Here is a 114,559-nt window from a genome sequence, read left to right on the forward strand (position 1 = left end):
GCCCGCTGCTCGTTTCGGCGCGGATGACGCATCCTTGAGGTGTGGAGTTCCTCGGGGACGAGTCGGTCGAGCGGGAGGGGAGGGCGCAGGGGATGAGTTCCGGCGCACCTACTCATAACGCTTCGGTGCACAACAACGGGCGCGGAGCCACGGATCGGACGGCCGCAAGGCACCATGGACCGATGCGTGACGACGAGGCGGCCCCTGATCAAGGGACGGTCGGTGGGCTCGTCCACCGCGCCGTCGACGGGGACGAGCAGGCCACGCACGACCTGCTCGCCCATGTCCACCCCTTGGCGCTGCGCTACTGCCGCACGCGTCTGTCCCGCCTGCCCGGCGACGCCCGGCACTTCGTCGAGGACCTCGCCCAGGAGGTCTGCGTCGCGGTGCTGCTCGCGCTGCCCCGCTACAAGGACACCGGGCGCCCCTTCGAGGCGTTCGTCTTCGCCATCGCCGCCCACAAGGTCGCCGACCTCCAGCGCGCGGCGATGCGGCACCCCGGCTCGACGGCCGTGCCGTCCGACGAGATGCCCGAGCGACCGGACGACTCCCTGGGCCCGGAGGAGCGCGCGCTGCTCAACAGCGACGCCGCCTGGGCCAAGAAACTGCTGGCCAACCTGCCCGAGAACCAGCGCGAGCTGCTCCTGCTGCGGATCGCGGTGGGCCTCACGGCGGAGGAGACCGGGCAGATGTTGGGAATGTCACCCGGTGCCGTGCGGGTCGCCCAGCACCGTGCGCTGAGCCGGCTGCGGGCCCTGGCGGAGCAGTAGCGCGGGGCGTGAACGGACGGTGACGGGTGTCCGTACGAAACTACGAAGGTCACGGGCGTCCTTGATCGTGGAATGAGCCACGTCCACTTCCCGTTAGCATGGACATCCGCACCGATCAAGGCCATTTGGGGAAGGTGTCATGACTGCCAACGTCGACGGAGTGCCCGAGAAATTCGCGACGCTCGGGCTGACCTACGACGACGTGCTGCTGCTGCCGGGTGCATCCGAGGTGCTCCCCAACGTGGTCGACACCTCGTCCCGCATCTCGCGCAACGTCCGGGTGAACATCCCGCTGCTCTCGGCGGCGATGGACAAGGTGACCGAGTCCCGCATGGCCATCGCCATGGCCCGCCAGGGCGGTGTCGGTGTGCTGCACCGCAACCTCTCCGTCGAGGACCAGGTCAATCAGGTGGACCTCGTCAAGAGGTCCGAGTCCGGCATGGTCACCGACCCGATCACGGTGCACCCCGAGGCCACGCTGACCGAGGCCGACGCCCTGTGCGCCAAGTTCCGCATCAGCGGCGTCCCGGTCACCGACCCGGCCGGCAAGCTGCTCGGCATCGTCACCAACCGTGACATGGCCTTCGAGTCGGACCGCTCGCGCCAGGTGCGCGAGGTCATGACGCCGATGCCGCTGGTCACCGGCAAGGTCGGCATCTCCGGCGTGGACGCCATGGAGCTGCTGCGCCGCCACAAGATCGAGAAGCTGCCGCTGGTCGACGACAACGGCGTCCTCAAGGGCCTGATCACGGTCAAGGACTTCGTCAAGGCCGAGCAGTACCCCCACGCCGCCAAGGACTCCGAGGGCCGGCTGCTGGTCGGCGCCGCCGTCGGCGCCAGCCCCGAGGCGCTGGAGCGCGCCCAGGCCCTGGCCGCCGCGGGCGTGGACTTCCTGGTCGTCGACACCTCGCACGGCCACAACAGCAACGCCCTGAGCTGGATGGCGAAGATCAAGTCCAGCGTCGGCGTGGATGTGATCGGCGGCAACGTCGCCACCCGTGACGGCGCCCAGGCCCTGATCGACGCGGGCGTCGACGGCATCAAGGTCGGCGTCGGCCCCGGCTCCATCTGCACGACCCGCGTCGTCGCCGGCATCGGCGTCCCGCAGGTCACCGCGATCTACGAGGCGTCCCTGGCCGCTCGCGCCGCCGGCGTCCCCCTCATCGGCGACGGCGGACTCCAGTACTCCGGCGACATCGGCAAGGCCCTGGCCGCCGGTGCCGACACGGTGATGCTGGGCAGCCTGCTCGCGGGCTGCGAGGAGTCGCCGGGCGAGCTGCAGTTCATCAACGGCAAGCAGTTCAAGTCGTACCGCGGCATGGGCTCGCTGGGCGCCATGCAGTCCCGCGGCCAGGGCAGGTCCTTCTCGAAGGACCGCTACTTCCAGGCCGAGGTGGCGTCCGACGACAAGCTCGTGCCCGAGGGCATCGAGGGCCAGGTGCCCTACCGCGGCCCGCTGGCCAACGTGCTGCACCAGCTCGTCGGCGGCCTGCGCCAGACCATGGGGTACGTGGGGGCCGCGACGATCGGGGAGATGGAGTCGAAGGGCCGCTTCGTGCGGATCACCTCGGCGGGTCTCAAGGAGAGCCACCCGCACGACATCCAGATGACGGTCGAGGCACCGAACTACAGCCGCAGCAAGTAGGCAGCAGCCTCTCCGAGGGCGGCCCCGGACCATCCGGGGCCGCCCTCTGCGGTGCCCCGCCGTGCCCGTCGGGGATACTGGAAGGCGCTGCAACGCATCAGGGAAAGGCCACAGACGTGACTGAGATCGAGATCGGGCGCGGCAAGCGCGGCCGCCGGGCGTACGCCTTCGACGACATCGCCGTCGTCCCCAGCCGCCGTACGCGGGACCCGAAGGAGGTCTCGATCGCCTGGCAGATCGACGCCTACCGCTTCGAGCTGCCGTTCCTGGCCGCTCCCATGGACTCGGTCGTCTCCCCGGCCACCGCCATCCGCATCGGCGAGCTGGGCGGCCTCGGCGTGCTGAACCTGGAAGGGCTCTGGACGCGGCACGAGGACCCGCAGCCGCTGCTCGACGAGATCGCCGGGCTGGACACGGACAACGCGACCCGCCGCCTCCAGGAGATCTACGCGGCTCCCATCAAGGAGGAGCTGATCGGGCAGCGCATCAAGGAGGTGCGCGACTCGGGCGTGGTCACGGCCGCCGCGCTCTCCCCGCAGCGCACCGCCCAGTTCTCCAAGGCGGTCGTGGACGCGGGCGTCGACATCTTCGTCATCCGCGGCACCACGGTCTCGGCGGAGCACGTCTCCGGTTCGCACGAGCCGCTGAACCTGAAGCAGTTCATCTACGAACTGGACGTCCCGGTGATCGTCGGCGGCTGCGCCACCTACACCGCCGCCCTGCACCTGATGCGCACCGGCGCGGCGGGTGTCCTCGTCGGCTTCGGCGGCGGCGCGGCCCACACCACGCGCAACGTGCTCGGCATCCAGGTGCCCATGGCGACGGCGGTCGCGGACGTGGCGGCGGCCCGCCGTGACTACATGGACGAGTCCGGCGGCCGGTACGTGCACGTCATCGCCGACGGTGGTGTCGGCTGGTCCGGCGACCTGCCCAAGGCGATCGCCTGCGGCGCCGACTCCGTGATGATGGGCTCGCCGCTGGCCCGCGCCACCGACGCGCCGGGCAAGGGCAACCACTGGGGCATGGAGGCCGTCAACGAGGAGCTGCCCCGCGGCAAGAAGGTCGACCTCGGCACGGTCGGCACCATCGAGGAGATCCTCACCGGCCCGTCCCGCAACCCCGACGGCTCGATGAACTTCTTCGGCGCGCTGCGCCGGGCGATGTCGACGACCGGGTACAGCGAGCTGAAGGAGTTCCAGCGCGTCGAGGTGACGGTGGCGGACTCGCAGCACCGGCGGTAGTCACCCGCACGCCACACCGAGGGGCCCGGAGCAGACGCTCCGGGCCCCTCGCGTGTCCGCGCGGCGCGGGTCAGAGCCGGTGCGCCGCCCCCGTGGGCGTAGCCCCCCGTGTGTCCAGGAGCAGCTGGGCCTTCACGGACAGACCCTGGAGGTCGTACGTGCGGTGCTGCTGGAGGAGGATCGTCAGGTCGGCGTCGGCGGCGGCCTCGTAGAGGGAGTCGGCGCGGGGGACGGGGCGGTCGGCGACGTTCCAGGACGGGATGTGCGGATCGTGGTAGCTGACGGCGGCGCCCATCGAGATCAGGCGCGTCGCGATCTCCTCGGCCGGGGTGGCCTGCTGGTCGGCGAGGTCGGCCTTGTAGGTGACGCCGAGGAGGAGGACGCGGGCGGCGCGCGCGGACTTGCCGTGCTCGTTGAGGAGGGCGGCGGCGCGCTGGACGACGTAGCGCGGCATCTGGGAGTTGACCTGCTGGGCCAGCTCCACCATGCGCAGACTGTGCGGGGCCTGGCCGGTCAGGTCCTGGGGGACGGAGTGGCCGCCGACGCCCGGCCCCGGGCGGAAGGCCTGGAAGCCGAACGGTTTGCTCTCCGCGCAGCGCAGGACGTCCCAGAGGTCGACGCCGAGGTCGTCGCAGAGCACGGCCATCTCGTTGACCAGGGCGATGTTGACGTGCCGGAAGTTGGTCTCCAGGAGCTGGACCGTCTCGGCCTCGCGGGTGCCGCGCGCGCGGACCACCTTGTCGGTGAGCCGGCCGTAGAAGGTGGCGGCCGACTCGGTGCAGGCGGGGGTGAGGCCGCCGATGACCTTCGGCGTGGTGGCCGGGGTGAAGTCGCGGTTGCCGGGGTCGACGCGGCTGGGGGAGTAGGCGAGGTGGAAGTCGCGGCCGGCGCGCAGACCGGAGCCCTGCTCCAGGATCGGGCGCAGGAAATCCTCCGTCGTACCGGGCCGCACGGGTGACTCCAGGATGACCGTGGTGTGCGGCCGCATGTGGGCGGCGAGGGTGTGGGCGGCCGCCTCCACCTGGGTGAGGTCCAGGCCGCCGTCCGCGCCGGGCGGGGTCGGGGCGCAGATGACGGCGGTGCGGACGCGGCCCAGCTCGGCCGGCCCGGCGGGGGTGCGGAAGCCCGTCGCGAGCATCCGGCGCACCTCGGCGGGGGTGAGCGGGTCGGCCTCGGGGCCGGTGCGGTAGCCGAGGGTGGGGATGCCTGCGGCGACGGCGGCCTGGGCCAGGGGCAGGCCGTAGGGGCCGAGTCCGATGACGGCGAGATCTGCGGGCATGGCGTTGGCCGTCCTTCCCAGTAGCCGAAGCGGGACAGGTGCGCAAGCCCGGTGGACAGGATGGGCGAGCACAACGTCAGACTAGGAGTAAATATGACCGATTTGCGGGATTGGTCGGCCGAGTTTCGGTGGTGTCGACGTGGCCCGGGGTGACGCGCCGGATTCACGGGAAGAGTTGTCCACAGGCTGGGGGCGTGCGGCGGCCGATGTCGGGCGGGCCGGTCAGAATCTGGGCATGGTGGGTACCAGGAACCGGGCTTCGCCCCCGACGGGTGCGGCCGACGCGACCGACAGCGGGAGGCAGCAGTGAGGACAGCGACCCTGGGGCCGGCGCAGCGCGCCGAGTCGCTCGCGGCCATGGCCGAGCGCGAGCTTGACGTACTGGTGGTGGGCGCCGGGGTGGTCGGTGCGGGCACCGCGCTCGACGCCGTGACGCGCGGCCTGTCCACCGGCCTGGTCGAGGCCCGGGACTGGGCGTCGGGCACCTCCAGCAGGTCCAGCAAGCTGATCCACGGCGGCCTGCGCTATCTGGAGATGCTCGACTTCGCCCTCGTCCGGGAGGCGCTGAAGGAGCGCGGGCTGTTGCTGGAACGGCTCGCACCGCACCTCGTGAAGCCCGTGCCGTTCCTGTACCCCTTGCGGCACAAGGGCTGGGAGCGGCTGTACGCCGGGTCGGGCGTCGCGCTGTACGACGCCATGTCGATGGCCCGCGGCCACGGCCGGGGCCTGCCGATGCACCGGCATCTGAGCCGCGGTCACGCCCTGCGGGTGGCGCCCGCCTTGAAGAAGGACGCGCTGGTCGGCGCGCTCCAGTACTACGACGCCCAGATGGACGACGCCCGGTTCGTGACGACGCTGGTGCGCACGGCGGCGGCGTACGGCGCCCCGGTCGCCAACCGCGCGCGAGTCACCTCCTTCCTCCGTGAGGGCGAGCGCGTGGTCGGCGCGCGCGTGCAGGACGTCGAGGCGGGCGGGGAGTACGAGATCCACGCCAAGCAGGTCGTGAACGCGACCGGCGTGTGGACGGACGACACCCAGTCGATGGTGGGCGAGCGCGGCCAGTTCCACGTGCGCGCCTCCAAGGGCATCCACCTGGTCGTGCCGAAGGACCGCATCCACTCCAGCACCGGTCTGATCCTGCGCACCGAGAAGTCCGTCCTGTTCGTCATCCCCTGGGGCCGGCACTGGATCATCGGCACCACGGACACCGGCTGGGACCTGGACAAGGCGCACCCGGCCGCGTCCAGCGCGGACATCGACTACCTGCTGGAGCACGTCAACGCCGTGCTGTCCGTGCCGCTCACCCGCGACGACGTCGAGGGCGTGTACGCCGGTCTGCGCCCGCTGCTGGCCGGCGAGTCGGACGCCACCAGCAAGCTGTCGCGCGAGCACACCGTCGCGCACCCGGTGCCCGGTCTCGTCGTCGTGGCGGGCGGCAAGTACACGACGTACCGGGTGATGGCCAAGGACGCCGTGGACGAGGCGGTGCACGGGCTCGACCTGCGGGTCGCGGACTGCGTCACCGAGGACACGCCGCTGCTCGGCGCCGAGGGCTACCGGGCGCTGTGGAACGCGCGGGCGCGGGTCGCCGCGCGCACCGGCCTGCACGTCGTACGCGTGGAGCACCTGCTGAACCGGTACGGCGCCATGGCCGAGGAGGTGCTGGAGCTCATCGCGGCCGACCCCTCCCTCGGCGAACCGCTGCACGCCGCCGACGACTACCTGCGCGCCGAGGTCGTCTACGCCGCCTCCCACGAGGGCGCGCGCCACCTGGACGACGTACTCACCCGGCGCACCCGCATCTCCATCGAGACCTTCGACCGGGGCACGCGCAGCGCCCGCGAGGCCGCCGAACTGATGGCGCCGGTGCTCGGCTGGGACAAGGACCAGGTCGAACGCGAGGTCCAGCACTACGAGAAGCGGGTCGAGGCCGAGCGGGAGTCGCAGCGTCAGCCGGACGACCTGACGGCGGACGCGGCCCGGCTGGGAGCGCCGGACATCGTGCCGCGATAGGGCAGCCGGCCGGGGCTGCCGGGGCGGGTGTGACGCAGGGTCACCCCGCCACGCTCCTTGCCCGCTCGCCCGGTTGGCGCCTGGGGCACCCTGGGCGTCGAGCACTTGTCGGGTGAGGGACAATGAAGGCTCTGTCAGGGCGGGTTGCATGAGGGGACGCATGTCGGAGGCGGAGCGGGCGGGGACATCCCGTACGGACAAGAGCGCACGTCTCCTCGCCGGGCGGTACCGGCTGGGAGACGTGCTCGGCCGCGGCGGCATGGGGACGGTGTGGCGGGCCGAGGACGAGACCCTGGGACGCACGGTCGCCGTCAAGGAGCTGCGGTTCCCGGGGAACATCGACGAGGAGGAGAAGCGGCGCCTGATCACGCGCACGCTGCGCGAGGCCAAGGCCATCGCGCGGATCCGCAACAACAGCGCCGTGACGGTCTACGACGTGGTCGAGGAGGACGACCGGCCGTGGATCGTGATGGAACTCGTCGAGGGCAAGTCGCTCGCCGAGGCCATCCGTGAGGACGGCCTGCTGGAGCCGAAGCGCGCGGCGGAGGTCGGCCTCGCCGTCCTCGACGTCCTGCGCTCCGCGCACCGCGAGGGCATCCTGCACCGCGACGTGAAGCCGTCCAACGTACTGATCGCCGAGGACGGCCGGGTCGTGCTCACCGACTTCGGCATCGCCCAGGTCGAGGGCGACCCGTCGATCACCTCCACCGGCATGCTCGTCGGCGCCCCCTCCTACATCTCCCCGGAGCGGGCCCGCGGCCACAAGCCCGGACCGGCCGCCGACCTGTGGTCGCTCGGCGGACTGCTGTACGCGGCGGTGGAGGGCGCCCCGCCCTACGACAAGGGCTCCGCGATCGCGACGCTGACCGCGGTGATGACGGAGAACCTGGAGGAGCCGAAGAACGCCGGCCCGCTGCGGGACGTCATCTACGGACTGCTCAACAAGGACCCCGCCCACCGCCTCGACGACGCGGGCGCCCGCGCACTGCTCAACAAGGTCATCCACGCCCCGGACAGGGCGGCCGAGACCGAACCGGTCGACGCCACCAAGGTGGTGCCCCTGCCGCCGCAGCCGGACGGGCGGACCCGCCGGGGCGGTTCGGCGGGCGCCGGGGGCAAGCGGGGCGAGGAGGCCGGGGAACGGCTGCGCGGGGCGCTGCGTTCCGTGCGCCAGGCCGCCGTGGGGGGCGGCGCGGCCGGTGCCGCGGCCGCCTCCCGCACCAAGCCGGGCAGGGCCGACCGGACCGCCTCGGGCGACGCGGGAGCCTCCGCGGCCTCGGGTTCCGCCGGGAACGCTGCCGCCGCCGGGTCGCGTGGGCCGGGGGCCGCCGCGCCGGTGACGGGACCGGGTGCGGGTGCCGGTGCCGGAGCGGGCTCGGGGCACGGCGGGGCGAACGCGCCCGCGGGTACCCGGAGTTCCGGCTGGCCCGTCGTGCCGCCGCCGGACCTGCCGCCCCGGTCCGTGCCCCGGGCGCCGCTCACCGACGTGGTGCCGCGCAAGACGCTGGTGATCATCGCGGTGATCGTGGCGCTCGCCGTGCTCGGCACCGTGCTCGCCCTCACGCTCGGTGGCGGGGACGAGAACGGCGCCAAGGGCGGCAGCGGCGACAAGACCGCCCCCTCCGCCGGCGCGACCGGCGACACCAAGCAGGACGAGGAGAGCGGGACCGGTACCGACGGCTCCGCCTCGGACCCCGCGACGGACGGGGCCGCGGGCGGCGCCCCGGACTCCGGAGCGAGCGAGTCCGGCGACGCCGGAACCGGGTCGGACGACGCCGGGGAGTCGGACGACGGCGGGAAGTCGGACGACGGCGAGGGCGCGGCCGCCACCCACCAGGGCAAACAGGGCTACGGCATCGGACTGCCCGAGGGCTGGAAATACCGGTCCACGGACTCCGCGGGGGACCGGTTCACCGGACCGAACGGGCAGAGGCTGCTCGTCGCCTGGACGTCCACGCCCAAGGGCGACCCGGTCGCCGACTGGAAGAACCAGGAGCGGTACATGAAGCGCTCCCAGTACAAGAAGATCCGCATAGAGAAGGTGGGCTACCGGGGCTGGAACACGGCCGACTGGGAGTTCACCTACACGGACGGCGGCACCAAGTACCGGACCGTGGACCGGGGGTTCGTCGTCAACGACCACCAGGGCTACGCGCTCATGTACACCGCCAAAGCCGCCGACTGGGACAGTGACCTGCGCCGGGACACCTGGCGGACCCTGACGAAGACCTTCGAACCCAAGTCCTGAGCCGACGGCGTCCGGGTTTGAGCGGTCGGATATCTGGCATCCCCTCTTTGCGGGTTGCCTCCGGCACGTATCGTGAGTGCTTGCGGACCGTACGCAGCCGGAACGGCCCGCCGGGCGAACGGAATTGACCGACGGGCTGCCGGGGGTGTCGACGTGGACGACTACGCGGGACGGGTACTCGCCGACCGCTACCGCCTGCCCCTGCCGCCGTCCGACGAGTACGAACTCACCGAGACCCGGGCCTTCGACACCTACAGCGGCCAGGAAGTGCTGGTCCGGCAGGTGCCGTTGCCGGAGGTCGTCGAGGCGGAGGTGCTCGACGCGGACGGCCTGCCCGACGGCTTCACGGCCCGGGACGGCACCGGGCGGCCCCCCGGCAGGCGGTCGTCGGCCGCGCACGGCGGACAGCGGAGGCCCGCCGATCCGGTGGTACGCCGTGCCGTCGAGGCGGCGCAGGCCGCGGCCGCCGTCCCCGACCATCCGCGCCTGGACCAGGTCTTCGACGTGTTCGCCGAGGGCGGTTCGCTGTGGGTCGTCAGCGAGCTGGTGGCCGCCAGGCCGCTGGCCGCTCTCCTCGCCGAGCAGTCGCTGACGCCGTACCGGGCGGCCGAGGTGGCCTCCGACATCCTCCTGGCGCTGCGGGTGCTGCACACCTACGGCTGGGTGCACCGCAACATCACCGCGCGCACGGTGCTCGTCTGCGACGACGGGCGCGTGATGCTGACCGGCCTGGCGGTCGGGGCGGCTGAGGAGGCGCTGTGCGGATACGACCCGGTGCCCGCCCCCGAGGACGAGGAGGGCCCCGGCTCCGCGGTCGCCCCTGACGGGACCTTCGGCCGGGGTGGTGGCGCGGCGACCGCAGCCCTCGGGCCTGGTGGAGCCGAGGGTGGGGCCGGGCTCCCCGGTCCTGGTGGTGCCGGGGTCGCGGCCGCTGGTCCCGGTGGTGTCGGCTCCGGGCTCCCCGGCCCTGGTGGTGCCGGGATCGCGGCCACCGGTCCCGGTGGTGCCGGGTTCGGTGCCGGAGACTCAGGGATGGTGCAGACCGGGATGCTCGGACCCGGCGGTGCCGATCCCGAGGCCGCCCGGCGGGCCGCCATCGAGGCGCGGACCGTCGGCGGGCTGCCGGTGCCCGGGGCGCAGGGCCCGGGTGGAGCCTCCGCCGGGCTCGCCCCTGCGCCGCCCGACAGCGGCGGCGACGCCCGTGCCGCGCGCGCCGGAGCGATCGCCGCATACCGCGCCGGTGCCCGGGCCGCGGCCCGCGTCCAGGAGGCGCAGAACGGCCGCGCGGCCCTGCCCGGCGCCCGCCCCGCCCCCGACAACGGCACCGGCCGGCCCTCCGGCGCCCCCGGCACCGGACCCGTCGGGGCACGGCCTTCCTACGCGGCCGGCCCCGAGCAGGTGCCGCACGCCCTCGGCCCCGGCGCGGAGCCCGGCCCTCCGCACGCCGCCGGCCCGGGCAGCCCCTCCGCGGCCGCGCGCTCCGCCTACTCCGCCGGCCCCGGCGCCTCGCCCGGCGCCGCCCCGTCCGGGCAGATCGCCGACCCCTACGGCGTCCGCACGACCTCCTGGCACGGCGCCACGCCCCGCCCCGCCGGCCACCCGGCCCCCGCCGCGCCCCCCGCTTCCGCTGCCGGACGGGCTCTGCCCGCCGCCCCCCACGAGGAGGCCACCACCGCGCCCACCGGGCACTGGGACGACTTGGCCGCCCGCCCTCCCGCGCCGCGCGGCCCCGCCACCGCACTCGCCGCCGAGCGGGCACGGCAGACGCGGATGGCCGTGGTCGGGCCGGTGACCGAGCGCTGGGCGCCGGAACAGGCCGGGCCGGTGCACGAGAACTGGCAGCTGGCCGCGCCCATCGGCCCCGCCACCGACCTGTGGGCGCTGGGCGCGCTGCTCTACCGTGCCGTACAGGGGCATGCGCCCTACCCGGAGGAGTCGACCGCCGAGCTGGTGCAGATCGTGTGCGCGGAGCCGCCGGCGTTCGCCGAGGAGTGCGGGCCGCTGCGGCCGGTCGTGGAGTCGCTGCTGCGTCAGGACCCCACCGAGCGGATCGACTTCGAGGAACTGCGCGGCTGGCTGCGTTCACTGGTGCGGTCGGCACCCGAGCCGGAGGCCGGCCTGCACGTCGTCTCGGCCCCGCCCGTCGAGACCAGCCGGCTGCCCATCGTGCGCCGCCGCGGCGAGCTGGTGCGCAGGCGGCGTGCCGGACTGCCCGCGCACCACGGACGGCACAAACGGGGCAAGCGGGAGACGGCCCGTTCCCCGCGCAGCCTCGGCCGGACGCTGCTCCTGCTGATACTGCTCGCCCTGGCCGGGGCGATCGCCTACGCCATGTTCCTCATGCCGAAGAGCGACACGAACGGCGACGGGACCACCGACCGTACGGGCGCCGTCGGCGAGGCGAGCCAGGCGCCGCCCGAGCGGTCACCGGACGCCGGCAGCGAGCCCCGGCCGGAAGAGACGTCCCCGGAGCCGGACCCCGGCGCCTCGGAGACGGCCGGTGGTTCCACCGAGACGCAGACCAACGACCCCGACGTCGCCGACGGTTTCGCCCTCCGCAAGGACCCCGAGGGCTTCCACGTCGCCGTCGCCGAGGGCTGGAACCGCACGCCCCGCAACGGCAGCGGCCAGGTCGTCTACGCGAAGGGCGACTTCGAGCTCGTCGTCGTCCCGGGCCGGGACAGGGCGTCCGAGTTCGGCGACGACCCGATGGTCTACCAGCGCGACAGCGAGCCCGAGTTGGCGCCGTACCGCGCCTCCAGTTGGGCCACCTCCAGCGGGCTGAAGACCATCGAGGTCGGCGGACGAACCATGGCGGAGGGGCAGTTCACCTGGACCGGCGCCGGTGGCGGTGAGCTGTTCGTGCGCAACGCCGCGATCCTGATCGACGGGCGCTACCACGTGGTGCAGGTCCGTGGCCCGGAGGCGGAACGGGACGAGGTGAGCCGGCTGTTCGAACAGGCGTCGGCGACCTATCAGTACACCCGGTGACGGCAGTTCGGTCCTATGGTTGCGTCCTGTCACGGAAAGCGACAACCGTCACAGAGCGGTTTCCGTGCCACCCCACCCGTTCCCCGGACGGGAGCCGGTCCCTAGTCTGGCCCTGACAAGACCATTGCGGGGCAACGTGAATCAGATGCAGGGCCGGCTCGTCGCGGGCCGATACCGGCTCGGGGACGCCATCGGCAGCGGCGGCATGGGCCGGGTGTGGCGCGCACACGACGAGGTGCTCCACCGGACCGTCGCCATCAAGGAGTTGACCGCCGCGCTCTACGTCTCCGAGAGCGACCAGGCGATACTGCTGGCGCGCACCCGGGGCGAGGCGCGCGCGGCGGCACGGATCAACCACTCGGCCGTCGTCACCGTTCACGACGTACTCGAACACGACGGCCGGCCCTGGATCGTGATGGAGCTGGTCGAGGGCCGCTCGCTGGCCGACGCGGTCAAGGACGAGGAGCGGGTCGAGCCGCGGGAGGCGGCCCGGGTCGGCCTGTGGGTGCTGCGCGCCCTGCGCGCCGCGCACACCGCCGGTGTCCTGCACCGCGACGTCAAGCCCGGCAACGTGCTGCTCGCCGACGACGGACGGGTGCTGCTCACCGACTTCGGCATCGCGCAGATCGAGGGCGACTCCACCATCACGCGGACCGGAGAGGTCGTCGGCTCCGTCGACTATCTGGCGCCGGAGCGCGTCCGCGGCCACGATCCCGGCCCCGCCTCCGACCTGTGGGCGCTCGGCGCGACGCTGTACACGGCGGTGGAGGGCAGGTCGCCGTTCCGCCGTACCTCACCGCTCACCACCATGCAGGCGGTCGTCGAGGAGGAGGCCACCGAACCCCGGCACGCCGGGCCCCTCGCGCCCGTCATCAGCGCCCTGCTGCGCAAGGACCCGGCCTCGCGGCCCGGCGTGACCGAGACGGAACGCATGCTCGCGGAGGCCGCGGAGGGACGGCGGCCGAACGAGGCCCAGGCGTATGTGCCGACGCGGTACGCGGGCCCGCGGGGGCAGAGCGACACGGCCCATCCGGGAACACCAGGGCAGGGGCAGGGGCCGACGGGCGGGACGGCCGCCACGCCGTACCGGCCGATGACCGGTCCGACGGCGGTCGGTCCCACGGCGATGGATCACGCGGCGGCCGGGCCCGGGCCGACGGGCTCCACGGCGGCGGGGTACGCGCCGACCGGCCCCACGGGCGGCGCTCCCGTACGGTCCCGGCGCCGCCGCCTGCGCACCCTCGCCCTGGTCGTCGCCGCCGCCGCCCTCATCGGCGCGGGCACCGCCGTGGTGCTGCAACAACGGGGCGGGAGCGGCTCGACGGCCGGGCCGGACCCCACCCGGTCGCCGTCCCCCTCCGCCTCCGCCACGACCGGCAAGGGCCCCGGCGGATCCGTCCCGGCCGGCTGGGTCCGCCGGGACGACCCGGTGGGTTTCAGCCTCTACCTGCCCGAGAACTGGCAGCGGAAGGTGTACGACGACCAGGGCGAGCTCCGGCAGATCGACTACACCCCCGACGGAGGCGAGCACTTCGTCCGCATCGCCGTCGACACCGCCCCCGACTACAACGACCCGTACGCCCATCAGCTCGACCTGGAGCTCCAGTTGCAGCGGCTCGTCGACTACCGGCGCGTCACCCTGGAGCGGACCACCTACCGCGACCACAAGAGCGCCCGGTGGGAGTACACCTGGACCGCGCTGGCCAAGGACACCCCCTTCCCCGGTCCGCGCCGCGCCGTCGAGGAGACGTACATGTCCCGCGACGGCGTCGAGTACGTCATCTACATGTCGGCGCCCGCCGAGGACTGGGAGACCGCGCGGCAGCAGTTCCGGACGGTGCTGCAGAGCTGGCAGGAGAAGACCGCCTGACCAGTGCCGTGTGATGGCCGGAAGCCGTCGCGACGCGGCCCGCGCGTCCGTCGGTTGTCGGCCACCCGGGTTACGGCGGCCCGGAGCAGGTCCGTCCGGTGGGGCATGATGGGCGCATGGTGACCGAGGGGGCGGGCGGGCGTGTCATCGCGGGCCGTTACCGGCTCCATGAGCGGCTCGGCCGCGGCGGCATGGGCATCGTGTGGCGGGCGACCGACCAACTGCTCGCCCGCGAAGTGGCCGTGAAGGCGCTACCCCTCGGCGACACCCTCTCCGCCGCCGAGGCCCGGCGGCGCCGTGAGCGGACCCTGCGCGAGGCCCGCGCGGTCGCACAGCTGAGCCACCCTCACGTCATCGTCGTGCACGACGTCGTCGAGGACGACGAACGTGCCTACATGGTCATGGAGCTGGTCGAGGGCGGCTCGCTCGCCGACCGCGTGCTCGCCCACGGCCCGGTCGACGCCACCGAGGCCGCCCGGATCGGCGTCGCCCTGCTCGACGCGCTGCGCACCGCGCACGCGGCCGGGACCCTGCACCGGGACGTGAAGCCGTCCAACGTGCTGGTGGCCGAGGACGGCCGGGTCGTCCTCACCGACTTCGGCGTGGCCCAGGTCGCGGGCGCCACCACGCTCACCGAGACCGGCTCCTTCGTCGGCTCCCCCGAGTACACCGCCCCCGAGCGGATGTCCGGCGCCGGGACCGGACCGGAGTCCGACCTGTGGTCGCTGGGCGTGCTGCTGTGCGCGGTGCTCAGCGGCACCTCGCCCTTCCACCGCGACTCGCTGGGCGGCGTCCTGCACGCGGTGGTCACCGAGGAGATCCGTCCGCCGGCTCAGGCCGGGCCCATCCTTCCGGTCGTACAGGGCCTGCTCGAACGCGACCCGGAACGGCGGCTGGACGCGTTGGAGGCCGAGCGGATGCTGCGCGCCTTCCTGGCCACGGGCCGCACTCCCGCACCGCCCCGGACCGGTGAACCGCGGCGCGTGACGCGGGGCGTGCTCATGGCGGTGGTGCTGGCGGTACGCCGACGAGGCCGGCGTCCGTGACGCCGTCTTCGCAACACGCCTAAACAGGAGATAAGCGGCAGCGTGCGTCACGGGTCTGTGACCACGGGGCACGGGCGGTGGATGCGGACACGCCGCGCACGATATGGATGGACTCATGAGCAGCAACGGGGGACCCCGCAACGGGTCGGACGAGCCGACGAGTTTTGCCCTGCGACCACCGAACCAGCCCCTCGCCGTGCCGCATCCCGGCAACCCGTACGCGGCACCCACCCAAGTCGTGCCGTCGCCGTCGCCGTCTCCGTCGCGGCCCGGTCTCCCGGAGCCGTCCGCGCGGGACGCGGGCGCCGGGCGGCTCATCGCCGGCCGCTACCGGCTGATCGCCAAGCTCGGGCACGGCGGCATGGGCACGGTGTGGCGGGCGAAGGACGAGACCGTGGACCGCGAGGTGGCCGTCAAGGAGCCGCGCGTCCCCGACCATCTCCCCGAACGCGAACGGGGCAACGCCTTCGAACGGATGCGCCGTGAGGCGCGCGCCGCGGCCCGGCTGGACCACCCCGCGGTGGTCGACGTGCACGACGTGGCGGTGGTGGACGACCAGCCGTGGATCGTGATGGAGCTGGTGCGGGGCCGTTCGCTGGGAGACGCCTTGCAGGAGGGCACGCTGGGCGCGCGGGAGGCGGCCCGCATCGGCCTGGAGGTGCTCGGCGCGCTGGAGGCCGCGCACGCGGCCGGCATCCTGCACCGGGACGTGAAGCCGGACAACGTACTGCTCGGCCGGTACGACCGGGTCGTCCTCACCGACTTCGGCATCGCCCAGATCGAGGGCGAGACCAATCTGACCGACACCGGCGGCTTCGTCGGCTCGCCCGAGTACATCGCCCCGGAGCGGGTGCTGGGCCAGCGTCCCGGCCCGGCGAGCGACCTGTGGTCGCTGGGCGTGGTGCTGTACGCGGCGACGGAGGGTGTCTCGCCGTTCCGCCGCAGCAACACCCCCGCCACGCTCCAGTCCGTGCTCAACGCCGCGCCCGCGCCGCCCGCCTCCGCGCAGGGGCCGCTGGCCGAGGTCATCACGGGCCTGCTGGACAAGGACCCGGCGCGCCGTCCGGACGCCGCCCGGGTCCGCGCCCTGCTGAGCGCCGCCGCCAACCCGCCGGAGCCGGCACCCACCCAGGTCGTCCACGTCGGCGGGGCGGACGGGCCGCCCCGGCCGGTGTCCAAGTGGAGTGTGCGGCTGGGCCGCAACGCGTGGATCACCCTCGGTGCGGCGGTCGTCGCGGCGGCGGTGGCGTCGTACCTGGTGATCGCGGAACCCTTCGCGGGGCCCCTGCCGGAGGGGTGGAAGAAGCACGACCTCGGTGCGAAGCCCGGCATGAGCGTCGGTGTGCCGGCGGAGTTCGTGAAGCTGAAGCACCCCGACAAATGGGACGGCACCACCGAGTCGTTCGCCGACCCGAGCGGCGCGATCACCGTCCACGTGGACCGTGACATCAAGGACGACGACGAGAACGACGACCTCCCGGACACCGCGGGGGCCAACGCCTGGGCGGACTGGGAGATGCTCAAGGACGGCGAGTACTCGTGGAACTTCGCCGACAAGCCCGCTCCCAGGGGTGAACCGAGCGAGACCGAGTACAAGGGCAAGAAGGCCGCCGAGAACACCATCGCCTATACGACGGCCGACACGCAGGATCCCCGCGAGCGCGAGTACCACATCCTCTACTACCGGGCGGACAACGGCGACATGTACAAGGTCTCGATCGACTACCCCCGCAAGGGGTACTTCGCGGACGAGGGACGGGAGATCGCCCGGACCGTCGTCGCCAACTGGGAGGTCGACCAGCTCTGATGACAGCCCAGCGGCACCTGGTCGGCGAGCGGTACCGGTTGCTGAGGCGCGTCGCTTCCGGCGCCTCGGGAACCGTCTGGCAGGCCTTCGACGAACGCGCGGCACACGACGTCGCCGTCAAGCAGCCGCGGCTGCCCGGTGACCCGGCGGACGAGACGTACCGCCGGGCCGCCCACCGCCTCTACCGCGAGGCACGCGCCGCCGCCCGTGTCGACCATCCCGCGGCCGTCCGCATCCATGACGTGGTCGTGGAGGAGGCCCAACTCGACGGCCTGCCCTGGATCGTCATGGAGTGGGTCCCCGGCGAGTCCCTGCAAGAGGTGCTCCGGCGCGGTCCGGTGCCGGTGCCCGAAGCCGCCCGCATAGGGCTCGCGGTGCTCGGCGCGCTGCGGGCGGCGCACGCCGTCGGCATCGTGCACCGCGCGGTCAGGCCCGCCAAGGTGCTGCTCGGCCCGCACGGACGCGTCGTGCTCACCGACTTCGGCACGGCCCGCGCACCGGGCGAGGACTCCCCCCGGGGCGCCGGCCCCGCGGCGGACCTGCGCTCGCTGGGCGTCCTCCTGCACACCGCCGTCGAGAACCGGTCGTCCTCCGGGCCGCTCGATCCGCTGATCGCAAGGCTGCGGGCCGAGGACGCCGTCCGACCGGATGCCGAGGAGGTCGCGCGGCACCTGGAGGCGGTGGCCGGCCCCGCCCGGTCCGCTCCGGACCCAAAAGAAGCGATCAGGTCCATCCCCACCGGGTAACCTCCTGATCAGCGCATTTGTTGCCAGCGATCACTGGCATTGTGTGAGTACTCGGTGAATCCCGATTACCGACGGGTACACAAAGCCCTCGCGGCGTCATACCCTGCGGCTCATGACGGATGCGCAGGCCCCGATACTCACCGGCACGAACCCCCTCGCCCCCACCCCGGAGGGCGCCCGCACCGCTGCCGACGTGGTCACACCCGAGTTGGTCGCCCAGCTCACCAAGGGCGTGGCCGGCTCCGGCCGCACCGCCAACCACACGCCGTTCACCGGCGAGAAGCTGGCCGACCTGCCCGAGTCGACGCCCGAGGACGTGGCCGGCGCCTTCGAGCGGGCCCGCGCCGCCCAGGCCGTGTGGGCGCGCGTCCCGGTACGGCAGCGCGCCGCGGTCCTGCTGCGCTTCCACGACCTGGTCCTCGAACGCCAGGCCGAGGTGCTCGACCTCATCCAGCTGGAGACCGGCAAGGCCCGTCTGCACGCCCACGAGGAGGTCCAGGCCGTCGCCGTCGCCGCCCGGCACTACGGCCGCAAGGCGCCCGCGTATCTGCGGCCCAGGCGGCACACCGGCGCCGTACCGACCCTGACGAAGGTCACCGAGCTGCGCCACCCGCGCGGCGTCGTCGGCCAGATCGTTCCGTGGAACTACCCCTTCGAACTGTCCGTCGGAGACGCGCTGCCCGCCCTCGTGGTCGGAAACGCCGTCGTGATGAAGCCCGACACCGAGTCCTGCCTGACCGCGCTGTGGGCTCGTGACCTGCTGGTCGAGGCCGGGCTGCCCGCCGACGTCCTCCAGGCCGTCATCGGCGTCGGCCCCGTCATCGGCCCCGAGGTCGTCAAGCACGGTGACTACGTCTCCTTCACCGGCTCCACCCGCACCGGCCGCGAGGTCGCCACCGTCGCCGCCGACCGCCTGGTCGGCGTCTCGCTGGAACTCGGCGGCAAGAACGCCATGCTGGTGCTGGAGGACGCCGACATCGAGAAGGCCGCGGCGGGCGCCGTCCGCGCGTGCTTCTCCTCCGCCGGCCAGTTGTGCGTGTCCATCGAGCGGCTGTACGTCCACGAGTCGGTCGCCGACGTCTTCCTGGACCGCTTCGCCGCCCGCACCCGCGCGATGCGCCTGGGCCGTGCGCTGGCCTACGGCGCCGACATGGGTTCGCTGGTCAGCGGGCAGCAGCTGGAGACCGTCAAGCGGCACGTGGAGGAGGCCGTCGACAAGGGCGCGCGGATCGTCGCGGGCGGCGTCGCCCGCCCGGACATCGGCCCGTACTTCTACGAGCCGACCATCCTCGACGGCGTCACGGACGCCATGACCCTGTGCCGCGAGGAGACCTTCGGCCCGGTCGTGTCCGTCTACCGTTTCAAGACCGAGGACGAGGCGGTCGAGCACGCCAACTCCACTCCGTACGGACTGAACTCCTCGGTCTGGACGAAGGACGCCCGGCGCGGCCGCGACGTCGCCGCCCGGCTGCGCACCGGCACGGTCAACATCAACGAGGGGTACGCGTCCGCCTACGGCAGCGTCCAGTCCCCGATGGGCGGCATGAAGGAGTCCGGCCTCGGCCGCCGGCACGGCTCCGAGGGCATCCTCAAGTACACCGAGGCCCAGACGGTCGCCCACCAGCGGCTTCTGCCGATGGCGCCGTCGCTCGGGATGGACGACGAGGAGTACGCCCAGTTCATGAGCCGGAGCCTGCGGCTGATGAAGGCGTTCCGCTTCCGCTAGGTCCCGGTCCACACCCCAGTCCACCCCGTTCTCGACGAGGAGAGCACGTGTCACAGGAGAAGTCCGTCCAGACCCGGGACGAGAACGGGTACGACTACGACGTCCTGATAGTCGGCTCCGGCTTCGGCGGTTCGGTCTCCGCGCTGCGCCTCACCGAGAAGGGCTACCGCGTCGGCGTCCTGGAGGCCGGCCGGCGCTTCACCGGCGAGTCGCTGCCGAAGAACTCCTGGGACCTGAAGAACTACCTGTGGGCCCCCAAGCTCGGCATGTTCGGCATCCAGCGCATCCACCTGCTCGGGAATGTCATGGTCCTGGCAGGCGCCGGGGTCGGCGGTGGTTCCCTGAACTACGCCAACACCCTCTACGTGCCGCCGAAACCCTTCTTCGACGATCCCCAGTGGCGTGACATCACCGACTGGCACGACGAACTGGCGCCGTACTACGACCAGGCCAAGCGCATGCTCGGGGTCCGGCTGAACCCGAGCATGACCCCGTCCGACGTGCACCTGAAGGCCGCCGCCGAGCGGATGGGCGTGGGCGACACCTTCCACATGGCGCCGGTCGGCGTCTTCTTCGGCGACGGCGAGGACGCCGACGGCACGACGAAGGCGAAGCCGGGCGAGCGGGTGCCCGACCCCTACTTCGGCGGCGCGGGCCCCGACCGCAAGGCCTGCAACGAGTGCGGCGAGTGCATGACCGGCTGCCGGCACGGCGCGAAGAACACCCTCAACGAGAACTACCTGTACCTCGCGGAGAAGGCGGGTGCCGTCGTGCACCCGATGACGACGGTCGTCTCCCTCACCGACGACTCGCGCGGCGGGTTCGCGGTCGCCACCCTCCCCACCGACCGGCGGAAGAAGGGCGCGGGCCGCACCTACACGGCCCGCCGGGTCGTCGTCGCCGCCGGCACCTACGGCACCCAGACCCTGCTGCACCGCATGAAGGCCAACGGCCAGCTCCCCCATCTCTCCGACAAGCTCGGCGAACTGACCCGCACCAACTCCGAGGCCCTGGTCGGCGCCCAGACCGACGACCGGCGCTACCGCAAGGCCACCGGCGAGTCACGGGCCGACTTCACGCGCGGCGTCGCCATCACGTCCTCGATCCACCCCGACGCCAACACCCACATAGAGCCGGTCCGTTACGGCAAGGGCTCCAACTCGATGGGCGGCCTGTCGATCCTCCAGGTCCCGTACGCCGGGCACACCGCCTCGGGCGCGTCCCGCGTCCTGGGCTTCCTGGGCCACGCGGCCAGGCACCCGATGCTGGTCCTGCGCTCCCTGTCCAACCGCCGCTGGTCGGAGCGGACCATCATCGGCCTGGTGATGCAGTCTCTGGACAACTCCCTGACCACGCACCTGAAACCGACGGGCGTCGGCAAGGGCCTGCTCACCGCACGGCAGGGCCACGGCTCGCCCAACCCCAAGCAGATCAAGGCGGCTACGGAGGGCGCCTCCGCGCTCGCCGCCGAGATCAACGGCTTCGCCGGCTCCAACGTCGGCGAGCTGATGGGCACCCCGCTCACCGCCCACTTCCTCGGCGGCTGCCCGATCGGCGCCTCCCGCGAGACCGGCGTCATAGACCCGTACCACCGGCTCTACGGCCACCCCGGCATCTCGGTCGTCGACGGCGCCGCGGTCTCCGCCAACCTGGGCGTCAACCCGTCCCTGACCATCACGGCGCAGGCCGAGCGGGCGATGTCGTACTGGCCGAACAAGGGCGAGAGCGACCCGCGCCCGGCGCAGGGAACGGCCTACGAGCGCCTGGCCCCCGTCGAGCCCAAGTTCCCGGCGGTCCCGGCGGAGGCCTTCGGCTCGCTGCGGCTGCCGTTCCTCGGAATACCGGCGGTGCCGCCGAAGAAGTAGCGGGAAAGGCGAAAGGGACCTGCGCCCCCCTCCGAGCGCAGGTCCCTCTCACCCAGCCTGTGTCACGCCGGTTCGTGCCGTGTCACGCGTCCGCGCCGGTCTTGCGCCGCCGCACCACGAACACCGCGCCGCCACCGACGACGACGGCGAGCCCGCCGACGAGGCCGATCATCGGCAGCGCGGAGCTGGAACCGGTCTCGGCGAGGCTGCCGGTGACCTCGGGCGTGCTCGCGGCCGGCTTCTCGTCGGCGACGGGAGCCTTGCCGCCTTCCTGCGGCTCGGTGCCCTCGGTGTCCGTACCGGCGGACACGATCTGGAACTTGTAGGCGATGTCACCGAAGCCGGTGCACTCGCCGTCCGCGTCGCCGTAGATGGTCGCGCCGAGCGTGAAGCCGGCGCCGACCGGGGCGTCGGGCCTCACGTTGATCCGCATCGGGATGTCGACCTCGTAGTCGGGCGCCAGCTCGTCGGTGTAACCGATGTAGCCGACCGCGTACCCGAACTCGTTGAGGTCCTCCCAGAGCTTGTCCTCGGGGTTCCAGGCCTGGAGGCTGACCTTCTTGCTCTCGAACAGCTCCTCGCCGTTCCGGTCGGCGGAGGCGCCGGCCAGGTACTCGAGGTTCTGGAGCGTGGAGCCGGAGTTGTTGGCCACGGTCAGCGAGAACTCGTGCCAGCCGCTGCCCACCGCGATCTCACCGGGCAGACCCGTGATGTCGACGTCGACCTTGGTGTCCTCGCACACCGACGGCTCGGGGTCCGGGGTCCCGGTCTCCTCGGGCGCGGAGGTGCTCGGCGACGGCGAGGCCGGCGCGGAGGTGCTGGGCGACGGGGACGCGGGGGCGGAGGTGCTCGGCGAACTGCTCGCGGAGTTGCTCGGCGGGGCGGCCGTCTCGCTCGTGGACTGGCTCGGGGACGGGTCCGCCGGGGGTGTGCTCTCCGGTGCGGACTCGCTGGCGCTGGCCGGCGGCGGAGACGTCGGCGTGTCATCGGTCGCGTAGGCGGCCGGCGCGGCGAGCAGCGCCACCGGGGCGATCACTGCCGTGGCGGCCGCAGCTGCCATGGCGCGACGAAGCTTCATGAAGACCTCGGATGGTCCGGCGTACCGCGTGAGGCGGTACGGGGGGTCAGGGAGGCCTCCGCGTGTGGGGCGCGGGTGTGGCCCTTGGTTCGGTCCGTACGCCTGTTTGATCTGTGAAAGCTGTGAATGGTTGCCCTCGAACTCACAGAACTTTTATGTGGCGTGCGTCACTCACGGGGCCGGTGAGGGAGGCGGCGGGTATGGCCGGTCACGGCCGTTCACGGCCCGGGCATGGCGAAGGGCCCCGCGGGATGTGCGTCGCGGGGCCCTTCCTCGGCCAGCACCGGCGTCAGGGCAGCGCCGGTGCCTCGGAAGCGGCGCCGGGGGGTTGCGCCGCTTGCTTCGAATGGCATGTGGTTCCGAACGGCCGTGCAGTCGAGTGGGCCGGGGGACTCGGCCGCCCCGTCGGCCGGCCCCGGGCGTCCCCGGAGCCGGCCGTTCTCTTGGGTGACCGGGCTGCTGTCCCCTGCCGTCCGGTCACTTTCCTGGAGCGAGGTCCCACGACGTCCGGCACGATCCGTACGTCTCATCGCTCCAGCGAGCCACGCGTGGTTCTTTCGGGCCCGCCCCTGGCTGACACGGACACCGGGACCAACGAAGCCGCTCGCGTGCAGGTCACGCGCCGTACGGGTGAGAAGGCGCCCGAACTCAGATGCGACGCCCGGCCCCGACGCTCAGACGCGCCCGCGGCACAGTTCCAGCATCGTCATCGCCAGCGCCGTACCCGGCTTGCCCAGCGCGTGCCGGTAGTGGTCGAGGACCTCCATCTCGCGGGAGAGGTTCACGCGCCGGCCGCCGGAGGTGATCCTCGCCTCCTGGATGACCGCGGAGACGGCCATCCGTTCCTGGATCAGCCCGATGATCCGGTCGTCCAGCGCGTCGATGCGCTCCCGGGCGCCCGTGATCACGTCGGCCGCCTCGGTGGTGCGGGCGCCGGTCTTGTCTGCTGCGGTGACGGTCATGTCGGTGTCTCCTCGCCGAAGGGGGCGGTGCCCCGGGCCGACGGGATCCGCAAACGCCAGGCGCCCCGGACCTTGTCGGCCCGGGGCGCCTGGGAAGTCGCTTGTCAGTTGCTCAAGCAGCACGACCATGGCAGCCGGTGGGCCGGTTGCCATAGGTAAACAGGAAGACCTGGTGCGTGAGCATGGGGCCAGTATGCCCCGGGGACGGACGGTGGCCAAGCCGGTTCGTATGGTGAGACTCGGTGGAAGGGGGCGACCGCGCCTGGGCGGGCGGGACGGGGCCACCCGCCCACCTCGGTAGAATCGGCGGTACAGACCCCCGCCCGACCGCCGGAAGGCACCCCGTGTCATCAGCGACTCCCGCTGCCGCCGCCCCCGACACCGTCCTGGTCGTCGACTTCGGCGCGCAGTACGCCCAGCTCATCGCCCGTCGTGTCCGCGAGGCGCGGGTCTACAGCGAGATCGTGCCGAGCTCCATGCCGGTCGCGGAGATGCTCGCCAAGAACCCGGCGGCCATCATCCTCTCCGGCGGCCCCTCGTCGGTGTACGAGCCGGGTGCCCCCACCCTCGACCGCGCCCTGTTCGAGGCCGGCGTCCCCGTCTTCGGCATGTGCTACGGCTTCCAGCTGATGGCGCAGACCCTCGGCGGCACCGTCGACAACTCCGGCGCCCGTGAGTACGGCCGCACCGACCTGTCGGTCTCCAAGCCGTCCTCCACCCTCTTCGAGGGCACCCCGGCCGAGCAGGCCGTGTGGATGTCGCACGGCGACGCCTGCTCCGCCGCCCCCGAGGGCTTCACCGTCACCGGCTCCACCTCCGTCGTCCCGGTCGCCGCCTTCGAGAACGACGAGAAGAAGCTCTACGGCGTCCAGTACCACCCCGAGGTGATGCACTCCACGCACGGCCAGCAGGTGCTGGAGCACTTCCTGTACCGGGGCGCGGGTCTGCGCCCGGACTGGACGACCGGCAACGTGATCGAGGAGCAGGTCGCGGCGATCCGCGAGCAGGTCGGCGACAAGCGCGCCATCTGCGGCCTGTCCGGTGGCGTGGACTCCGCCGTCGCCGCCGCCCTCGTCCAGAAGGCCATCGGCTCCCAGCTGACCTGCGTCTACGTCGACCACGGCCTGATGCGCAAGGGCGAGACCGAGCAGGTCGAGAAGGACTTCGTCGCCGCGACCGGCGTCCAGCTGAAGGTCGTGGACGCCGAGGAGCGGTTCCTCAAGGCGCTGGCCGGGGTCTCCGACCCCGAGGAGAAGCGGAAGATCATCGGCCGCGAGTTCATCCGGGTCTTCGAGCAGGCGCAGCTGGAGATCATGCGGGAGGACGGCCCCGAGGTCGCCTTCCTCGTGCAGGGCACGCTCTACCCGGACGTCGTCGAGTCCGGCGGCGGCACCGGCACCGCCAACATCAAGTCCCACCACAACGTGGGCGGCCTCCCCGACGACATCGAGTTCGAGCTGGTCGAGCCGCTGCGCCAGCTGTTCAAGGACGAGGTCCGGATGGTCGGCCAGGAGCTGGGCCTGCCGGACGAGATCGTCCAGCGCCAGCCCTTCCCCGGTCCGGGCCTCGGTATCCGGATCGTCGGCGAGGTCACCAAGGAGCGGCTCGACCTGCTCCGCGAGGCCGACGCGATCGCCCGCGAGGAGCTGACCGCGGCCGGCCTCGACCGCGACATCTGGCAGTGCCCCGTGGTGCTGCTCGCGGACGTCCGCTCCGTCGGCGTCCAGGGCGACGGCCGTACCTACGGCCACCCGATCGTGCTGCGGCCCGTCTCCTCCGAGGACGCGATGACGGCCGACTGGTCCCGGCTGCCGTACGACGTGCTCTCCAAGATCTCGACCCGCATCACCAACGAGGTCAAGGACGTCAACCGGGTCGTCCTCGACGTGACGTCGAAGCCGCCGGGGACGATCGAGTGGGAGTGACCCCCGGCCCTACGCGCGCCTGACCGTGCGCAAGGGCTTCCCGGGCTGCCAGATCTGGACGACCAGATTCTCGCCCTCGACGCAGGTCCGCACGACCTCCGTCAGCTCGGTACGGAAGAGGTGGAACGGCTCCGGCGGTTTCACCTCTTCCACGTATCCGGCCCGCGCCTCGGCGTCCTCGACCTCCACCGCCCGGCCGCCGATCCGCACGTCCCCACCGCCCATGCCGGTGCCGTCCCCCGGGTTCGCCTGCAACGCGAACCGCGCGTCGCGGCGCAGGTCGAGCGCCTTCAGCGAGCCCGGCATCATGCCGAGCCACAGCTCGCCGCTCAGGAAACGCACCTCCAGGCCGGTGGTGCGAGGCGAGCCGTCCTTGCGCAGGGTGGCGAGGGTGTGGTGCGTGTACGCGCCGAAACGGGCCTCGACGGTGGCGGCCAGTGCGGGTTCGGCGGTGACGAAGTCGGACCAGTCGGCGGGGGCGCTCGTGGCGGCGGTTCGTGGTGTCATACACCGACTCTCCACCCGAAACCCGACACCTTCTGTCGGTATTGCGCCTGTCAGGGCCGTGTTCGCAGTGGTCGTGTTCAGAAGCCCCGGAGCACCGCCGCCTTCGTCATGGCGAACTCCGCGTCCGTGAGGACGCCGCCGCGGTGCAGCTCACCCAGCTCGCGCAGCCGTCGCAGCAGGACGTCGTGATGGTCGGACGGCGGCGTCGTCGGCGGCGGCGCCGGCACGGCACCGGGGGACCGGGGCCTCGGCCCGCTCCCGACCGACTCCTCCGGAGCGGCGCCGTCCGCGTCACCCGTACGGGCCGACGGATGCGGCAGCCGGGCCGTGACCGCCGTGGCGACCAGCGCGGTGAGCAGGTCGCGGCGGGCGCTGCCCCACAGGTCCAGGGCGTACGGGTCCTTCTTGGGCGGCGGCTTGGAGAACACCGTCTCCCGCGTCACGAACCGCAGGTAACCCTCCTCGGCCCCGGAGTTGGGCAGCCAGTCGACCCGCACCAGGTCCCCGACGTCGATGATCCGCGGACCGGTCGCGCGTTTGACCCGGTCGGAGGTGTCGGCCCAGTCGATCCGCACCTGGGTGCCGTCGAAGGAGACCGTGCCGTCCGAGGAACGCACCGAGACCGGCACCGGCGGCCCGGGCAGCAGATAGCCCTCGGTGGGCTCCTTGGGGATCTGGTCGAGGAGCAGCGCTCGGCGGATCTCCTCGGCGACGTACTCGGCGACCCCGCCGCGGTCGACCCCCACCGTCAGCCGGTACGGGTCCGCCGTGTCGGGCAGCCGGCCGCCGGTTGCCTGGAGAAGGGGGTCGGCGCCCTCGCGCAGCCTCAGACGCAGCCGCCCGCGTCTGCGTTCCGGCTCGAAGCCGACGCCCGCGACGGCCTCCAGCGGCACCGAGACCTCTCCGTACGTCTGCCGGAACAGCGGCACCGAGCGGTGCAGACCCGGCGTGATCCGGACCGTACTGCCGTCGAACGCCCAGGTCCCGTCCCGCTGGATGATCTCGGCCATAAGGGAATTCTCGCAGCCGGGTCAACACGGTGGTCCGCGTGTCACCCGCGCTGAGCAGAGCGGACCGGGGGCGCCGGGCGCGCGGGGGGTGGTGTACGGCACAATTCGCTGTCGTCCCAAGGGACTTACGGGTTCATCGCGGGCGGCGCGGCAGCTGCCGTCGTGGACGTTGTCGCAGATGTTGTCACTGGGTTTCAGCAGGAGTTCGGGAAGGCGGGCGTCGGGCGTGGCGGTGCAGGAGGCGAGACGCGGGAGCGGCTCGGACAGGGGCGCGTACGAGGCGGCGCACGGCGGTGGCTGCACCTGCGGGGACTGCCCGCACGGCGCCCGCGAGGGGCACCGCCGCGCGGTCGCCGCGTTCCTGCTGCGGCGGGACGAGTTCGCGGCCGGACAGGGCCTGCCGGCCGCGGTGGCCCACTCGGCCTCCGCCTCCCGGCAGTGGGTCTCGGAGGAGTTGGCCCAGTCCGCGGAAGTCGTCGCCGAACGCGGTCGCGCCGAGGGCGCGGCATGGCTCGCGGTACTCGGGCGCCGCACCGCGACCGTCGTGTGGGCCGGGGTCGTCCTGCTGCTGCTCGGGCAGTCGCTCACCGCGATCGGGGCCGGCTGGAGCGCGGCACGCACGGCCGGGCTCGCGGCGGCGCTGGTCGTGGCCGGGGCGCTGACGGCGGCGTCGTGGTTCCACCGGGCGCGGGGCGGGGCGCTGGCCCCGGTCATCGGCGAGGACAACCGCCTGTCCACGTCCCGGGCCGTGGCGGCGGCCTGGGTGCTCTTCGTCGCCTACGCGGTACTCGTTCTGGCCGGTCAACTGGCGGTGGCCTCGGGCCCCGGCCACCGGGACGACCTGATCTCCGGGCTCGAACTCGCCCGCGGCGCCGGCGCGGTGACCGTGCTCGCGGTGGTGTGCGGCATCGCGGTCCTGGTGCGGCGGGTGGTCGGACTGCGGGTGCTGGGGCAGCGGCTGCAGAAGGTCCGGGCGGACCGGCCGCGCGCGGCCGACCTGCTGACGGACGACGCGGGCCGCGGGGCCTTCGCCGACATCCAGTACGTGGTGATCAGCACCGTCGCCCTGGTGTTCGCGGCCGTACGGCTGGCCCGGCGCCCGGAACAACTGCCCGACCTGCCGTGGGGGCTGGCGGTCGTGGTGCTGGTGTCGGCGGCGACCTACGTGGCCGGGAAGTACGCGGAGGGCGGGCGCCCCGTGATCCTCTCCGTGGTCCGGGCACGGGAGGCCGGTGACCTGGACGCCCCGATCCGCACCGGCGACGACATCGAGATCCGGGGCGCCGGCTTCGTACCGCCGGGCGCGCAGCGCGCGGACCGACTGTCCCGGATGGTCGTCCGCATCGGCGCGGTCAACGTCCACGTCCCTCTGGTCCCGGTGGCCGGCGGCTTCAGCAACCCCACGGACGACCTGCTGACGGTCCCGGTCCCGGCTGACGTGGAACCGGGCCGGGTGGACGTCCAGGTGGTCACGAGCGCGGGCGTGGAAACCAACCGGTACGCGATCGACGTGACGGATTGACGCCCACCGGCCCCGCTACCTGTCGAAACCGATAGGAAGAAACCGGTCGCAGAGGGATTGAGAGGGGCCCCCACGTCGTACGTATGGTCTGGCGGGGGCTCGGCATGCGCGGGCGAGAGGCGGCTGGCAGTGATGACTCACGGTATGCGGACGGATGCGTACACCTCGCATCCGGGCGGCGGCGGAGACTGGCGTGATCACGCCACCCGGTACGCGCTCCTGCCGCTACGGATCTTTCTGGGCGTCACCTTCATCTACGCGGGCCTGGACAAACTCACGGACAGTGCCTTCATGAAGGACGCGGGCGCCGGTTCCGTCGGCGACATGATGCGTACCGTCCGCGACTCCTCGGCCCTCCCCTCCCTGGTCGACCTGGCGCTGAAGAACCCCGCCGGTTTCGGCTACGCCATCGCCCTGGGCGAGCTGGCGGTCGGCATCGGCACCCTGCTCGGACTGCTGACCCGACTGGCGGCGCTCGGCGGCGCACTGATCTCGCTCAGCCTGTGGCTGACCGTCAGCTGGGCCTCCGACCCGTACTACTACGGCAACGACCTCGCCTACCTCATGGCCTGGACCCCCCTCGTCCTGGCGGGTGCCCCGCTGCTGTCCCTGGACGCCGCCCTGCGTTCCCGGCGACGACAGCGGACAGGCGGCGGCCATCGGTAAGCGGCCCTCGGGTTCCGCGAGGACCTTCCAGCCGTGAACCCGCCCGCCGCCACCCCGAGCCCCGTCAGCCGGGGAGGTCCGCCCGGGGCGCGTCCCCTTTCGCCGCGCGGAGGGCTCCGCGGCGTCGGTGTACGGCCTGGGCCAGGACCCCGACCGCTCCCGCGGTGCAGAGGCCGCCCACGACGAGCGGGATCACCACGAACCACGGCGTCTCCCAGGCACCGCCCGCGTCGCCGAAGTAGATGACACCCGCGAGAGTCAGGAACAAGCCGGCGACCAGCCGTCCGGGCTGGAACCTATGACGCAGCACGGGCCACCTCCGCCTGTCCGACGCCGACCTGGAGGTCGAGGTCCAGCGTGCCGGAGTTCGCGCCGCCCGTGGTGGGGGCCAGGGTGACCTCCTTGTGCTTGCCCGGTGCCACGTCCACGTCCTTCTTGTCGTCGCCGGGCAGCTGGATGTCACCCACGCCCACCTCGACGCTCAGCCGCACGGTCACGTCCTGCGGCACGACGACCCGTATGCGGCCCACGCCCACGTCGGCCCGGGTGGTCAGTGTCTGTCCTTCGGCCAGATCGAGCCGTGACAGGTCGAGGGTGCCGCTGCCGGTACCTATGTCGTACTGCTCGCGTACGCCGGCCACCGTCGTGGGCTCCCAGGTGGTCCGGACCCATTCGGTGCCGACGTCCGCGGGGATGGCCGCCGACCCGGCGAGCAGGCCCGCCGTCATGATCGCCAGGAAGACGGAGCCGGCCCCCGTGCGCCCCAGGAAGGCGCTGACCGCGATGCCGACGCCGAAGACGGCGAGGGCGCAGGCCAGGCCGGTCTGCAGACTGGTGCCGAGCGGGCGTTCGTCCCAGGTCAGCCGGGTGCCGAGAAACGCCGCGACCATGGCGAGGAGGAACACCGAGCCGCCGATCCCGCGGGGACCGCGCGGTTGCGGGGACCGCGAGTGCCGGTCGCTCGCGGGGGAGCGACGGCCCTGGCCCCGGCCGATGTCGACGGCCGCCGCGATGTCGCGGTCCTCGGAATCCGGTGGGCCCCACAGATAGCCCGTCCCGCCGACGTGGGTGCCGTCCTTGACTATGGGGTCGCGCCACCAGGAGGGCCAAGTGATCATGTCCGGGGGTGCCTGGGCCTCCGGGGGAGCGTCGGCCGCGGCCTGGGCGGAGAGCGGATCGGGGGCCGGAGCCTTCCGCTGCCGGGACCAGTACCCGGCGCCCGCGAGGACGAGGGAGAGGACGACGGCGAAGGTCAGCACCCCGCCGTTGTTCAGCATGGTCAGGAAGACCCCGCAGCCGACCAGGGCGAACAGCACGGCCGCCAGCGCCTGGCCGTCGACCCGGCCGGTCAGCAGCTTGCGCACCTCGTTCTCGTCCTCGTCGTCGTAAGGGACGAAGAGCCAGGCGAAGCCGTAGAAGATGAGGCCGATACCGCCGGTCGCGGAGAGCACGGCGAGGGTGATCCGGTAGATCACCGGATCCATGTCGCACTGCCGCCCGAGGCCCGCGCACACCCCGGCGAGCGTCTGGTGCCGCCGGTCGCGCCGCAACCTGTGGGGCGGCCCGGGGACATCGGTGCCGGCGGGGGCGCCCGCGTCGGCTGCGGCACCGCCCGCGGCATCCTCGGCATCCGCGGCGGGCGCGGCGCCCCGCGGCCCGGCGCCCGGGCGAGGGCGCGGGCCGGAGCCGGGTCCCGGACCCGTCGCGGCGTGCTCGTGATCTGTCATGAGTCCATGGTGACGGGCGCGGCTCCGTGACGGCAGCCGGTTCGACCCTGGTCCGACCCTGATATCGGCCCTGACACGACGCCGGGGGAGAGTTCGAGGATCGCCGGGACCGAAGATCAGGGGAGTCTCGGGGACCGACCCTGATGCCTCGGCTCCCGCGGCCGTGTGACCATCTGTGTCATGCCGGAAGCCGCAGCAGCGCCAGTCGTCGAACCGCGGCCGCCGCGCAAGCTCTACCGCAGCAGCGACGGACGCTGGCTCGGTGGCGTGGCGCGGGGGCTCGCCGGACACCTCGGGCTGCCCGTCATCTGGGTACGGTTCGCCTTCGTCGGCCTGTTCATGGCCGACGGCCTGGGCGCCCTGCTGTACGCGGCCTTCTGGTTCTTCGTACCGCTGGGCGTCGGCGGGGTCGACGCCCAGCGGCCGCCGTCCCTCGTCACCTCCGAGACCTCGCCGGACGGCCGCCGCAGACTCGTCGCCCGCAAGCCCGACAAGGGCCAGATCGTCGCCCTGCTCCTCATGGTCGTCGTGGCCCTGGTCTTCGTGGGCAACGTCGACCTCGGCGGCGGAGCCAAGGCCTACCTCTGGCCGACCGTGCTCGTGGGCGCCGGCGTGGCCCTCGTCTGGCGCCAGGCGGACAACGCCCGCCGGGCCCGCTGGGCCGAGGTCGGACGCCACCGGCGCACCGTCACCCTGCTGCGCTCCGTGGCCGGCGTCCTGCTGGTGACGGCCGGTGTCACCGGCATCTTCGTCCTCCAGGGGTCCGCCGCCCACCTCGGCTCCGTTCTCCAGGCGGCCCTCGCCGTCCTCGTCGGTATCACGCTCCTGGCCGGCCCCTACCTGGTGCGTATGACGCAGGACCTCTCCGAGGAGCGGCTGATGCGCATCCGGGCCCAGGAGCGTGCCGAGGTCGCCGCCCACGTCCACGACTCGGTGCTGCACACCCTGACCCTGATCCAGCGCAACGCGGAGAACCCGGGCGAGGTGCGCCGCCTGGCCCGCGCCCAGGAGCGCGACCTGCGCGCCTGGCTCTACAAGCCGGAGGGCAACGGCAAGGACGAGGACGACGAACCCACCACCCTCGCCGAGGCCGTGAAGCGCAATGCCGCCGAGGTCGAGGACAAGCACGGCGTGCCCATCGAGGTCGTGGTCGTCGGCGACTGCCCGCTCGACGAGAGAATCAGCGCACAGATGCAGGCCGGACGCGAGGCGATGGTGAACGCCGCCAAGTACGGTGGCGAGGGCGGCGCCGTACAGGTCTTCGCCGAAGTCGAGGGCAGGACGGTCTTCGTGTCCGTCCGGGACCGCGGGCCCGGCTTCGACCTCGACTCGATACCCGCCGACCGCATGGGCGTCAGAGAATCGATCATCGGCCGCATGGAGCGCAACGGCGGCACGGCGCGGCTGCGCGCGGTGCCGGACGGCGGCACGGAGGTCGAGCTGGAGATGGAGAGGGCGGAGAACACGTCATGAGCGACCCGACCGAGGCGAACGGAACGGCGGGAGCGGGCGAGGCGGCCGAGCCCGCACAGCCGGCGAACGGCGGCGCGGGGGAGCGTCACGTGCGCGTGGTGCTCGTCGACGACCACCGCATGTTCCGAACCGGCGTCCAGGCCGAGATCGGCCAGACCGCGCAGACCGGGGTCGAGGTCGTCGGCGAGGCCGCCGACGTCGACCAGGCCGTCACGGTCATCACCGCGACCCGGCCGGAGGTGGTCCTGCTCGACGTGCACCTCCCGGGCGGCGGCGGTGTCGAAGTCCTGCGCCGCTGCGCCCCTCTGATGAGCGACGCCGATCGGCCCGTCCGCTTCCTCGCCCTGTCCGTCTCGGACGCGGCCGAGGACGTGATCGGCGTGATCCGCGGCGGCGCCCGGGGCTACGTGACCAAGACGATCACCGGCACCGACCTGGTCAACTCCGTCTTCCGCGTCCAGGAGGGCGACGCCGTCTTCTCCCCGCGTCTGGCCGGCTTCGTCCTCGACGCCTTCGCCTCCACCGACGCCCCGCCGGTCGACGAGGACCTCGACCGCCTCACCCAGCGCGAGCGCGAGGTGCTGCGGCTGATCGCCCGCGGCTACGCGTACAAGGAGATCGCCAAGCAGCTGTACATCTCGGTGAAGACGGTCGAGTCCCACGTCTCGGCGGTGCTCCGCAAGCTCCAGCTGTCCAACCGGCACGAGCTGACGCGCTGGGCCACGGCCCGACGGCTGGTGTGACCGGGCGGACGCGGGTGCACCCGTACCGGCCGCTACACCACCCGCGCGGCCCCCGCGAACGGCATCTCGTCGATCGGGGCCACGCGGACCGGGGCCGACGGGTTCGGGGCGTGGATCATCCGGCCGTTGCCGATGTAGATGCCGACGTGACTGATACCCGAGTAGAAGAACACCAGGTCCCCGGGACGCAGTTCGGACCGTGAGACGCGGCGGCCCGCGTCGATCTGGGCGTAGGTCGTGCGAGGGAGGGAGACACCGGCGGCGCGGTAGGCGGCCTGGACGAGGCCCGAGCAGTCGAAGGAGTCGGGGCCGGTCGCCCCCCACACGTAGGGGCTGCCGAGCTTCTGCCGGGCGTAGGCGACGGCCGCCGCGGCGCGGGAGTCGGTGGCCTGGGCGGAAGGGGCGGGCAGGGCGTCCCGGGACCCCGCCGACGAGCGCGAGGCGCGGTCGCCCGTGCCGTGGCCGAGGCGGGCGCGCTCCTCGGCGGTCAGCCGGGACAGCAGGCGGCGGGCCGTGTCCAGTTTGCCGGTGATGGTCTCGCGGTGACGTTTCAGCTCGGCCCGGCGTGACGTGAGCGAGGTGACCTCGACGCGGGCGGCTCCGCGCAACCGCTCGATGTCCCGTAGCTCCTTGCGTGCCCGGCCCACGGCGGCCGTCTGCCGGCTGCCCGCCCGCTCGATGAAGGCGGCGCCGTCGAGATACCGGTCGGGGTCGGCGGAGAGCGCGAGTTGCAGGGCCGGGTCGAGGCCGCCGCTGCGGTACTGGGCCGTCGCGACCGACCCCAGTCGCTCCCGGGTGGAGTTGAGCCGGTCCGTCTTGCGGGCCACCTCGTCCCGCAGTTCCTCCAGGCGCCGCTCGGCGGCGTCGGCCTTCTCCTTCGCGCCGTTGTACTTCTCGGTGGCGGCCTCCGCCTCCTGGTAGAGCTTGTCCACCTTGGCCTCGACCTGCGCGGGTGTCGGTTTCGGAGCGGCGTGCCCGGTGCCCGCGCCCAGCCCGGTCGCCGTCGCCGCGCCCGCCAGGGTGATCGTTGCCGCCGTACGGGCCCTCCCGCCGCCCGTCGCGCGCTGTCGCGGTCTGCGGTGCGTTCCCACCTGCGCTCCACGTCCTTCCGTACGACTCGACTCCGGTTGCCGGTGGCCGGTGGCCGGTTGCCTGGGGGAGGACGCTAGGCGCGACGGTAACGGCCGGGTGACGGGATGCGCGGAAGTGGCGGCACCGGATCGGACGGTGACCTTATGTGATCAGGGGCCCACCCGACGGGTGTCGTCTTCACGCAGGGTGATGACCGAGGTGCCGGATCAGGGGCGGATGAGGGACGTGAGGTGTTATGGGGCGCGTAGGTGCGCCGGGATGCCGCCGCCCTCGCCGGGCCGGTGTCCGAGGGGGTGAGGACCCCTGATTAGGCTCCGGCCTCATGGACGTACTCATCCACATCTTCGTCGGTCTGCACATCATCGGCATCGCGTCGCTCCTCGGGGGCTTCCTGACCCAGATGAAGGCGATGGGCCAGGGCACCGCCCGCTTCGTCCCCGCGATGCTGCACGGCGCGCTGACCATGCTGGTCACCGGCGTCATCCTGATCGGCCTCAACCAGGCCGACGACCAGTCCGTCGACAACGTCAAGATGGGCGTGAAGCTCGCCCTGCTGATCGTGATCCTCGGCCTGGTCTACGTGAAGCGCGACGACGAGAAGGTGGAGAAGCCACTGTTCGGTCTGGTGGGCCTGCTGACCGTGGCGAACATCTTCATCGCGGTGCTGTGGACCTGACCTCCCCGGCGACCGTGCCCGCGGACCGCAGCCCGGCCCTGGCCTGGAGGACCGCCCCCGCCGCGACCGCCAGCCACGCGGCCACCGCCGCCCACAGCAGCGCCTGACCGGGCGCGTCCAGCCACGGGACGTCGAGGACGGCGGCGACGGACAGCGTCGCCGCCGCCGTCATGCCGAGGGGGAAGACGGTCGACCAGCGGCGCACGTCGTAGTGGATCCGGGGCCACGCGATCTCGGCGGCGAGCAGTACGGCGTACCAGGCGAGGTCGAGGGCGAGCAGGAAGACGGTCACGTCGTGCAGGACGGCGTAGTCGTCGTTGTTCCACAGGTACATGCCCGTCCCGGCCGCCGCGAGCAGCTTGGCGCCGGCGAGGGCCGAGATGGCGAGCGCGCCGCCCGCCACCCAGTGGTCCCCGGACCCCCGGGCCACCTGCCGCAGATCGAAGCGGAACAACGCGATCAGGTAGAGCACGATCCCCAGCCAGAACGGCACCAGGGACGCGTGCGCGAGCCAGGCCGTCGAGGTGGCGGCGGCCAGCGTGGCGCCCAGCACGGCCAGCCCCTCCGTGGCCACACAGCCCAGGAACACCGCCCCGGGCATCCGGCGCCCCCAGTGCGTGACGACCAGGTAGAGCAGCCCCGGCCACAGCAGTGCCGCCAGCGCCAGCAGCGCGGCCGCCAGGGGCGACCAGCCGAACAGGGAGATGCGGGTGCCGAGCACGGTCGTCGCGGCGACGGCGGTGAGCGCGCCCGGCGTCTCCGCCCGCGTCATCCACCGTGCGCGTTCGACCAGCAGCAGGTAGACGAAGTTCGCCGCCAGCGTCAGCCAGGCGGCGCAGGCCAGGACCAGGGCGATCCGGGACAGGATCTCGTGGCCCGTCAGGTGCAGGGCGACCGACAGGATGCCGGTCGCCATGACCGCCGCCCCGGCCGCCGGCGGACGCTGCGCCCACCAGGCGCGCAGGGGGGAGGGGGAGGTGGGGGAGGTGCCGGATGACATGCGCCCGATGCTAAGGACCGGCGCGGCTCAGGCGGGGCGCACCACGCTGTGGATCGACGACTCGCCGTCGTAGAAGATCGACTCCTCACGGACGTACGCGCCCGGCTTCGGCGCGTGGATCATCATGCCGTTGCCGATGTAGAGGCCGACGTGGCCGAGGTCGTCGTAGAAGAAGACCAGGTCGCCGGGTTGTGCCTGGGAGACCGGGACGGTCGTGCCTGCGTCGACCTGGTCGTAGGTGGTGCGCGGCAGGGTCACCCCCGCGTCCTTCCAGGCGGCCTGGGTCAGGCCCGAGCAGTCGTAGGAGTCGGGGCCGGTGGCACCCCAGACGTACGGCTTGCCGATCTGGGCGCGGGTGAAGGCGAGCGCCTTCTCGGCCTTGGTGCCGTAGGAGGGGTCCGGCGTGGAGGGCCCGGTTTCCGTACCGGTGCCGCCGGAGCCGGTTGATCCGGAGGAGCCCGAGGAGGCGCCGCTCTCCTGCCGGTCGGCCTGCTCCTGCCGCTTGCGCTCCTCGGCCTGCCGCTTCGCGAGTTCCGCCGCCCTGCGGTCGGCCTCCTCCTGCTTCTTCCTCTCGATCGCCGCGAGCCTGGCCTTCTCCTCGGCGGTCAGCTCGGAGAGCAGCTCACGCGCGGTGGCGAGCTTCTTCTGGACGGTGGCCTTGGCCGTCTTGAGGTCGCTCTGCGACTCGGTGAGCGTCTGGAGGCTCTCGGTCGCCTCCCGGCGCTTCTCCATCGTGTCGGACTGCTGCGTGACGTAGTCGTCGACCGCGTCCTTCTGGCGGCCGGTGAGCCGGTCCATCAGGTGGGTCCGGTCGACGTAGTCCTGCGGCGAGTCCGCGAGCAGGAAGGTCGCGGTCTCCGGGACCGTGGAGCCCGTGCGGTACTGGGCGGAGGCGAAGGAACCCAGCTCCTCGCGCGCCTCGTTGAGCTTCTGGGTGCGCTTGGCGACGTCGTCGAGGAGGGTGTCGACGCGCTTGCGCTGCTTGGAGGTCTTCTCCCTGGCCGCGTTGTACTTCTCCGTCGCCGACCCCGCCTGGCGGTACAGGTCGTCGACCTTCTTCTCGACCTCTTCGAGGCTCGGCCTGTCGTCGTCCGACGGTGCGGCGGTGGCCGTCTGGGACAGCAGGGCGACGGAGGTGAGGGCCGCCGTGGCGAGGGCGGGGGTCCGTACGCCTGCGACGCGCGTGCCCGTGGGACGCGACTTGCGGTGCGACGCCAAGGAGGCGACTCCTTCCAAAGCTCCGCCTACCGGGTTGGCGGTGGGGGTACCCCCAGGCCTTTCGGGCCCTGGGGGAGGGTTCGGGCGGGTGTGACGCGGAAGGGTTGCCCTACGGCGGATCCGCCCCCGTGGAGGGCGCGGTGAGGCCGATTCACCCCAGGGTTCTCGGTCGGGTCCCCGGCTCCGGGCGCCGTGCGGGCACGCCGGACTCGGCGGGGGCCGCGCGGCCCGGCGACGTTCGCCGGAGGGGGTCGTGCGGCCTGCCCGCACCGTAGCCAACTCGTGTGGCGGCTGTGAAGGTTGGTGGGTGATATGCCCGATACATTTTCGTGACCTTCGGCGTGCGGCCCCGCTTCGGTCACTCTTCGTCGCGCGCTCTGTCGCAGGGCGTGCCCGGTGGCCGGATACCGGCGATTTCTCGGGGTGGCACCGGGTTGTCGGTGGGGCGCCCTAGACTCGGAGAGCGATGAGCAGCCTCTTTGACGACAGCTTCCTGGCGAGCCTCCAGACCCCCCGGGGTCACGAGGAGGGACCTCCGCCGCCGCCCGAGGACGATCACGGACCGGAGCCGGTCCCGCACGATCTGTTCGCCGGGAAGTTCGACGCGCCGCCGGACCGGGACACCCACTATCGGGACGGCGCCCCGCGCCCCGCCCTGGACGCGGCCGCGCTCCTGGAGGGGCTGAACGAGAACCAGCGCGCCGCCGTCGTCCACTCCGGCTCCCCGCTGCTGATCGTGGCCGGTGCCGGCTCGGGCAAGACCCGCGTGCTCACCCACCGCATCGCCCACCTGCTGGCCGAGCGGAGCGTCCATCCCGGCCAGATCCTCGCGATCACCTTCACCAACAAGGCCGCGGGCGAGATGAAGGAGCGCGTCGAGCAGCTCGTCGGCCCGCGCGCGAACGCGATGTGGGTGATGACCTTCCACAGCGCGTGCGTCCGCATCCTGCGCCGCGAGTCGAAGAAGCTCGGATTCACGTCGTCCTTCTCGATCTACGACGCGGCCGACTCCAAGCGGCTCATGGCGCTGGTCTGCCGCGACCTGGACCTGGACCCCAAGCGCTTCCCGCCCAAGTCCTTCAGTGCCAAGATCAGCAACCTGAAGAACGAGCTGATCGACGAGGAGGACTTCGCCGCCCAGGCGGCCGACGGTTTCGAGAAGACCGTCGCGCAGGCGTACGCCCTCTACCAGTCGCGACTGCGCGAGGCCAACGCCCTCGACTTCGACGACCTGATCATGACGACGGTCAACCTGCTCCGCGCCTTCCCGGACGTCGCCGAGCACTACCGCCGCCGCTTCCGGCACGTCCTGGTAGACGAGTACCAGGACACCAACCACGCCCAGTACTCCCTGGTCCGGGAGCTGGTCGGCACCACCGAGCACCCCGTCGACGTGCCGCCCGAGGCCGAGGTCCCGCCCGCCGAGCTGTGCGTGGTGGGCGACGCCGACCAGTCGATCTACGCTTTCCGCGGCGCCACCATCCGCAACATCCTCCAGTTCGAGGAGGACTACCCGGACGCGACGACGATCCTCCTGGAGCAGAACTACCGCTCCACCCAGACGATCCTCACCGCCGCCAACGCGGTCATCGAGCGCAACGAGTCCCGCCGCCCCAAGAACCTGTGGACCAACCAGGGCGCCGGCTCGCAGATCACCGGGTACGTCGCCGACACCGAGCACGACGAGGCGCAGTTCGTCGCCGACGAGATAGACCGCCTCACCGACGCGGGCGAGGCGAAGGCCGGCGACGTCGCCGTCTTCTACCGCACCAACGCGCAGTCCCGTGTCTTCGAAGAGGTCTTCATCCGCGTCGGCCTGCCCTACAAGGTCGTCGGCGGCGTCCGCTTCTACGAGCGCAAGGAGGTCCGGGACGTCCTGGCCTACCTGCGGGTGCTGGCCAACCCCGAGGATTCGGTGCCGCTGCGCCGCATCCTCAACGTCCCCAAGCGCGGCATCGGCGACCGCGCCGAGGCCATGATCGACGCGCTCTCCCAGCGCGAGAAGATCAGCTTCCCGCAGGCCCTCAAGCGGGTCGACGAGGCGTACGGCATGGCCGCGCGCTCCGCCAACGCCGTCAAGCGGTTCAACACCCTCATGGAGGACCTCCGGACGATCGTCGAGTCCGGCGCCGGACCGGCGACCGTCCTGGAGGCGATCCTCGAACGCACCGGGTACCTCGCCGAGCTGCAGGCCTCCACCGACCCGCAGGACGAGACCCGCATCGAGAACCTCCAGGAACTCGCGGCGGTCGCCCTGGAGTTCGAGCAGGAGCGGGCCGAGAGCGAGGAGGCCGGGACGCTGGCCGACTTCCTGGAGAAGGTCGCGCTGGTCGCCGACTCCGACCAGATCCCGGACGAGGAGGACGGCGACGGCGTCGTCACCCTGATGACCCTGCACACCGCCAAGGGTCTGGAGTTCCCGGTCGTCTTCCTTACCGGCATGGAGGACGGCGTCTTCCCGCACATGCGCGCCCTCGGCCAGGCCAAGGAGCTGGAGGAGGAGCGGCGCCTCGCGTACGTCGGCATCACGCGCGCCCGTGAGCGGCTGTACCTGACCCGGTCGACGCTGCGCAGCGCCTGGGGGCAGCCGTCGTACAACCCGCCCTCGCGCTTCCTGGAGGAGATCCCGGCTCCGCACCTGGAGTGGAAGCGGACCGGCGCGAACGGACCCGCGCCTTCCGCACCGGTCTCGGGCGTGGCGGCCTCACTGTCGTCGTCCCGTTCCCGTTCCTCGGCGTCGGGCGCGTCCGGCTTCGCCACGCGCCGGTCCGCCGAGCAGCCGACGGTCGCGCTGTCGGTCGGTGACCGCGTCACGCACGACCAGTTCGGGCTCGGGACGGTGGTCGGGGTCAAGGGCACCGGTTCGAACGCCGAGGCGACGATCGATTTCGGGGACACCAAGCCGAAGCGGCTGCTGCTGCGGTACGCGCCGGTGGAGAAGCTCTGAGGGTGCGTGACTCGCGGGCGCGTGCGGGCGGCTTGAGCGGCCCGTACGTCGCCCGGGTCCTGCTGAGACGTTACGGCGTCACGACGGGTTGAGGCCGTGGCTGCGCAGCCACGAGAGCGGGTCGATCGCCGAGCCGCCCGAGGGGCGGACCTCGAAGTGCAGGTGCGGGCCGGTCGAGTTGCCCGAGTTGCCGGAGAACGCGATCGCGTCGCCGGCCTTCACCGTCGTACCGGAGGGGACCTGGTAGCTGGAGAGGTGGCAGTACCACGTCTCCGTGCCGTCCTTCGCGGTCACGATCATCATGTTCCCGTACGCGCTGTTGTACTGCGTGCGGACCGTGCCGTCGGTCGCGGCCATCACCGTCGTGCCGTACGACACGGGGAAGTCGATGCCGCTGTGGACGGACATCCAGTTGATGCCGGCCTGGCCGTAGTACGCGCTGAGGCCGTGCTGGGCGACCGGGAGCGCGAACTTGGGGCGCAGCCGCTCCTTGCGGGCCGCCTCCTCCGCCGCCCGCCTCTTCTCGGCGGCCTGCTGGGCCTTGAGGTCGATGCGTTCCTGCGTGCGGCTGGCCCGGTCGGCGAAGTCGTCGGCTCCGGCGGCGAGGCTCGTGAGCTGGGTGTCCAGCTTGTTGTTGGCGGTGGACGGCTGCACCGGCGCGGCTTCCGCGCCGCCGCCCGCGTCCGCCGCGGAGGCCGTGGTGTCCGTGCCGTCGTCACCGGTCAGGCCACCGACGGAGGCGGCGGCGATGCCGGCGACGCTCATCACGCAGGCCGACGGTACGGCGATGGTCATCAGTGCCGAGCGCTTGGCGGGCTGGCGGCGGCGGGAACGCGACCCGCCGTGGGAAGCGGCGCGTGCGGCCGGGATGCGGGCGGCTGGGGCGGCCTCTTCCTGCCCTTCCAGGAGAACGCCCACGGTGGGGAGTTCGCCGGTGGCGGCCAACCCGTCGTCGTGCGGGCCGGGTTCATCGGCGGCGTGCGGGGCGTCCGGCGCGGTGTTCTCCGGTGCCTGTGGCGCCTCCGGTGCCTGCGCCGTGGTGCCGTCCGAGTTCCACTGCGTGGCGTCGTAGGCGCCGGTGTCGAACGTGCCGGTCGCGAAGGTACCGGTCCCGTAGGCACCGCCTTCGACGGCGTCGGTCGCGAAGGCGTCGGCCGGGAAGGTGCCGGTCGTGAAAGTACCGGTCGTGAAGGTGCCGGTTTCGAAGGTCTGCGTGCCCCAGTCCCACTGCTGGGTCGGGTCGGCCGGATCGCCCGACTGGTCCGGCTGGGCCCAGGCGCCGGTGTCCCATTGCCCGGTGGCCTCGACGCACGTGGCCTGCGGTGGCACCGATGCGGGCTGCTGGGCGTCCGCCGTCCACGTGGTCGTGTCGTAGGCGCCGGTGTCGTAGGCGGCGTGGTGCTGGGCCGCGTACGCGTCGTGGTTCAGGGCCTGTCCGCTGCCGGTGGACCACTGGGTGGTGTCGTAGGAACCCGTGGTGTCGTAGGAACCCGTGGCGTCGTAGCCGCCGGTGTCCTGTCCCGGGAGGCAGCCGAAGAGAGGGTCGGCGTCGAAGGTCGCCGTGGCGGCGGCGCCGGTGGAAAAACCGGTGGTGTCGTAGCCGCCGTACGTGGTGAGGTCGCCGTACTGGGCCTCCCCTGTGCCGTACGACGCGTACTGCGCCGGATCGGCGTCGGAAGCCGAGGCCGGGGTGGTCATGGTCCCCGACGGGTGACGGTCGTTCACCAACTTCTCTTTCGCCTCGACAACAGGGGCTGCCAGAGCAGTGCGGCGACTGTACCCGGCGGTATACGGGCACGACAATCTTCGTCAGGTTTCACGCGCGAAGGAAACGGGCAATCGGCCTTGTTTTGGGGGACGGCGGGCACGAGCTTGGCTTTGTGTTCGACGTTTGTTCGAAGCTGAACGGGTTGTGGCGGGCAAGTTCCGCGGTCTTCGCGCCGTCTTCGGGGCCTCAGGCGACCGTCAGGCCGCCGTCCCGCTTGCCGGTCTCCGGGCCCGCCTCCGGCGCGTCGGTGTCGAGCGCCTGGCGGATCCCGGTGGCCACGGCGGGGTGCACGGGCAGGGCGAGGTGGCCGATGCCGCTCACCCGTACGTTCTGCACGGTCAGGTCGGGGTGGTCGAGGCAGGCCGTCTCCAGCGGGTCCATCACGCGGTCCAGGTCGCTCCAGAAGCTGACGAACTGCGTACGGCAGCCGGGCGAGGGGCGGGTCAGCTCCTCGAGTACCGCCGAGCCGGGGCGCATCTGGCGCACGATCGGGTGTGCGTTCGCCAGCGGGACCACCCGGGTGCCGGCGTGCGGGGTACCGAGCGTCACGAGTGTCCGGACGCGGAGGTCTCCGGCGAGTCGCTGCACGTAGTACCGCGCGATCAGCCCGCCGAGGCTGTGTCCCACGATGTCGACCCGCTCGCTGCCCGTCCGCTCACAGATCTCTTCCACGTGCCGGCCGAGCAACTCGGCGGCGGTGCGGATGTCGCAGGTCAGCGGCGAGTAGTTCAGTGACTCGATCTGGTGTCTGCCGTGCTGGGCCAGGCTCCGGCGCAGGAGGAGGAAGACCGAGCGGTTGTCGATGAAGCCGTGCAGCAGGACGACCGGGGGGCTGGTGCGGGCCGGGAGGCGGGGCGGGGGCGGAGAGGGCTGCGGGTCCTGGGGCTCCGCCTTGGGAAGGCTGCACACCGGGCGGCGCTCCTGGGTGATCCCCGAGGGGTAGAGGAGAAGGTGCCCGGCGAGGATCGCGACCTCCAGGGCGCTTGCCTTCAGGAGGGTCAGGGAAAGCCCGGTCAGCCGGCCCGGGAGGGCCGTCAGCTCCGGTATTCCCGGCAGTCCCGGTATCCCCGGCAGTCCTGGCAGTCCCGGTAGCCCTGGCAGTAGACGCTGGCAGAGCGGGAGAAGGGGCAGTGCTGCCGTGGTGACCTTCATGGGCCGACCTCCTGTCGGCACGCGCAGGGACGCCTCTGTCCCCCGTGTGCCCTCGTGGAGAGTCGTGACACCAGTGATTGGCGATGTTTGCGAGGTTTGCCCGTACGGGTGTGCCGAATCGGCGCGTCAGCGCTCTGTGAGCCCTGTGTGGCCCGTGTGCCCTGTGGTGTCGGTGATACGGCGGACGAGGCCCCGCTGCCGCCCTGTCCTGCCCTCGCTGCGGCTCTCCGTGCGCGTGTTGCCGCCGCGCCCCGTAACTGCTCGCGGCGAACGTGTCCCACCGTGTGATTTCCCCCTCTGTATCCACCGTGAAACTGCCGGTTGCGGGATGCTGGCGATAACGTTCGTTCACTTCCCCGGACGATGTGGTGCGGGGCGTCTGTGCCCGTGCTGCTGTGTACGGCGTCGGCGAAGTGTGCGGTACTTGTCGGTACGGATGGATGTAGTCGCTTCATGGAGGCAGTGATGGGTGTGGCAGCCGGTCCGATCCGCGTGGTGGTGGCCAAGCCGGGGCTCGACGGCCACGATCGCGGGGCCAAGGTGATCGCGCGGGCACTGCGCGACGCCGGTATGGAGGTCATCTACACCGGGCTCCACCAGACCCCCGAGCAGATCGTGGACACCGCGATCCAGGAGGACGCCGACGCGATCGGGCTGTCCATCCTCTCCGGTGCGCACAACACGCTCTTCGCCGCCGTGATCGAGCTGCTCAGGGAGCGGGACGCGGCGGACATCCTGGTCTTCGGCGGCGGGATCATCCCCGAGGCGGACATCGCCCCGCTGAAGGAGAAGGGCGTCGCCGAGATCTTCACGCCCGGCGCGACGACGGCGTCGATCGTGGACTGGGTACGGGCGAACGTGCGGGAGCCCGCGGAGGCGTAGCCACCCGGTCTCCGCCGGCGCGGGCCGCGCGCGCGTCGGCCGGTGCCGAGAGTCGGCAGCCTTCGCGCGGTGCCGTCAGGCCGCGGGGCCGGCAGCCCACGTGCGGTGCCCGCAGCACATGCGCGGTGCGACAGTGCAGGTGCGGTGCCCGCAGTGCACGTGCGGTGCCCGCAGCACACCTGCGGTGCCGGCAGTCCACGTGCGGTGCTGGGCCGCGGGCGTCACCCCGGGGTGCCGGATGGCGGTGCGGTCCGGTCTCGCCCCCACGCCGCGCACCTCCTACTCCGGCTCCAATTCCTCGGCCATAGCGGCACGCAGCCGCAACGTGCTCACGAGCCGTTGGAAAGCCTCCGCCCAATACCCTCCGGCGCCCGGCGACGCGTCCTCCGGTTCGTCCGGTATCGCCAGCAGGCCGTCGAGGCGGCCCGCCTCCGAGGGGGCGAGGCAGCGCTCGGCCAGCCCCATGACTCCGCTGAAGCTCCACGGGTAGCTTCCGGCGTCACGGGCGATGTTGAGGGCGTCGACCACGGCCCGTCCGAGCGGCGGGGCCCATGGCACCCCGCACATCCCGAGCAGCTGGAACGCTTCGGACAGACCGTGCGTCGCTATGAACCCGGCGACCCACTCGGCCCGTTCCCCGGCGTCGAGGGTGCCGAGCAGTTTGGCCCGCTCGGCCAGGGAGACCGCGCCCGGGCCCCCTGCCTCGGGTGCCGTGGGCGCCCCCAGCAGGGCTCTCGCCCACGCGCCGTTCCGCTGCCGTACCGCGGCCCGGCACCAGGCGGCGTGCAGGTCGCTCCGCCAGCCGTCGGTCACCGGCAGGGCGGCGATCTCCTCGGGGGTACGTCCACCGAACCGTGCCGACCAGGTCCCGAGCGGGGCCGCCTCCACCAACTGGCCGAACCACCACGACCGTTCCCCCCGCCCCGAGGGCGGCTTGGCCACGACGCCGTCACGTTCCATTCCCGCGTCGCACTCGTGGGGCGCCTCGACGGCGATCGCCGGTGGGTGCAGCGCGCGGTCGAGGGACACGCACGTCACGGCCCGCGCCGCCATCCGCGCGGCGAGCGCCGAATCCGGCAGCGCCGACAGCAACTCGGCGGCCGTCGCCCGTACGTTGCGGCTGCGGTCGGTCAGGGCCTGCTCCAGGAACGGCTCGTCCGCCGGTTCCAGCCCCGTCCGCAGCGAGTCGAGGAACATCAGCCGGTCCTCGGCCCGCTCGGTGGCCCAGGTCGAGGCCAGCAGCTCGCGCGCGGCGGCGGGATCGCGGGCGCGCAGGGACGCCAGCAGGGCGACCCGCTCGGCGAACAGGCCCTCCTCCCAGAGCCCACGCACCCGCTCCGTGGCCTCGGGGCCGGGCAGTGCGGTGCCTCCGCCCGGCGTCGCGCGCAGCGCGAACCGCCAGTCCGGATTCAGCCGGGCCAGCCACAGGGCGCGGGGCCCCGCGAACGTCAGCGCCGCCGGACGCAGGTCCGTACGCCCTCGGGCCGCGTCCAGCAGGGCCGGGACAGCAGGGGGCGGTGCCGCGTAACCGCGGGCGTTCGCCGTCGCCAGCCACTGGGGCAGCAGCTCCATCAGGTCGGGCGCGGTGCCTCTGCGGCCGCCGCCCGCCGTCCCGGGGCGATCGGTGAGCAGCATCGTGAGCCGGCGGGCGGCCGCGGCCGGCAACGGCGGGCGGGGATCCTCCGGAGCCGGTTCCGGGCGCCGGGCCGCGCGGGCCGGGCACAGTCCGGCGCGCCGGCGAACGGTCTCCGCCGCCGCCGCGTCCAGCAGCGCCGCCGCTGCGCGCGGGCCGGGCTCGCAGCCCGGGGGAGTGCGCCGGTCCGTGCCGAGCAGCGCCGAGGTGACGAGTTCCTCCCAGACGCCCGGCACGGGCGCGTCCGCGGGAGCGGGCGTCCTGGTCATGCGGTTCCCTTCCGCTCGCGTTCCGGTTTCACTGCGTGGGGCGGGTCAGCACAGCGGCACCGCCTGGCCCGGTCCGGCCGGCCATGCCGTCAGCGGGGTGAAGCCCCGGTGGCCGCACTCACCGAAGACCTTGACGGGCGCGCCGCCCGACAGGGCGACCAGGCGCCACAGGCCCGCACGGTTCCCGGCCGCCGGGGCGAGCGGCAGTGCCGTGTCCCCGTCGGCGTCCGCCAGTTGCCAGTGGTCGCCGTCCGGTACCGGGACGACCTGGTCCAGTGTCACCGGCACCGACTCCAGCCACGGATCGTCGCGGAGGGCCTCGCCGTAACGACCGGCCGCCTGGGACGTCGTCATCCCCTTCGGACGTAGCTCCGTGGGTGTGGGCGGCTCGAACTGTCTGCCCAGGGCGGCTCGCTGCTGCCCGGCGCCCGGATACGCCGACACCTCCGCATCGAGGGCCAGCCCCACCGGCAGCGCCGGTTCCGGGGCCCGGCCCGCGGCGCCGTAGGAGAGGAGCAGCACGGCGCGGTCCGTCTCCGCGCCGTACAGCCAGCTGCGACGGGTCGTCAGCCGGGTGTCCGCGGTGTCGTACTGGGCGAGGACCAGCCAGCGGTCCCGCACCGCGGGGCCGTCCGCGGACGCCGACAGGCCGACGCGTGCACGGACCGTCGCAGCCAGGCCGTCCGGCAACTGCTCGCGGCGCAGCCAGCCCTGGTCGAGAAGGTGGAGAAGAGAGCACTCCTCCAGCAGCCGGACCGGCCATCCGGGGCCGGACGACGGTATGGCGCCCAGCTCCCGCACCCGCGAGGCCAGCCCCGACGCCTGGGCGTCGACCATGCGGGCCGCCGTCTCCTCCCACAGCTCATAGCCCGTCTGCTCCGCGCCGGCCAGGCCGCCGCGCAGCAGGTCCGTCAGCCGCTGCTCCAGCTCCGTCGCGCCCGCGGTGATCCGACCGGCCCGCTGCTCCGCCCGGCGCCGCGCCGCCTCCGGGTCGGCGGTCCCGGCCGCGGAGCCGGGCGACCCCGCCGTCCTCTTCTCCGCCGCCCGTTCGCGCCGTCCGGCGATCCACCGCTCCGCCCACTCCGGCGCCGTCGCCCCCGGCACCACACCGTCGCCGCCCGCCCAGAGCAGCAGCAGCCCGAGCGCGTGCTTGCACGGGAACTTGAGGCTCGGGCAGCCGCACTTGTACGCGGGCCCGGACATGTCCGCGATGTCGACGACCGTTCGATACGGCTCGCTGCCGCTGCCCTTGCACAGCCCCCACACCGCCCCCTCGTCGGAACTCCCCGCCTCGGACCACGGCCCTGCCGTGCCGAGTTTGCCGCCCGCTCTGCGTGACGCGGCGTCAGGCGCCAGTGCCAGCACCTGGTCCACGGTCCAGCGCACCCCCTGCTGAGTCATGCCATCGAAGGTAGGTCCCGCCACTGACAATCGGTCGATCGAAAGTGTTTTTGCAGGTCAGCGCGATTGTCAGTGGCGTGGTGCACCGTGGATGACAGATCGAACCGGCCGAGCTGGAGGGGGAATCAGCCATGCCTGTGTCCGTAGAACCGACGCCCGCGGGACCGACGCCCGTGGAACAGTCCTCGGTTGAACCGGCGTCCGTCGACCCGGGCCGGAGCGGGTCGGCCCCCGGGGCGGAGGCGTTGCGGCCGCACGCCGAGCACGCCTTCGCGGCCGAACTCACCGCGTTGGCCGCGCAGGACGACCGCCCGCGTCCGGCCCGCTGGAGGCTGTCGCCGTGGGCCGTCGCCACCTACCTGCTCGGCGGCACCCTGCCCGACGGCACGGTGATCACTCCGAAGTACGTGGGCCCGCGCCGCATCGTCGAGGTAGCCGTCACCACGCTCGCCACCGACCGCGCCCTGCTCCTGCTCGGCGTGCCCGGCACCGCGAAGACCTGGGTGTCGGAACACCTCGCGGCGGCCGTCAGCGGCGACTCGACCCTGCTGGTGCAGGGCACGGCCGGCACGCCCGAAGAGGCGATCCGCTACGGCTGGAACTACGCGCAGCTCCTCGCCCACGGCCCCAGCCGCGCCGCGCTCGTGCCCAGCCCGGTCATGCGGGCCATGGCGGACGGCATGACCGCCCGGGTGGAGGAACTGACCCGTATCCCGGCCGACGTGCAGGACACGCTCATCACGATCCTGTCGGAGAAGACCCTGCCGATACCGGAACTGGGCCAGGAGGTGCAGGCGGTCCGCGGATTCAACCTGATCGCCACCGCCAACGACCGCGACCGCGGGGTCAACGAGCTGTCGAGCGCCCTGCGCCGCCGCTTCAACACCGTGGTCCTGCCGCTGCCGGAGACCGCCGAGGCCGAGGTCGAGATCGTCTCCCGCCGCGTCGACGAGATCGGCCGCTCCCTCGACCTGCCGTCGGCGCCCGACGGCATCGACGAGATCCGCCGTGTCGTCACCGTCTTCCGCGAGCTGCGCGACGGACTGACGAGCGACGGGCGTACGAAGGTGAAGTCGCCCAGCGGCACGCTGTCGACGGCCGAAGCCATCTCCGTCGTCACGGGCGGCCTCGCGCTGGCCGCGCACTTCGGCGACGGGGTACTGCGGTCCGGCGACGTCGCCGCGGGCATCCTCGGCGCCGTCGTCCGCGACCCGGCCGCCGACCGCGTCATCTGGCAGGAGTACCTGGAGACGGTCGTCCGCGAGCGCGACGGCTGGAAGGACTTCTACCGGGCTTGCCGGGAGGTGAGCGCGTGAACGGCACGCGGATGCGGGCGCTGCTCCGGACGGGGACCCCCGTGGCCGGCGCGACGGGGGACGACGAGGACTCGACCTGGACCCGTAGGCGAGGGGGACGGTGTGACGGGCACTGACAGGGCCGGGAGCGGTGGGCCCGGCACGCCGGGTGGGGCCGGTGGCTCCGGTGGTGGGCCGCTGCTGCTGGGCGTACGCCACCACGGTCCGGGGTCGGCACGGGCGGTCCGCGCCGCGCTGGAGGCGGCCCGGCCGGGGGTCGTGCTGATCGAGGGGCCGCCGGAGGCCGACGCCCTGATCCCGCTGGCCGCCGACGAGGACATGCGACCGCCGGTCGCGCTCCTTGCCCACGCCGTGGACGAGCCCGGCTGCTCGGCCTTCTGGCCGCTGGCCGAGTTCTCCCCGGAGTGGGTGGCCGTCCGCTGGGCCCTGGAACACGACGTCCCGGCCCGGTTCATCGACCTCCCGGCCACGCACACGCTGGCATGGCGGGCAGCGGAGCGTGCCGGGGACGAGGGGAGAGAAGGGGAGGAGCCGGAGCCGGAGAAGCCAGGCTCCGTCGGGGAGGGGGACGAGCCCGGTGCGGACTTCCCCGGCGTACGGGCGGATCCGCTCGCCGCCCTCGCCGGCGCCGCCGGTCACGACGACCCCGAACGCTGGTGGGAGGACGTCGTCGAGCACCGGGGCACGGGAGACGGGGACGCGCTCGCCCCGTTCACGGCACTGGAGGAGGCCATGGGGGCGCTGCGGGAGACGGAGGCGGGCGGCGGGCGCGACCGGGACCTCGTGCGGGAGGCGTACATGCGCCTCCAGGTACGTGCGGCGCGGCGCGAGTTCGCCCAGGAGGTCGCCGTGGTCTGCGGGGCCTGGCACGTGCCCGCGCTCCGCCGCAAGGTCACCGTCGCCGCCGACCGGGCGCTGCTGAAGGGGCTGCCCAGGACCAAGGTGGACATGACCTGGGTGCCCTGGACGCACCGCCGGCTGTCCCGGGCCAGTGGGTACGGGGCGGGTATCGAGTCGCCGGGCTGGTACGGGCACCTGTTCGGCGCGGCGGACCGGCCCGTCGAGCGGTGGCTGACCAAGGTGGCCGGGCTGCTGCGGGAGGAGGACCGGATCGTCTCCTCGGCGCACGTCATCGAGGCGGTGCGGCTGGCCGAGACCCTCGCGGTGATGCGCGGCCGTCCGCTGCCCGGGCTGAGCGAGACGACGGACGCGGTGCGCGCGGTGATGTGCGAGGGCTCGGACGTGCCGCTGGCGCTGGTGCACGACCGGCTGGTCGTGGGCGACGTGCTGGGGGAGGTGCCCGCCGGGGCGCCGGCGGTGCCCTTGCAGCGGGATCTCGCCCGGACCCAGCGGCGACTGCGGCTCAAACCGGAGGCGTTGGAGCGGGAGCTGGAGCTGGACCTGCGCAGGGAGACCGACGCGGGCCGCAGCAGACTGCTGCACCGGTTGCGGCTGCTCGGCGTCGGCTGGGGCGAGCCGGCCGCCTCGCGGGGCAGCACGGGTACGTTCCGGGAGACGTGGCGGCTGCGGTGGGAGCCGGAGCTGTCCGTGCGGGTCGCCGAGGCCGGGGTGTGGGGCACGACCGTGCTCGCCGCCGCGACCGCCCGAGCCGAGGCGGACGCCGTCACCGCGCGGGGCCTCGCCGACGTCACCGCGCTCGCCGAGCGCTGCCTGCTGGCCGAACTGCCGGACGCGCTCCCCCCGGTGATGCGGATACTCGCCGACCGCGCGGCGCTCGACACGGACGTCGGCCACCTCGCCCAGGCCCTGCCGGCCCTGGTCCGCTCCCTGCGCTACGGCGATGTGCGCGGCACCGACACCGGCGCACTGGCCGAGGTCGCCGCGGGCCTCGCCGAGCGGGTCTTCGTCGGCCTGCCCCCGGCCTGCGCCGCGCTGGATGCCGACGCTGCCGAGGAGATGCGCCGGCACGTGGACGCCGTGCACGGTGCTGTGGGCCTGCTGGGTGACGCCCCCGCGCCGGGCCACGGCGATCTCCGGTCCCGTTGGCAGGCCGTGCTGCGCATCCTCTCCGCGCGGGACACCGTGCCCGGCACCGTCCGCGGGCGCGCCGTACGGCTCCTGCTGGACGACGGCGAGTTGGCGCCGGACGAGGCGGCACGGCTCATGGGCCTGGTGCTGTCCCCGGGGACGCCACCGGCGGACGCGGCGGCCTGGATCGAGGGTTTCGTGGGCGGCGGCTCGGGCGGCGGCATGCTGCTCCTCCACGACGAGCGGCTGCTGACACTGGTCGACGCCTGGCTGACCGGCGTACCGGCGGAGGCGTTCACGGACGTGCTGCCGCTGCTGCGGCGCACCTTCTCGGCCTACGAGCCGGGAGTGCGCCGCAGCCTCGGCGAGCTGGTCCGGCGTGGACCGCAGTGGCGGGGGAGGGCGACGACGGCCGGTTCCGGCATACCCGGCTTCGCGGCCGAGCTGGACACCGGACGCGCCGACGCCGTGCTGCCGGTGATCCGGCTGCTGCTGGGCGTGGACGCATCGGGCGCGGTGGGCGCGGCGAACGCGACAGGGCCGGTGAGCGAGGTGGGCGCGACAGGGGCGGTGGACGCGGTGGGCGCGGCGAGCGTGTCAGGGGCGGCGGGCGCGGCGGGCGCGGCGAGCGTGGCGGGCACGGCGGGCGATGCCGACGCGACGGACAGTGGTGCTGCCGGGCCCGGCACCGGTGGCCGGCGGTCGGGTGCCGAAGACAACGACCTCGTGGGGGTGGACGCATGACGACCGAGCCGGTGGACACCGACACGGCACAGGAACGACTGCGGCGGTGGCGGCTCGTGCTCGGCGGTGACCCGGCCGACGGCACCCGCCGCACGCTCTCCGGACAGGACGCCGCGATGGACGGGGCGCTCACCGCGCTCTACGAAAAGGGACGGGCGGGGCGGGACCGTTCGGCGGGGCTCGGGGCCTCCGCACCGGCCGTGGCGCGCTGGCTGGGGGACATCCGGACCTACTTCCCCTCCTCCGTCGTGCAGGTCATGCAGCGGGACGCGATCGACCGGCTCGGTCTCGCCGCGCTCCTGCTGGAGCCGGAGATGCTCGAGGCCGTGGAGGCCGACGTGCACCTCGTGGGCACCCTCCTGTCCCTCAACAAGGCGATGCCGGAGACGACGAGGGAAACGGCGCGGGCGGTCGTGCGCAAGGTCGTCGAGGACCTGGAGAAGCGGCTCGCCACCCGCACCCGGGCCACCCTCACCGGAGCCCTCGACCGCAGCGCCCGCATCAGCCGGCCGCGCCACCACGACATCGACTGGAACCGCACGATCGCGGCCAACCTCAAGCACTACCTGCCCGAGTACCGGACGATCGTGCCGGAGCGGCTCATCGGTTACGGGCGGGCGTCCCGGTCCGTGAAGAAGGAGGTCGTCCTCTGCGTCGACCAATCGGGGTCGATGGCGGCGTCCGTCGTGTACGCGTCCGTGTTCGGCGCGGTGCTGGCGTCCATGCGGTCGATCGACACCCGGCTCATCGTCTTCGACACGGCGGTCGTCGACCTCACCGACCAGCTCGACGACCCGGTCGACGTGCTCTTCGGCACCCAACTCGGCGGTGGCACGGACATCAACCGCGCGCTGGCGTACTGCCAGTCGCAGATCACCCGGCCCGCGGAGACGGTGGTCGTGCTGATCAGCGACCTGTACGAGGGAGGCATACGGGACGAGATGCTCAAGCGAGTCGCGGCGATGAAGGCGGCGGGGGTGCGGTTCGTGACGCTGCTGGCGCTGTCCGACGAGGGGGCGCCCGCGTACGACCGGGAGCACGCGGCGGCGCTCGCCGCGCTGGACGCGCCCGCCTTCGCCTGCACGCCCGATCTCTTCCCGGAGGTGATGGCGGCGGCGATCGAGAAGCGTCCCCTGCCGATACCGGATGCCGGGTGACGATTTGTCGATCCGAGGTGGCCTGATTCCTGCCGGTAAACCGGATATGACTGCCCATCGGTACGAGCGGGCTTGCGCAACCTGCGGACCTCCGTGCGAGGATCGCGCGTCGTGTCGATGCGATGTTCGACGCGCGATCCGTTCCGCCGCACGGGAGGAATCTCCCCCTCTTGATCTGGTCAGCAGTCCTGCCCGGTGCCGCTCTGCGCGTGACGCGCAGGGTGGCCGGGCGGCGTGTGCTGCACGTGGCGCTGCTGGTGGGCGGATTGTTCGTGCTCGGGATCCTCTGCGGAGGGCGAGCGCAGGCGGCCGAGGGGGCGCCGTCCGTGCGGGACGCGATCGGACAGGTCGTCGACGCACCCCCGGACCTCCCGCGGGAAGCACGGGAATCGACCGTCCCGCAGGGTTCGCGGGCCGATCAGGACTCTCGGGCCGATCAAGGTTCTGGAGCCGACCAGGAGTCTCGGACCGACCAGGAGTCTCGGACCGGCCAGATCCCCGAGACCGGCCAAACCCCCGGTACCAGCCAGGTCACCAAGACCAGCCAGGAATCCAGGACCGCCGTCCAGGACTTCGGGACCGCCTCGCGTTCCGGCGTGGTGTTTTCGGAGCTTCGTCCTCTTGCCGAGGGCGTCGTCCGGTCCGTTGAGGCCCGGGTCGTGCGGCCGGTCGGTGACGCGGTGGAGACGGTGGCCGACGGGCTCGGGGCGGTCGCGCGGACGGAGGTGCCGCCCTTGGAGGCGTTGCCGCCACTTCCTTCCCCGCCCTCGCTGACCTCGCCTACGCGGCCTTCGCTGCCGTCCTCGCCTTCGCTGCCGTTCCTGCCGGACCCGTCCGGCGTGGTCGACGTTCCCGGTCGGTTGATGCCGGTCGGCACGGCTCCGCGGCCAGGGTCCTCCACCACGGTGCCGGACGCCTCCGACACCGCCGACACGTCCGTCACCCCCGACGCCCGGTCCTCCGACGGCGCCGGAGCCGCGGCGCACGTCGCGTACGGCCCGGAGCCCGTCGTCGGCGGGTCGCCCGCAGCGGCGCACGTCGACACCCACCGTCCCGTGCCCGCGCCCGCCGAGCACGCCCCCGCCCACCGGGCACCCACCGGCGACCCCGACGGCACGCTCGGCACCGGAGCCGGTGCCGACCACGGCACGCCGCGCCACGGTGACGCGCACGCGGTCACCCCGCATCACCGGATTCCGTTCCGACTCGTGCCCGGCGCCTTCGCGCGTGCCGACGCCGCCGAGATCCGGGACCGGTACCGGGACGTTCCCGTCTCTCCCGCCTAGAGCAGGGCCTTCCCCCCGCCGCAGACCCGCCGCGCGGGGGCGGAGAGGTCTGCCCGCCGTCCGGACGCTTCTCACTCTTCCGGGCGGGTGCCGCCGGCGCCGCACGACCCGGCCCGGCATTCGGAAATGTCCCCAAGCTCTTCGAAGGACCCTGACGTACCCATGAACAAGAACATCCGCCGTTCCATAGTCATCGCCGCCGGCGTCACCGGCGCCTGGGCGCTGGGCTCCTCCGTGGCGAGTGCCGACGAGCTGCCGGCCGCCTCCGTGTCCGTCCCGGACGCCGTGACGGACACGGTTGCCGACGCCGCCGAGAACGCCCCGGAAGCCGCGACCGACAACGTGACGGACGCCGTGACGGACACCGCCGCCAAGGCCGACGCCCCCGCCGCCACCGCCACCGCTGACGCCACCTCCAACGTCGCCTCCGACATCACGTCCGACATCACGTCCGACCGTGGCCGGCTCACCCCCACCGACGACGTCGACTACCTCTTCGGCCCCCTCTCCGCCTTCGCGCCGGAGCTGGACCAGACCGAGAGCCAGAGCCAGACCCAGACCCGGCACCAGACCCAGACCGCCGCACAAGAGACGGTCGACACCGTCGCCCCGCCGGTCGCCGACCGGGCCGTCACCGGCGCCGGGCCGGTCGCCGAGGGCGTCGTCGCGGACGTGCGGCCGTACGCCACCGGGCTGGTCGGCCAGGCCACCGGCGACACCAGGGAGGCCGTACTCCCGCCGGTCGCGAACACCGCCGTGGACGGTGCGGTGCCCGTAGCCGGGCAGGCCGTCCGGGACGCGGGCGGACTGGCGACCGGCGTCGCGGGCGACATGCGGCCCTTCGCGGCCGGCGTCGTCGGGACCGTACCGCCGCTGACGCAGGGCGTGACCGGGCAGGTGGGACCGTTCGCCGAGGGCGTCACCGGTGCCGTGCGGCCGGTCGTCGACGCCGTGGTCGAGACGGTCCAGCCGGTCCTCGAGGGTGTCGGCGGCAGCGCCACGACGCTGGCGTACGGCGTCACCGGCGAGGTGGCGCCCTTCGCGCACGGCGTCGCCGGACAGGCCGAGCCCTTCGCGCGGGACCTGACCGGAACCGTCCAGCAGACCCCGCTGGCCGGCAACGCCGTCACCGGTGTGGGGGACGTCACCCGATCGGTGACCCCCGGCTACGCGCAGGACCTCCGGGACAGCGCCTACGGCGCGCTCGGCAACCCGTACGGCGTCTGACATCCGCCCACCTGGACATCAGGTGAACCACCGGTTTCGCGGAGCACACGGCCCCGGACGGTCCGGCCGAAAGCCGTCGGCCTCCGTCCGGCCGTAGCCCCGCGGATCGGGGCGGCCGGTCCCCATTGGGGTGGGGACCAGCCGCCCCGCACCCCGGGAGTCCGCACTGCCGCGGGCCCCGGGGCGTTCAACGGCCTCACCGGGTCGGCCCCAACCCGGTGAGGCCCCTCCGCCCGGACGCGGAGCCCTCCGCCCGGTGTCCCCGCGCGCCCTCACGCCCGGCACCCCGTGCCAGTGAGCGCGGCATCATGTGACAGGCATCACCGCTCAGGTGTGACCCACGATTTAGAGACCCTCCGCAAGCGGCGATAACCTGCGAGACGGACATGCCGCGCGCTCGGACACCGTGTGCGCCCCCCTTGTGACTCACAGCGGACGTCACGTTGCCCTTCGCGGCACGCCCACGCATCCAACGAACCGCGAGATCACTGATAGGGACGGAAGCGCGTGGACCTGTTCGAGTACCAGGCGAGGGACCTCTTCGCCAAGCACGATGTACCGGTGCTGGCCGGTGAAGTCATCGACACGCCTGAGGCGGCGCGCGAGATCACCGAGCGTCTGGGCGGCAAGTCCGTCGTCAAGGCGCAGGTGAAGGTCGGTGGTCGCGGCAAGGCCGGTGGCGTGAAGCTGGCCGCCTCCGCGGACGAGGCCGTCGCCCGGGCGACGGACATCCTCGGGATGGACATCAAGGGCCACACGGTCCACAAGGTGATGATCGCCGAGACCGCCCCGGAGATCGTCGAGGAGTACTACGTCTCCTTCCTCCTCGACCGTGCCAACCGCACCTTCCTCTCCATCGCCTCCGTCGAGGGCGGCGTGGAGATCGAGGAGGTGGCGGCCACCCGTCCGGAGGCCGTCGCCAAGACCCCGATCGACGCGATCGACGGTGTGACGCCCGAGAAGGCGCGCGAGATCGTCGAGGCCGCGAAGTTCCCGGCCGAGGTCGCCGACAAGGTCGCCGACATCCTGGTCAAGCTGTGGGACACCTTCATCAAGGAGGACGCCCTCCTGGTCGAGGTCAACCCGCTGGCCAAGGTCGTCTCCGGCGACGTCATCGCCCTCGACGGCAAGGTGTCGCTCGACGACAACGCCGAGTTCCGTCACCCGGACTTCGAGGAGCTCCACGACAAGGCCGCCGCCAACCCGCTCGAGGCGGCTGCCAAGGAGAAGAACCTCAACTACGTCAAGCTCGACGGCGAGGTCGGCATCATCGGCAACGGCGCGGGTCTCGTCATGAGCACCCTCGACGTCGTCGCGTACGCCGGTGAGAAGCACGGCGACGTCAAGCCCGCCAACTTCCTGGACATCGGTGGCGGCGCCTCCGCCCAGGTCATGGCGAACGGCCTGGAGATCATCCTCGGCGACCCGGACGTCCGCTCCGTGTTCGTCAACGTCTTCGGCGGCATCACCGCCTGCGACGAGGTCGCCAACGGCATCGTCCAGGCGCTGAAGCTCCTGGAGGACCGCGGCGAGAAGGTCGAGAAGCCGCTCGTCGTCCGCCTCGACGGCAACAACGCCGAGCTGGGCCGCAAGATCCTCACCGACGCCAACCACCCGCTGGTCCAGCGCGTCGACACCATGGACGGCGCGGCCGACAAGGCCGCCGAGCTGGCCCACGCCGCCAAGTAAGCACTCAGGACGAGGACACCAACACACCATGGCTATCTGGCTCAACAAGGACAGCAAGGTCATCGTCCAGGGCATGACCGGTGCCACCGGCATGAAGCACACCAAGCTCATGCTGGGTGACGGCACCAACGTCGTGGGCGGCGTCAACCCGCGCAAGGCGGGTCAGTCCGTGGACTTCGACGGCAACGAGGTACCGGTCTTCGGCACCGTCAAGGAGGCCATCGAGAAGACCGGCGCCAACGTCTCCGTCATCTTCGTGCCGGAGAAGTTCACCAAGGACGCCGTCGTCGAGGCCATCGACGCCGAGATCCCGCTGGCCGTCGTGATCACCGAGGGCATCGCCGTGCACGACTCGGCCGCCTTCTGGTCGTACGCCGGCAAGAAGGGCAACAAGACCCGGATCATCGGCCCGAACTGCCCCGGCATCATCACCCCGGGCCAGTCCAACGTCGGCATCATCCCGGGCGACATCACCAAGCCGGGCCGCATCGGTCTGGTCTCGAAGTCCGGCACGCTGACGTACCAGATGATGTACGAGCTGCGTGACATCGGCTTCTCGACCGCCGTCGGCATCGGTGGCGACCCGATCATCGGCACCACGCACATCGACGCGCTCGCCGCGTTCGAGGCCGACCCCGAGACCGACCTGATCGTCATGATCGGCGAGATCGGCGGCGACGCCGAGGAGCGTGCGGCGGAGTACATCTCGAAGAATGTGACCAAGCCGGTCGTCGGCTACGTCGCGGGCTTCACCGCGCCCGAGGGCAAGACCATGGGCCACGCCGGCGCCATTGTCTCCGGTTCGTCCGGCACCGCCCAGGCGAAGAAGGAGGCCCTGGAGGCCGCCGGCGTCAAGGTCGGCAAGACGCCGACCGAGACGGCGAAGCTCGCCCGCGCCATCCTGGCCGGCTGACCCGGCCGCACCGGCCGCGCGCAGCGGCCACACCGAGTGGCCCGCCCCCTGTCCTCGGGGGGCGGGCCACTCGGCGTACGGCACGTCACTCCAGCCGGGGCGTCAGCCGCTCCGGCCCGTCCTGCAACTGATCCCGCAGCTTCTGCCGCAGCTCCAGCTGCTCGTCCGACAGCGCCCCCGGCGCCACCTTGGGCGGCACCCCGCGCACCGTCTCCCCCGGGGACACGGGCGGCTCGTAGTGCGTGGGCGCGGTGCGCAGGGTCAGGGCCGTGGTGCCGATGAGGGCGACGGTGAAGGCGATCGCGGCCCGGGTCAGGAACCGTGCCCGGCGTTCGCTGCCCATCCGCACCGCCGGCGGCCTGGCGGCCCGCAGCCGCTCGGTCGACGCCAGTTCGGCCAGCCGCCGGTGCAGCACCCGCGGGTCGGCCAGCTCGGGCAGCCGGTCGGCGACGGCCTCGCGGGCGTGCAGCAGCCGGTTCGCCGCCGCCGGGGTGCTCGCCTCCGTCTCCGCGGCCGTCTCGGGCAGGCCCAGGCCCAGGCCGTCGTACAGCAGGAGCGTGCGGCGGTGCTGCGGAGGGAGCCTGAGGAGGGTGTTCAGCAGGGTGCGGTCGCCGGGGTCGGCGGGCGGCGGCTCCGGATGCCGGTGGCGCAGGCGGAACCGCTGCCAGGGCGAGAGCGCGTACTCGTACGCCGCCGCCCGCACCCAGCCCACCGGGTCGCGGTCGCGCGCCACCTCGGGCCAGTGCTCCCAGGCGACTTGGAAGGCCCGCTCCACGGACTCGCGGGCCAGCTCACGGCGGCCGGTCAGCAGGAAGGTCTGCCGTACGAGGGCGGGGGCGCCGAACTCGTACAGCGCGTCGAAGGCCTGAGCGGGCGTCAACGCGGTGGGCGCGGAGGCGGGGGCGGGCGCGGACTCGGCCTCGGGGGCCGGCTCGGGCCGGGGTTCCGGTCCTGACTCCTGTTCAGCCTCCGGGCCCGAGCCTGGTCCCGAGCCCGGTCCCGAGGGGGAATCCGGTCCCGCGCCCGAGCCCGGTCCCGACCGCCGCTCGTCCAGTGGCTTCGCGGGGAGTACGAGGCTGTCGGCGGCCTCCTCGGAGGCGCCCGCCGATCCGGCGCCGACGGCCACGACGACGGGTACCGGCGCCGGTTCCGGTGCCGGGGCGGGTGCCGGCTTCGCCCGCCGCGCCGTCGCCTCCTCGGCCAGGGTGTTCAGCAGCTTCGCGTACGCCTCCCGTTTCCGGCCGCGCGGGGTCGTGCGGCCGCTCTCCCACGCACGGACCGTCTCGCGGGTGACACCCACCCGTGACGCGAGCTGAGCCTGTGTCAACGCGGCGCTCTCACGCAGGCGTCGGCGGGCCTTGGGAGGAGGGAGCGGGGTTGCAGGGCTCCGCGTCACAGGGCGCCCCTTCGTACGAAAAAGTACATAAACATATATTGAGCGACACAGCGGAGCTTCGCCTGTTACGCCGGTAAAGCGCGTGTCGTTGGGAGCATGGCGGCGTGATGCAGACGACCGATCGCCGAGCCCCGTTGTCCCTGCTGCGCACCCGGTGGCGCGACCGGTCGCCCGGGCTGGCCGCCGGCCTCCTGGGCGGCGTGGTCGCGGCGGGACTGGGGCTGGCTTCGTGCGCCGCGCTCGTGACGCTGCTGTGGATCAGCTCGCCGTACCCCGACAGCGGGCCCGGCGGCGCACTGCACGTCGGCGCCGCCGTGTGGGTGCTGGCGCACGGGGCCGAACTGATCCGTGCCGACACGCTCTCCGGCGCCCCTGTGCCCGTGGGCGTCACCCCGTTGCTGCTTCTCCTGCTGCCGGTGTGGCTGCTGCACCGGGCGGCCCGGGACGCCACGGACCCGGGGGACGGCGTGGCCGTGGCCGTGGGCGCGGGTGCGAAGGCGGGGGTCGGCGTGCGTCTGGGCGGGGGCCGGATCCTCCCGGACGCCGGACCGCCGCCCGTCTCCGCGCGCAACGCCTGGGCCGGGGTCGTCCTCGGCTACCTCGCCGTCGCCACGCCCGTCGTGCTGTACGCGGCGGGCGGTGCGCTGCGGCCCTCCTGGTGGTGGGCGCCGGTGTGCCTGCCGCTGGTCGCCATGGGCGCGGCGGGCGCGGGTGTGTGGACGGCGTTCGGCCGTCCGGGCGGGCCGGTGGGACGGGCACTGCGCGTACTGCCCCGGAACCTGCGGGAGCTGATGGTGGAACCGGACGCGCGCCTGGGCGCCGCGGCGCGCGCGGCGGGCGCCGGGGCGGCGGTGCTCGTCGGCGGCGGTGCGCTGCTGCTCGCGGTGTCGCTGGTGTGGCACGGAGCCGCCGCGCGGGAGGCCTTCCTGCAGCTGACCGAGGGGTGGTCGGGGCGGTTCGCCGTACTGCTGCTCTGTCTGACGCTGGTGCCGAACGCGGCGGTGTGGGCGGCGGCGTACGCCCTCGGTCCCGGCTTCGCGCTCGGTACCGGCCATGTCGTGGACCCCTTCGGTTCCGCCCCGGCACCGCTGCTGCCGCCGTTCCCGCTGCTGGCGGCGGTGCCGGACGCGGGTCCTGGCACCCCGCTGCACTGGGTGGCCGGGGCGGTGCCGTTGGCGGCGGGGGCGGTGGTGGGGTGGTTCACGGCGCGGGCGGCTACGGGGGCGGACCCGGGCGCCCATGAGGCCGCCGGGCCGTGGTCGTGGCGGCGGACCGTCGCCGCCGCGGTACTGGCCGCCGTGCTCTGCGCGGTCCTCGTCGCCCTGCTGGCCGCGCTGGCGGGTGGGCCGCTCGGGGATGGCGCCCTCGCGCGGTTCGGGCCGGTGTGGTGGCAGGCCGGGGGCGCGACGCTGGCGTGGGTCGGGGTGGTGGCACTGCCGGTGGCGGTGCTGATGAGGGCGTGGCGGGGCCGGGGCGCTGCCGCTTCGGCGCAGGTGGTGGAGGGCGGGGACGCGGCTGACTCCGGTGGTGGGCGCCGGTGGGGGTGGGTCTCGTTGCCCTCGGCGGGGCGGTGGTGGGGGCGAGGGGGCGCCGACGCCGACGCCGGTGGCGGCGGCGGTGGTAGCGATGCGCCGTACGATCTGCTCCCGGTCGACTCCCCCGGGGAGGGGTCGTCGCGGGTGCTTTGAATGGTCCCGGCGCGGCGCCGCCGCCGTGGCGTTCTTCGCCCCCGCCGCCCCTACGCTGCCCGTCCCCGGGGGCTGCGCCCCCGGACCCCGCTTCGGCCCTTGAACGGGCCTCGTCCTCGAATGCCGGACGGGCTGGAAGGCCTCGAACGCCGGACGGGCTGGAAGGCCTCGAACGCCGGAGGGTCTGGAAGGCAGCAAGCGCCGGACGGGCTGGAATCGCCGCGCCCGGCGTCGGAAGGCGGCGTCAGCCCTCCGTGCCCAGCAGGTCGCGGAGCTGCTCCGGGAGGTGGGTCTCGCAGTTCTGCTTCGCCTCGTTGGTCAGGGCGTCGTTCCGGCAGGTGTAGTAGTCGCTGTAGACCAGCTGTGCGCCGAAGGACGCGGCGACCAGGAGGATGGCCAGGGAGGACGTGACCAGGCCGCTGATCGCGGCGGTCCGCTGCGGACGGCCGGTCTGGTCGGCGGACGGGGCCGGGGTGTCCGGATCCGAGGCGGCACGGGGCTTGGCGCGCAGCGCGCTGATGCCCCAGTACAGGGACAGGGCGCCGAGCAGCAGCGCCACGTACGGCCACGTGAAGAGCGCGAAGAAGAGGGCCCACATGCCGCACAGCAGGGCATAGCGGGCGCGCCGCTGGGCAGGGTCCGTCGGGTCCCAGCGCGGGCCGGTGCCCCCGCCCGATCCCTCGGGGCCGGAACCGGAACCGGAACCGCCGGGCCGCTCGCCGAAGCCGCCGGGGGACCGGCCGGGCTGCCGGTCGCTCCACTGACGGCCCCACGGAGAACGTCCGCCCTCGCCCCGGGAATCGCCGCCGTCGCCCGACGGGTGCCGCGGCTGCCAGGGGCGGTCCGGCGTGCCCTCCGGGGGCGGCGCGAACGGATTGTCCTTCTCGGTGGCGCCGTCCTGCTCGCCGCCCTCCGCCCGGTCCGAGGGGGTGTCGGGCGGTGAAGAGGGGCGCTCCCGCAGCAACACGGTGCTGCGCTCCCCTGGCTGCGCCGACTGCTGGGAGAGCGTGAGCAGTCGCAGGCTGCGGTCCGGCATCAAGTGAGCGTCTTCCCCTTGGCGACAGTGAACGGGCGATCTGAACGGACGATCTGGTGGAACGGGCGTACCGGTCGGCACGACTGGTGAACGCGTGACGCGAAGGTGGCGTTCCCGGGTCGGCTCCACGCAGACGCTACCTTCCGGCCGCGCCCCCGTCCCGAGGGGGCCGTCCGGTGTGCCGGTATCGTTGCTGACGGTCGACCGCTTCGTAGACTTCCCCGTATCCCGGGGCGCGAAGCATTCGTACGACCGCACAAACGGATGAACGTACAGAACGTACGGCCGTGAAGACCCCGCTCCCCCCGAGAAAGGCCCCCACCGTGGCCGCCAAGCCCGTGGCCCAGCGAGCCAAGCGCCTCGTCGTGCTGGTCTCCGGATCCGGCACCAACCTTCAGGCGCTCCTCGACGAGATCGCCGCCACCGGCGTCGAGGCCTACGGAGCCGAGGTCGTCGCAGTCGGCGCCGACCGCGAGGGCATCGAGGGGCTGACCCGCGCCGAGCGTGCCGGACTGCCGACGTTCGTACGGAAGGTCAAGGACTACGGGAGCCGCGACGAGTGGGACACGGCGCTCGCCGAGGCCGTCGCCGCCCACGAGCCGGACCTCGTCGTCTCGGCCGGGTTCATGAAGATCGTGGGCAAGGAGTTCCTGGCCCGCTTCGGGGGGCGGTTCGTCAACACCCACCCCGCCCTCCTCCCCAGCTTCCCGGGGGCCCACGGTGTGCGGGACGCGCTCGCGTACGGCGCCAGGGTCACCGGATGCACCGTCCACTTCGTCGACGACGGCGTCGACACCGGGCCGATCATCGCGCAGGGCGTGGTGGAGATCCGGGACGAGGACGACGAGAGCGCTCTGCACGAGCGCATCAAGGAAGTCGAGCGAAGGCTGCTCGTCGATGTCGTGGGGCGGCTCGCCCGCAACGGCTATCGCATTGAGGGACGAAAGGTAGTTATCCAGTGACCGCCACCGCCGAGAGCAACAAGCGGGCCATCCGTCGCGCGCTCGTCAGCGTCTACGACAAGACCGGGCTGGAGGAGCTGGCGCGCGGGCTGCACGAGGCCGGCGTCGAGCTCGTCTCCACCGGCTCCACCGCCGGGCGGATCTCCGCGGCCGGCGTGCCCGTCACCAAGGTCGAGGAGCTGACCGGCTTCCCCGAGTGCCTGGACGGCCGCGTCAAGACCCTGCACCCGAAGGTGCACGCCGGCATCCTCGCCGACCTGCGCCTGGACAGCCACCGGCAGCAGCTGGACGAGCTGGGCGTGGCGCCGTTCGACCTGGTCGTGGTCAACCTCTACCCGTTCCGCGAGACCGTCGCCTCGGGCGCCACTCCCGACGAGTGCGTCGAGCAGATCGACATCGGCGGCCCGTCGATGGTCCGCGCCGCCGCCAAGAACCACCCCTCGGTCGGGGTCGTCACCAGCCCCGCCCGCTACGCCGACGTGCTCTCCGCCGTCAAGGACGGCGGCTTCGACCTCGTCGCCCGCAAGCGGCTGGCCGCCGAGGCCTTCCAGCACACCGCCGCGTACGACGTGGCGGTCGCCTCCTGGTTCGCGAGCGAGTACGCCCCCGTGGACGACTCGCGGTTCCCCGACTTCCTCGGCGCCACGTACGACCGCGCGCACACCCTGCGCTACGGCGAGAACCCGCACCAGCCCGCGGCCCTCTACACCTCGCCCGAGGGCGGCGGTCTCGCGGAGGCCGAGCAGCTGCACGGCAAGGAGATGTCGTACAACAACTACACGGACACGGACGCCGCCCGCCGTGCCGCGTACGACCACGCCGAGCCCTGTGTCGCGATCATCAAGCACGCCAACCCGTGCGGCATCGCGGTCGGCGCGGACGTCGCCGAGGCGCACCGCAAGGCGCACGCCTGCGACCCGCTGTCCGCGTTCGGCGGCGTGATCGCGGTCAACCGCCCGGTCTCCAAGGAGATGGCCGAGCAGGTCGCGGAGATCTTCACCGAGGTCATCGTCGCGCCCGACTACGAGGACGGCGCCCTCGAAGCCCTCACCAAGAAGAAGAACATCCGCGTGCTGCGGGCCCCCGAGGCCCCCGCCGACCCGGTCGAGGTCAAGCCCATCGACGGCGGCGCCCTCCTCCAGGTCACCGACCGCCTCCAGGCCGAGGGCGACGACCCCGCCACCTGGACGCTGGCCACCGGCGAGGCCCTCTCCCCGTCCGACCTGGCCGACCTGGCCTTCGCCTGGAAGGCGTGCCGGGCCGTCAAGTCCAACGCGATCCTCCTCGCCAAGGACGGCGCCTCGGTCGGCGTCGGCATGGGCCAGGTGAACCGCGTCGACTCCGCGAAGCTGGCGGTGGAGCGCGCGGGCGCCGAACGCGCACAGGGGGCGTACGCCGCCTCCGACGCCTTCTTCCCCTTCCCGGACGGCCTGGAGATCCTCACCGCGGCCGGCGTGAAGGCCGTGGTCCAGCCCGGAGGCTCGGTCCGCGACGAACTGGTCGTCGAGGCGGCGAAGAAGGCCGGCGTGACGATGTACTTCACGGGGACGCGGCACTTCTTCCACTGACGCGGACGCCCGTGCCCCGGACCGGTGCTCCGGACCGGTCCGGGGCACCGGAGAGGTCAGCGTTGGCTGACGGTCTTGCCGCGGTGGTGGACGCGTGTCCCCCTCTCGAAGACCTGGACCCCGTCGCCCTGCATGATCTTGTGGAGGTGGTAGGCGCCGCCGTCCCGGCTCTTGGAGCTGTCGCCTCGGTGGAACTCGACGAAGCCGAAGGGTCCGCCGCTGCGGTATCTCAGGACGGAGCCGTTCCACTGGAGTCGGTCGTCGGCCTTGCTCCATGTGGCGTCGCCGACCATGCCGTCGTCGTCGAGTCTGTGGCGCTGCTGCCACTTGACGGTGGCCGCCTTGGTCTGTGATCCGAAGTACCCGTCGACGTCTTGGAAGTCGAGCAGGCGTTCGGAGACCAGGATGCTCTGCCAGAGCATGACGATGTCGGTGTTCGAGGATTCCCCGCAGCCGGAGCACAACGAGTTGCCGAGCTCGTCGAAGTGGTCGCCGAAGTCGTCGGTCAGGGCGCCGGTGCCGTCCACGAACGAGGTGCTGTAGGCCCCGGAGTTACCCGCGTACGCCGCGATATCAGGTGTGCGGGTTCAGAGGTTGGTCAGGGAGCGGAACTGGACCCGCGTGCCGCGTATCGACTTGACACCGTCGTACTGGTAGACCTCGGCGAGTTTGTAGGCCCCGCTGTCCGACGTCTTCGACGTACTGCCGCGGTGGAGGATCGCCGCGCCGGTGTTGTACTTCCCGGTGTAGGACACATCGATGTTGGACAGCCATACGAGCCGGTCGTCGGCCTTGCTCCAGGTGTTGTCGCCGACCTTGCCGTCCGCGCTGAGGCCGTAGCGCTGCTGCCACTTGATGGTGGCGCTCCTGGTCGCGGGGCCGAACTGGCCGTCGATGTCACCGAGATCGAGCAAATCCTCGGCCACGAGGATGCTCTGCCAGAGGACGACGATGTCGGTGTTCGAGGATTCTCCGCAGCCGTAGCAGAGAGAATTGCCGAGTTCGTCGAAGTGGTCGCCGAAGTCGTCGGTGAGAGAGCCGGCGCCGTCCACGAACGAGGTGCTGTACGCCCCGGAGTTCTGTGAGTACGCGGCATGCGCGGGGACGATCGTGAGCACCGTGGCCATTCCCGAGGCCAGGGCAGCGAGGCCGATCTTCCATTGCTTCTTCAACGTGAGTTCCCTTCCGGCGGAGGTCGTGTGCTCAATGTGCGGGATGTGCGAGACCTGGGGTACCTGCAAAGTTCCAGGGCGCGCGGTGGTCGGTGGGCTCAGCCTCGGGCGGACCAGGGTGCGCTGATGGCACCGGCCCCGGCTCCCAGCCGGTCGGACCACTCCTGGGACTTGGGGGCGACGCGCAGCAACTCGCCGCTGCCGGGCCCGCCGGTCAGGTAGTAGAGGGCCTCGTCGACGGCGTCGTCGTCGCCGCCCCAGCGGACCGCTCCCGCACAGTCCCCGACGATGTCCGAGTGCAGGGGTACCTCCAAAGTTGTAGGGCGGCCATGGCCGGTGGCCCTCACCCGGAGCGCTTTCGACGGTCGGAGCGGTCCCGACCGTCAGGACTCCCCGCCCTTGCGCAGCGCCCGCCAGGTCCCCGGCCCGACCATCCCGTCCGCGTCCAGTCCCGCCCGCTTCTGGAAGATGACGACCGCCCCGTGGGTCAGCGGGCCGAAGTCGCCGTCCACCTCGCCGACCTCCTCGATGCCGTGCAGATGCCTGAGCAGGCACTGCAACTCCCTGACCTGGCTGCCTCCGTCCCCCCGTTTGATGGTGAAGTCCCAGGTGCCGCTGTGGCCGGCCGTGTAGCCGGTGCCGTGGGCGGCGTCCTCGTACTCCACGGGCTTCTCACAGGTGGGCGGCGCTGCGGCCGCCGGGGCCGACTCCCACGGGGTGGTGTACGCGAGGCTCCCCGCGCCCACGATCGCCGCCGCGAGCGCCACCGCCAGGGCGGGGCGCCGCCAGCGCCGGGGACGCAGTCGCGGCAGCCGGGCCGAGCGGGAGGCGCCCGCGGCCTCCTCCACCCGGCGCAGCAGCGCGGCGGTGTCGGTGGGGCGTTCCGCGTGGGTCGGGGCCAGACAGTCCCGCAGGATGGCCCGCCAGACCTCGGGAAGCCCGGGGGACAGGCGCAGTTCCTCACGGCCGCGCGCGTAGCGCGTCGCCGCGTCGGAGCGTGCCTCCGAGGTGCCGCCGGGCAGCGGGAACTCCCCGGTCAGGACCACGTGCGCGAGGACGCCGAAGGCCCAGAGGTCGGCGGACGGACGGATCCGTGTGCCGCGCTCGTCGACCTCGGGCCACAGGAGTTCGGGCGGGGTGTAGTCCGGGGTGGCGAAGGCGGGGGTGTAGGCGTGGGTGCCTTCCATCTCCGCGGCCAGGTTGAAGTCGGCGAGCCGGGCCGAACCGTCCGCCATCAGCAGAACATTGGCCGGTTTCAGGTCCCCGTGCACCCAGCCCGCGTGGTGGAGCTGGTGCAGGCCCTCGCAGATCTGTGCCAGCAGGGCGGGCCCGGCGTCCGGGGACGGGGTCCGGGCCAGTACGGCGTCCAGGGATCCCTCGGCCCGCTCCAGCACCAGGACGGTGGCGCCGTCCAGCTCGGGATGGTCCGGGTCGTCGACCGTCAGCGTGTCGTACATCCGGATCAGCCGGGGTGAGCGGAGCCGCTTGAGCAACTGCACCTCGCGTTCGGCCAGGTCGCGCAGGTGGTGCAACTGGCGCGGGGTGCGGGTGCCGGTGGCCAGGAACTTCAGCGCCGCCCGGCGCGGCAGCTCGCCCCCGCCGGAGACGCGCCCGGTCGCCGCGTCGGAGGTGTGGCGGGTCGCGTCGTAGACCGTGGCGAACGCGCCGGACGCGAGCGGCTCGCGCACCTCCCACGGCCCGATCCGGTACCCCTTCGGCACCGGCACCGCGTACGGCCGCCCGGTCACCGTGCCGCTCCGCTCGGGGCGGGAGCGAGTACGACGAGGTCGTCCTCGCGGACCAGGTCGAAGCGGAGGGCCAGCGAGGCCAGGGACTCCTTCTTGCCGTGTGTGCGCCGGCCCGGCTCGGCCGTGTCCGGGCCGGGTCTCAGCCGCAGCTTGACGGCGAGGTAGTCGATGTTCCAGTAGACGGCGGAGCGGCTGACCTTGGGCCAGCTGGGGCGCAGCCGCTCCACTATCTCCTCGACGGCGGGCAGCGGGGCGCGGGGCTCACCGCGCAGGCGCCGCTCGCACAGGGCGGCCAGGACCGCGAAGTACCGCTTGGTGCGGTCCAGGGCGAACGCCGGGACGGTGCCGGCCCCTTCCAGCCCCCGGCGCTCGACGCTGCGGAAGGCGTGCCGCGGTGCCCAGACGTCGAAGGTGAGCAGGTCGCCCGCGGCGGGCAGGGTCACCCGCGCCAGCTCGAACGGTACGGGCGCCTCCACGCGGCCCGGAGCCACCTTGATGTGCTCGCCGGCGCCCTCCGGGTTCTCCACCACGTAGGTCTGGTCCTCGCTGAGATTGCTCAGCAGCCAGAACGTGCGGTGCGCCGCGATCTCCCCGGCGACCCGGGGAACCCCCGCGTGCGCGATGGCGAGCCCCCCGCCGCTCGGCTCGGTCCTGCCGAACTCGATGCGCTCACCCGCGCTGATCCTCAACTGGTCGGCCACACTGCCGCACGACGGCGGCACGACGATGACGCTGTACATGGAGTCGTCCCCCTCCCCCGATTGCTCGGGGTCAACATTCCCCAGTCCAACAACGGGCAGGCTACGGGAGACGGGTGAGGGCAACCCAAGCATTCGGACGCGTCGGCGGGTCGGTGGGCTCCGGACGCTGAAGCGGCCCCCGGACCCCTCTCTGGAGGGGGCCGGGGGCCGCGCGGTCAGGCACGCTCCCGCGTGCGGATCAGCGGATCAGCGGATCAGCAGGGGCGCAGCGACCAGATCGGGTCCCAGGTCGCCGTGCCCGCCTGGTAGGCCGTCGACGTCCAGCGGACGCTGCCGTCCTTGTTGAAGAACTTGGCGACCGTGCCGCGCGTCTGGTTGTTGGTGAACGGGCCGTCGCCGGTCCAGTTGGTGACGTTCCACGTCTGGCACTTGTAGAAGTCGAACTTGGTGCCCTTGACGATCATGCACAGGTGACCGTAGTCGCAGGCCAGATCCTGGGCGGCCTTGGTCCTGGGCGCCTCGGTGACGGTCAGGCCCTCGTACCTGACCGCGTCGGCGGACACGTGCAGGGGCTTCGGCTTGTCGGCCAGCACCTGGTCAGCCGCCTGCTGGAGGGCGGTCACCCGGGTGCCGGCCGGGTCGGCGGCGGTGGCCGCGACCGTGGAGCCGGCGACCAGGGCCGAGGCCGCGACGAGCAGCGCGGCGGGCTTGATGATGTTCACTGTGGTTCCCCCATGAACGTCGGTGTCGTACCGCCGGAGCGGTGTGCTCACACCGTGCCCGGGGCGGCCGTCGCGTGGTACCTCGCAACTCTCAGGGTCACTTCCTCCCCGGCGGCGTGTACTCCTTGAGGTGGTGAGCGACGCGGTCGGCGTAGTCGCGGTACTTCGGGGGAACCCCGCCCGCGTCGTTCACCTTGTCGTACGACGTCCGGTAGGCCACGGCGATCAGCACCCGGCGGTCGCCCGGCAGGCCGACGTCGAGGCGTGGCGTGATCCAGCACAGGTAGCGGCCCATCGCCGGGACGGACTCGGCGGGCGGGAACGGGGGCTCGGGGACCTCCTCACCGGGTGTGCCGTCCTCGTTCATCCACCAGCGCAGCACCTTCGGGGTCCAGCGGGCGATCCCGTACTCGTCCTTTCGCGGGTCGGCGAGGTCCGGGTCGAAGTCGCTCTCCACCTTCAGCATGGCCGCGATCAGGGGCGCGCTGACCTCCTCGCGGTCGCAGTCGTGCGCCGTCTCGACGATCAGCAGCCGGTAGGCGGCCGGTACGCCCCGGTCGGTGCGCAGTTCACCGGCGCCGTAGGAGGCGGCGGCGACGGTCGCGGTGCCGCCCGGGCCCCGGTCGCCGGGGGCGGAGCCGGGGCCGCCGTCGCCGGTGCGGGCCCTGATGCCGTAGCCGAGCGCGGCCACGGCCACGGTGGCGGCCGCTGCGGCGAGGACCATGCGGCGGGGGCCCGTGCGCCGGGGGCCCGTGCGGCGCGGCAGGACGGACCGGCCGCCCGTGCCTCCCGTGACCGCCGCCACCCGCCGTAACAGGTCGTCCGTGCCGATGCGTTCGGCGTGCGTACGGGTCAGACAGGCGCGCACGATCTCCCGCCACGCCTCGGGCAGCGCGGGCGACAGACGCAGCTCCTCGGCGCCGCGCGCGTAGGCGGCCCCGGCGTCGCGGCGGGCCGCCGGGGTGCCGCCGGGCAGCGGGAAGGACCCGGTGAGCACGACGTGGGCGAGGACGCCGAAGGCCCAGACGTCGGCGGAGGGGCGGATACGCCGGCCGCGTTCGCCGATCTCGGACCAGAGCAGCTCGGGCGGGGTGTAGTCGGGAGTGGAGAAGGCCGGGGTGTAGGCGTGGGTGCCTTCCAGTTCGGCGGCCATGTTGAAGTCGGCGAGCCGGGCCGAACCGTCCTTCATCAGCAGCACGTTGGCCGGTTTCAGGTCCCCGTGCACCCACCTGGCGTGGTGCAGCTGGTGCAGACCCTCACACACCTGCACGAGCAGCGCGGGTCCGCCGGCCGGGCGCGGCGACGCGGACAGCAGGGCGGACAGGGACCCTTCCGCCTTCTCCAGGACGAGGACGGTGGCGCCGTCGAGCGCGGGGCGGGCCGGGTCGTCGACGACGAGGGTCTCGTACATCCGCACCAGCCGGGGCCGCCGCAGCCGGCGGTGCAACTCGACCTCGCGCTCGACGAGTTCGCGCAGGTGGGTCAGCTGCCGCGGCGTCCCCGTACCGGTGGGCAGGAACTTCAGGGCGGCCGTGCGCGGCAGACCGGCGTCGCCGTCACCGACCCGTCGGGCCTCGTACACGCTGCCGAAGGCGCCCGTCGCGATCGGCGCCCGCACCTCCCAGACACCGACCCGGTACCCCTTCGGCACGGGGACGGCGTACGGCTCGGTCACCGGGGCACCCGGCGCGGCGGTGCCGCGAGGACCACGAGGTCGTCCTCCCGTACGAGGTCGAAGCGGAGCGCCATGGACACCAGGGACTCCTTCTTGCCGTTGAGCCGCGCCCCCGCCTCCGCCGTCTCCGGGCCCGGCTTCAGCCGCAGTTTCACCGCCAGGTAGTCGATGTTCCACTGGACGGACGCGCGCGACGCGGCCGGCCAGCCCGGCCGCAGCCGCTCGACGACCTGCTCGACGGTAGGCAGCGGCGCGTGCGGTGCCCCGCGCAGCCGCGGCTCGCACAGGGCGGCCAGGACCGCGAAGTACCGTTTGGTGCGGTCGACGGAGAAGGCCGGGGCGGTCGGCTCGCCGTCGGTGCCGTCCTCGGCGCGCAGGTAGTCGTGGCGCGGTGCCCACACCTCGACCGGCAGCAGGTCGCCCGCGGCGGGCAGCACGATCCGCGAGAACTCGAACGGCACCGGGGCGTCCAGCCGGCCCGGTGCCACCTTGATGTGCTCGCCGGCGCCCTCCGGGTTCTCCACCACGTAGGTCTGGTGGGCGGACAGGTTGCTCAGGGCCCAGAACGTGCCGTGGGCGGTGATCTCACCGGCTCTGCGGGACACACCGTCGTGCCCGATCAGCAGTCCGCCCTCGGGCACGGACCGCCCGAAGACGAGCCGTTCGCCGGGTGCGAGCCGGAACTGGGTGCGGGTGCGTTCGTCCTCCGTGGTCGGCGGAGGTACCACGATGATGCTGTACAAGGTGCGTCTCCCCGTGCCTGACGGCTACCCGCGTCAGACTATTGCGACGCACCGGGGCCGTGTCTCCCCTCGTACGGGTGAGACACGGCCCCTTGGCTTGATTGGCGTGAAGTGTGCCGTGGCGGACGCCGGTTCAGTACTGCGGGCGGTTGAACCAGTAACTGCCGTTCTTGTTGGCGCAGAAGACGATGATCAGGATGCCGAGAACCAGGCTGATCAGGGCGAAGAGGTTGGCCCCGAGCAGGTTGATCACGCTGACCAGCGTCACGACCGAGCCGTAGATGATCGCGGAGACGCGCGGACCGCCCCGGCCGGTCGCGAACTTGACAGCTGTGAAGATCGCCCAGAACGCGAACGCCAGGAATATCACGCCGAGGCCGATCATGAGGCCCGCGCCGATGCTCGTGACGGTGTCCGCGTCCTGAGCCGAGATGCTGGGGTCGGAGTTGACCTCGTCCTCGATGTAGTCGGCGAACCAGGAGCTGGCCGCGATCATCAGCACGCCGCCGATGACCTGGCAGGCGCCCAGCACGAACAGCATCACGCGCGCGGCCTTCACCGTGCCGGGCATGACCGCGGGGGCGGGGGCGTAGCCGCCGCCGTAGGGCTGGACCGGCGGGGCCGCGGGGTAGCCGTAGCCGGACTGGCCGTCCTGGGGCTGCTGCTGGGGGTAGCCGTAGTTCGACTGCTGGCCGTGCTGCTGGCCCTGCTGGCCCTGCGGCGGACCGTAGGGGTTGTTCGGGTCGCCGAAACTCATGCGGGACTTCCTCCGTAGCTGTCACGTGCGGGGACGACGCGTGGCTCGATGCGGAGGAGGTACTTCGTTGCGGTTCGTCCCCCCGGTACGGCCCCGCGGCACTGTGCTACTGCCCAATCGTTCTTGACCTATCTCTTACTTGTCCAGCCCGGCCGCGAGGTGTTGTGCAAGTGCAACAACGTCGATCATGATCCGCCGGGGTGGGACGCCGCCCGGAACGCCCCCGGACGCCTACCGGGACGCCTGGTCGGGTGCCCGCCCCGTGCCCGGACGACGGCCGGATTGGAACCGGGGGCCGGTCATCCGCGAGGATGGGGGTATGACCGCCCAGATTCTCGATGGCAAGGCCACCGCAGCCGCGATCAAGTCCGAACTGACCGCCCGCGTGGCGGCGCTGAAGGAGAGGGGCGTCACACCCGGCCTCGGCACCGTCCTGGTCGGCGACGACCCCGGCAGCCAGAAGTACGTCGCCGGCAAGCACCGCGACTGCGCGCAGGTCGGTATCGCCTCCATCCAGCGCGAACTGCCCGGTACGGCGACGCAGGAGGAGATCGAGGCGGTCGTCCGCGAGCTGAACGAGGACCCGGCCTGCACCGGCTACATCGTCCAGCTGCCGCTGCCCAAGGGCATCGACGAGAACCGCATCCTGGAACTGATGGACCCGGACAAGGACGCGGACGGCCTGCATCCGATGAACCTCGGCCGCCTCGTCCTGAACGAGCCGGCGCCGTTGCCCTGTACCCCCAACGGCATCCTCACCCTGCTGCGCCGCTACGGCGTGGAGATCAAGGGCGCCGAGGTGGTGGTCGTCGGCCGCGGTGTCACGATCGGCCGCCCGATGCCGCTGCTGCTCACCCGGCGCAGCGAGAACGCCACCGTGACCCAGTGCCACACCGGCACCCGGGACCTGGCCGCCCACCTCAAGCGCGCGGACATCATCGTCGCCGCCGCCGGCTCCCCGCACCTGGTCTGTCCCGAGGACGTCAAGCCGGGCGCGGCCGTCCTCGACGTGGGCGTCTCGCGCAACGCCGAGGGCAAGATCATGGGCGACGTCCACCCCGGTGTGGCCGAGGTCGCCGCCTGGATCTCCCCGAACCCCGGCGGTGTCGGCCCGATGACCCGGGCCCAGCTGCTCGTCAACGTGGTGGAGGCGGCGGAGCGCAGTGCCGGCTGACGACACCGAGACCGAGCGCACGGAGCACGCGGCGGACTCGGAGCACTTGGAGCACCCGGATCAACCGGAGCACCCGGAGAACCTCACCGTCCGGGACCCCGTCAGCGCGCCCGACGCCGAGGGCAGGCCGCGGCGGGTCACCCGCCGGTTCCCGCTGTTCACCCGTGACACCGCGCGCCCCGAGGGCGGTGGCCGGGCGGCGGGCGGCGACGCCCCGGCGCCCGCCCGGCAGTGGCCGATCCTCCTCGTGGTCGGCCTGGTCGGGATCGGCCTGCTGCTGACCGCGCTGGACGTCTTCCGCTGGGGGACGCTCCTGATCGGCGCCGCTCTCCTGGTCGGCGCGGCGCTGCGCTGGGTGCTGCCCGACGTCGGCATGCTCGCGGTGCGCTCGCGCTTCACGGACATCGTCACCTACGGCGTCCTCGGGCTCGCCATCGTCCTGCTGGCGCTGATGGCCCAGCCGAAACCTTGGCTGGAGCTCCCGTTCTTGAAGGACACCCTGCACTTCACGGTGAGCTAGCGAGACTTCACGCGAGCCGGCGACGGCCCGTCCTCACCCCCGTGGAAGGACGGGCCGTCGCCGGGATCAACCCTCCTGCACGGCGAACGCCCTGTTCAACGCCTGTCAGGGCGCTGTGGCACGGAAGTGACCGTTCCGCTACTCCGCTACGCGAGCCGTGAAAAACGGGGTTCGGTTCCGGGCGGGGGAACGCCGGTGGGACACTGGACCACGGGTCGGTGGGCGTGCGACGGTGCATGTTCGCGACCCCTGTGCTCCTGTGCGCCCCCACCCCGGGAACTGAGATCCTGACCGGGCGCATCCCTGTGGGTAGCCAGAACGAGGACTCCGTGCGGGCCGCCGCGCACGAGGACCAAACGGGGAACGAACAGCACGTCACCGGGGGGAAGAGGGGGAAGCAATGCCTCGTTGGAAGGCCTTGCCGGATGAACTCGATCCGCAGATCAGAGAGTTCACGAGCCAGTTGCGCCGACTCGTGGACCGCAGTGAGCTGAGCATCGCGTCGGTGGCCGATGCCACGGGCTACAGCAAGACGTCCTGGGAGCGCTATCTGAACGGCCGGCTGCTGGCGCCCAAGGGCGCCATCGTGGCCCTCGCCGAGGTGACGCGGACCAATCCCGTCCACCTGACCACCATGTGGGAGCTGGCCGAGCGAGCCTGGAGCCGCTCGGAGATGCGCCATGACATGACCATGGAGGCCATTCGGATCTCCCAGGCGCGCGCCGCGCTCGGCGAGCTGGGCACGCCCGCGGCCAAGTCGGGCAACGGCGGCAGGAACGGCAAGGGGAGCAGGGGCGGCCGTCACGGCGGCGGCGCCACGGCCACGCCCGGGATCGCCGGACCGGCCGGTGTGTCGCCCACGTTCCCGCCGACGGTTCCCGCGCAGCCGACGGCCGCCGACAGTCCCGACTCGGCCGTCGGTACGGTCCGGGGCGGCGGTGCGCCGGGCGCTCCCTCCGCCCCGTCGTCCGGTGGCGCGTCCGACGGCAACTCGTGGGGCATGGCCGGATACCGGGGACCGGCGCCGACCGGTGACCGTACGGCGCGGTCCGGGACCCGGGCCGACTCGGGGGAAGCCGCGCGAGGTGCGACGCCGCACGGCCACGGGCCCTCGGGCTCCTCGGCACCCTCGGTCTCGTACGGCGAGCCCCCGCACAACGGCTCCGGTTCGCGGGCCCGGCCCTCCGGGGGCGGCGGCAAGCGGATGACGACGTTCGTCGCGGGCGTCGTCGGCGTGCTCGTCGTGATCGCGGGCGCTTTCTTCCTCCTGAACGACGGCGATGGGAAGAAGAACGAGGGCGCCGACCCGTCCCCGTCGCCCACCGTCAGCTCCGAGCCCGAGCTGCCGCCCGGCGTGAAGTGCAGCGGCGACGCGTGCACCGGCAAGGACCCGGAGATCATGGGCTGCGGCGGCGACCTGGTGACCACCGCCGCGACCGCCACCGTCGGCACGGCCGCCGTCGAGGTCCGCTACAGCAAGATCTGCGGCGCGGCGTGGGCCCGTGTCACCCAGGCCGCTCAGGGCGACGAGGTACAGGTGAGCGCGGGCGGGGCGAGCCCGCAGACGGGCTCGGTCGCCGGGGCCGCCGACACCGTCGCGTACACCCCGATGGTGGCGGTGAAGTCCGCGGCCGACGCCAAGGCGTGCGTGACGCTGGCGGCGGGCCAGAAGGGCTGCACGGAGTAACCGCGGGACCGCGGAGACCGTAGGAGCGGGGCGCCGATGCCGGTTGGAAGCGGGGCGGAGATCCCGGTTCGGGGCCGGGCCGCGATGCCGGTCGGAGCCGGGCCGCGATGCCGGTACGGGGCCGGGCCGCGATGCCGGTACGGGGCCGGGCCGCGATGCCGGTCGGAGCTGGCGATGTGCCGGTAGGGAGCCGGGCCGCGATCCCCGTGCGGAGCGGCTCGCATCCGCACCGGGAGAAAAATCGCCCGCGGCAGGCATGGCCCGCCGAGTCAGGGGCACGCGAGAAGTACCCCCACGGGAGTCCGGCAACGGTATCCCCGAACGGCGGTCGCCTTCGTCCCCCTCTCCCGGACAGGCGGCCGCCTCTTTCACGCCCTGGTTTCCTCGCGTCCGTGCACGCGCTCAGGTGACCGCCGGGGCCCTGTGGGCCGGGCCACACCGACCCGGACGTCCCGGGCACCGGAGGCGCGATAGCCTGACGGCTGGATCGATCTCTTGATACCAAGAGATCGATCAAACGCCCGGGGCAGGGACGCCCCACCGCCAGCTGTCATACGGAGAACGCCATGACCCGCACTCCCGTGAACGTCACCGTCACCGGCGCGGCCGGCCAGATCGGTTACGCCCTGCTCTTCCGCATCGCCTCCGGCCAGCTGCTCGGCGCGGACGTGCCGGTCAAGCTGCGCCTCCTGGAGATCACCCCGGCGCTCAACGCCGCCGCGGGCACCGCGATGGAGCTGGACGACTGCGCGTTCCCGCTGCTCCAGGGCATCGAGATCACCGACGACCCGAACGTCGCCTTCGACGGCGCCAACGTCGCCCTGCTCGTGGGCGCCCGCCCGCGCACCAAGGGCATGGAGCGCGGTGACCTCCTGGAGGCCAACGGCGGCATCTTCAAGCCGCAGGGCAAGGCCATCAACGACCACGCCGCGGACGACATCAAGGTCCTCGTCGTCGGCAACCCGGCCAACACCAACGCCCTGATCGCCCAGGCCGCCGCCCCGGACGTACCGGCCGAGCGCTTCACCGCGATGACCCGCCTGGACCACAACCGCGCGCTGACCCAGCTCGCGAAGAAGACGGGCTCGTCGGTCACCGACATCAAGCGCCTGACCATCTGGGGCAACCACTCCGCCACCCAGTACCCCGACATCTTCAACGCCACGATCGCCGGCAAGAACGCCGCCGAGGTCGTGAACGACGAGAAGTGGCTGGCCGACGACTTCATCCCGACCGTCGCCAAGCGCGGCGCCGCCATCATCGAGGCCCGCGGCGCCTCGTCGGCCGCCTCCGCCGCCAACGCCGCCATCGACCACGTCCACACCTGGGTCAACGGCACCGCCGACGGCGACTGGGCCTCCATGGGTATCCCGTCGGACGGCTCCTACGGCGTCCCGGAGGGCATCATCTCCTCCTTCCCGGTCACCACGAAGGACGGCAAGTACGAGATCGTCCAGGGCCTGGACATCAACGAGTTCTCCCGCGCCCGCATCGACGCCTCCGTCAAGGAGCTGTCGGAGGAGCGCGACGCGGTCCGCGCGCTCGGCCTCATCTGAGCCGACCCGCCCGTTCGGGCCTCGTTCCGTCCGCGGTGATCCGTCGGCGGGTCCGGGGCCCGACCGCTGATCATTTCGCCCCGCCGGGTCGTCGTCCGGCGGGGCGACGTGCTGCCGGACCGGAGACGCGGGTGCGGGCTTCGGGCCGTGCTGTGCTCCGGGCCGGTCGCGTCCCGCCCGGCGAAGGCGCGGGGGGCGCGGCGTCGTGCGCCTACCGGGTGACCTCAACCGCCTGGTGACGACACCGGCCAGGACGCGGACGAGGACGCCGCTACGACGGACACCGCCACGACGGAGACCGCCACGACGGAGACCGCCTTTCGCCGTGGACGGCGTCGTCTCCCCTGAGGCCGAGGGCGTCAGCCCAGCCGCTTCTCGAACCAGTGCCCGGCATAGACATGGTCGGAGTACGCCGGGATCTCCGTATAGCCGGACGCCTGGTACATCGACCGCGCCTCGGTGAGGGCGGCGTGGGTGTCGAGTCGTACGACGGTCAGGCCGCGCGTGACGGCCTCGTCCTCCAGCGCGTCGAGGAGGCGGCGGGCCAGCCCGAGCCGCCGGGCGCCGGGGTGGACCCACACGTGCTTGATCTCGCCGACCCCGGGTGCCGTCCGCCGCAGCGCCCCGCAGCCGACCGGCCGCCCTTCCTCGTACGCGACGAGGAACGTCCCGGCGTCCCCCGACACCTCCTCGGGCCCCACGAGGTCGGAGGGGTCGAAGCCCTCGGGGAAGCGCGCGTCCAGGTCGGCGGCGTAGGCGTCCAGGCAGGCGCGGGCGTCCGGGGTGCGGGCGTCGACCGGCGTGACGTTGACGGCGGCCAGCCGCAGCAGGCGTTGTGCGGTGGCCATGGCGTCGGTCAGCCGCCGGCGCTGGTCCGGGGCGAGCCCCTGGAGCAGCCCGGAGACGAGGGCGTCGGCCCGGCGGTTCTGCTCCGCGACCTCGGCCCGTCCTGCGGAAGTCGGCTCGACCGTACGCAGCCGGCTGTCGTCGGGGTGCATGCCCAGCCGGACCATGCCCTGTGCCTCCAAAGCCTTCACCATCCGGCTCAGGTACCCGGCGTCCAGGCCGAGGCGGACGCGCAGGTCCCGCAGGGACACCCCGGAGCCGCTCTCGGCGATCTCGAAGAGCAGCCGGGCCTCGCCGAGCGGACGGTCCTGGCCGAGATAGCGGTCGTCGAGCACGCCGATGCGGCGCGTGAAGTAGCGGTTGAAGCGCCGCAACGCCGTGACGTCCTCCGTCACCGAGCCCTCCGTCACCGCGTCCTCCGTCACCGCGTCCTCCGTCACCGAGCCCTCCGACACGGAGCCCCCCGTCACCGAGCCCTCCGCCACTGGCTCCATTCCCTTGACTTTAGTCAAAGGAATTCGAGGCGTCCATGTGCGAGCTTCGTGCCTCCCTGTCCCTTTTCTCAGTGATGCGCCGCACTTTCGGCCACCGAATCGGCATGCATGCGGGGCCGTTGGGCAGGGGCTCACGGTCCCCGAGCGTGACACGCGTGTGACACAGGGGGGTTGATCAGGAACGGAAGGCAATACCGATCATGGCGAACAGCACGGAAACCCCGGCGGAGCGGGCGCACCGGACCATTCACGCGGGAGGCGAGTGGCTGGCGGCGTCCTCCGGCGCCACCCGCGAGATCCTCGATCCCGCGGACGCCCTGCCGTTCGCCGTGATCGCGGAGGGCGACGAGAAGGACACCGACCTCGCGGTGGCCGCCGCCCGGCGCGCCTTCGACACCGGCGAGTGGCCGCACACCCCGGTCGCCGAACGCGCCGCCCTGCTGCGCCGCGTCGCCGACCTCCTCGTACGCGACCGCGAGCCGCTCGGCCTGCTGGAGAGCCGCGACGCGGGCAAGACCGTCGAGGAGGGCCGGGTCGACATCGACTGCGTCGCCGACGCCTTCCGCTACTTCGCCGACCTGGTCGCCGGCGAGGCCCCCGGCCGGGTCGTCGACGCGGGCTCGCCCGAGATCCACAGCGTCGTCGTGCACGAGCCGGTCGGCGTCTGCGCGATGATCACGCCCTGGAACTACCCGCTCCTCCAGGCCAGCTGGAAGATCGCCCCCGCGCTCGCGGCCGGCAACACCTTCGTGATCAAGCCCAGCGAGATCACCCCGATGACCACCGTCGCCCTGATCGACCTGCTGACCGAGGCCGGCCTCCCCGCCGGCGTCGCCAACATCGTCACCGGTCCCGGCCACAGTGTCGGCGCCCGCCTCGCCGAGCACCCCGACGTCGACCTGGTCTCCTTCACCGGCGGCCTGATCAGCGGCACCAAGGTCGCCCAGGCCGCCGCCGTCACCGTCAAGAAGGTCGCCCTCGAACTCGGCGGCAAGAACCCCAACGTCGTCTTCGCCGACGCATGCGAGACCGAGGAGGGCTTCGACACCGCCGTCGACCAGGCCCTCAACGCCGCCTTCATCCACAGCGGCCAGGTCTGCTCCGCGGGCGGCCGGCTCATCATCGAGGAGTCCGTCCGCGAGCGCTTCGTCGCCGAACTCGCCCGCCGCGCCGCGAAGATCCGCATCGGCCGCGGCACCGAGGACGGCGTCGAGTGCGGCCCGCTCGTCTCCGAGCAGCAGCGCGCCAAGACCGAGGACTACGTCGCCTCGGCGCTGGCCGAGGGCGCCGAACTGCGCTGCGGCGGCAAGCGCCCCGAGCCGTCCCCCCAGCGGCCGGAGAGCGGCTACTTCTACGAGCCGACCGTCCTCGACCACTGCCACCGGGAGATGAGGGTCGTACGGGAGGAGGTCTTCGGACCGGTGCTCACCGTCGAGACCTTCCGCACCGAGGACGAGGCCGTAGCCCTCGCCAACGACACCGAGTACGGTCTGGCCGGTGCCGTCTGGACCGCCGACGCGGGACGGGCTCGCCGGGTCGCGGGCCGGCTCCGGCACGGCACCGTCTGGATCAACGACTTCCACCCCTACCTCCCGCAGGCGGAGTGGGGCGGCTTCGGCAAGAGCGGCGTCGGCCGCGAACTGGGCCCCGCGGGCCTCGCCGAGTACCGCGAGAGCAAGCACGTCTACCAGAACCTCGCGCCGAAGCCCGTCCGCTGGTTCGCCGGCTGACCCCGTCCCGGCCCACCCCACCCCGCCCCCGCCTCACCCGGACCGCCCGGCTCCCCGTCAGCTCACCCTCTGGAGTACGCCCATGCCCGAGACCTCCCACGTCTACGACTACGTCGTCATAGGCGGCGGCACCGCGGGATCGGTGATCGCCTCCCGCCTCACCGAGAACCCGGACGTCACCGTCGCCGTCATCGAGGGCGGCCCCAGCGACGTCGGCCGCGACGACGTGCTGACCCTGCGCCGCTGGATGGGCCTGCTCGGCGGCGAGCTGGACTACGACTACCCCACCACCGAGCAGCCACGCGGCAACTCGCACATCCGGCACAGCCGCGCCCGGGTGCTCGGCGGCTGCTCCTCGCACAACACCCTGATCGCCTTCAAGCCGCTGCCGTCCGACTGGGACGAGTGGGAGGCCGCCGGCGCCGAGGGCTGGGGCGCGGTGCCGATGGAGGCGTACTACGCGCGGTTGAAGAACAACATCGTCCCGGTCGACGAGAAGGACCGGAACGCCATCGCCCGCGACTTCGTCGACTCCGCGCGGAAGGCCCTGGAGGTCCCCCGCGTCGAGGGCTTCAACAAGAAGCCGTTCGCCGAGGGAGTCGGCTTCTTCGACCTCGCCTACCACCCCGAGAACAACAAGCGCTCCTCGGCGTCGGTGGCGTACCTGCACCCGGTGATGGACGACCGCCCCAACCTCACGATCATGCTGGAGACCTGGGCGTACAGGCTCCAGCTCGACGGCGCTCGCGCCGAAGGCGTCCACGTCCGTACCAAGGACGGCGAGGAGATCCTGGTCGAGGCGCGTAACGAGGTCGTCCTGTGCGCCGGCGCCGTCGACTCCCCGCGCCTGCTGCTGCACTCCGGCATCGGGCCGCGCGAGGACCTCGAAGCCCTCGGCATACCGGTGGCGCTCGACCTGCCCGGCGTCGGCGAGAACCTGCTCGACCACCCCGAGTCGGTGATCGTGTGGGAGACCAACGGCCCCATCCCGGACAACTCCGCGATGGACTCCGACGCCGGTCTGTTCGTGCGCCGCGACCCCGAACACGCGGGCCCCGACCTGATGTTCCACTTCTACCAGATCCCGTTCACGGACAACCCGGAGCGCCTCGGCTACGAGCGCCCGGAGTTCGGCGTCTCGATGACCCCGAACATCCCCAAGCCGAAGTCCCGCGGCCGCCTCTACCTGACCAGCGCCGACCCGTCCGTGAAGCCCGCCCTGGACTTCCGCTACTTCACCGACGAGGACGACTACGACGGCCGCACCCTCGTCGACGGCATCAGGATCGCCCGTGAGGTCGCCAAGGCCGAGCCGCTGGCCGGCTGGCTCAAGCGCGAGGTCTGCCCCGGCCCGGACGTCACCGGCGACGAGGAGCTGAGCGAGTACGCCCGCAAGGTCGCGCACACCGTCTACCACCCGGCGGGCACCTGCCGGATGGGCGCCGCCACCGACGAGCAGGCCGTCGTCGACCCCGAGCTGCGCGTCCGCGGCCTGGAGGGCCTCCGCATCGCCGACGCCTCCGTCTTCCCGACCATGCCCGCCGTGAACCCGATGATCGGCGTGCTCATGGTCGGAGAGCGTGCCGTCGAGCTGATCGGCGGTGACGCCCGATGAGCACCACCACCAGCGCCGCTACGCCGCCGGGCACCGACGAGTCCACCGCTCCCGTCTTCTCCGTGGACGGCCTGTGGAAGGTCTTCGGCCCCAAGGCCGCCCGGATCCCCGCCGACCCCGAACTGACCGCCCTGAGCCCGGCCGAGCTGCGCTCGCGCACCGGCTGCACGGCCGCCGTCGCGGACGTCTCCTTCGACGTGCGCAAGGGCGAGGTCTTCGTCGTCATGGGCCTGTCCGGCTCCGGCAAGTCCACCCTCGTACGCTGCCTGACCCGGCTGATCGAGCCGACCGCGGGCGCCATCGCCATCGACGGCGAGGACGTCCGCGCCATGGACAAGTCCCGGCTGCGCGAACTGCGCCGCCACCGCGCCGCGATGGTCTTCCAGCACTTCGGCCTGCTCCCGCACCGCACGGTCCTCGACAACGTGGCCTACGGCCTGGAGGTCCAGGGCATGGGCCGCGCCGAGCGCCGCGAGCGCGCCGCCGCCATCGTCGCCAAGGTCGGCCTGGAGGGCCTGGAGCACCGCAGGCCCGGCCAGCTCTCCGGCGGTCAGCGCCAGCGGGTGGGCCTCGCCCGCGCCCTCGCCGTCGACCCGGAGGTCCTGCTCTTCGACGAGCCGTTCAGCGCGCTCGACCCGCTGATCCGGCGGGACATGCAGGAGGAGGTCGTCCGGCTGCACCGCGAGGAGGGCCGCACGATGGTCTTCATCACCCACGACCTCCAGGAAGCCCTCAAGCTGGGCGACCGCATCGCCCTGATGCGCGACGGCCGCGTCGTGCAGCTCGGCACTCCCGAGGAGATCGTCGGCTCGCCCGCCGACGACTACGTCCGCGAGTTCGTCCGCGACGTCCCGCGCGAGCAGGTCCTCACCGTCCGTACGGCCATGCGCCCCGCGTCCTCGGCCGACGAGGCCGGCACCGGCCCCGCGCTCCGGCCCGACGCCACCGTCTCCGAGGCCATCGAGGCCGTCGCCCGGGCCGGCTCCCCGGCCCGCGTGATGGACGACGGCCGCTGCCTGGGTGTGGTCGACGCGGACGCCCTGCTGTCGGTGGTGGCGGGCACGACGGCCACGGCTGACGCGGCCACCGGCGCGGCTGCGGGCCGTGGTGCCGCCGGGGCGGCACGGGCGGGCGACGGGGGGCCCTCCGCGCGAGCGAAGCCGAGCGTGGGGGAGGCACCGGCCCAGCGCCGTGAGCCGACCACCCCGCCCCCCGCCACCAGCGAGGAGCCGGCGTAATGGCCACGATCACCGCAACGCCCCGGAAGGCAGCCCCGCCGGGCATCCTCACCCACCCCGCCGTACGCAAGCTCCTGGTACTGGCGGTCGCCGCCGCCGTCCTCGTCCCCCTCGCCGTGACCCAGTGGGGCGGCGCCACCTGGCCGTCCGCCCTCACCGTCGACGTCTCCGAACCGCTCGGCGAGGCCAGCGACTGGATCATCGACAACCGCGACAGCCACCCGCTGTTCCTCTACTTCTTCGGCCACGTCAGCAACGTCGTCGTCATCGCCGTACGCGCCGTGTACCTCGCCCTCCTCGCCGTCGGCTGGGCCGGGGTCACCGCGATCGGCGCCCTGGTCGCCTGGCGGGTGGCCGGTGTGAAACTGGCGCTGGGAACCGCCGCGGCGTTCCTGGCGTGCGGCCTGCTCGGCATGTGGGTGCCGACCACGCAGACCCTCGCGCTGATGGTCGTCGCCGTCCTCGCCTCGGTCGCCGTGGGGGCGCTGCTGGGCCTGGCCGCCGGTCTCTCCGACCGGATGGACCGCGTCCTGCGCCCGGTGCTCGACACCATGCAGGTGCTGCCCGCCTTCGCCTACCTCCTCCCCGTCGTCCTGGTCTTCGGCATCGGCGTCCCCGCCGCCGTCCTGGCCACGGTCGTCTACGCCGCCCCGCCCATGGCCCGGCTCACCGCCCTCGGCCTGCGCGGCGCCGACAAGGAGGTCCTCGAAGCCGTCGAGTCGCTCGGTACCACGGCCCGCCAGCGGCTGCTGACCGCCCGTGTCCCGCTGGCCCGCAAGGAACTCCTCCTCGGCGTCAACCAGACGATCATGATGGCGCTGTCCATGGCCGTCATCGCCTCCGTCATCGGTGCCGGCGGCCTCGGCGACCGCGTCTACCAGGCGCTCGCCTCGGTCGACGTCGGCGCGGCCCTCGCGGCCGGCATCCCGATCGTGCTGCTCGCCGTCGTCCTCGACCGCGTCACCGGCGCGGCGGGGGAGCGGCTCGGTGAGACCGGGAAGTCGCCGCTGACCTGGCTGTACGTCGTGGCCGCCGCCGCGGCCGTCGCGGTCGCCGGACGGATCGCCGGCTTCCTCGACTGGCCCGAGGCGTGGGAGGTGGACATCACCGAGCCCGTCAACCGGGCCGTCGACTGGATGACCGCCCACCTGTACTCCGGGGTGCCCGTCATCGGCGGCACCGCCGACTGGGCCGCGCACTTCACCAGCTGGGTCCTCAACCCGGTCCGGGACGGCCTCCAATGGCTGCCCTGGTGGTCCGTACTGCTGATCGTCGCCGCCCTCGCCTGGCTGATCGGCACCTGGCGCACCGCGCTCACCGCCGTCCTCGCCATGGCCGCGATCGGCGTGCTCGGCGTGTGGAACCCGTCCCTGGACACGCTCTCGCAGGTCCTCGCGGCCGTCGCCGTGACCCTGGTCATCGGCTTCGCGACGGGCATCGCCGCCGCCCGCAGCGACCGCTTCGAGCGCGCGCTGCGGCCCGTCCTGGACGTCTTCCAGACGATGCCGCAGTTCGTCTACCTGATCCCGGTCGTCGCCCTCTTCGGCGTGGGACGCGCGCCCGCCGTGGCCGCCGCGGTCGTCTACGCCCTCCCGGCCGTCGTCCGGATCACCGCCCAGGGGCTGCGCCAGGTCGACCCGGCCGCCCTGGAGTCGGCCCGCTCGCTCGGCGCCACCAGCGGGCAGCAACTGCGGCAGGTCCAGCTCCCGCTGGCCCGCCGGTCCCTGCTGCTCGCCGTCAACCAGGGCGTCGTCCTCGTCCTCGCCGTCGTCATCATCGGCGGCCTGGTCGGCGGTGGCGCGCTCGGCTACCAGGTCGTCTTCGGCCTGGCCCAGGGCGACCTGGCGACCGGCCTGGTGGCCGGCGCGGCGATCGTCTGCCTCGGCCTGATGCTCGACCGGGTCACCCAGCCGACCGGACGCCGTACGAAGAAGGGAGCCTGACATGCGGATGCGTACGACCTCCGCCCTCGCGGGCGTGGCCGCGCTGACGCTGCTGACCGGCTGCGGCGCCGCCGACATGACCAAGCAGGCGTCCCCGTTCGCGGGCGCCCAGGGGGCCAGGACGGTGACCCTCTCCGTGCAGTCCTGGGTCGGCGCCCAGGCCAACGTGGCCGTCGCCCAGTACCTGCTGGAGCACGAGCTGGGCTACCGCGTCGACACTGTCCAGGTCGACGAGGTCCCGGCCTGGGACGCGCTCAGCCAGGGGCGCGTCGACGCCATCCTGGAGGACTGGGGCCACCCCGAGCAGGAACAGCGCTACGTCCAGGACAAGAAGACCATCGCCCCCGGCGGCGACCTCGGCGTCACCGGCCACATCGGCTGGTTCGTCCCGACGTACTTCGCGAAGAAGCACCCGGACGTGACCAACTGGAAGAACCTCGACAAGTACGCCGAGCTGATGCGCACCGCGGAGAGCGGCGACAAGGGCCAGCTGATGGACGGCTCACCGTCCTACGTCACCAACGACAAGGCCCTGGTCGAGAACCTGGACCTGGACTACAAGGTCGTCTTCGCCGGCTCCGAGGCCGCCCAGATCACCCAGATCGAGCAGTTCGCCAAGGAGAAGAAGCCCTTCCTGACCTACTGGTACACCCCTCAGTGGCTCTTCGAGAAGGTCCCGATGACCGAGGTGAGGCTGCCGCCGTACAAGGAGGGCTGCGACGCCGACCCGGCGAAGGTCGACTGCGCGTACCCGGTCACCCCGCTGCAGAAGTACCTCAACGCCGACTTCGCGGAGGACGGCGGCAAGGCGGCGGAGTTCCTGAAGAACTTCAAGTGGACGACCGAGGACCAGAACCAGGTCTCCCTCATGATCGCCGAGCAGAAGATGCGGCCGGAGGAGGCCGCGAAGAAGTGGGTGGACAGCCACGAGTCCGTCTGGAAGAAGTGGCTGCCCTGACCCTCACCTCAGCAGTTCCGCCGCGATCTCCCGCACCGCGCCCTCCGCGCGCCGCTGGAGTCCCGGCCCGAACGTGATCCGGGTGGCCCCGAGTTCGCCGAGCCTCCTCAGCTCGGCGGAGGCGGGGCCCTGCCCGGGCCGCCCGCCGACGTTCACCGGCCCCTGGATGCCGGACCGCAGCAGCGGCAGTACGCCGACGGGGGCGCCGATCGGATACACGCAGTCGGCGCCCGCGGCGACGTACAGCGCGGCCCGCTCGATCGCCGCGCCCGGGTCGTCGACACCGCGGACGAACGTGTCGACGCGGGCGTTGACGAACAGCCGGTCCCCGGCCGCCGCCCGCACCTCGGCGAGCCACTCGGCGTGCTCCCGCGGGTCCTTGAGCACCCCGTTCGCGGAGTCCTCCAGGTTGCAGCCCACGGCGCCCGTCTCCAGCAGCCGCTCCACCAGTTCCTCGGGCGCCAGTCCGTACCCGTCCTCGACGTCGGCCGACACGGGCACGTCCACGGCCCGCACGATCCGCGCCACCGCCGCGAACATCTCGTCGGCCGGGGTCGCCCCGTCCTCGTACCCGAGACAGGCCGCCACGCCCGCGCTGGGCGTCGCGAGCGCCGGGAACCCGGCCTCGGCGAAGACGCGGGCGCTCGCCGCGTCCCAGGGCCCGGGCAGGACAAGGGGGTCACCGGGGACCCGGCCGTGGTGCAGGGCGCGGAAGCGGCCGGCCTTGGCCGTCATCCGTGCTGACCCGGCGTGTAGTGACCCGGCGTCAGCCGGCACGTCACGCCGAAGCGGTTCCAGGCGTTGATCACCGTGATCGCGGCGATCAGCTGCGCCAGCTCCGGCTCCTCGAAGTGCTCGGCGGCCTTCTCGTACACCTCGTCCGGCACGAAGCCGTCCGTCAGGACGGTGACCGCCTCGGTCAGCTCGATCGCCGCCAGCTCCTTCTCCGTGTAGAAGTGCCGCGACTCCTCCCAGGCGGCGAGCTGCACGATCCGCTCCACGCTCTCACCGGCCGCCAGTGCGTCCTTGGAGTGCATGTCCAGGCAGAAGGCGCAGTGGTTCAGCTGGGAGGCGCGGATCTTCACCAGCTCCTTCAGTTTCGGGTCCAGCCCCTGGCCCGCGGCCTTCTCCAGCCGCAGCATCGCCTTCCAGACCTCCGGCGCGTGCTTGGCCCACTCCAGGCGGGGGGCCTCCTCGGGGGCGAAGGAGCCGGGGTCGGTGGTGTTCTCGTTCGTCGTCATGGTCTTGAGCCTAGAAGCGATGCAGCCCAGGAGTATGGTCCATTTCCATGGAGAATCCGTGGGCCACTTTCGGCGTCGACCTGCACCTGGACCGCTCCGGCCCCGGGCTGCGCCGCGGTCTCACCGACGCCCTGCGCGAGGCCGTCCGCGGCGGCCGGCTGGCGCCCGGCACCCGGCTGCCCTCCTCGCGCTCGCTCGCCGCCGACCTGGGCGTGGCCCGCAACACGGTGGCCGAGGTCTACGCCGACCTGGTCGCCGAGGGCTGGCTCGCCGCCCGCCAGGGCTCCGGAACCAGGGTCGCCGACCGGACGCCCGCCGCCCCCGACCAGCGCCCGGCACCGCACCGGCGTGAACCGGGCCGACCCGCCTACGACCTCGTCCCCGGCACGCCCGAACTCGCGTCGTTCCCCCGCGCCCGGTGGCTGAAGGCGGCCCGCCGCGCCCTGACCGCCGCCCCCGACCAGGCGCTCGGCTACGGCGACCCGCGCGGCCGGATCGAACTGCGCACCGCCCTCGCCGGCTACCTCTCCCGCGCCCGTGGCGTGCGCGCCGACCCCGACAGGATCGTCCTCTGCGCCGGCTTCCTCGGCGGCCTCGGTGTCCTCGCCGACCTGCTGCGCCGCAGGGGAGCGCGCTCCGTGGCGGTCGAGTCCTACGGCCTGCCCCACCACCGACGGCTGCTCCGGCGCGCGGGCTGCGACACGCCCCCGCTGCCCTTCGACGACCGCGGCACCCGGCCCCTCGACGACGCGGCCGCCGCCCGGGCCGTCCTGCTGACCCCCTCCCATCAGTTCCCCCTGGGCCTGCCGCTGCACCCCGAGCGCCGCACGGCCCTGATCGCCTGGGCCCGCCGCACCGGCGGACTGGTCCTGGAGGACGACTACGACGGTGAGTTCCGCTACGACCGCCAGCCCGTCGGCGCCCTCCAGGGCCTGGACCCCGACCGCGTCGTCTATCTGGGCACCGCCAGCAAGTCCCTCGCCCCCGGCCTGCGCCTGGGCTGGCTGGTGCTGCCGCCGTCGCTGGTCGAGGAGGCCGTGGACGGCATGGCGGGCCGCACTCCGGGCGTCCTGGACCAGCTGACCCTCGCGGAGTTCCTCGGCTCCGGCGACTACGACCGGCATGTCCGGGCCGCCCGCCTGCGCTACCGGCGCCGCCGTGACGCGCTGGTCACCGCCCTCGCCGAGCGCGCCCCCGACGTGCGCGTCACCGGCATCGCGGCCGGACTGCACGCCGTACTCCAATTGCCGCCCGGCACCGAGCAGCAGGCCGTCAGGGCCGCCGCCTGGAACGGCCTCGCCGTCCACGGCCTGTCCATGTTCCGCCACCCGGACGCGGCCGTCGCCCCGCTGGACGCCCTCGTCGTCGGCTACGGCACCCCGCCCGACCACGCCTGGGCGGGGGCCCTGGAAGCGCTGTGCCGGGCGCTGCCGTAGAGTCCACCCGCGGCACGGGCCGTACACTCGACCGGCCCAACTGCCGTACACCTGCGCGGACAACGGGGAGACAAGGAAATGGCGGAGACCCGGCGACGGCTGCGGTCGAGCACGGTGGTGCTCGGCGGCATGGGAGTGCTCGCGGCGGCCCTGAGCGCGTGCGGATCGGACCCCGACCGCCGCTGCGTGGACCGCGACAGCTACGACTACGTCAACGGCTACAAAGTCGTCGCCGACAAGAACTGCAAGTCGGGCTCGTCCGGCGGTTCGTACGGCAAGGGCGGCAAGAAGAGGTCCGGCTCGTCGAAGGTGCCCGACGCCGACTGGTACTACGACGCCGACGTCAGCAACGGCCGGGCCGACTACGGCACCTTCAGCCGCGACGAGGCCGTCGACCGCGGCGGCTTCGGCTGCTCCGGCTCCGGCAGCGGCGGCGGCTGAGGCCGACCGTGGAACGCCGTACCACCGAGCCGCGTCCCGGCTGGCAGCAGACGGTGGAGGAGCAGGGGTGCGTCTACCCCCTCACCCGCCACCCCGACGGCTCCCTGCGCCCCTACTGGGACGAGAGCGGCTACTACGTCTTCTCCCTCCCGGAGGTCGAGGCGCTGGAGGAGGTCGTCGAGGAACTCCACCGCATGTGCCTGGCGGCGGCCGAGCACATCGTCACCGACGGCCGCTTCGCCGACCTCGGCATCACCGACCCGCGGGTGGTCCGGGCCGTCACCGAGGCCTGGCACCGCCGGGCCGAACTCCCCTCCGTCTACGCCCGCTTCGACCTGCGCTACGACGGCACCGGGCCCGCCAAGCTCCTGGAGTACAACGCGGACACGCCGACCTCCCTCGTCGAGGCCGCGTCCCCGCAGTGGTTCTGGATGGAGGAGAGCTTCCCCGGCGCCGACCAGTGGAACAGCCTCCACGAGCGCCTCGTCGACGCCTGGAAGAAGCAGGCCGCCCTCCTCCCGCCCGGCAGCCCGCTGTACTTCGCGAACTCCGAGGCCGACGAACTGGGCGAGGACCTGATGACGGTCGCCTACCTGAAGGAGACCGCCGAGCAGGCCGGCCTGGAGACCGAGTGGATCTCCATGGAGGAGATCGGCTGGGACCGCCTGTCAGGCCGCTTCGTCGACGGCAGGCTCCGCTTCATCCGCAGCGTCTTCAAGCTCTACCCCTGGGAGTGGCTCACCACCGACCGCTTCGCCGGCCACGTCCTGGACACCCTCGACAACGGCGGCGGCACCGGCACCACCCTGTGGATCGAGCCCGCCTGGAAGATGCTGCTCAGCAACAAGGCGCTGCTGGCGATCCTCTGGGAGCTGTACCCGGACCACCCCAACCTCCTCCCCGCCTACCTGGACGGCCCGCGCGAACTGGCCCGCACCACCGGCTACGTCGCCAAGCCCCTGCTGGGCCGGGAGGGCGCCGGCGTCACCATCCACCGCCCCGGCACGGAAGCGCCCCCGCGCACCGGCCTCTGCTGCTACCAGGAGCTGGCCCCGCTGCCCGACTTCGACGGCAACCGCGTCGTCCTGGGCGCGTGGGTGGTGGAGAACGAGTCGGCGGGCCTGGGCATCAGGGAGTCGAGCGGCCTGGTGACGGACGAATACGCCCGCTTCCTGCCCCACGTGATCCTCTGAGGACCGTCGCTCGCATGGTGGACGCCGCGGCCCGGCACTCCGTGCCGCCCGGTAGGCTGCCCGTGGGCCGTGACTGGCGCGCTGGGATGGGACCGACCATCGGGGAGCGGCTCGAACGACGAGTGCCGTGCGCCTGGGCCGACCCGAACGCCGACCACACCGTCCGGAGGTCCCCATGCCCGCAGATCTCACCCCCGAGTCCGTCGCCTACCGAGCCGCGCTCGACGTCATCCGCACGGTCGAGCCCCGCGTCGCCGACGCCATCGGCCAGGAGGTCGCCGACCAGCGCGAGATGCTCAAGCTGATCGCCTCGGAGAACTACGCCTCCCCGGCCACCCTCCTGACCATGGGCAACTGGTTCAGCGACAAGTACGCCGAGGGCACCGTCGGCCGCCGCTTCTACGCCGGCTGCCGCAACGTCGACACCGTCGAGTCCCTCGCCGCCGAGCACGCGAGGGAACTCTTCGGCGCCCGCCACGCCTACGTCCAGCCGCACTCCGGCATCGACGCCAACCTCGTCGCCTTCTGGGCCGTCCTCGGCGCCCGCGTCGAGGTGCCCTTCCTGGAGAAGACCGGCGTCCGCCAGGTCAACGACCTGACCGACGCCGACTGGGCCGAGCTGCGAGCGGCCTTCGGCAACCAGCGCATGCTCGGCATGTCCCTGGACGCCGGCGGCCACCTCACCCACGGTTTCCGCCCCAACATCAGCGGCAAGATGTTCGACCAGCGCTCCTACGGCACCGACCCGGCGACCGGCCTGATCGACTACGAGGCCCTGCGCGCCTCGGCCCGCGAGTTCAAGCCGCTGATCATCGTCGCCGGCTACTCCGCCTACCCCCGGCTGGTGAACTTCCGGATCATGCGCGAGATCGCCGACGAGGTCGGCGCGACCCTCATGGTCGACATGGCGCACTTCGCGGGCCTGGTCGCGGGCAAGGTCCTCACCGGCGACTTCGACCCGGTCCCGCACGCCCAGATCGTCACGACGACCACCCACAAGTCGCTGCGCGGCCCGCGCGGCGGCATGGTCCTGTGCGACGACTCCCTCAAGGACCAGGTCGACCGCGGCTGCCCGATGGTCCTCGGCGGCCCGCTCCCGCACGTCATGGCCGCCAAGGCCGTCGCCCTCGCCGAGGCCCGGCAGCCCGCGTTCCAGGACTACGCCCAGCGCATCGTCGACAACGCCCGCGCGCTCGCGGAGGGCCTGATGCGGCGCGGCGCCACCCTGGTGACGGGCGGCACGGACAACCACCTCAACCTGATCGACGTGGCGTCCTCCTACGGCCTCACCGGCCGCCAGGCCGAGGCCGCCCTCCTCGACTCCGGCATCGTCACCAACCGCAACGCCATCCCGGCCGACCCGAACGGCGCGTGGTACACCTCCGGCATCCGCGTCGGCACCCCGGCGCTCACCACCCGCGGCCTGGGCACGGCCGAGCTGGACGAGGTCGCGGGCCTGATCGACCGCGTCCTGACCACCACCGAGCCGGGCACCACCAAGTCGGGCGCCCCCTCGAAGGCCGCGCACGTGCTCGACGCCAAGATCGCGGACGAGATCTCCCGCCGCGCGACGGACCTGGTGGCGGGTTTCCCGCTCTACCCGGAGATCGACCTGGGCTGAAGCGCCCCGTAAGGGGCGCGGGGCTGTGTCGACATGCGGCTACCGCCGCGCGGGCGCGACCAGCCCCGAACGGCCCGCGGTTCCCCGCGACAGCACCACCCGAGCTCTCTGAGAGAATGGTGCGCATGGCGAATGACCGACCTCGTGTGCTCTCCGGGATCCAGCCCACCGCAGGCTCGTTCCACCTCGGCAACTACCTCGGCGCCGTCCGCCAGTGGGTGGCCCTGCAGGAGTCCCACGACGCGTTCTACATGGTCGTCGACCTGCACGCGATCACGGTCCCGCAGGACCCGAAGGAGCTGCGCGCCAACACCCGGCTCGCCGCGGCCCAGCTGCTGGCGGCCGGACTCGACCCGGACCGCTGCACGCTCTTCGTCCAGAGCCACGTCCCCGAGCACGCCCAGCTCGCCTGGATCATGAACTGCCTCACCGGCTTCGGCGAGGCGAGCCGCATGACCCAGTTCAAGGACAAGTCCGCGAAGCAGGGCGCCGACCGCGCCTCCGTCGGCCTGTTCACGTACCCGGTCCTCCAGGTCGCGGACATCCTGCTCTACCAGGCCGACCAGGTGCCCGTCGGCGAGGACCAGCGCCAGCACATCGAGCTGACCCGCGACCTGGCCGAGCGCTTCAACGGCCGCTTCGGCGAGGCCTTCACCGTCCCCTCCGCGTACATCCTCAAGGAGACGGCGAAGATCTACGACCTGCAGGACCCGACCGCCAAGATGAGCAAGTCGGCGGCCACCCCCAAGGGCCTGATCAACCTGCTCGACGAGCCGAAGGCCACGGCGAAGAAGGTGAAGAGCGCCGTCACGGACACCGACACCGTGATCCGCTTCGACCGCGAGCACAAGCCCGGCGTCAGCAACCTGCTCTCGATCTACTCCACCCTCACCGGTGCGGAGATCCCGGAACTCGAGCAGAAGTACGAGGGCAAGGGCTACGGCGCGCTGAAGACGGACCTCGCCGAGGTCGTGGTGGAGTTCGTCACGCCCTTCCGGGAGCGCACCCAGCAGTACCTGGACGACCCGGAGACCCTCGACGCGATCCTGGCCAAGGGCGCGGAGAAGGCACGGGCCGTCGCCGCGGAGACCCTCGCCCGGGCGTACGACATGCTGGGCCTGCTCCCCGCCAAGCACTGACCGGGGCACCGCCCCGACCACCGTCGCAGCACCGCTCGCGCCCCGGCACGCCGCCGTAGCGCTGCACATCACTCCGGTTGCGCCTGCCCCGGGCACGGTCGTGGCCGTACAGTCGATATCCGGGTGTCCGACACCGCGACATACACCGAGTGACACGTAACGACAGGAGACGACGTGGGGACCGTAACGATCGGCGTGTCGATCGCGGTCCCGGAGCCTCACGGCAGCAAGCTCCAGCAGCTGCGCGCGGGCTTCGGCGACGCCGCTGCTCACGGTATCCCCACGCACGTCACCCTGCTGCCGCCGACCGAGGTCGACGGCGCCGCGCTGCCCGCGATCGAGGCGCACCTGGCGGAGGTGGCGGCGCGCGGCCGGCCCTTCCCGATGCGGCTGTCGGGCACCGGGACCTTCCGCCCGCTGTCGCCGGTGGTCTTCGTCCAGGTGGTCGAGGGCGCCGCGGCCTGCTCCTGGCTGCAGAAGCGGGTCCGCGACACCTCCGGGCCGGTGCCGCGCGAACTGCAGTTCCCGTACCACCCGCACGTCACCGTGGCGCACGGCATCGAGGAAGCGGCCATGGACCGCGCCTTCGAGGAGCTGTCCGACTACGAGGCCCAGTGGCCCTGCACCGGCTTCGCGCTCTACGAGCAGGGCGCCGACGGAGTGTGGCGCAAGCTGCGCGAGTTCCCCTTCGGCAGCGCGACGGTGCCCCCGCAGGCCGGACGCGTGGAGAGCGGCTCCCTGCCCGCCAGGTAGGCCCCCTCAGACCGGCAGCCGCCGGAAGACCGCCCGCGGCAGATGCCGCAGCGCCGACATCACCACGCGCAGCGCGCCCGGCACCCACACCGTCTCCGAACGCCGCCGCAGCCCCAGTTCGATGGCCGCGGCGACCGCCTCGGGCGTCGTGGCGAGCGGCGCCTCCTCCAGTCCGGCGGTCATCCGCGACCGCACGAACCCGGGGCGTACGACCATGACGTGCACGCCCGTGCCGTGCAGCGCGTCGCCGAGGCCCTGCGCGAAGGCGTCCAGGCCGGCCTTGCTGGAGCCGTAGATGAAGTTGGCGCGGCGGGCCCGCTCGCCGGCCACGGAGGAGAGCACCACCAGGGAGCCGTGGCCCTGCGCCTGGAGCGCGCGGGCGCTGACCAGCCCGGCCGAGACCGCGCCGGTGTAGTTGGTCTGCGCGACCCGCACGGCGTTCAGCGGCTCCCGCTCGTCGTGCGCCTGGTCGCCCAGGACGCCGAAGGCCAGCAGCACCAGGTCGATGTCGCCCTCGGCGAAGACCTTGCCGAGCGCCGCCTCGTGGGACTCGGGGTCGAGCGCGTCGAAGGCGACGGTGCGCACCTCGGCGCCGAGGCCGCGCAGCTGCCCGGCCGCCGCGTCCAGGGCGGGGGAGGGGCGGCCGGCCAGCCACACGGTGCGGGTGCGGCGGGCGACCAGCCGGCGCGCGGTGGCGAGCGCGATCTCGGACGTACCGCCGAGGACGAGCAGGGACTGGGGGAGGCCGAAGGCGTCCTTCACGACAGCTCCTAGAGGGTGAGTCGGCGGGAGAGATCGGAGGTGAAGACCCCGCGCGGGTCCAGCTCCGCGCGCAGCGCGCGGAAGTCGTCCAGGCGCGGGTACATCGCGGCGAGCAGCTCCGGCCGCAGCCGGGAGTCCTTGGCGAGGTAGACCCGGCCGCCGGCCTTCGCGACCTCCTCGTCGAGGCCGTCGAGGAAGGTGCCGAGCCCCGGGAGGCCCGCCGGGATGTCCAGGGCGAGGGTCCAGCCGGGCACGGGGAAGGAGAGCCAGCCCGGATCGGCCTCCCCGAAGCGCTTGAGGACGGCCAGGAACGACGGGCAGCGCTGGGCGGAGATGCGTCCCACGACCCGGCGCAGGGCGTCCTCCTGGCCGTGGCCGACGACGAACTGGTACTGCACGAAGCCGTCGCGGCCGTAGATCCGGTTCCAGTGCGGGACGCCGTCCAGGGGGTGGAAGAAGGCGGAGATCCGCTGGAGTTCGCCCCTGCGCGTCCGGGGGGCCTTGCGGTACCAGAGCTCGTTGAAGAGCCCGACCGTGGTCCGGCTGAGCAGGCCCGCGGGGACCAGGTCGGGGGCGGCCGGGAGGCGGGAGGTGCGGAAGGCCAGCGGCTCGCGCCGGGCCCGGTCGGGCAGCGCGTCCAGCGGCGCGTGGTCGCCCCGGGTGAGCACCGCCCGGCCGGTCGCCGCGCCGCGGGCCAGCAGGTCGATCCAGGCGACCGAGTACCGGTAGCGGTGGTCGGTGGCCGTCAGGCGGGCCATGAGGTCGTCGAGGTCGTCGGCGCGCTCGGTGTCGACCGACATCAGTGACGTCTCGACCGGCTGGAGCCGCACGGTCGCGGTGAGGATCACCCCGGTCAGGCCCATGCCGCCGGCGGTCGCGTCGAACAGCGGCGTGCCCCGGTCCACGGTGCGGACCCGGCCGTCGGCGGTGAGCAGCTCGAAGGAGAGCACGTGCCGGGAGAAGGAGCCGGACACGTGGTGGTTCTTGCCGTGGATGTCGGCGCCGATCGCCCCGCCGACCGTCACGTACCGGGTGCCGGGGGTCACCGGCACGAACCAGCCGAGCGGCAGCAGCACCTCCATCAGCCGGTGCAGGGAGACGCCCGCGTCGCACAGCACGGTGCCGCCGTCGACGTCGATGGCGTGGACGCGGTCCAGGGCCGTCATGTCGAGCACGTCGCCGCCGGCGTTCTGCGCCGCGTCCCCGTACGCCCGCCCCAGGCCCCGCGGGATGCCGCCGCGGACGCCGCAGTCGCGGACGGCGTCGGCGGCCTCCTGGAACGTGCGCGGGCGGATCACGCGGGCGACGGTGGGCGCCGTGCGGCCCCAGCCGGTGACGGGAACGGTGTCGGCAGACATGGCGGTGACCGTATCGCCCTCATGTGAACGATTAGTCCCAGAACATCTCAGTGGTCCCCGAAACGGGTGATTAATGGTATGTCGCTCGATATTGCCGGACTTCCCGCGCGGTCGGCGTGAACAGTGAGTCCACATGGACGACCTCGACGACATGGACCACCGGATCGTCACGGCGCTCAGAGCCCGCGGCACGGACCCGCGCGTGGCCGGTGCCGCGCGCGCCCTGTCCTGGGCCGGGGAGCACGGAGCGCTGTGGCTCGCGGCGGGCCTCGCCGGAGCCGCCGTGGACGGCACCCGGCGCGCGGCCTGGCTGCGCGGCACCGCGCTCACCGCGGGCGCCCACCTCGCCAGCATGGGCGTGAAGCGGGTCGTGCGCCGTCCCCGCCCCGCGCACGTCGTACCCCTGGTGCGCACCGCCGGCCGGCACTCCTTCCCCAGCTCCCACGCCACCTCGGCCGCGGCGGCCGCCGTGGCCTTCGGCGCGCTCGGCGTCCACGCCGCCTGGCCGCTCGCCGCCGCGGTGTGCGTCTCCCGGCTGGTCGTCGGCGTCCACTACCCCTCCGACATCGCGGCGGGCGCCGCCCTGGGCGCGCTCACGGCCCGGCTCGGCACCGACTGGATGCGCGGAGGCACCCCGTGACTGACACCGCCGTCCTGCGGCAACGCACCCCCGAACAGCAGCAGGAACCCGCGCCGTCCCGCAGGGCGGGCATCCCGGCGGGCCTGCTGCGGACCGCGCGCCCCCGCCAGTGGATCAAAAACGTCCTGGTCGTCGCGGCTCCGGCCGCGGCCGGCGAACTGCTCTCCTGGCACACCCTGAGCCGGCTCGCCCTGGTCTTCGTCCTGTTCACCGCCTGCGCCGCCGCCGTCTACCTCGTCAACGACGCCCGCGACGCCGAGGCCGACCGCGCCCACCCGGTCAAGCGGCACCGCCCGGTCGCCGCCGGACAGGTCCCGGTTCCGGTCGCCTACGCCGTCGGGGGCGCCCTGGGCGTCCTCGCGCCCGTCGTCGCGGCCTGGCTCTGCCCGCCCGCCGTCGCGGCCCTGCTGACCGCCTACCTCGCCATGCAACTGGCGTACTGCATCAGCCTCAAGCACGTCCTGGTCGTCGACCTCGCCGTCGTCACCACCGGCTTCCTGATGCGGGCGATGATCGGCGGACTCGCGCTCGGCATCCCCCTGTCCCGCTGGTTCCTCATCACGACCGGCTTCGGCGCGCTGTTCATGGTCTCCGCCAAGCGCTACTCCGAAGCGGTCCAGATGGCCGGGAAGGCGGGTGCGACACGCGCGTTGCTCACCGAGTACACCACCGGCTACCTCCGCTTCGTCTGGCAGCTCGCGGCCGGCGTCGCCGTCCTCGGCTACTGCCTGTGGGCCATGGAGGAGGGCGGCGTTCCGCACACCAGCGTGCTGCCCTGGCGCCAGCTGTCCATGGTCGCCTTCATCCTCGCCGTCCTGCGCTACGCCGTCTTCGCCGACCGCGGCACCGCGGGCGAACCCGAGGACGTGGTCCTGCGCGACCGGGCGCTCGCGCTGATCGGCGTGGTGTGGGTGGCGATGTACGGCCTGGCGGTGGCCAATTGGTAGGCGGCCATCCGGCGGGCGCCCGGCGCGAACTGCTGGGTTTCGCCACCACCGGCCTCCTCGCCTACGCCGTCGACCTCGGCCTCTTCATCTGGCTCCGCGGCCCGGCCGGAGCCGACCCGCTCACCGCCAAAGCCCTGTCCTTCGTCGCCGGCTGCTCGGTCGCCTACGCGGGCAACGCGCTCGGCACCTACCGGCACACCCGCCCGCGGGGCCTGCGCCCGTACGCCCTGTTCTTCGCGGTGAACGCCGCCGGTGCCGCCGTACAGCTGCTGTGCCTGGCCGTCAGCCACTACGGCCTCGGTCTCACCTCACAGCGCGCCGACACGGTCTCCGGCGCGGGAATCGGCATGGTCCTGGCCACCATCCTGCGTTTCTGGGGCACAAGGACACTGGTCTTCCGTACCGGGGCGGGAACCGGTGGCACGACGGGATCATGGACCCAGGCGAGCGGGGGCAGAGTCGGATCATGGACTGGCTGAAGAAGCTCCCCGTGGTCGGGCCGTGGCTGGCGCGGCTGATGACCACGCACGCGTGGCGTTCGTACGAGCGGCTGGACCGGGTGAAGTGGACGCGGCTCGCCGCCGCCATGACCTTCACCAGCTTCGTCGCGCTCTTCCCGCTGCTCAGCCTGGCCGCCGCCATCGCCGCCGCCACGCTCACCAAGGACCAGCAGGACCAGCTCCAGGACAAGATCGCCGAGCAGATCCCCGGCATCTCCGACCAGCTCAACATCCAGAGCCTCATCGACAACGCCGGCACCGTCGGCCTCATCGCCGGCGCCCTGCTGCTGTTCACCGGCATCGGCTGGGTCGACGCCACCCGGGGCTGCCTGCGTGCCGTGTGGGAGCTGCCCGACGAGGAGGAGAACCCCGTCCTGCACCGGGCCAAGGACGCGGGCGTCCTCGTCGGGCTCGGCGGCGCGCTCCTGGTCACCGTCGCCATCTCCACCGTCGCCTCGGCGCTGGTCGGCTGGATCATCCGGCAGCTGGGCATCGCCGAGGGCGGCTTCGGCGGGGTGCTGCTCTACGTCGCCGCGTTCGTCGTCGCCGTACTCGCCGACTTCCTCCTGCTGCTGTACGTGCTGACCCTGCTCCCCGGCGTCCAGCCCGCGCGCCGCCGCCTGGTGGTGGCGGCACTGATCGGCGCGATCGGCTTCGAGCTGCTGAAGCTGTTGCTGAGCGGCTACATGCAGGGCGTCGCCGCGAAGAGCATGTACGGCGCCTTCGGCGTCCCCGTCGCCCTGCTGCTGTGGATCAACTTCACCTCGAAGCTGGTGCTGTTCAGCGCCTCCTGGACGGCGACGGGAAGCAAGGCGGAGGAAGTGGAGAGTGCCGAGGAGGCCGACGAACCGGGCGTCACGGGCGCGTCCGGCGACGGACCAGGTCCGGCAGCGGCCACTTCCGGTTGATCAGGAACGCGCCGCCCGCGAGCAGGACCAGCAGCCCGCCGGTGATGCCGGCCGCGACCCCGATGCCGCCGGCGCCGTCCGCGGCCGGGGCGGCCGCCACCGGCTGCGTGCCCGCCGCGCCCTTCCCGGTGCCGCCGGCCTCCCCGGAGGAGCTCGAACCAGGCTGCGGGCTCTCCTGGGCGGCACTCCTCGGCGGCACCAGCTCACCCACCGGCTGCACCTTGCCGGCCGCCTTGAAGCCCCAGTCGAAGAGACGGGCGGTCTCCTTGTAGACCTCGTTGTGCTCGTCCTTCTCCGGGTTCATCACCGTGACGAGCAGTACCTTGCCGCCCTGCTCGGCGACGCCCGTGAAGGTGTAGCCCGCGTTGGTGGTGTAGCCGTTCTTCACGCCCGCGATGCCCGGGTAGACGCCGACGTCCGAGTCGCCGGCGAGCAGCCGGTTGGTGTTCTGGATCTCGAAGGGCTTGCGGGACGTCTTGCCCTTCTTGTTCTTCTTCGTCTCGCCCGGGAACTTCGCGCTGACCGTCGAGGCGTACTCGCGGAAGTCCTTCTTCTGCAGCCCCGAACGGGCGAACAGCGTCAGGTCGTACGCCGAGGAGACCTGCTTCGGCGCGTCGTAGCCGTCGGGGCTGACGACGGTCGTGTCGAGGGCCTGCAGCTCCTCGGCGTGCTCGTTCATGTCCTTGACGGTCTCGTCGACACCGCCGTTCATCGCCGACAGCACGTGCACGGCGTCGTTGCCGGAGCGCAGGAAGACACCGAGCCACAGGTCGTGGACGGTGTACGTCTCCTCCTCCTTGATGCCGACCATGCTGGAGCCGGCGCCGATGCCCGCGAGGTCCGAGGGGGCCACCTTGTGCTGGGTCGTCTTCGGCCACTTCGGCAGCAGGGTGTCGGCGAACAGCATCTTCAGCGTGCTCGCCGGGGCCAGCCGCCAGTGCGCGTTGTGCGCGGCGAGGACGTCGCCGGACTCGGCGTCGGCCACGATCCACGAACGGGCGGTGAGGTCCTTCGGCAGCACGGGCGCCCCGCCCGCCAGATCCACCTGCGTCCCGGGCTTCCCGAGCCGCGCGCCGCCCACGGTCGACATCGACGCGGGCGGGGTGGCCGACGGGCTCGCCGAGGCACTCGCCGAAGGGCTCGGGGCGGCGAGCGCGGTGGGCGAGAGGAGAGCGAGAGCGGTCAGGGCGGCGGAGGTGACCGTCAGGGATCGCCTGACGGCCTTCTTGGGTGCGGGCACGAGCGAGAACGTACCTCCCGGGAGCGACGCCTTCACACCCCCCTCCCGACCCCGCGCACGGATCCGGACACCGTGCGGCGATACTGAAACCATGAAGCTCAGCCGCCCCGTCTCCTGGTTCCTGCTCGCTTTCGGGGTGTGGAGCTGGATCATCTGGATCACTTTCGTCAAAAACCTGGCCAAGGACGGCAGCGGGCTCGCTTTCGAGGACGGCGACCCCACGGCGTACTTCTGGGTGCACCTGCTGCTCGCCGTCGTGTCCTTCGTATTGGGGACGGTCGTCGGGGTCATCGGGTTGCGTGGACTGCGCGCACTGCGCCGAACGTCATAACTGAGGGGATACGACGGCATGGTGGTCGTCTTCGCGCTTGTCGCGCTGGCAGTGGTGAGCGTCCTCGTGGCGTCCAACTGGTACCTGTGGCGGCGCCTGTTCCGTGACACGACCCGGGGCCCCGGTCCCGTGCGCCGTATCGGCGCGGTGGTGGTCGCGGGGGGCTGGGCGCTGGCCGTCGGCGCGCTGGTCGCCGAGCGCGCGGGTGCCCCCTTCCGGCTCCAGCAGGTCCTGGCCTGGCCGGGCTTCCTGTGGCTGGCGCTGTCGATCTACCTGCTGCTGGCGGTGCTGGCCGGCGAGGTCGTACGCCCCCTGCTGCGACGGTTCCTGGAGCGGCGGGCGGCCGCGCGGCGGCCGGAGCCGGAGCCGCTGAGGTCCCCGGCGGCGGCGGACACGACGCGCATACCGGCCGGGACGGCACCGCCCAGGACGACTGAGACCCCCGAGGCAACCGAGCCTCCCGGGGCCCCCAGGGCATCCGGGACATCCGACGTACCCGACGTACCCGACGCACCCGACGCACCCGAGACACCTGGGGCGCCGGCCCCCGGCTCCACGGCCGGCGGTCCGCCCGAGAGCCCTCTCGCCCTCCCCTCCCGCCGCCTCTTCGTCTCCCGCGTCGTCGCCGGTGCCGCCGCCGCGGCGGCCGTCGGAACGGTCGGCTACGGGACGTACGGCGTGCTGAACGGCCCGACGGTGAAGCGGGTCACCGTCCCGCTCGCCAAGCTCCCGCGCGCGGCGCACGGTTTCCGCATCGCCGTGGTCAGCGACGTCCACCTCGGCCCGGTGCTCGGCCGGGGCTTCGCGCAGAAGGTCGTCGACACCATCAACTCCACGCAGCCCGACCTCATCGCCGTGGTCGGCGACCTGGTGGACGGCAGCGTGAAGGACCTCGGCCCGGCCGCGGCCCCGCTGGCCCAGCTGAAGGCCCGGCACGGCGCGTACTTCGTCACCGGCAACCACGAGTACTTCTCCGGCGCCGAGCAGTGGGTCGCCGAGGTACGGCGGCTCGGCCTGATCCCGCTGGAGAACGCCCGCACCGAGCTGCCCCACTTCGACCTGGCCGGCGTCAACGACGTGGCGGGCGAGGACGAGGGCCAGGGCCCCGACTACGCCAAGGCCCTCGGCGACCGGGACCGGGCCCGCGCGTGCGTGCTCCTGGCCCACCAGCCGGTGCAGATCCACGACGCCGTCGACCACGGCGTCGACCTCCAGCTCTCCGGCCACACCCACGGCGGCCAGCTCTGGCCCGGCAATCTCGTCGCGGGTGCCGCCAACCCGACGCTGGCGGGCCTGGAACGCTACGGCGACACCCAGCTCTACGTCAGCCGCGGCGCGGGCGCCTGGGGCCCGCCCACGCGCGTGGGGGCGGAGTCGGACGTCACGGTGATCGAGCTGGCCTCCCTACAGGCCTAAGGCGCGTCCTCGGAGGGCGCCGCCTTCTTCGCCGGGTCCGGGAGGGCCTTGGTCATCCCGGGCAGGAAGTCCGTGAACAGTTCGTGCACCTCGCGCACCAGCGGGCGCAGCACCCGGAAGCGGGCCAGGGCGACGCCCCGCGCGGTGAGGCGGGCGCCGCGTTCGGCGAGGCGGTAGCTGCGCTCGCGCCCCTCCGTGCGGTCGAAGATCCAGTACAGGACCAGGCCCATCTGGGAGAGCCACATCAACTCGGGCAGGATGTCCCGCAGTTCCGCGGGCACCTTGGTCCTCGTGCCGGCCAGCACCGAGCGGTGGACGCTGATGGCCTCCACGCGCGCGTGCTCCGACTCCGGGGAGAAGGGGCTGAGCGGGCTGTCCGGGTCGGCCGCGTTCTTGAAGAACTGCACCGCGAACTCGTGGTACGGCGTCGCGATGTCCAGCCAGACCTTCAGCACGCCCGCCAGCCGTGCCTCCAGGTCGGTCTCCCGGGCCAGGACCTCCCGGACCGCCGCCTGGTGCTCGGCGGCGATCCGGTCGTAGAAGCCCTGGATCAGGTGCTCCTTGCCGGCGAAGTAGTAGTACGCGTTGCCGACGGAGACCCCGGCCTCCTGGGCGATGGCCCGCATGGTCGTCCGGTCGTAGCCGCGTTCCTGGAACAGCCGCATGGCCGTCTCCAGGATCAGCGCGCGGGTCTGCTCGGACTTGCTGAGGGGGGCTCCGTCGTCGGGGCCGTCGTTCTTCGCAGGCACAGGACGAGAGCCTAACGAGTGGCGCAGGTGCCGTCGTCGCAGCCGGGCCCGATGTGGATCCAGCCGCGGTCCGGTTCGTAGGCCCACCCGACACCCGACCACCGCCCCTCACCGAGGCGCTTCGCGCCGCCCCCGTCAATGTCGGCCCGGCGGTATCCGTTGCCGTCCCATCGCCGCTGCCCGCCCCGCCACTTGGCGGCGGCCAGGACGGCTCCCCGGGCCAGCCACGCCCCGGTGGGCGTGCTGAGCCGGTGGGCCAGCGCGCGGTGCTCGCGCAGCGCCCACAGGACGACGATCCAGGCGGCGGCGCCCCGGAAGACCTGCCCGGCGTCCCCGACGACGGTGACCTCGTCAAGGGTGACGGAGTGGTCGAGGCCGGGAAACCGCCGGCGCGCCTCGTCCGACCCGGCCGGGACCGACTCCAGCGGCACCAGCCGCGGCTGCCGCAGCAGCCAGTCCCGTACGTGGGTGCACAGGGAGCACTCGGCGTCGTAGAGGACGGTGAGCCGGCGCACGGGGGCGCCGGCCGTCGCGGGAGCGGACGCCATCGGCTCAGGCCCCGGCCGTCGGGGCCACCCAGCCCTGCGGCGGGACCGGGGGCACCTGCTCCCGCTCCATCATCCCGCGCCGCCGGATCCGGTTGAGCACGTACACGTTGCCCAGGTGCATCACGCCGAGCACCAGCAGCACGACGCCCAGCTTGGTCGACAGGGCCTCGAAGATCCCGCGGGTGTCGGCGATGGTCTCGTCGCCGCTCAGGTAGAGGGCGACGAAGCCGAGGTTGACGAGGTAGAAGCCGACCACCAGGAGGTGGTTGACGGCTTCGGCGAGCTTCTCGTTGCCGTGCAGCACGTCGGCGAGGAAGACCCGGCCGTTGCGGCTGAGCGTGCGGGCCACCCAGATGGTCAGGCCGATGCTGACCAGCAGGTAGATGACGTAGGCGATGACGGTGCGGTCCATGCCCCACCCCTTCTTGAACGCGTTCAAAACGCTGACAGGAGTGACTGTAGACCTGCTTTTGAACGTGTTCAACTCGCGGGAGCAGTGGTCCGCGTCACCCGCGTCACCCGCGTCACCCGGCTACGGCCGGCGGCCGAGCTCCGGACGCTTGGAGTAGTCCGTGAGTCCGATGACGTTGCCCCACGGGTCGGCGAACTCGACGGTCCAGCCGGTGGCGACGGAGAAGGGTTCGTCCAGCGGTGCCACTCCGGCGTCGCGCAGCGCCCGGGCCGCCGTGCGGGCGTCCGCCACCTCCAGCCACACCCGCGCGGACGGCCACAGCGGAGGGCGCTGCCCGAACTCCTCCTCCGCCCGCAGGAGGATGCCCGGCGTCTCGCCCCCGGCCTTGAGCAGTGCGATCCCGGCCTCGTCGAGCCGGAAGGCGACCGGGAAGCCGGCCCGCTCGTAGAAGTCGACGGCCGCACCGAGGTCACCGACGGGCAGCAGCACGTTGTCGAACCCGAGCAGTTCGTACGACTCATGATCTGACATGACGTCAGATTAGGTGGGTGCGGCGTGAAGCGGACGGAACCGGCGGGCGGGGCGGTGGCGGGGTCACCCGCCCGGGCGGACGGCCCTCCCGGGGCCCGACTTCTCTTCGTCCGCCGAGTCCTACAGTATGACCAGCAGTTTCCCGTACCTTCCAGGAGTGACACCAGCGTGAGCGAGCAGCCGCAGCAGCCGTCCCAGCCGCCCGGTTACGGCTACCCGAACCAGGGTCCCGGCGCGGCCGGCCAGGCCGGTCCCTACGGCTACCCGCACGGTGGCCACCAGCAGCCCGGCTACCAGCCGCCCCCCGGCGGCTACCAGGCCCCCGGGTACCAGCAGGCCCCCGGGTACCAGCAGGCGCCCGGGTACTACGCCGGTGACCCCGGCGCGCCCTACGGCTACGACCCCTACGGGCGCCCGTACTCCGACAAGTCGAAGATCGTCGCCGGTGTACTCCAGCTCTTCCTCGGCGGTTTCGGCATCGGCCGCTTCTACACCGGTTCCGTCGGCATCGGCATAGCCCAGCTGTTCACCTGCGGCGGGCTCGGTTTCTGGGCGCTGATCGACGGCATCATGTACCTCGTCAGCAACGACCGCACGGACGCCCAGGGGCGGATCCTGCGTGGCTGACGCGGCGCGTTCCGCGCCGTCCGAGAGGCGGCGCCCGCCGTGGCATCCCGCGGCGGCACCCCTCGCGGTGCTCGTCGCGGGCGCCGCGGGCGCCGGCTACCTGTGGTTCACCGACCCGCACGAGCCCGGCCACCTCCTGCCCCGGTGCCCCTTCCGGTACGTCACCGGTCTGCTGTGCCCGGCCTGCGGCGGCACGCGCATGGTGTACGACCTGATGCACGGTCACTTCGCCGCCGCCTGGCTGGACAACCGCGCCCTGCTGCTCGCCGCGCCGCTCGCTCTGGCGCTGTGGGGCCGCTGGACGGCGGAGGGCCTGCGCGGCCGCTTCTACCGGCCCCGGATCGCCCCGTGGGCCCAGGCCCTGATCCTGCTGACGGCGGTGGCCTGGACGGTCGTTCGCAACCTCGTCTGAGGCGCTCGGGTGCGTGCCGTCCCGAGCCGCCGCGAGCCGCACCGCGAGCAGGGGTGCGCCGTGGTGCGCCGATGATGCCGATCGAATGATCACGGAATGGGAACGTTCGATCGAATCCACTCCCACCAGCCCCATCCGCCTCTCTATGCTCCCTACGCACAGGGGGGACGGCCGCGCAGGTGCGTGGGCCGCCGTGCACGGTCAGTGTGCGATCAGCGGTGTTCCTTCCTGGGCCGCCGGGCATTCCGTCCCGGCCCGTTTCCACTTCTCCCCAGGAGCACCACCGTGACCGTCCCCCCGAACCCCGCCGCTCCCTTCGGCTTCGACCCGCAGGGCCGCCCGTACTCCGACAAGTCGAAGATCGTCGCCGGCGTCCTCCAGCTCTTCCTGGGCACCCTGGGCATCGGCCGCTTCTACGTCGGCTCGGTCGGCGTCGGCGTCGCCCAGCTGCTCACCTGCGGTGGCCTGGGCTTCTGGGCGCTGATCGACGGCATCATCTTCCTGGTCAGCAACGACCGCACCGACAAGGAGGGCCGGGTGCTGCGCGGCTGACGCCGCCTCACCGCCTCGCGGTAACGACCGAGGGCCCCGATCGCATCGATCGGGGCCCTCGGTCGTACGTGTCGGCGCGCGGGTCAGAAGCGGCGCGTGATCAGCGCCCGCTTCACCTCCGCGATCGCCTTGGTGACCTCGATACCGCGCGGGCAGGCGTCCGTGCAGTTGAAGGTCGTGCGGCAGCGCCAGACGCCGTCGCGGTCGTTCAGGATCTCCAGCCGCTGCTCGCCGGCCTCGTCGCGCGAGTCGAAGATGAAGCGGTGCGCGTTGACGATGGCCGCCGGGCCGAAGTACTGCCCGTCGTTCCAGAACACCGGGCACGAGGACGTGCAGGCGGCGCACAGGATGCACTTCGTCGTGTCGTCGAAGCGCTCGCGGTCCTCGGCCGTCTGGAGGCGCTCACGCGTCGGCTCGTTGGTGTCCTTCGTGATCAGGAAGGGCATCACGTCCCGGTACGCCTGGAAGAACGGCTCCATGTCGACGACCAGGTCCTTGAGGACCGTCAGGCCCTTGATGGCCTCGACCGTGATCGGCTTCTCGGGGTTGATGTCCTTGATCAGCGTCTTGCAGGCGAGCCGGTTCTTGCCGTTGATCCGCATGGCGTCCGACCCGCAGATGCCGTGCGCGCAGGAACGGCGGAAGGTCAGGCTTCCGTCCAGGTCCCACTTGATCTTGTGCAGCGCGTCGAGGACACGCTCCTTGGGGTCGATCTCCAGCTGGAAGTCTTCCCAGGTCGCCTCGGCCGAGACCTCCGGGTTGAACCGGCGGACGCGGAAGGTGACCGTGATGTAGGGGGAGTCGGCGAAGCCCGGCTCGGGGGCCTTGTCGCTCTTCTCCATGACAGGGGTAGCCATCAGTACTTACGCTCCATCGGCTGGTAGCGGGTCTGGACGACCGGCTTGTAGTCGAGCCGGATGGACTCGGTGCCGTCGTCGCCCACCTCGCGGTACGCCATGGTGTGGCGCATGAAGTTGACGTCGTCGCGGTTGGGGAAGTCCTCGCGGTAGTGACCGCCGCGCGACTCCTTGCGGGCGAGCGCGGACACCGCCATGACCTCCGCCAGGTCGAGCAGGTTGCCCAGCTCGACGGCCTCCAGCAGGTCGGTGTTGAAGCGCCGGCCCTTGTCCTGGATCGCCACGTTCTTGTAGCGGGCGCGCAGCTCGGCGAGCTTCTCGACGGCCGTCTTGATCGTCTGCTCGGTGCGGAACACCATGACGTTGGCGTCCATGGTCTCCTGCAGCTCGCGGCGGAGCGTCGCCACCCGCTCGGTGCCGGTGGAGGAGCGCAGCCGCTCGATCTGCTCGACGACCAGGGACTCCGGGTCCTCGGGCAGCTCGACGAAGTCCGCCTTCTGGGCGTACTCCGCGGCGGCGATGCCGGCCCGCTTGCCGAAGACGTTGATGTCCAGCAGCGAGTTGGTGCCCAGGCGGTTGGCGCCGTGCACGGACACGCAGGCCACCTCGCCGGCCGCGTACAGACCCGGGACGACGGTGGTGTTGTCCAGGAGGACCTCACCCTCGACGTTGGTCGGGATGCCGCCCATCGCGTAGTGGGCGGTGGGCTGGATCGGGATCGGGTCCGTGTAGGGCTCGATGCCGAGGTAGGTCCGCGCGAACTCCGTGATGTCGGGCAGCTTGGCGTCCAGCTGCTCCGGCGGGAGGTGGGTGAGGTCCAGGTAGACGTGGTCGCCCTCGGGACCGCAGCCGCGGCCCTCGCGGATCTCCGTGTAGATGGAGCGGGAGACGACGTCGCGGGAGGCGAGGTCCTTCATGACCGGCGCGTACTTCTCCATGAAGCGCTCGCCGTCCTTGTTGCGGAGGATGCCGCCCTCACCGCGGGCGCCCTCCGTCAGCAGGATGCCCATGCGCCAGATGCCGGTCGGGTGGAACTGGAAGAACTCCATGTCCTCCAGCGGCAGCCCGCGCCGGTACACGGCGGCCTGGCCGTCACCGGTCAGCGTGTGCGCGTTGGACGTCACCTTGAAGAACTTGCCGGTGCCGCCGGACGCGTAGATCACGGACTTCGCCTGGAAGACGTGGATCTCGCCGGTCGCCAGCTCGTAGGCCACCACACCGGCGGACTTCTTGACGCCGTCGACCTCGCTGATCAGCTGGTCCAGGACGTAGAACTCGTTGAAGAACTCCACGCCCTCCTTGACGCAGTTCTGGTACAGCGTCTGGAGGATCATGTGACCGGTGCGGTCGGCCGCGTAGCAGGACCGGCGGACCGGAGCCTCACCGTGGTTGCGGGAGTGCCCGCCGAAGCGGCGCTGGTCGATCGTGCCGTTCGGCGTCCGGTTGAACGGCAGGCCCATCTTCTCCAGGTCGAGGACCGAGTCGATGGCCTCCTTCGCCAGGATCTCGGCGGCGTCCTGGTCGACCAGGTAGTCACCGCCCTTGACCGTGTCGAAGGTGTGCCACTCCCAGTTGTCCTCCTCCACGTTGGCCAGCGCGGCGGCCATGCCGCCCTGCGCGGCGCCCGTGTGGGAGCGGGTGGGGTAGAGCTTCGTCAGCACGGCGGTGCGGCTGCGCTTCGTCGACTCGATGGCCGCGCGCATGCCGGCGCCACCGGCGCCGACGATGACGGTGTCGTACTTGTGTACCTTCATGATTTTCGCAGCCCCGTGCCTAGCGGATGTTCGGGTCGAAGGTGAAGATCACCAGCGTGCCCAGCAGGATGGTGAACACCGTGGCGGTGTAGAGCAGGCCCTTGAGCCACAGCCGGGTGTTCGGGCGCTCCGCGTAGTCGTTGATGACCGTGCGCAGGCCGTTCGCGCCGTGCAGCATCGCGAGCCAGAGCATCAGGAGGTCCCAGACCTGCCAGAACGGCGAGGCCCAGCGGCCCGCCACGAAGGCGAAGCCGATCTTCGAGACGCCGCCGTCCAGCACCAGCTGGATGAGCAGGTGCCCGATGACCAGGACGACCAGCACGACGCCGGACAGGCGCATGAAGAGCCAGGCGGCCATCTCGAAGTTGCCGCGCGTGGACTTCGGGGACTTCTTGGTCCGCTTGCGGGGCGGCTCGATCAGCGGCGCCGGGTTGTCCACGGTGTAGGCGGAGGCGCCCGCGCCCTCGACGGGGCCGATGCCGGAGGCGGTGGTTTCAGTGGTGGACATCTGCGTCAGCTCCCGAACACTTCACGAGCGGCGTGGCCGAGGACGGGGTAGACCGCCCCGATCATCAGCACGATCCACAGGCCGACGACGGTCCAGAGCATCTGCTTCTGGTAGCGGGCGCCCTTGACCCAGAAGTCGACGGCGATGACGCGAAGGCCGTTGAGCGCGTGGAAGAGGATGGCGGCGACGAGGCCGTACTCCAACAGCGCGACGATCGGCGACTTGTACGTGGCCACGACGGTGTCGTAGGCCTCGGGGGACACACGGACGAGAGCGGTGTCCAGCACGTGGACGAACAGGAAGAAGAAGATGAGGACGCCGGTGACTCGGTGAGCCACCCAGGACCACATTCCTTCCCGGCCGCGGTACAGCGTTCCAGCCGGCACGGAAGTTTCCTCCGGGAGCGGGGATTGGGGCCGCGCCGGCTTTCCTTGTCGGTCGGGCCCGGCCGGGTACGGTCCACCGGCCCCCAGCATCGTAGCGACGGTTGCCCGCGGCGCTTACGGGGGGCCTGCCTATGTGATCAAAGTTGCACTCAAAGGAGCAGTGAGGTGGCTACGGGTGGCTACGGGGTGGGGGTTTGTCCTGTATGCCGGGGAGCGGTTCGTCAGTGGTTGCCCGCGCCCCGCGGCGGAGCCGCTGATGTCAGGGCCCCGCGCCCCTCAGGGCGTCGGTCAGCCGCGCCCTTGCCAGGCGCCGGAGTTCCTCCGCCGCCACCAGGCGTTCCTCGTCCGGATCGTTTGTCAATCGTGACCGGATGTCCGCGAGGGCGTGGTCCAGGGCCTCGTTCGCGGGCAGGCCGTCCAGGCAGATGACGAACGCGTGTCCGAAACGGCGCTCGTAGGCTGCGGTCGCCGCGCTCAGGGCCGTGTGGGCCGCCGCGTACGTGTCCTCCGGCAGGGGTGGCAGTACCTCCGTCGCCAGGGCCTCCGTCAGGTCGTCCGGGGAGAGGTCGTACGCCGCCTCGTCCGCCGCGGCCAGCAGGGACGGCAGGTCCGGGTAGGGGCGGTGGGAGGCGAGGCGGTGGGCCCAGTGGCGGCTGTTCAGGCAGGTCAGGAGTGCGTGGACGGCCTCATCGGCGGACGCGGCGTTGAAGCGCGCCAAGGAGGAGGTCGTTACCGGTGTGGCGCGGATGGTTTGCGCCGGTACCGGTATGGCCACTCGGCCGGGGAGGTCTGGGAGACGGTGCGCAGGCAGCGTGGGTCCTTGTGGGCGTCACGTGTGTGTCGGCAGGGGATTGTGCGAAAGGTGTGGCGTCACGTTATCGAGTGACGGCATCGCGTGTCCGTCCAGTGCCCGAATTTCACCCGAACGGGAGAGTTTCAGAACATGTGGTGGACGCATGGTGGAGCTCACGGCCGTAGGTTGGCGCTGTGAGCCAGCACGGACGCCGGACGCCGGCGAACCAGGTGAGGCAGCGCGCCGTGATCGCCGGTGCGGTGGTCGCCGCGCTCGGCGTGGGAGTCGGCGTGTGGGCCACCGGCGGTGAGGACGACGGCGGGCCCGCGGGCTCGGCCGCGCGGTCCTCCCCGAAGGCGGCCGCGCCCAGCCCCAGCCGCTCCTACGCGCTGTCGAAGGAGCCGCGCACGATACCCGCCGTACGCGACCACACCGCGGCCCGCGGCCCCGGCTGGCAGCCGGAGAAGGCGCACCGGGTCGTCGTCGCCGACGCCGGGCTCGCCGACGAGGGACGGCTGATAGCCGGCGAGCTGGGGCTGACGTACGCGGGGGAGAAGGACGACCGGCGCGCCGGGGACGTGCTGCTGGACGTCAAGGCGGACGAGGGCGCGAACTCCGAGTCGTACACCATGACCGTGCGCGACGGCCGCGTCACCGTCACCGGGCCGGCCGAGGCCGGCGTCTACTACGGCACCCGCACCCTGAAGCAGGCGGTGGACGACGGCGGCACCGCGCCGGAGGGCGTCGTGCGGGACGAACCGGCCAAACCGCGGCGCGGGTTCATGCTCGACATCGCGCGCAAGCACTACGACGCCGACTGGATCAAGGACCGGATACGCGAGCTGGGCGACCTGAAGTTCAACGAACTGGGCCTGCACTTCTCCGACGACCAGGCCTTCCGCATCGAGTCCGACTCGCACCCGGAGATCGTCGCCGACGACCACCTGACCAAGGCCGAGGTCAAGGAGATCACCGACCTCGCCGCCTCCCGGCACATCACCGTCGTCCCCGAGATCGACTCGCCCGGCCACCTCGGCGCCGTGATCGCCGCCCACCCCGACCTCCAGCTGCGCAACGCCCAGGGCACGCCGACGCGCGGCGCGATCGACATCTCCGAGCCGGCGGCCGCCGAGATCGTCGACGACCTGCTGAACGAGTACGCCGACCTCTTCCCCGGCTCGCAGTGGCACCTGGGCGCCGACGAGTACCAGGCGCTCGTGGTGTCCGACCCCGAGGCGTCCTACCCGGACCTGGCAGCCGCCGCCCGCGAGGCCTACGGCCCCGGGGCCACCGTCGCCGACCTCACCACCGGCTGGCTCAACGCCCGCGCCAAGACGGTCATGGCCCACGACCGCACCCCGCGCGCCTGGAACGACGGCTTCTTCAAGGACACGTCCGTCGAGCCCCTGGAGGACATCCAGGTCGCCTACTGGACGGGCAAGGAGATCGGCGCCCGCCAGCCGACGGAGTACCTGAGCGCGGGCCGCCAGGTCCTCAACTACAACGACGAGTTCCTCTACTACGTGCTCGGCGAGCCGCAGACCTTCGTCTACCCGACCGGCGAGCGCATCTACGAGCAGTGGACCCCGCGGGTCGTGCGCGGCACCACGGCGGTCGACGCGAAGTACGACGACCAGATACTCGGCGGCAGCTTCGCGGTCTGGGGCGACATCCCCGGCGCCCAGACGCAGGCGCAGGTCGCCGACGGCATCCGGCTGCCGCTGGCGGCGACGGTCCAGAAGCTGTGGGACCCGGACGAACCCGAGCTGTCCTGGGCCGACTTCAGGGCGCTGGCGAACCGGCTCGACTGATCCCGCACGCCCCCGGGGCGTCGCGCGGATTGTCCGATACGGCTGCGAACTCCCGTACGGCTGTGGTGGTCTTTGGGCGAGCCGAACCGACACGCCGGGGGGACCGGGACATGGGCTACTGGGGGTATTTCGTCGTGGGCCGCGCCGAGCGGCCGCTCGCTGAGCTGGACGCGCTGCCGGGCGCCGCGGACATGACCCTGCGCCTGTCCGCGCCGGACGGCTGGCAGGTGTGGGAGTTCCCGGGCGGCGACGGGGACGTCGGGAACATGAACGACCTGGCCGGGCAGACCGGCGCGCCCGCGCTGTTCGGGTACGTCATGGACAGCGACTGCGTGGTCGTGGAGGCGGCGGCGCCCGAGAGCGGGGCGTGGACGACGTGCCTGGCCCGGTCCGCGATGGCCGGATACCTCGGGGCGGAGAAGGAGGGGCTCACCCTGGAGGACTACTTCCTGGAGCCCCGCGACGCCGCCGAGCGTGCCGTGGCCTGGGCCGCGGAGGCCGGGCGCACCGCGAGCGCCCGGGAGTTGGCGGAGGTGCTGTCGGCCGACCCGGGCGCGGGTCCCGGGTCCGGTCCGGACGCCGGGCCCGGTCTCGGAGCCGATCCCGGAGCCGGTCTCGATGACGGCTCCCGTCCCGGTGCCGTCGCCGAGGCCGCACCGGTGGCCGAAAACCTCTTCTTCCGGTTCCTCGACCGGCTCGGCGTGGTGCCGCTGTGACACTCCCGGGCCGTCGCACGCAGTAAGGGGAAGTGCGGGCTCCGTGGTGGTGAGCGGGCCGAAGCGGTAGGAACAGGGAGGCACCGGATGAGCCTGGTGGAACTGATCGCGCGGGCCGACGCACGCGGACTTGCCGGGAGCGGACTGGCTTGTTTGGATCGCTGCGTTCCCCTGCTGGACGGCGGTGACGAGATCCTCAGACCCCTGTGGGCGAACCTCGCCGACGACGCCGGTGACGGGCCCGACTGGGCGCGGGCGCTGGTGCGGGTGCGCGACGAGCTCGCCGGTCCCGACGCCGACGGCGAGGACGAGGCCGTGCTCCTGGCCCGCCGGATGCTGGCCGCGGCGCCGGCCGAGTGCTCCGGCGCCGCGATACGGGCGTGGGCCGACGCCTGCTCCGTCGCCTCGCTCCGCATCCACCGGCTCCTCGACCCCGCGACGGACGCCGCCGCGGAGGCCGGCGTCCGCGGAGAGGACCGTCCTCAGGACCCCACGGAGGGGCTGTCTCCGCTCGTCGCCGCCGAAGTGCGGCGCCAGGTCACCGTCCTCGAAGTGCTCGCCGGCCACGGTCCGGCCGGGCTGCGCCGGGCCCTGGAGGTCTCCACGGAGGGGCGCCGGGTGCTGCGCGCGGTGGTGTCCCGCCGGGCGCGCGGACGGGGCTGATCCCAGGGCGTGCCACCGAACCCGTCTGTGCCCGTCGTGCGGGGAACGCGCGGCGGCGGTGCGGTGGACGTGGTGGAGCTGGGGCGGTCCTGCGCCGGTTGCGGAACGGCCGGGGTGCACGTGTGACGAAACTCCGTCCCGCGACGCTCTAGCGGGTGTGACGACTGTGACCAGCGGATTGACGACCCAGCAGGAGAACCGGCCGTCGGCCGCCGCGAAACCGGTGCGGTGGGCGGCGGACGCGGTGGCCACGATGCGCGAGGGCGCCCGGCTGCGACTGGACTACTCGGCGCAGAGTCTGTGGCGCGTCGATCGCGTGATCGACGGCATCCGGAGCGAGGGAGCACCGTACGCCGCGGTGGAGAGCGCGCTGCGCGGACTCGGCGCCTACGCCGGTGAGGTGATCGCGCGTCAGACCGGTGGCGAGTGGTGGACCACCGGTGGCGACCACTGGGTCCGCACGCCCGACGGCCGGCTGTGGGACCCGATCGACGAGGCCCGCCGCTGCTTCGCCGGTGACGGGTCGCTCCGGCTGCTGTGCCGGGACGCGTCGACGGACGGGTGACGGACCGGCAGGCAACCCTACAGAAACGGTTCTCCGGCCGCGGACCTGTGACACCCGGGCCCCCCGGCCCGCTGGATCAGCGGGGGAGCCGGGCCGCCGGTGCCGGCCTCCCGTCGCCGAGCGAAGGGGTGGGTGGTCCGGGTGGAGCAGCGGGGCGAGGTGGGCGGCGGCATACCGCGTGCCCGCGAGATGCGGGCGTGCGCGACGGCGTTCGTCGGCCGTGTCACGGCCGGCAGCCGGCTGCCGCTGGACTACTCCCCGGCCAGCCTGCGCATCGTCGACTTCCTGGTCGACGGGGTGCGCAAGGGAGGCGCCGACCACGATCGGGCGCGCGGCACGCTGCTCGGTCTGGGGGCCTACGTCGGTGAGGTGCTCGTGCGCCGGGCGGGCGCCGTGTGGATGGACTTCGACCCGGACCAGCGGGCGTACTTCGGGCAGCCGGTCGGCGTACGGATGCCGGACGGGCGCGTCTGGAACCCGCTGGGCAGGGTGCACAACCGCCTGGCGGGCGGCGCTCCCGAAGAGTCGCTGCACACCTTCTACCTGACGTTGCACGGGCGGGCCCGGCGCGTGCGGCCCGCCGTGCGGTGAGGGCCGTCCGGACCGCACCCTGTGACACTTCCGTGCACGCCGACGCTGATGACCGTGGGGGCGGGCTCAGCCGAGCGCGCGGAGAACTCGGTACGGACGAGGACGGTTCTTGGGCCAGCGAGGGGAAGCCCGCCGCGTACAGGCGTACGACGGGGAACTGGGCGCGGCCGTCGCGCGGGCCCAGGAAGGTGACGAGGCCGCCTTCGCGGTCGCCTACCGGCTGGTGCAGCCCGGCCTGCTGGGCTACCTGCGCGGACTCGTCGGGGACGACGCCGAGGACGTCGCGGCGGACGCGTGGCTGGAGATAGCCCGCGACCTGCGGCGCTTCAAGGGCGACGGGGCCGGCTTCCGGGGCTGGACGGCGACGATCGCCCGGCACCGGGCCCTGGACCACCTGCGCCGCCAGAGGGTACGGCCCAGACCGACGGCGCTGGAACAGGACGTCCTGGACCTGCCCGGCCCGCACTCCACGCACGACCAGGCACTGGAGGCGCTGTCCACCGAGGCGGCCCTGGCCCTGGTCGCGGCACTGCCGCGCGACCAGGCCGAGGCCGTGCTGCTGCGGGTCGTCGTCGGCCTCGACGGACCGTCCGCCGCGCGTGTCCTCGGCAAGCGGCCGGGAGCGGTGCGCACGGCGACGTACCGGGGGCTGAAGCGGCTGGCACGGCGGCTGGGCGTCGACGGTGTGACGGAAGACGCGCCCCGGACGCTGGGGGAGTCGACATGACGGGCACCGACGGCGGCGCCCGGGCGGACCGAGCGGGAACGGAGGCGGACATGGGTGCACGGCACGGCGAAGGCGACCACGGCGACCACACCGGCCCCCGGCCCGCCCGCCACGACACCCCCGGGACGGAGGTGCTGCTCGCCGCGGCACTGCGGGCGGAGCGCGTCGACGCGGAGGGCGAGCGGCGGGCCGTGGCCGCGTTCCGGGCCGCCCTGGACACGGAGCCGGGCCGGGCCGCGCGCACCCGCCGGCGGGACGACTGGCGCCCCCGCGAGCGCGGAGG

General features: G+C 72.7%; 99 protein-coding genes, 2 pseudogenes and 1 riboswitch (1 of these 102 only partly in view). Of the genes and pseudogenes, 61 read left to right on the forward strand and 40 right to left on the reverse strand.

What is annotated here, in order from left to right; translation table 11 throughout:
* Positions 1–182 precede the first annotated feature (182 nt).
* From ACIQ6R_RS01555 to ACIQ6R_RS01565, 3 genes are all read left to right on the forward strand, one after another.
* The gene (locus ACIQ6R_RS01555) at positions 183–770 is read left to right on the forward strand and encodes a sigma-70 family RNA polymerase sigma factor (RefSeq protein WP_019329587.1); all 588 of its coding nucleotides are present in this window, start codon (positions 183–185) and stop codon (positions 768–770) included.
* Positions 771–909: 139 nt separating this feature from the next.
* Positions 910–2,415, forward strand: a complete 1,506-nt coding sequence (gene guaB, locus ACIQ6R_RS01560; RefSeq protein ID WP_404169139.1) for an IMP dehydrogenase — start codon at positions 910–912, stop codon at positions 2,413–2,415.
* Between the two features lie 116 nt (positions 2,416–2,531).
* The gene (locus tag ACIQ6R_RS01565; RefSeq protein WP_375907158.1) at positions 2,532–3,656 is read left to right on the forward strand and encodes a GuaB3 family IMP dehydrogenase-related protein; all 1,125 of its coding nucleotides are present in this window, start codon (positions 2,532–2,534) and stop codon (positions 3,654–3,656) included.
* A gap of 70 nt (positions 3,657–3,726) precedes the next feature.
* Here the strand turns inward: ACIQ6R_RS01565 and ACIQ6R_RS01570 are convergent, their stop codons facing one another.
* Positions 3,727–4,935 (reverse strand): nucleotide sugar dehydrogenase, encoded by a 1,209-nt coding sequence (locus ACIQ6R_RS01570; RefSeq protein WP_404169143.1) that lies wholly within the window; start codon positions 4,933–4,935, stop codon positions 3,727–3,729.
* A gap of 306 nt (positions 4,936–5,241) precedes the next feature.
* Between ACIQ6R_RS01570 and ACIQ6R_RS01575 the strand changes: the two genes are divergently transcribed.
* The 9 genes and pseudogenes from ACIQ6R_RS01575 to ACIQ6R_RS01615 all read left to right on the forward strand — a co-directional run bounded on the left by ACIQ6R_RS01575 (position 5,242) and on the right by ACIQ6R_RS01615 (position 21,247).
* Positions 5,242–6,948, forward strand: a complete 1,707-nt coding sequence (locus ACIQ6R_RS01575; protein WP_404169146.1) for a glycerol-3-phosphate dehydrogenase/oxidase — start codon at positions 5,242–5,244, stop codon at positions 6,946–6,948.
* Between the two features lie 160 nt (positions 6,949–7,108).
* Positions 7,109–9,196: a protein kinase gene (locus ACIQ6R_RS01580; RefSeq protein WP_404218649.1), complete on the forward strand. Its 2,088-nt coding sequence runs from the start codon at positions 7,109–7,111 to the stop codon at positions 9,194–9,196.
* Between the two features lie 153 nt (positions 9,197–9,349).
* A complete protein-coding gene (locus ACIQ6R_RS01585; protein ID WP_404218002.1) occupies positions 9,350–12,187 on the forward strand; it encodes a protein kinase in 2,838 nt (945 codons plus the stop codon).
* Between the two features lie 145 nt (positions 12,188–12,332).
* Positions 12,333–14,057: a protein kinase gene (locus ACIQ6R_RS01590; RefSeq protein ID WP_404218004.1), complete on the forward strand. Its 1,725-nt coding sequence runs from the start codon at positions 12,333–12,335 to the stop codon at positions 14,055–14,057.
* Positions 14,058–14,173: 116 nt separating this feature from the next.
* The gene (locus tag ACIQ6R_RS01595; RefSeq protein ID WP_404218006.1) at positions 14,174–15,103 is read left to right on the forward strand and encodes a serine/threonine-protein kinase; all 930 of its coding nucleotides are present in this window, start codon (positions 14,174–14,176) and stop codon (positions 15,101–15,103) included.
* 115 nt (positions 15,104–15,218) lie between these two features.
* Positions 15,219–16,910 carry a serine/threonine-protein kinase gene (locus ACIQ6R_RS01600; RefSeq protein ID WP_404218008.1) on the forward strand — a complete coding sequence of 564 codons (1,692 nt, stop codon included), beginning with the start codon at positions 15,219–15,221 and terminating at the stop codon, positions 16,908–16,910.
* Positions 16,910–17,629, forward strand: a pseudogene (locus tag ACIQ6R_RS01605) (serine/threonine-protein kinase); the annotation flags it as partial. The gene ACIQ6R_RS01600 and the pseudogene ACIQ6R_RS01605, both read left to right, overlap by 1 nt.
* Before the next feature lie 139 nt (positions 17,630–17,768).
* The gene (locus ACIQ6R_RS01610; RefSeq protein WP_404218010.1) at positions 17,769–19,382 is read left to right on the forward strand and encodes a succinic semialdehyde dehydrogenase; all 1,614 of its coding nucleotides are present in this window, start codon (positions 17,769–17,771) and stop codon (positions 19,380–19,382) included.
* 47 nt (positions 19,383–19,429) lie between these two features.
* Entirely contained in the window at positions 19,430–21,247 is a 1,818-nt protein-coding gene (locus ACIQ6R_RS01615) for a GMC oxidoreductase (protein WP_404218012.1), read from the forward strand.
* A gap of 82 nt (positions 21,248–21,329) precedes the next feature.
* Here the strand turns inward: ACIQ6R_RS01615 and ACIQ6R_RS01620 are convergent, their stop codons facing one another.
* Both ACIQ6R_RS01620 and ACIQ6R_RS01625 read right to left on the reverse strand, forming a co-directional pair.
* The gene (locus ACIQ6R_RS01620) at positions 21,330–22,325 is read right to left on the reverse strand and encodes an LAETG motif-containing sortase-dependent surface protein (RefSeq protein WP_404218014.1); all 996 of its coding nucleotides are present in this window, start codon (positions 22,323–22,325) and stop codon (positions 21,330–21,332) included.
* Between the two features lie 674 nt (positions 22,326–22,999).
* Positions 23,000–23,287, reverse strand: coding sequence for a chorismate mutase (locus ACIQ6R_RS01625; protein ID WP_121748747.1), 288 nt, complete (start codon positions 23,285–23,287; stop codon positions 23,000–23,002).
* 344 nt (positions 23,288–23,631) lie between these two features.
* On the opposite strand from ACIQ6R_RS01625, the gene guaA reads away from it, so the two are divergent.
* Entirely contained in the window at positions 23,632–25,212 is a 1,581-nt protein-coding gene (guaA, locus tag ACIQ6R_RS01630; RefSeq protein ID WP_404218016.1) for a glutamine-hydrolyzing GMP synthase, read from the forward strand.
* Between the two features lie 9 nt (positions 25,213–25,221).
* Here guaA and ACIQ6R_RS01635 read toward each other — a convergent pair whose 3' ends face one another.
* A complete protein-coding gene (locus tag ACIQ6R_RS01635) occupies positions 25,222–25,719 on the reverse strand; it encodes a pyridoxamine 5'-phosphate oxidase family protein (protein WP_404169173.1) in 498 nt (165 codons plus the stop codon).
* 77 nt (positions 25,720–25,796) lie between these two features.
* A complete protein-coding gene (locus tag ACIQ6R_RS01640; protein WP_404218018.1) occupies positions 25,797–26,729 on the reverse strand; it encodes a DUF4429 domain-containing protein in 933 nt (310 codons plus the stop codon).
* A gap of 226 nt (positions 26,730–26,955) precedes the next feature.
* Between ACIQ6R_RS01640 and ACIQ6R_RS01645 the strand changes: the two genes are divergently transcribed.
* Together ACIQ6R_RS01645 and ACIQ6R_RS01650 are read left to right on the forward strand one after the other, a co-directional pair.
* The gene (locus ACIQ6R_RS01645) at positions 26,956–28,251 is read left to right on the forward strand and encodes a hypothetical protein (protein ID WP_404218020.1); all 1,296 of its coding nucleotides are present in this window, start codon (positions 26,956–26,958) and stop codon (positions 28,249–28,251) included.
* Between the two features lie 144 nt (positions 28,252–28,395).
* Positions 28,396–28,917, forward strand: a complete 522-nt coding sequence (locus ACIQ6R_RS01650; RefSeq protein ID WP_404169181.1) for a DoxX family membrane protein — start codon at positions 28,396–28,398, stop codon at positions 28,915–28,917.
* 64 nt (positions 28,918–28,981) lie between these two features.
* On the opposite strand, the gene ACIQ6R_RS01655 is transcribed toward ACIQ6R_RS01650, so the two are convergent.
* Positions 28,982–29,227 (reverse strand): hypothetical protein, encoded by a 246-nt coding sequence (locus ACIQ6R_RS01655; RefSeq protein WP_404218022.1) that lies wholly within the window; start codon positions 29,225–29,227, stop codon positions 28,982–28,984.
* Positions 29,214–30,644 carry a PspC domain-containing protein gene (locus tag ACIQ6R_RS01660; protein WP_404218024.1) on the reverse strand — a complete coding sequence of 477 codons (1,431 nt, stop codon included), beginning with the start codon at positions 30,642–30,644 and terminating at the stop codon, positions 29,214–29,216. The genes ACIQ6R_RS01655 and ACIQ6R_RS01660 overlap by 14 nt, the downstream gene beginning before the upstream one ends.
* Positions 30,645–30,824: 180 nt before the next feature.
* Between ACIQ6R_RS01660 and ACIQ6R_RS01665 the strand changes: the two genes are divergently transcribed.
* Together ACIQ6R_RS01665 and ACIQ6R_RS01670 are read left to right on the forward strand one after the other, a co-directional pair.
* Positions 30,825–32,117 carry a PspC domain-containing protein gene (locus ACIQ6R_RS01665; RefSeq protein WP_404169190.1) on the forward strand — a complete coding sequence of 431 codons (1,293 nt, stop codon included), beginning with the start codon at positions 30,825–30,827 and terminating at the stop codon, positions 32,115–32,117.
* Positions 32,114–32,860: a LuxR C-terminal-related transcriptional regulator gene (locus ACIQ6R_RS01670; protein WP_404169192.1), complete on the forward strand. Its 747-nt coding sequence runs from the start codon at positions 32,114–32,116 to the stop codon at positions 32,858–32,860. The genes ACIQ6R_RS01665 and ACIQ6R_RS01670 overlap by 4 nt, the downstream gene beginning before the upstream one ends.
* Before the next feature lie 32 nt (positions 32,861–32,892).
* Here the strand turns inward: ACIQ6R_RS01670 and ACIQ6R_RS01675 are convergent, their stop codons facing one another.
* Positions 32,893–33,951: an NlpC/P60 family protein gene (locus ACIQ6R_RS01675; protein ID WP_404218026.1), complete on the reverse strand. Its 1,059-nt coding sequence runs from the start codon at positions 33,949–33,951 to the stop codon at positions 32,893–32,895.
* 323 nt (positions 33,952–34,274) lie between these two features.
* Here ACIQ6R_RS01675 and ACIQ6R_RS01680 point away from each other — a divergent pair, with 323 nt between their 5' ends.
* Positions 34,275–34,628 (forward strand): hypothetical protein, encoded by a 354-nt coding sequence (locus ACIQ6R_RS01680; protein ID WP_310871671.1) that lies wholly within the window; start codon positions 34,275–34,277, stop codon positions 34,626–34,628.
* On the opposite strand, the gene ACIQ6R_RS01685 is transcribed toward ACIQ6R_RS01680, so the two are convergent.
* Together ACIQ6R_RS01685 and ACIQ6R_RS01690 are read right to left on the reverse strand one after the other, a co-directional pair.
* The gene (locus ACIQ6R_RS01685) at positions 34,606–35,628 is read right to left on the reverse strand and encodes a tellurite resistance/C4-dicarboxylate transporter family protein (protein WP_404218028.1); all 1,023 of its coding nucleotides are present in this window, start codon (positions 35,626–35,628) and stop codon (positions 34,606–34,608) included. The two genes, ACIQ6R_RS01680 and ACIQ6R_RS01685, sit on opposite strands and share 23 nt — an antisense overlap.
* A gap of 27 nt (positions 35,629–35,655) precedes the next feature.
* Positions 35,656–36,846, reverse strand: a complete 1,191-nt coding sequence (locus tag ACIQ6R_RS01690; RefSeq protein WP_404218030.1) for an NlpC/P60 family protein — start codon at positions 36,844–36,846, stop codon at positions 35,656–35,658.
* A 466-nt stretch (positions 36,847–37,312) separates the two neighbouring features.
* On the opposite strand from ACIQ6R_RS01690, the gene pcrA reads away from it, so the two are divergent.
* Positions 37,313–39,793: a DNA helicase PcrA gene (pcrA, locus tag ACIQ6R_RS01695; protein WP_404169207.1), complete on the forward strand. Its 2,481-nt coding sequence runs from the start codon at positions 37,313–37,315 to the stop codon at positions 39,791–39,793.
* Positions 39,794–39,871: 78 nt separating this feature from the next.
* Here the strand turns inward: pcrA and ACIQ6R_RS01700 are convergent, their stop codons facing one another.
* Both ACIQ6R_RS01700 and ACIQ6R_RS01705 read right to left on the reverse strand, forming a co-directional pair.
* Positions 39,872–41,518 carry a M23 family metallopeptidase gene (locus tag ACIQ6R_RS01700; RefSeq protein WP_404218032.1) on the reverse strand — a complete coding sequence of 549 codons (1,647 nt, stop codon included), beginning with the start codon at positions 41,516–41,518 and terminating at the stop codon, positions 39,872–39,874.
* 229 nt (positions 41,519–41,747) lie between these two features.
* Entirely contained in the window at positions 41,748–42,713 is a 966-nt protein-coding gene (locus ACIQ6R_RS01705; RefSeq protein WP_404218034.1) for an esterase/lipase family protein, read from the reverse strand.
* 465 nt (positions 42,714–43,178) lie between these two features.
* On the opposite strand from ACIQ6R_RS01705, the gene ACIQ6R_RS01710 reads away from it, so the two are divergent.
* A complete protein-coding gene (locus ACIQ6R_RS01710) occupies positions 43,179–43,595 on the forward strand; it encodes a cobalamin B12-binding domain-containing protein (RefSeq protein ID WP_055418278.1) in 417 nt (138 codons plus the stop codon).
* 279 nt (positions 43,596–43,874) lie between these two features.
* Here the strand turns inward: ACIQ6R_RS01710 and ACIQ6R_RS01715 are convergent, their stop codons facing one another.
* Positions 43,875–45,497 (reverse strand): DUF5691 domain-containing protein, encoded by a 1,623-nt coding sequence (locus tag ACIQ6R_RS01715; RefSeq protein WP_404218036.1) that lies wholly within the window; start codon positions 45,495–45,497, stop codon positions 43,875–43,877.
* A gap of 45 nt (positions 45,498–45,542) precedes the next feature.
* Positions 45,543–46,898, reverse strand: coding sequence for an SWIM zinc finger family protein (locus ACIQ6R_RS01720; RefSeq protein ID WP_404218038.1), 1,356 nt, complete (start codon positions 46,896–46,898; stop codon positions 45,543–45,545).
* A gap of 131 nt (positions 46,899–47,029) precedes the next feature.
* Here ACIQ6R_RS01720 and ACIQ6R_RS01725 point away from each other — a divergent pair, with 131 nt between their 5' ends.
* The 7 genes from ACIQ6R_RS01725 to sucD all read left to right on the forward strand — a co-directional run bounded on the left by ACIQ6R_RS01725 (position 47,030) and on the right by sucD (position 57,219).
* Positions 47,030–48,214: an AAA family ATPase gene (locus tag ACIQ6R_RS01725; protein WP_404218040.1), complete on the forward strand. Its 1,185-nt coding sequence runs from the start codon at positions 47,030–47,032 to the stop codon at positions 48,212–48,214.
* Between the two features lie 102 nt (positions 48,215–48,316).
* A complete protein-coding gene (locus tag ACIQ6R_RS01730) occupies positions 48,317–50,947 on the forward strand; it encodes a DUF5682 family protein (RefSeq protein WP_404218042.1) in 2,631 nt (876 codons plus the stop codon).
* Positions 50,944–52,104: a VWA domain-containing protein gene (locus ACIQ6R_RS01735; RefSeq protein ID WP_404218044.1), complete on the forward strand. Its 1,161-nt coding sequence runs from the start codon at positions 50,944–50,946 to the stop codon at positions 52,102–52,104. Before ACIQ6R_RS01730 ends, ACIQ6R_RS01735 begins: the two co-directional genes overlap by 4 nt.
* Positions 52,105–52,274: 170 nt before the next feature.
* Positions 52,275–53,390 carry a hypothetical protein gene (locus ACIQ6R_RS01740; protein WP_404218046.1) on the forward strand — a complete coding sequence of 372 codons (1,116 nt, stop codon included), beginning with the start codon at positions 52,275–52,277 and terminating at the stop codon, positions 53,388–53,390.
* Positions 53,391–53,552: 162 nt separating this feature from the next.
* Entirely contained in the window at positions 53,553–54,617 is a 1,065-nt protein-coding gene (locus ACIQ6R_RS01745; protein WP_404218048.1) for a hypothetical protein, read from the forward strand.
* 507 nt (positions 54,618–55,124) lie between these two features.
* Complete coding sequence (gene sucC / locus ACIQ6R_RS01750; RefSeq protein WP_404169235.1) at positions 55,125–56,306, forward strand: ADP-forming succinate--CoA ligase subunit beta; 1,182 nt, start codon at positions 55,125–55,127, stop codon at positions 56,304–56,306.
* A 28-nt stretch (positions 56,307–56,334) separates the two neighbouring features.
* Complete coding sequence (gene sucD / locus ACIQ6R_RS01755) at positions 56,335–57,219, forward strand: succinate--CoA ligase subunit alpha (protein ID WP_121748769.1); 885 nt, start codon at positions 56,335–56,337, stop codon at positions 57,217–57,219.
* An 85-nt stretch (positions 57,220–57,304) separates the two neighbouring features.
* On the opposite strand, the gene ACIQ6R_RS01760 is transcribed toward sucD, so the two are convergent.
* Positions 57,305–58,615, reverse strand: coding sequence for a helix-turn-helix domain-containing protein (locus tag ACIQ6R_RS01760; RefSeq protein ID WP_404218050.1), 1,311 nt, complete (start codon positions 58,613–58,615; stop codon positions 57,305–57,307).
* Between the two features lie 107 nt (positions 58,616–58,722).
* Between ACIQ6R_RS01760 and ACIQ6R_RS01765 the strand changes: the two genes are divergently transcribed.
* The gene (locus tag ACIQ6R_RS01765; RefSeq protein WP_404218651.1) at positions 58,723–60,303 is read left to right on the forward strand and encodes a DUF6350 family protein; all 1,581 of its coding nucleotides are present in this window, start codon (positions 58,723–58,725) and stop codon (positions 60,301–60,303) included.
* Between the two features lie 244 nt (positions 60,304–60,547).
* Here ACIQ6R_RS01765 and ACIQ6R_RS01770 read toward each other — a convergent pair whose 3' ends face one another.
* The gene (locus ACIQ6R_RS01770) at positions 60,548–61,339 is read right to left on the reverse strand and encodes a hypothetical protein (RefSeq protein ID WP_404218052.1); all 792 of its coding nucleotides are present in this window, start codon (positions 61,337–61,339) and stop codon (positions 60,548–60,550) included.
* Between the two features lie 323 nt (positions 61,340–61,662).
* Between ACIQ6R_RS01770 and purN the strand changes: the two genes are divergently transcribed.
* Together purN and purH are read left to right on the forward strand one after the other, a co-directional pair.
* On the forward strand, positions 61,663–62,301 hold the full coding sequence (gene purN, locus ACIQ6R_RS01775; protein WP_404169244.1) for a phosphoribosylglycinamide formyltransferase: 639 nt from the start codon (positions 61,663–61,665) through the stop codon (positions 62,299–62,301).
* Positions 62,298–63,869: a bifunctional phosphoribosylaminoimidazolecarboxamide formyltransferase/IMP cyclohydrolase gene (gene purH / locus ACIQ6R_RS01780; RefSeq protein WP_404218054.1), complete on the forward strand. Its 1,572-nt coding sequence runs from the start codon at positions 62,298–62,300 to the stop codon at positions 63,867–63,869. Before purN ends, purH begins: the two co-directional genes overlap by 4 nt.
* A 56-nt stretch (positions 63,870–63,925) precedes the next feature.
* Here purH and ACIQ6R_RS01785 read toward each other — a convergent pair whose 3' ends face one another.
* The 9 genes from ACIQ6R_RS01785 to ACIQ6R_RS01825 form a co-directional block, all read right to left on the reverse strand.
* Entirely contained in the window at positions 63,926–64,396 is a 471-nt protein-coding gene (locus tag ACIQ6R_RS01785; protein WP_404218056.1) for a peptidoglycan-binding protein, read from the reverse strand.
* Between the two features lie 60 nt (positions 64,397–64,456).
* On the reverse strand, positions 64,457–65,041 hold the full coding sequence (locus ACIQ6R_RS01790; RefSeq protein WP_404169253.1) for a peptidoglycan-binding protein: 585 nt from the start codon (positions 65,039–65,041) through the stop codon (positions 64,457–64,459).
* A gap of 98 nt (positions 65,042–65,139) precedes the next feature.
* Positions 65,140–65,355, reverse strand: a complete 216-nt coding sequence (locus ACIQ6R_RS01795) for a hypothetical protein (RefSeq protein ID WP_404218059.1) — start codon at positions 65,353–65,355, stop codon at positions 65,140–65,142.
* 69 nt (positions 65,356–65,424) lie between these two features.
* Positions 65,425–66,789: a protein kinase gene (locus ACIQ6R_RS01800; protein WP_404218061.1), complete on the reverse strand. Its 1,365-nt coding sequence runs from the start codon at positions 66,787–66,789 to the stop codon at positions 65,425–65,427.
* Positions 66,786–67,529, reverse strand: coding sequence for an FHA domain-containing protein (locus tag ACIQ6R_RS01805; RefSeq protein ID WP_404218062.1), 744 nt, complete (start codon positions 67,527–67,529; stop codon positions 66,786–66,788). The genes ACIQ6R_RS01800 and ACIQ6R_RS01805 overlap by 4 nt, the downstream gene beginning before the upstream one ends.
* Before the next feature lie 215 nt (positions 67,530–67,744).
* Positions 67,745–68,212: a hypothetical protein gene (locus tag ACIQ6R_RS01810; protein ID WP_404169264.1), complete on the reverse strand. Its 468-nt coding sequence runs from the start codon at positions 68,210–68,212 to the stop codon at positions 67,745–67,747.
* A gap of 97 nt (positions 68,213–68,309) precedes the next feature.
* Entirely contained in the window at positions 68,310–69,887 is a 1,578-nt protein-coding gene (locus ACIQ6R_RS01815) for a protein kinase (protein ID WP_404218064.1), read from the reverse strand.
* A complete protein-coding gene (locus tag ACIQ6R_RS01820; protein ID WP_404218066.1) occupies positions 69,884–70,630 on the reverse strand; it encodes an FHA domain-containing protein in 747 nt (248 codons plus the stop codon). The genes ACIQ6R_RS01815 and ACIQ6R_RS01820 overlap by 4 nt, the downstream gene beginning before the upstream one ends.
* A gap of 133 nt (positions 70,631–70,763) precedes the next feature.
* Positions 70,764–71,387: a hypothetical protein gene (locus ACIQ6R_RS01825; RefSeq protein WP_404218068.1), complete on the reverse strand. Its 624-nt coding sequence runs from the start codon at positions 71,385–71,387 to the stop codon at positions 70,764–70,766.
* Positions 71,388–71,706: 319 nt separating this feature from the next.
* Between ACIQ6R_RS01825 and ACIQ6R_RS01830 the strand changes: the two genes are divergently transcribed.
* The 4 genes from ACIQ6R_RS01830 (at position 71,707) to ACIQ6R_RS01845 (ending at position 76,324) form a co-directional block, all read left to right on the forward strand.
* Positions 71,707–72,561 carry a bifunctional methylenetetrahydrofolate dehydrogenase/methenyltetrahydrofolate cyclohydrolase gene (locus ACIQ6R_RS01830; RefSeq protein ID WP_404218070.1) on the forward strand — a complete coding sequence of 285 codons (855 nt, stop codon included), beginning with the start codon at positions 71,707–71,709 and terminating at the stop codon, positions 72,559–72,561.
* A gap of 46 nt (positions 72,562–72,607) precedes the next feature.
* Positions 72,608–73,081 (forward strand): DUF3017 domain-containing protein, encoded by a 474-nt coding sequence (locus ACIQ6R_RS01835; protein ID WP_404218653.1) that lies wholly within the window; start codon positions 72,608–72,610, stop codon positions 73,079–73,081.
* Between the two features lie 400 nt (positions 73,082–73,481).
* Complete coding sequence (locus ACIQ6R_RS01840; RefSeq protein WP_404218072.1) at positions 73,482–74,768, forward strand: DUF2690 domain-containing protein; 1,287 nt, start codon at positions 73,482–73,484, stop codon at positions 74,766–74,768.
* A gap of 566 nt (positions 74,769–75,334) precedes the next feature.
* Positions 75,335–76,324 carry a malate dehydrogenase gene (locus ACIQ6R_RS01845; protein WP_404169281.1) on the forward strand — a complete coding sequence of 330 codons (990 nt, stop codon included), beginning with the start codon at positions 75,335–75,337 and terminating at the stop codon, positions 76,322–76,324.
* A gap of 359 nt (positions 76,325–76,683) precedes the next feature.
* Here the strand turns inward: ACIQ6R_RS01845 and ACIQ6R_RS01850 are convergent, their stop codons facing one another.
* The gene (locus tag ACIQ6R_RS01850; RefSeq protein ID WP_404218074.1) at positions 76,684–77,664 is read right to left on the reverse strand and encodes a GNAT family N-acetyltransferase; all 981 of its coding nucleotides are present in this window, start codon (positions 77,662–77,664) and stop codon (positions 76,684–76,686) included.
* 200 nt (positions 77,665–77,864) lie between these two features.
* Here ACIQ6R_RS01850 and ACIQ6R_RS01855 point away from each other — a divergent pair, with 200 nt between their 5' ends.
* From ACIQ6R_RS01855 to ACIQ6R_RS01875, 5 genes are all read left to right on the forward strand, one after another.
* A complete protein-coding gene (locus ACIQ6R_RS01855) occupies positions 77,865–79,394 on the forward strand; it encodes an aldehyde dehydrogenase family protein (RefSeq protein ID WP_404218076.1) in 1,530 nt (509 codons plus the stop codon).
* 82 nt (positions 79,395–79,476) lie between these two features.
* On the forward strand, positions 79,477–81,009 hold the full coding sequence (locus ACIQ6R_RS01860) for a GMC family oxidoreductase (protein ID WP_404218078.1): 1,533 nt from the start codon (positions 79,477–79,479) through the stop codon (positions 81,007–81,009).
* Complete coding sequence (locus ACIQ6R_RS01865; protein ID WP_404218080.1) at positions 81,006–82,247, forward strand: glycine betaine/L-proline ABC transporter ATP-binding protein; 1,242 nt, start codon at positions 81,006–81,008, stop codon at positions 82,245–82,247. Before ACIQ6R_RS01860 ends, ACIQ6R_RS01865 begins: the two co-directional genes overlap by 4 nt.
* Positions 82,247–84,190, forward strand: a complete 1,944-nt coding sequence (locus ACIQ6R_RS01870) for an ABC transporter permease (protein ID WP_404218082.1) — start codon at positions 82,247–82,249, stop codon at positions 84,188–84,190. The genes ACIQ6R_RS01865 and ACIQ6R_RS01870 overlap by 1 nt, the downstream gene beginning before the upstream one ends.
* A 1-nt stretch (position 84,191) precedes the next feature.
* Positions 84,192–85,148 carry an ABC transporter substrate-binding protein gene (locus ACIQ6R_RS01875; RefSeq protein ID WP_404169295.1) on the forward strand — a complete coding sequence of 319 codons (957 nt, stop codon included), beginning with the start codon at positions 84,192–84,194 and terminating at the stop codon, positions 85,146–85,148.
* A gap of 3 nt (positions 85,149–85,151) precedes the next feature.
* Here ACIQ6R_RS01875 and ACIQ6R_RS01880 read toward each other — a convergent pair whose 3' ends face one another.
* Both ACIQ6R_RS01880 and ACIQ6R_RS01885 read right to left on the reverse strand, forming a co-directional pair.
* The gene (locus ACIQ6R_RS01880) at positions 85,152–85,883 is read right to left on the reverse strand and encodes an isocitrate lyase/phosphoenolpyruvate mutase family protein (protein ID WP_404218084.1); all 732 of its coding nucleotides are present in this window, start codon (positions 85,881–85,883) and stop codon (positions 85,152–85,154) included.
* Positions 85,880–86,389 (reverse strand): carboxymuconolactone decarboxylase family protein, encoded by a 510-nt coding sequence (locus ACIQ6R_RS01885; RefSeq protein WP_404169300.1) that lies wholly within the window; start codon positions 86,387–86,389, stop codon positions 85,880–85,882. The genes ACIQ6R_RS01880 and ACIQ6R_RS01885 overlap by 4 nt, the downstream gene beginning before the upstream one ends.
* Positions 86,390–86,436: 47 nt before the next feature.
* Here ACIQ6R_RS01885 and ACIQ6R_RS01890 point away from each other — a divergent pair, with 47 nt between their 5' ends.
* The 6 genes from ACIQ6R_RS01890 (at position 86,437) to ACIQ6R_RS01915 (ending at position 92,972) form a co-directional block, all read left to right on the forward strand.
* Positions 86,437–87,825 (forward strand): PLP-dependent aminotransferase family protein, encoded by a 1,389-nt coding sequence (locus ACIQ6R_RS01890; RefSeq protein ID WP_404218086.1) that lies wholly within the window; start codon positions 86,437–86,439, stop codon positions 87,823–87,825.
* 78 nt (positions 87,826–87,903) lie between these two features.
* The gene (locus ACIQ6R_RS01895) at positions 87,904–88,266 is read left to right on the forward strand and encodes a hypothetical protein (protein ID WP_404218088.1); all 363 of its coding nucleotides are present in this window, start codon (positions 87,904–87,906) and stop codon (positions 88,264–88,266) included.
* 8 nt (positions 88,267–88,274) lie between these two features.
* Positions 88,275–89,459: a glutathionylspermidine synthase family protein gene (locus ACIQ6R_RS01900; RefSeq protein ID WP_404218090.1), complete on the forward strand. Its 1,185-nt coding sequence runs from the start codon at positions 88,275–88,277 to the stop codon at positions 89,457–89,459.
* 59 nt (positions 89,460–89,518) lie between these two features.
* Positions 89,519–89,605, forward strand: a riboswitch (ZMP/ZTP riboswitch).
* A 29-nt stretch (positions 89,606–89,634) separates the two neighbouring features.
* A complete protein-coding gene (locus ACIQ6R_RS01905; protein ID WP_404218092.1) occupies positions 89,635–91,080 on the forward strand; it encodes a glycine hydroxymethyltransferase in 1,446 nt (481 codons plus the stop codon).
* A gap of 125 nt (positions 91,081–91,205) precedes the next feature.
* Entirely contained in the window at positions 91,206–92,219 is a 1,014-nt protein-coding gene (gene trpS, locus ACIQ6R_RS01910) for a tryptophan--tRNA ligase (protein WP_404169315.1), read from the forward strand.
* 174 nt (positions 92,220–92,393) lie between these two features.
* Positions 92,394–92,972, forward strand: a complete 579-nt coding sequence (locus ACIQ6R_RS01915) for a 2'-5' RNA ligase family protein (RefSeq protein WP_404169318.1) — start codon at positions 92,394–92,396, stop codon at positions 92,970–92,972.
* A 6-nt stretch (positions 92,973–92,978) separates the two neighbouring features.
* Here the strand turns inward: ACIQ6R_RS01915 and ACIQ6R_RS01920 are convergent, their stop codons facing one another.
* A complete protein-coding gene (locus tag ACIQ6R_RS01920; RefSeq protein ID WP_404218094.1) occupies positions 92,979–93,734 on the reverse strand; it encodes a decaprenylphospho-beta-D-erythro-pentofuranosid-2-ulose 2-reductase in 756 nt (251 codons plus the stop codon).
* Between the two features lie 8 nt (positions 93,735–93,742).
* Positions 93,743–95,092 carry an FAD-binding protein gene (locus ACIQ6R_RS01925; RefSeq protein ID WP_404218096.1) on the reverse strand — a complete coding sequence of 450 codons (1,350 nt, stop codon included), beginning with the start codon at positions 95,090–95,092 and terminating at the stop codon, positions 93,743–93,745.
* Positions 95,093–95,225: 133 nt separating this feature from the next.
* Between ACIQ6R_RS01925 and ACIQ6R_RS01930 the strand changes: the two genes are divergently transcribed.
* Genes ACIQ6R_RS01930 through ACIQ6R_RS01945 form a run of 4 tightly spaced genes read left to right on the forward strand, consistent with a single transcriptional unit; the run spans position 95,226 to position 98,087 of the window.
* Complete coding sequence (locus tag ACIQ6R_RS01930; RefSeq protein WP_404169327.1) at positions 95,226–95,732, forward strand: phosphatase PAP2 family protein; 507 nt, start codon at positions 95,226–95,228, stop codon at positions 95,730–95,732.
* The gene (locus tag ACIQ6R_RS01935) at positions 95,729–96,679 is read left to right on the forward strand and encodes a decaprenyl-phosphate phosphoribosyltransferase (protein ID WP_404169330.1); all 951 of its coding nucleotides are present in this window, start codon (positions 95,729–95,731) and stop codon (positions 96,677–96,679) included. Before ACIQ6R_RS01930 ends, ACIQ6R_RS01935 begins: the two co-directional genes overlap by 4 nt.
* Positions 96,673–97,158: a GtrA family protein gene (locus tag ACIQ6R_RS01940; protein WP_404169333.1), complete on the forward strand. Its 486-nt coding sequence runs from the start codon at positions 96,673–96,675 to the stop codon at positions 97,156–97,158. Before ACIQ6R_RS01935 ends, ACIQ6R_RS01940 begins: the two co-directional genes overlap by 7 nt.
* Entirely contained in the window at positions 97,146–98,087 is a 942-nt protein-coding gene (locus ACIQ6R_RS01945; RefSeq protein ID WP_404169336.1) for a YihY/virulence factor BrkB family protein, read from the forward strand. The genes ACIQ6R_RS01940 and ACIQ6R_RS01945 overlap by 13 nt, the downstream gene beginning before the upstream one ends.
* Here ACIQ6R_RS01945 and ACIQ6R_RS01950 read toward each other — a convergent pair.
* On the reverse strand, positions 98,035–99,327 hold the full coding sequence (locus ACIQ6R_RS01950) for a D-alanyl-D-alanine carboxypeptidase family protein (protein ID WP_404169339.1): 1,293 nt from the start codon (positions 99,325–99,327) through the stop codon (positions 98,035–98,037). The two genes, ACIQ6R_RS01945 and ACIQ6R_RS01950, sit on opposite strands and share 53 nt — an antisense overlap.
* Positions 99,328–99,418: 91 nt before the next feature.
* On the opposite strand from ACIQ6R_RS01950, the gene ACIQ6R_RS01955 reads away from it, so the two are divergent.
* Entirely contained in the window at positions 99,419–99,658 is a 240-nt protein-coding gene (locus tag ACIQ6R_RS01955; protein WP_404218098.1) for an SCO4848 family membrane protein, read from the forward strand.
* Between the two features lie 18 nt (positions 99,659–99,676).
* A complete protein-coding gene (locus ACIQ6R_RS01960; RefSeq protein ID WP_404218100.1) occupies positions 99,677–101,074 on the forward strand; it encodes a metallophosphoesterase in 1,398 nt (465 codons plus the stop codon).
* Here the strand turns inward: ACIQ6R_RS01960 and ACIQ6R_RS01965 are convergent.
* The 4 genes from ACIQ6R_RS01965 to ACIQ6R_RS01980 all read right to left on the reverse strand — a co-directional run bounded on the left by ACIQ6R_RS01965 (position 101,071) and on the right by ACIQ6R_RS01980 (position 103,314).
* Positions 101,071–101,823 (reverse strand): TetR/AcrR family transcriptional regulator, encoded by a 753-nt coding sequence (locus ACIQ6R_RS01965; RefSeq protein WP_404169345.1) that lies wholly within the window; start codon positions 101,821–101,823, stop codon positions 101,071–101,073. The two genes, ACIQ6R_RS01960 and ACIQ6R_RS01965, sit on opposite strands and share 4 nt — an antisense overlap.
* Before the next feature lie 11 nt (positions 101,824–101,834).
* Entirely contained in the window at positions 101,835–102,371 is a 537-nt protein-coding gene (locus tag ACIQ6R_RS01970) for a thiol-disulfide oxidoreductase DCC family protein (protein ID WP_404218102.1), read from the reverse strand.
* A 4-nt stretch (positions 102,372–102,375) separates the two neighbouring features.
* A complete protein-coding gene (locus tag ACIQ6R_RS01975; protein ID WP_404169351.1) occupies positions 102,376–102,783 on the reverse strand; it encodes a hypothetical protein in 408 nt (135 codons plus the stop codon).
* A gap of 120 nt (positions 102,784–102,903) precedes the next feature.
* On the reverse strand, positions 102,904–103,314 hold the full coding sequence (locus ACIQ6R_RS01980; RefSeq protein WP_121748806.1) for a VOC family protein: 411 nt from the start codon (positions 103,312–103,314) through the stop codon (positions 102,904–102,906).
* Between the two features lie 168 nt (positions 103,315–103,482).
* On the opposite strand from ACIQ6R_RS01980, the gene ACIQ6R_RS01985 reads away from it, so the two are divergent.
* The 3 genes from ACIQ6R_RS01985 (at position 103,483) to ACIQ6R_RS01995 (ending at position 104,905) form a co-directional block, all read left to right on the forward strand.
* Positions 103,483–103,941 (forward strand): NINE protein, encoded by a 459-nt coding sequence (locus ACIQ6R_RS01985; RefSeq protein ID WP_404218104.1) that lies wholly within the window; start codon positions 103,483–103,485, stop codon positions 103,939–103,941.
* Entirely contained in the window at positions 103,934–104,353 is a 420-nt protein-coding gene (locus ACIQ6R_RS01990; protein WP_404218106.1) for a DUF2752 domain-containing protein, read from the forward strand. Before ACIQ6R_RS01985 ends, ACIQ6R_RS01990 begins: the two co-directional genes overlap by 8 nt.
* 285 nt (positions 104,354–104,638) lie before the next feature.
* On the forward strand, positions 104,639–104,905 hold the full coding sequence (locus ACIQ6R_RS01995) for a TM2 domain-containing protein (RefSeq protein WP_404169360.1): 267 nt from the start codon (positions 104,639–104,641) through the stop codon (positions 104,903–104,905).
* Between the two features lie 83 nt (positions 104,906–104,988).
* On the opposite strand, the gene ACIQ6R_RS02000 is transcribed toward ACIQ6R_RS01995, so the two are convergent.
* The 5 genes from ACIQ6R_RS02000 to ACIQ6R_RS02020 form a co-directional block, all read right to left on the reverse strand.
* Entirely contained in the window at positions 104,989–105,762 is a 774-nt protein-coding gene (locus tag ACIQ6R_RS02000) for a succinate dehydrogenase iron-sulfur subunit (RefSeq protein ID WP_121748809.1), read from the reverse strand.
* Positions 105,762–107,516 carry a succinate dehydrogenase flavoprotein subunit gene (gene sdhA, locus ACIQ6R_RS02005; protein ID WP_404218108.1) on the reverse strand — a complete coding sequence of 585 codons (1,755 nt, stop codon included), beginning with the start codon at positions 107,514–107,516 and terminating at the stop codon, positions 105,762–105,764. Before sdhA ends, ACIQ6R_RS02000 begins: the two co-directional genes overlap by 1 nt.
* A 19-nt stretch (positions 107,517–107,535) precedes the next feature.
* A complete protein-coding gene (locus ACIQ6R_RS02010) occupies positions 107,536–108,024 on the reverse strand; it encodes a succinate dehydrogenase hydrophobic membrane anchor subunit (protein ID WP_121748811.1) in 489 nt (162 codons plus the stop codon).
* A 5-nt stretch (positions 108,025–108,029) separates the two neighbouring features.
* Entirely contained in the window at positions 108,030–108,410 is a 381-nt protein-coding gene (gene sdhC, locus ACIQ6R_RS02015; RefSeq protein ID WP_404169366.1) for a succinate dehydrogenase, cytochrome b556 subunit, read from the reverse strand.
* Between the two features lie 259 nt (positions 108,411–108,669).
* Complete coding sequence (locus ACIQ6R_RS02020; RefSeq protein ID WP_404170673.1) at positions 108,670–109,179, reverse strand: 2-oxo-4-hydroxy-4-carboxy-5-ureidoimidazoline decarboxylase; 510 nt, start codon at positions 109,177–109,179, stop codon at positions 108,670–108,672.
* 218 nt (positions 109,180–109,397) lie between these two features.
* Here ACIQ6R_RS02020 and ACIQ6R_RS02025 point away from each other — a divergent pair, with 218 nt between their 5' ends.
* The 7 genes and pseudogenes from ACIQ6R_RS02025 to ACIQ6R_RS02055 form a co-directional block, all read left to right on the forward strand.
* Positions 109,398–111,014, forward strand: a complete 1,617-nt coding sequence (locus tag ACIQ6R_RS02025) for a glycoside hydrolase family 20 protein (protein WP_404218110.1) — start codon at positions 109,398–109,400, stop codon at positions 111,012–111,014.
* Between the two features lie 110 nt (positions 111,015–111,124).
* A pseudogene (locus ACIQ6R_RS02030) lies at positions 111,125–111,568 on the forward strand (hypothetical protein); the annotation flags it as partial.
* A 249-nt stretch (positions 111,569–111,817) separates the two neighbouring features.
* A complete protein-coding gene (locus ACIQ6R_RS02035) occupies positions 111,818–112,393 on the forward strand; it encodes a hypothetical protein (protein WP_404218112.1) in 576 nt (191 codons plus the stop codon).
* A 157-nt stretch (positions 112,394–112,550) separates the two neighbouring features.
* Positions 112,551–112,958, forward strand: coding sequence for a hypothetical protein (locus tag ACIQ6R_RS02040; protein ID WP_404169375.1), 408 nt, complete (start codon positions 112,551–112,553; stop codon positions 112,956–112,958).
* Between the two features lie 189 nt (positions 112,959–113,147).
* Positions 113,148–113,549, forward strand: coding sequence for a hypothetical protein (locus ACIQ6R_RS02045; protein ID WP_404170676.1), 402 nt, complete (start codon positions 113,148–113,150; stop codon positions 113,547–113,549).
* 109 nt (positions 113,550–113,658) lie between these two features.
* Positions 113,659–114,276: an RNA polymerase sigma factor gene (locus ACIQ6R_RS02050; RefSeq protein WP_404169378.1), complete on the forward strand. Its 618-nt coding sequence runs from the start codon at positions 113,659–113,661 to the stop codon at positions 114,274–114,276.
* Positions 114,273–114,559, forward strand: the 5' end (the start) of a protein-coding gene (locus ACIQ6R_RS02055; RefSeq protein ID WP_404218114.1) for a hypothetical protein. Its footprint extends 535 nt past the window's final position; only the first 287 of its 822 coding nucleotides appear in the window; its start codon is at positions 114,273–114,275; its stop codon lies off the right edge, out of view. The genes ACIQ6R_RS02050 and ACIQ6R_RS02055 overlap by 4 nt, the downstream gene beginning before the upstream one ends.

Source organism: Streptomyces sp. NPDC096048, from assembly GCF_044763415.1.
GTDB lineage: Bacteria > Actinomycetota > Actinomycetes > Streptomycetales > Streptomycetaceae > Streptomyces.

Excerpts from the sequence above, each read along its gene's own strand:
- ACIQ6R_RS01555 (WP_019329587.1), top strand. The coding sequence starts at position 183 with ATGCGTGACGACGAGGCGGCCCCTGATCAAGGGACGGTCGGTGGGCTC.
- guaB (WP_404169139.1), top strand. The coding sequence starts at position 910 with ATGACTGCCAACGTCGACGGAGTGCCCGAGAAATTCGCGACGCTCGGG.
- ACIQ6R_RS01570 (WP_404169143.1), bottom strand. The coding sequence starts at position 4,935 with ATGCCCGCAGATCTCGCCGTCATCGGACTCGGCCCCTACGGCCTGCCC.
- ACIQ6R_RS01580 (WP_404218649.1), top strand. The coding sequence starts at position 7,109 with ATGTCGGAGGCGGAGCGGGCGGGGACATCCCGTACGGACAAGAGCGCA.
- ACIQ6R_RS01590 (WP_404218004.1), top strand. The coding sequence starts at position 12,333 with ATGCAGGGCCGGCTCGTCGCGGGCCGATACCGGCTCGGGGACGCCATC.
- ACIQ6R_RS01595 (WP_404218006.1), top strand. The coding sequence starts at position 14,174 with ATGGTGACCGAGGGGGCGGGCGGGCGTGTCATCGCGGGCCGTTACCGG.
- ACIQ6R_RS01600 (WP_404218008.1), top strand. The coding sequence starts at position 15,219 with ATGAGCAGCAACGGGGGACCCCGCAACGGGTCGGACGAGCCGACGAGT.
- ACIQ6R_RS01610 (WP_404218010.1), top strand. The coding sequence starts at position 17,769 with ATGACGGATGCGCAGGCCCCGATACTCACCGGCACGAACCCCCTCGCC.
- ACIQ6R_RS01620 (WP_404218014.1), bottom strand. The coding sequence starts at position 22,325 with ATGAAGCTTCGTCGCGCCATGGCAGCTGCGGCCGCCACGGCAGTGATC.
- ACIQ6R_RS01625 (WP_121748747.1), bottom strand. The coding sequence starts at position 23,287 with ATGACCGTCACCGCAGCAGACAAGACCGGCGCCCGCACCACCGAGGCG.
- ACIQ6R_RS01635 (WP_404169173.1), bottom strand. The coding sequence starts at position 25,719 with ATGACACCACGAACCGCCGCCACGAGCGCCCCCGCCGACTGGTCCGAC.
- ACIQ6R_RS01640 (WP_404218018.1), bottom strand. The coding sequence starts at position 26,729 with ATGGCCGAGATCATCCAGCGGGACGGGACCTGGGCGTTCGACGGCAGT.
- ACIQ6R_RS01650 (WP_404169181.1), top strand. The coding sequence starts at position 28,396 with ATGCGGACGGATGCGTACACCTCGCATCCGGGCGGCGGCGGAGACTGG.
- ACIQ6R_RS01660 (WP_404218024.1), bottom strand. The coding sequence starts at position 30,644 with ATGACAGATCACGAGCACGCCGCGACGGGTCCGGGACCCGGCTCCGGC.
- ACIQ6R_RS01665 (WP_404169190.1), top strand. The coding sequence starts at position 30,825 with ATGCCGGAAGCCGCAGCAGCGCCAGTCGTCGAACCGCGGCCGCCGCGC.
- ACIQ6R_RS01670 (WP_404169192.1), top strand. The coding sequence starts at position 32,114 with ATGAGCGACCCGACCGAGGCGAACGGAACGGCGGGAGCGGGCGAGGCG.
- ACIQ6R_RS01680 (WP_310871671.1), top strand. The coding sequence starts at position 34,275 with ATGGACGTACTCATCCACATCTTCGTCGGTCTGCACATCATCGGCATC.
- ACIQ6R_RS01685 (WP_404218028.1), bottom strand. The coding sequence starts at position 35,628 with ATGTCATCCGGCACCTCCCCCACCTCCCCCTCCCCCCTGCGCGCCTGG.
- pcrA (WP_404169207.1), top strand. The coding sequence starts at position 37,313 with ATGAGCAGCCTCTTTGACGACAGCTTCCTGGCGAGCCTCCAGACCCCC.
- ACIQ6R_RS01705 (WP_404218034.1), bottom strand. The coding sequence starts at position 42,713 with ATGAAGGTCACCACGGCAGCACTGCCCCTTCTCCCGCTCTGCCAGCGT.
- ACIQ6R_RS01710 (WP_055418278.1), top strand. The coding sequence starts at position 43,179 with ATGGGTGTGGCAGCCGGTCCGATCCGCGTGGTGGTGGCCAAGCCGGGG.
- ACIQ6R_RS01715 (WP_404218036.1), bottom strand. The coding sequence starts at position 45,497 with ATGACCAGGACGCCCGCTCCCGCGGACGCGCCCGTGCCGGGCGTCTGG.
- ACIQ6R_RS01720 (WP_404218038.1), bottom strand. The coding sequence starts at position 46,898 with ATGACTCAGCAGGGGGTGCGCTGGACCGTGGACCAGGTGCTGGCACTG.
- ACIQ6R_RS01725 (WP_404218040.1), top strand. The coding sequence starts at position 47,030 with ATGCCTGTGTCCGTAGAACCGACGCCCGCGGGACCGACGCCCGTGGAA.
- ACIQ6R_RS01735 (WP_404218044.1), top strand. The coding sequence starts at position 50,944 with ATGACGACCGAGCCGGTGGACACCGACACGGCACAGGAACGACTGCGG.
- ACIQ6R_RS01745 (WP_404218048.1), top strand. The coding sequence starts at position 53,553 with ATGAACAAGAACATCCGCCGTTCCATAGTCATCGCCGCCGGCGTCACC.
- sucD (WP_121748769.1), top strand. The coding sequence starts at position 56,335 with ATGGCTATCTGGCTCAACAAGGACAGCAAGGTCATCGTCCAGGGCATG.
- ACIQ6R_RS01765 (WP_404218651.1), top strand. The coding sequence starts at position 58,723 with ATGCAGACGACCGATCGCCGAGCCCCGTTGTCCCTGCTGCGCACCCGG.
- ACIQ6R_RS01770 (WP_404218052.1), bottom strand. The coding sequence starts at position 61,339 with ATGCCGGACCGCAGCCTGCGACTGCTCACGCTCTCCCAGCAGTCGGCG.
- ACIQ6R_RS01805 (WP_404218062.1), bottom strand. The coding sequence starts at position 67,529 with ATGTACAGCGTCATCGTCGTGCCGCCGTCGTGCGGCAGTGTGGCCGAC.
- ACIQ6R_RS01825 (WP_404218068.1), bottom strand. The coding sequence starts at position 71,387 with ATGAGTTTCGGCGACCCGAACAACCCCTACGGTCCGCCGCAGGGCCAG.
- ACIQ6R_RS01830 (WP_404218070.1), top strand. The coding sequence starts at position 71,707 with ATGACCGCCCAGATTCTCGATGGCAAGGCCACCGCAGCCGCGATCAAG.
- ACIQ6R_RS01840 (WP_404218072.1), top strand. The coding sequence starts at position 73,482 with ATGCCTCGTTGGAAGGCCTTGCCGGATGAACTCGATCCGCAGATCAGA.
- ACIQ6R_RS01845 (WP_404169281.1), top strand. The coding sequence starts at position 75,335 with ATGACCCGCACTCCCGTGAACGTCACCGTCACCGGCGCGGCCGGCCAG.
- ACIQ6R_RS01850 (WP_404218074.1), bottom strand. The coding sequence starts at position 77,664 with ATGGAGCCAGTGGCGGAGGGCTCGGTGACGGGGGGCTCCGTGTCGGAG.
- ACIQ6R_RS01855 (WP_404218076.1), top strand. The coding sequence starts at position 77,865 with ATGGCGAACAGCACGGAAACCCCGGCGGAGCGGGCGCACCGGACCATT.
- ACIQ6R_RS01860 (WP_404218078.1), top strand. The coding sequence starts at position 79,477 with ATGCCCGAGACCTCCCACGTCTACGACTACGTCGTCATAGGCGGCGGC.
- ACIQ6R_RS01865 (WP_404218080.1), top strand. The coding sequence starts at position 81,006 with ATGAGCACCACCACCAGCGCCGCTACGCCGCCGGGCACCGACGAGTCC.
- ACIQ6R_RS01870 (WP_404218082.1), top strand. The coding sequence starts at position 82,247 with ATGGCCACGATCACCGCAACGCCCCGGAAGGCAGCCCCGCCGGGCATC.
- ACIQ6R_RS01875 (WP_404169295.1), top strand. The coding sequence starts at position 84,192 with ATGCGGATGCGTACGACCTCCGCCCTCGCGGGCGTGGCCGCGCTGACG.
- ACIQ6R_RS01880 (WP_404218084.1), bottom strand. The coding sequence starts at position 85,883 with ATGACGGCCAAGGCCGGCCGCTTCCGCGCCCTGCACCACGGCCGGGTC.
- ACIQ6R_RS01885 (WP_404169300.1), bottom strand. The coding sequence starts at position 86,389 with ATGACGACGAACGAGAACACCACCGACCCCGGCTCCTTCGCCCCCGAG.
- ACIQ6R_RS01890 (WP_404218086.1), top strand. The coding sequence starts at position 86,437 with ATGGAGAATCCGTGGGCCACTTTCGGCGTCGACCTGCACCTGGACCGC.
- ACIQ6R_RS01895 (WP_404218088.1), top strand. The coding sequence starts at position 87,904 with ATGGCGGAGACCCGGCGACGGCTGCGGTCGAGCACGGTGGTGCTCGGC.
- ACIQ6R_RS01905 (WP_404218092.1), top strand. The coding sequence starts at position 89,635 with ATGCCCGCAGATCTCACCCCCGAGTCCGTCGCCTACCGAGCCGCGCTC.
- trpS (WP_404169315.1), top strand. The coding sequence starts at position 91,206 with ATGGCGAATGACCGACCTCGTGTGCTCTCCGGGATCCAGCCCACCGCA.
- ACIQ6R_RS01925 (WP_404218096.1), bottom strand. The coding sequence starts at position 95,092 with ATGTCTGCCGACACCGTTCCCGTCACCGGCTGGGGCCGCACGGCGCCC.
- ACIQ6R_RS01930 (WP_404169327.1), top strand. The coding sequence starts at position 95,226 with ATGGACGACCTCGACGACATGGACCACCGGATCGTCACGGCGCTCAGA.
- ACIQ6R_RS01945 (WP_404169336.1), top strand. The coding sequence starts at position 97,146 with ATGGACTGGCTGAAGAAGCTCCCCGTGGTCGGGCCGTGGCTGGCGCGG.
- ACIQ6R_RS01955 (WP_404218098.1), top strand. The coding sequence starts at position 99,419 with ATGAAGCTCAGCCGCCCCGTCTCCTGGTTCCTGCTCGCTTTCGGGGTG.
- ACIQ6R_RS01960 (WP_404218100.1), top strand. The coding sequence starts at position 99,677 with ATGGTGGTCGTCTTCGCGCTTGTCGCGCTGGCAGTGGTGAGCGTCCTC.
- ACIQ6R_RS01970 (WP_404218102.1), bottom strand. The coding sequence starts at position 102,371 with ATGGCGTCCGCTCCCGCGACGGCCGGCGCCCCCGTGCGCCGGCTCACC.
- ACIQ6R_RS01975 (WP_404169351.1), bottom strand. The coding sequence starts at position 102,783 with ATGGACCGCACCGTCATCGCCTACGTCATCTACCTGCTGGTCAGCATC.
- ACIQ6R_RS01980 (WP_121748806.1), bottom strand. The coding sequence starts at position 103,314 with ATGTCAGATCATGAGTCGTACGAACTGCTCGGGTTCGACAACGTGCTG.
- ACIQ6R_RS02000 (WP_121748809.1), bottom strand. The coding sequence starts at position 105,762 with ATGGCTACCCCTGTCATGGAGAAGAGCGACAAGGCCCCCGAGCCGGGC.
- sdhA (WP_404218108.1), bottom strand. The coding sequence starts at position 107,516 with ATGAAGGTACACAAGTACGACACCGTCATCGTCGGCGCCGGTGGCGCC.
- ACIQ6R_RS02010 (WP_121748811.1), bottom strand. The coding sequence starts at position 108,024 with ATGTCCACCACTGAAACCACCGCCTCCGGCATCGGCCCCGTCGAGGGC.
- ACIQ6R_RS02035 (WP_404218112.1), top strand. The coding sequence starts at position 111,818 with ATGAGCCTGGTGGAACTGATCGCGCGGGCCGACGCACGCGGACTTGCC.
- ACIQ6R_RS02045 (WP_404170676.1), top strand. The coding sequence starts at position 113,148 with ATGCGGGCGTGCGCGACGGCGTTCGTCGGCCGTGTCACGGCCGGCAGC.